The sequence below is a fragment of the Ruegeria sp. C5 genome (assembly GCF_056537605.1).
Map to the genome: position 1 here is coordinate 56,395 of NZ_JBQFRX010000006.1, position 111,403 is coordinate 167,797.

Consider the following 111,403-nt stretch of genomic DNA (forward strand, 5'->3'; position numbering starts at 1 on the left):
TCGACAGTCGCACCCCGCACCGGTTCAGGCAGGTCGGCCCCGAAGTTTGCCGGGTCATCAGCGCCTGTACTCCGCCTACATTCTAAGCATCACGGCAGAAATTTCAGCACTATGCATCATAGTGTTGCAGTATCTCCTGGTTTGATCCACAGTATGATGCATAGTGCGGGAAATTCCTGCAGATAATCCAGGGTGTCCGCCGCCCAATTCAGAGAGTACCGGAATGAAAAAGAAACCTGCCACTCTGCCACGTGGCTATCGCACCTGCACCGCATCGCTTGCCGTCGCCGACGTCGATGCCGCGCTAACTTTCTACGAAAGCGCCTTTGATGCGAAGATACAGGCCTATGACGCGGATGAGACCCCCGGCTTTGCCTCGATCAAGATCGGCAACTCGATGCTGTTTGTCACCGCCGGATGGGGTGCGCACGGCCCCGCCATTCCGGGCACAGTTACTCCGATTGGGCATCATATGTATGTCGAAGATGTGGACACTGCCCTTGCAGTCGCGTTGGAAAGCGGTGCCAGCCTGATCGCTGAGGCGGCGGACACCTATTGGGGCGAACGCTGCGCCACGATTGCCGATCCGTTTGGTCATGTCTGGACGTTGGCGACCCGCGTCGAAAACCTGAAGCCAGCGGATATCAGTGAACGGCGCAAAGCGCTGCTGGACGCGGCGCAGATCGAGGCTGCATGAACGACGCCCCCCTTCCCACATTCACGATCCGTCAAAACGATCTGGCCATTCTCGCGGCTGAGGGTCGCATCGGCGACTATCCGGTCGCCGTTCGCACGGCGCGTGAGGTGATCAGCGGCGGCTTTGCCAACCACTCGACGCATCCCAATACCTGGACTGTATACTTTCTGGTCGATGGCCAATGGGCGCTGGTCGAATCCACGCGCGGGCTGCGGCGGGAGTGGTCCAGCCTTGATCGGCTTGAGAAATGGCTGCGCAGTTGCGGATTCCGGTTCTTCTGGGTTCGCAACGACATCGATTTTGTGGAACCGCAGGCAGAAGATACCGCCGAGGAAGCCGCAGTATGAGGGCAGTCGCCTCGGAAAACCATAGCCTGAGGACAGCAGGCTTGCGTGACCACACGGTTTTATGTTCCGATGAAGAACGCCGGATCAAATCGGCGGTCGCAATCGGCAAGAAAATGAGAAGAAACGAAAAATGACCCCTTTTGCGATAACCGGAATCCAGATGCATGTCGGTGCGTTGCAGTCGAATGTCGACGCGATGCTGCACCGGATCGACATTATGATGGCGCGGTTCCCTTGGACCCAGATGGCCCTGTTCAGCGAACTGGCGCCTTATGGTCCGCTCGACCGGTTTGCCCAGCCCTTTCCCAATGACGACCTGTCGCGCTTTCAGGATGCCGCTCGGCGTTATGGGATCTGGCTGATCCCCGGTTCGATGTTCGAAAAGCACGAAGATGGACGGATTTTCAACACCTCGGTGGTGATCAATCCCGAAGGTGAGATCGTCTCAAAATACTCCAAGATGTTCCCGTTCAAACCTTATGAACAGAACATCGCATCGGGTACCGAATTCTGCATCTTTGATGTGCCGGATGTGGGCCGGTTTGGCCTGTCGATCTGCTACGACATCTGGTTCCCCGAAACCACCCGCCACCTGACCAGCCAAGGGGTCGAGGTTCTTCTGCACCCGGTTCTGACCGGCACAACCGACCGCGAGGCCGAGCTGTCGATCGCCAAGGCGACCGCTGCGCAGTTCCAATGCTATGTGTTTGACGTGAACGGGCTGGCCGCCGGGGGCGTGGGCCGCTCACTGGTCGTTGATCCCTCGGCCACCGTGCTGCACCAGTCGGCGGGACAGGAGGATATCTTCCCTATCGAGATCGATCTTGATCAGGTCCGTCGCCAACGCGAGGTCGGACTGAAAGGTCTGGGGCAGGTTCTCAAAAGCTTCCGCGACCGCGAGGCGGAGTTCCCGGTCTATGACCGTACTAGCGGGGCGGATGCCTATCTGCACACGCTCGGCCCGCTGCGCATTCCGCAGAAAGGCGACGTTGCGGGCGTCGCTGCATCCGACCCCAGAACGGCGCTGGGATATACTGAAGACGCCGCGACCAAGCCCGACAATCTGTATCTCTACAAAGGGCGCTCTGGCACAGACTGATACCGGCCCAGCTTTTCGGTATCGGCAGAAAGGAAAAATTTCATGCACGGCATTTCCGATAGCGAAAAGCTCCACACCATCTCGGACTACTACAGCGCCTCGCAACTGAGGGCAGACCGATGGAGCGCGCTGCGGGAAACGGCCGAGTCTCTGGATCAGAGCGGTAACGAAAAAGATCGGGACCGGGCACGGCAGTTGCTGCAGGCGCTGGCCCCGATCGAGATGTATTTCGCTTTTCCGGGCGGATCGGCGTTCGACTATCTGCGTCGTTTGCTGGACCATGGAAACTTTGGCGATTTCTCAACCGCCGTGCGCCGGGTGTCGCGGGCGCTGACCTCAGGGGCGTATCGTCGCCGCTCGATCCCGCTGATAGCGGATGAGACCGAGGTTGATGAGTTCGAGGACGAGTCCACCCAAAGCCATGAAGCCCGCGCGCTGGGCCGCCCATATTTCGAGGTGATGATCGTTGACAAGGTCAACGAACATCAGGAACGGTTCCTGCAAACCAGCCTGCAACGGATGCGCCGCAGCGAAGATCCGTTTATTTATGAAACCGTTGTCGTTCCCAGTGTCGAGGATGCGCTGATCGGGGTTCTGTTCAACCAGAATGTACAGGCGGTCATTGTTCGCCCGGGCCTTAGCCTGAAGTCCAAGAACGAAACCAATGTTTTGGGCCGCTATATCAGCCTCTATGGCGAGGGCGCCGATCTTGATGCGCTGTCCCCCTCGGAATACGGCCCTGAAACCTGCCGCAGGATCGGCATGCTGCGCCCCGAGCTGGATGCTTATTTGATCACCGACCGTTCGGCGGAAGATATTGCCGGTCTCGATCTGGGCCTGTGCCGGCGGGTGTTCTACAATCAGGAAGACTTTCTGGAATTGCACCTGAACATCCTGCGTGGGGTGCAGCGGCGCTATAAGACGCCGTTTTTCACAGCGCTCAAGGAATATTCCAAACAGCCCACGGGCGTGTTCCACGCGATGCCGATCAGCCGGGGTAAATCGATTAGTCGCAGCCACTGGATTCAGGATATGGGGGCGTTCTACGGATCAAATATCTTCATGGCGGAAACTTCGGCCACGTCTGGCGGGCTGGATTCGCTGCTGGAGCCGAAGGGCCCGATAAAAGAGGCGCAAGAGGCTGCCGCACGCGCATTCGGCTCTAAACAGACGTTTTTTGCGACTAACGGCACCTCGACCTGCAACAAAATCGTTGTGCAAGCACTGGTACGGCCCGGAGATATCGTGCTGATCGACCGCGATTGCCACAAATCGCACCACTACGGCATGGTGCTGGCGGGGGCGAGCGTCGTCTATATGGACAGCTATCCGCTGCACGATTACTCGATGTATGGCGCGGTGCCAATCCGAGAGATCAAGCACAAACTGTTGGCCCTACGCGCTGCTGGGAAGCTTGATCGTGTGCGGATGGTGCTGCTGACCAACTGTACATTCGATGGCATCGTCTACAATGTGCAGCGGGTGATGCAGGAATGTCTCGCGATCAAGAAAGACCTGGTTTTCCTGTGGGATGAGGCGTGGTTCGCCTATGCAAGGTTTGCGCCCAATTCTCGTGTGCGCACGGCAATGCGGTCGGCCAATATCCTGCGCGAACAGTTCCGTTCGACGGAACATGCCGAGGCCTACGAGGCCCAACAGGCGGCTCTCGAAGGTGCAGATGACGAAACATTGCTAAACGCCCGCCTGATCGCGCCGCCTGACGCGCGGGTCCGGGTCTATGCGACGCAATCAACCCACAAGACGCTGACCTCATTGCGGCAGGGTTCGATGATCCATGTCAACGACCAGCAGTTCAAAGGCGCGGTGGAAGAAGCCTTTCACGAGGCCTATATGACCCACACCTCGACCTCGCCCAACTATCAGATCATCGCCTCATTGGATGTGGGCCGCAGGCAGGTCGAGATCGAAGGGTACGAGTTCGTCCAGCGGCAGGTCGAAAGCGCGATGGCGATCCGCCGGGCCGTAACGACCCATCCGCTGCTCAGGAAGTATTTCAAGCTGGTCACAGCGGGTGACATGATCCCCGAGCAATATCGCGAAAGCGGCATGACCAGCTATTTCGATCCCGATCAGGGCTGGGCCGATGTCTGGGATTGCTGGGCGCGGGACGAATTTGTTCTGGATGCCACACGTATCACGCTGCATGTGGGCGCGACCGGTTGGGATGGCGATACCTTCAAGACCAAGATCCTGATGGATAAATACGGCATCCAGATCAACAAAACCTCGCGTAATACCGTGTTGTTCATGACCAATATCGGCACCACGCGCAGTTCGGTCGCCTATCTGATCGAGGTGCTGGTCGAGATCGCCAAGGAACTCGACGATCTGATGGACGATGCGTCCAAGATGGAGAAGCTGGCCTTCGAAAAGCGCGTCAGCAACCTGAGCGAACACGTCCCACCTCTGCCCGATTTTAGTCGGTTCCACGATGCGTTCCGCTGTGAGGCAGGTACTGAAGCCGGTGACATCCGTACGGCGTTTTTCCTGTCCTATGACGAAGACAATTGCGACTATGTCGAACCCGACAAGGAGATGTTGGAACGGCTCGAAGCCGGGGAAGAGATGGTCTCGGCCACCTTCGTGATTCCCTATCCGCCGGGCTTTCCCATTTTGGTACCGGGGCAGGTGATCAGCCCCGAAATCCTCAAATTCATGCAGGAACTGGACGTCTCGGAAATCCACGGATTCCGTGCCGATCTGGGCCTGCGCATTTTTACCGAAGACGCTTTGAAGTCAGTAAAGAACCCCTAAGGGGTCAGGGAGGACAACAATCATGCCAAAGAAGGTGCTGAAAAACATCTCGGAAATCCGCCGGTATTTCCATACCAACAAGGACCCGATCTATTTCGTATCGGCAACCAATTTCAACCTGTTGGGGCTGGATGAATGGGTGATGAACTTCACCTATATCTGCTACATGGATTGCTTTGACGGGCGACATCCGAACGTGTTTGTGCCTTCGGAAATGCCGCATGATGAGTTTCAGTCCATCGAAGACATCAACAATTATCTGCTGCAGCACAAAGAGGTCATCGACCTGGTCAAGCGGCGTGGTGGAAAGCCCAAGTTTGTCTTCCTGATGTTCGACGAGACGACCGAGAAGCTGGTCAAGGAGCTGGGCGGTCAGCTGTGGTTCCCCAAAGCCAAGCTGCGCACCAAATGTGACAACAAGATCGAAACTGTCCGTATCGGCAATAAGGCGGGTGTGCCTTCGGTGCCCAACACGCTGAGCGTTGTCAAAAGCTATGATCACCTGAAAAAGATCTGCGAAAAGGCCGGATTGGGGAATGATCTGGTGCTACAATCCGCCTTCGGCGACAGTGGCCATACGACGTTTTTCATCAAGTCCGAGGCCGATTTCAACAAGCACAAAGACGAGATCATCGGCGAAGGCGAGATCAAGATCATGAAGCGGATCGATTGCCGCGGGGCGGCGATCGAGGCCTGTGCGACCTCAGAAGGCACGATTGTTGGCCCGCTGATGACTGAGCTTGTGGGCTTCAAGGAACTTACCCCCTATCGCGGCGGCTGGTGCGGGAATGAGATTTTCTCGACCGCTTTCCCACCTAAGGCCCGCGAACAGGCCCGGCAGCTGACGTTCCAGTTCGGTGAAGAACTGCGGAAATCCGGCTATCGCGGCTATTTCGAACTCGACTTCCTGATCGATAAGAAAACCGACGAACTGTGGTTGGGCGAATTGAACCCCCGTATCACTGGCGCCAGCTCGATGACCAACCACGCGGCCTTTGCGCACGCTGATGCGCCACTGTTTCTGTTCCATCTACTTGAGTTTTCAAAGAAGCCCTTCGAGCTGGATGTCGAGGAACTGAATGCCCGCTGGGCGGATCCGGACATGATCGACAGCTGGTCGCAAATGGTAATCAAACACACCGATGACAGTGTCGACCGGATCACGCAGGCCCCACAGTCGGGCATCTACAAGATGCTGGAAGATGGCCGCGTCGTGTTCGACCGCTTCGACTATCACCGCCGCGCGGTGGGCGAGAACGAAGCGTTCTTCCTGCGTATCTCGAATGTCGGTGATTACCGCTATGAGGGCGCTGATCTGGGTATCCTCGTGACTCGCGGGCGGTCGATGACCAAGGGCTTCAAACTGACAGACAAATCGAAGAAGTGGATTCATGGGATCACTTCGGCTTATACGGCTGAACCGCTGCCCGCCGCACAACCGATGGAAGACCCCGCCTTCAAAATCATGTAGAAAGCCCCATGGCGCTTGTTTTTCGCTCAATTGACGAAGCGCAGCCCGGTCCCAAGCTGGCCGGGCTGTTTGCCGAATACTGGCCCGCCTACCGCAAATGGTGGGCGCAAGAGGGGTATTCGGCCCGCCCCACCTATCGCGAATGCCTCCGCGCCTTGCAAAAGCACATGCCCGAGATCCTGCCGCTTTATGAAGAGATCGTCGAATTGGTCGGCGGCAGCGACAGCCAGGCGCGGTTTCTCAGCTTTTACTGCCCGCCGAAATATCTTTCGGGCTGCAGCCAGGCGATTTGGCGTGGCAAGACACCGTTTCTGGTGCGCAATTACGACTACCATCCAAAAACCTTTGACGCCGCTCTGCTGAAAACCCGCTGGGACGGGCGCGGGATCATCGGGATGAGCGACGGCGTTCTGGGTCTGCTTGATGGCATCAACGATGCCGGTCTGACGGTCTCGCTCACCTTTGGCGGGCGGCGCGAGGTCGGCGACGGCTTTGGCGTGCCGCTGATCCTGCGCTATGTCCTTCAAACCTGCGAGACAACGGCCGAGGCGGTCGACTGCCTGTGCCGCATCCCCTGCCACATGAGCTATAACGTCACCGTTCTGGATGCCAAGTATAACCACAGCACGGTTTATCTAGCCCCAGACCGGCACCCGCAAATCTCGGACCAGCCGGTCGCGACCAACCATCAGGGCCATGTCGAATGGTCCACGCATGCGCGCTTTACGGCCACTGTGGAACGCGAAAGATTCTTGCTCAACCGTCTCAATCAGCACCCGGAAAGCGAGAAGCGGTTTATCGATGCGTTCCTGCGTCCGCCGCTTTATTCAACGGCTTTCAGATCAGGTTTCGGCACGCTCTATACTGCGGTCTATCGGCCTGCGAAGAAGCAGTTGCAACTGCTTTGGCCCGGTGCCAGCTGGGACTTGTCCTTCGATGGCTTCAAAGAGGGTGAGCTGAGCCTGATGTTGCCCGACGAGGCCGAGCCTACAGTCTGACAAGCGCGGTCGCCCTTCTAAACTTCTTGCTCTTGGACGGGCGACGCAATAATGGGAGCGCGACGCGCGGCAGTGTCAAACAAGGCCCGGCGGGATCAACACCACATATTTCTATGACGCGATAGGACCACGGAAAGCATGACCGGTACCTCCCCAAATTGGCTAAGATTGCTTCCTTACTTCGTCACCGCATTGGTGATGGTCATGGTCTGGTCCTGGTATCTGACTGATCTGGGTGTTGGGAACATCTATCACTACGATGAATTCTACACTTATGACCGCAGTACAGGCTTTGCGCGCAATGGGGACTGGCTGGCGGTTTATTCCAACAACGAACCCAGCCTGAAAAAACCGCCCATGCAGTATTGGATGTCTGCGCTGCTGATGGAGTTTGGCGTATCTGATATTCTGGCCTTGCGCCTGCCGTCGATGATCTTTGCGCTGGGCGCGCTGATGGCAACGGCCGTACTGGCGCGGGTGATGATCCCGGACAGCCCCTGGGCCATGCTGCCTTCGGTCCTGCTGGTGGCCACGTCGCTTCAGTTCTGGCAACACGCCACATCCGCGATGCTTGATACCGGTGCGGTTTTCTTTTCGACCCTTGGAATTGCAGCCCTGTTGGCAGCGTTGGAAAAGCCGAAATACTGGCCTTATTTCGGCGCAACTCTGGTGTTGGCCGCCTTGCAGAAAAGCCCAACCCCGCTGGCCTTTCTAGCGCTGGCACTACTGACGCTGAAGTTGACCAACAGATGGCAGACGGAACCGTTCAGCGAGATCTGGCAGAACAGAACGTTTCGCCGGACGCTCAAGATTGCGATCCCGCTGGCCTTCGCCTGGCCGATCCTGCAAGAGCTTCGGTTCCTCTTTGGCGACTCGCTGGATGGCAACATCAAAGGCGAGATGCTGGATCGTTTTCGCCCATCGCTCAGCGATCGCGGCTTCGGGAAGCTCTATGATCTGATCATCGCGGGCGAGCCGTGGTTGCGGCTGCTGGGTTTTGTCGGCATCTGCGCTCTGCCATTTCTGCAAAAGCGGCCCAGACTTCTTGCTGCAACAGGGATAGCAGCGTTCTTCGTTATCATGATGTGGGCCGCAGCCGGCAAGGTTTATGCACGCTACACCCTGCTGATCCTGCCGATGCTGATGGTCGCGGCAACCGGTTTGTTGTTTTCGGTCAAGCGCCTGCGCTGGGCCGGGATGGTGGCCGCGCTGGGTCTGGTCTTTGTTGCAGGCGGCCTGTTCTATGACCGCGATGCCACCGATCTGGGCAAGGGCCGCGTGCGCTTGGGCGTGCCCGAGGCCGAGATTCTGACCCCTTTGGGTGCAATGCTGCAGCCGGATGAAACCCTGCTGCTCTGCGCCTATGACCGCAAGTTGCGCGTACCGCCCGGGGCTGCATCGGTCTTTGCTTCCAACGGTAGGCGCTTTGTCTATCTCAGACGGCTGGAGCTGCACAAATACCTCGACAGGTTCGGCTATACCACCGGCCCTCTGCGAGGGCTCTGTTCGGAGGGTGAGTTGTCTGAGCTGGCACCTGACCTGATCGGGCTTGAGACGCAGACAACTGCGGTTGAGGGTTTGGTCTATTGGTCAGCAACCGGCGTCACGCCCGCCCCTGAATAGGAGACACGGTGCAATCCGCCCCATCGCTGAACAATGCCCCAACAAGTTGCGCAGATGTTGGCCTGCGATGCGGTGGCCACTTGAATTTTCGCCGTTGATCCCGCAAAAGCCCTGAGACTGAAACAAGTAAAGCTACCCACCATGCATGCTGATCATGATGCCAACGCTGACAATCGACCCACCGTGTCGATCGTGATTCCCATGCATAACGAACAGGGGGCTGTTCCTGGTCTTATCCAGGGCATCTGCACTGCTGCGGCCGAATTGCCCGCGTTCGAGATTGTCGCGGTTGATGACGGATCGACCGATGGCACTTTTGCGGCGCTGCAACAGATGCAGAAAGACTGTCCGCAACTGCGCATCCTGCAGCACAAAACGGCCGGTGGCCAAAGTGCTGCCGTGCATTCCGGCGTCAAGGAGGCACGCGCGGATATCTGCTGTACGCTGGATGGCGACGGACAGAACCCGCCGGAAGAGCTGCCAAAGATTTGGGCGCCGCTGGTGTCGGGTGGTGATGCCTCGATTGGCCTGGTGGCGGGGCAACGGGTTGGCCGACAAGACACTGCGTCAAAGAAGCTTGCCTCGCGCTTTGCCAATGCACTGCGGGGCTGGATGCTGAAAGACGGCACCCGCGACACCGGCTGCGGTTTCAAGGCGTTCCGACGGCAGGCTTTCCTCGATCTGCCCTTTTTCAATCATATGCACCGTTATCTGCCCGCCCTGTTTAAGGCCTATGGCTGGAATATCGCGCTGGTGGATGTGGCGCATCAGCAGCGTTTGTCGGGCGAATCCAAATACACCAATTTCGGGCGGGCCATGGTCGGCATCTGGGATCTGTTCGGCGTCGTCTGGCTGACCCGCCGCGCCAAATCCGTTTCCGCAACCGAGGCGTCCCGGTCATGAAAGAAACCATTCTGGAAATCCTGCACGTCGACAGCCCGACCGAGGCGCTCTGGGTCTTTATCGGTCTGGCCGGTCAGCTGATGTTCAGCGCCCGGTTTATCGTGCAATGGATCACGTCAGAGCGCGCCAAGAAATCCGTCATCCCGATGGCGTTCTGGTACCTTTCGATCGGCGGCGGGCTTATCCTGCTGAGCTATGCGATCTATCGCCGTGACCCGGTCTTTATTCTGGGTCAGTCGATGGGCCTGTCCATCTACCTGCGCAACATCTTCCTCATTCGCGCTGAAAACCGCTGATTGATCGTAACGCTTCTTTACGACCTGCCACCCATTACAAGTTTGTCGGTTGCACCCGTTCAGCGGGTAGCGGCCTACGGCTGCGTTGTGTGAACAACCTCTTATTGTTTCTGAAATTTTCGTGCTAGTATCCCGCGAATAGATTTTCAGAATTGTACTCGGAGGATATTTTCTCTTGCCCGATAGCTCACCCCGGTTGTTCAGATTGCGCCCTTTGGAAAAGGCGGATCTGGGAACAGTTGCGCGCTGGTTTCAGGATATCCATGACCTGGCCCTGTTCGACCGTACGTCGCGCATACCGCAGAACCTGGTACAGACCGAGCAATATTGGGAAGACGCGATAAACGCCTCAAAGGACTGCTGCAAATGCTGGTTCGCTATCGAATCTGACAGTGGTGATCTGGTGGGGATGACCGGGCTTGAAGCAATTTCCAGCGTCAACAGGGATGCGGTGGTTCCGGTATTTGTCGACAAATCCATCCGTCGACATGGCGTGGCGGTGCGTTCGGTTGCGCTGATGCTGGATTTCGCATTCCGGCAATTGGGGCTGAACCGTATCACCTCGTATTACCGGGCCGACAATCACAGCAGCCGCGATCTGATCCAGCGAATCGGCTGCGAGATCGAGGGCACGATGCGTCAGGCCTGGTTCGCGGATGGGCAGTTCCATGACATGGTTGTCGTGGGGATGTTGCAGCAGGACTGGCTCGCGCGTCGAGAGGTGCTCGCGCAGGAGTTAGGCGCCCAAACAGTGGTCAGTTTTGATGCCTCTGGGTGGTCTTGGCCCCCCGATTCCGGTGCAGATACCTAAAATGTTACGTATTCTGAGTCATTTTTTGCTAAAACAGTCCTGTCGGATTCGACATGACAACACAATTGAGTATTGCCAGTGAACACGACCGGTTCGGACGCATCAATAAAACAGAAACTAGGCGCGGTGCTTTTTGCCGACGTTGTCGGCTATTCCCGCCTGATGAGCGAGAACGAGATGGATACGTATAACGCGTTGAAGTCTTTGCTTTCGCAGCTTGAATCGGCTTGCTCAAAGTATCAGGGCAAAATCATCGAAGTGCGCGGTGACGGCATCCTTGCTTTATTCGACACGGCGACCAGTGCAGTAGAGTTCAGCATCGAACTGCATCGGATCGCTGCGGAACATAATCAGGCGCGGGATGACGAGCACAACATCAAATTTCGCGCTGGCGTTCACATGGGCGAAGTTCTGATGGACGAACGCGGCATCCACGGTGACAACGTCAATATCGCTGCCCGCCTGCAGGAGATTGCCGAGCCAGAACGGGTTTATGTCAGCGCAGCCGTCTATGAACAGATCCGTAACCGCCTGCGCTATGGCTATGAATTCCTCGGTCCCAAGCAGCTCAAGAACATCATGTCTCCGGTCGCGACCTACTGTGTCCGAACCGAGGTCGAGGGTGCAACAATGGCCGCAACCCTACGTCCTGAGATGCAGCTGGAAGTGCTTGAAAGGCCCGATAACCCGTCGGTTGCGGTGCTGCCCTTTACTAGCCAAGGCGGGGATGAAGATGACAGCTGGGTCGCCGAAGGGCTGACCGACGACATCATCATGAACCTGTCCAAGTTCCGAAACCTGTTCATCATTGCCCGGAATTCCTCGTTCTTCTTCAAGACCCAGTCGATGTCGCCGCAAGAGGCCGCTCGGCGTCTGAACGTGCGCTATATCGCGCGCGGCAGTGTGCGCCGCTCGTCCAGTCGTATCCGGATCACGGCCGAGCTAATCGACGCCAACACCGAACGCACCATCTGGGGTGAACGGTTCGACCGTAAGCTCGATGATATCTTCGACATCCTGGATGAGGTGACCGAGTGCATCGTTGCCGCCACTGCAGTCATGATCGAGTCGCATGAAAAGCTGCGCATGGTGCAGGCAATCCCGTCAGACCTGCGGGCTTATGGTTCGGTTCTGCAGGGGCAGCACCATATTTTCAAATACACCCGCAACGACAACCGCAAGGCGCAGCATTGCTACGAATCCGCGCTTGAGCGCGACGGCGGCTATGCTCGGGCTGCAGCAGCCCTGTCACGCACGCTCAACATCGATTGGCGCTATTCATGGACCGAAGACCCAAACAGCGCGCTGGACAAGGCGCTGTCGCTGGCTCAGCGTGCGGTGGAGCTTGACCCCACAGACGCGCGCGGGTTTGGAGAGCTGGGCTATGTGCAGCTTTATCGTAAAGAGCATGACTCGGCGATCGAATCCTACAAACGCGCCCTACAGCTTAACCCCAACGATGCGGACATGCATTCGGACTACGCCGATGCGCTGGCCCATTGGGGCGACAACGAAACCGCCATCAAACATCTGCAGCAGGCGATGCGCCTGAACCCCTATTTCCCCGATCAGTACCTGTGGCATCTGGGCGGGGCCTATTACAATCTCAAACGCTATGACGACGTGATCTCATGCGTGAACAAGATGAACAACCCGACCGAGGGGCAGCGCGTGCTGGCCGCCAGCTATGCCCATAAGGGCGAGCTGGAAATGGCCCGCCAGATCGCCGACAAACACCGCGCAGCGCATCCCAATTTCTCATTGTCGCGCTGGGCCAAGGTTCAGCCAGACCGCCTGTCCGACGACACGCAGCATTTTGTCGAGGGGCTCAAAAAGGCCGGGTTCTGAGCTGCTGCCCGATCTCGCCTATAAAAATCAACTCGCCTGTTCGCGGTCGAACTGCATGCGTAGTCGCCTGACTTCATCCATTTGTTCGTGCGACCAGAAGACGAGCGGTTTCAGCATTTCAAGCAAGCTTCTGCCCAAAGGCGTCAATTCATAGGACACTGCCACTGGCGGTCCGGGATCGACGGTGCGGGTCAAATAACCATCACGTTGCAACCCGCGCAGGTTTTCGGTCAACACACTTTGTGTGATGTCTCCGATACAGCGCTTGAGATCGCCAAAGCGTTTCGGCTCATCCTCCAGCGCAAGGATGATGATCATCCGCCATTTGCCCGTCACATTGGACAGTACGGAACGGATTGAGCAGTTGGAAGCTTCTGCCTTGTTGGCAACACCAATTGGTAGCATCTCAGTCTCTGGTATTGTTTCGAAACTTAATCGCACAATAGCGTCACCTTAGCTTCGGTACAACTCCCTGAAAATTCAGGCAGTAGCCTCAAGCATACCAGGTCATTCTAAAGTACGTAATTGAAATGTAGTATGGATTTGCTACCACGTATCCAGTAGATACGAATCACAGGAATTCAACATGTCCCCCAAAGAACTTGTAATCGCACTTTTTACGGCTGCCTTTGCTGAACATGACCCGCAAGCTGCGCTACAGCTCGTTACCCCGGACTATATTCAGCACAACCCGCAAGTCCCGACCGGAGCCGAAGGCCTGGCCGGCCTGATCCCTTTGGTCGAACAATCCGGGATGACTGCAACTACCCACCGGGTCATCACCGAAGGCGATATGGTTGTATTGCACAGCACGTTCGACAACGCGGACGCTTTTGGTGCACCGACCCTCGCCGCCTTTGACATATTCCGCGTCGAGAATGGCAAAGTTGCTGAACATTGGGACAATTTGCAGCCCGTTCCCGAAACAACAGTGTCGGGCCGTGGCATGACAGATGGGCCGACCGAGATCACCGATCTTGAGAAAACAGAAGAAAACAAGGCGCTGGTTCTGGGGTTTGTGCGTGACGTTCTGGGCGGTGCCGCGCCCGAGAAAGCTCCGATGTATTCCGAGGTCTATATGCAGCACAATCCAATGCTTGCCGATGGGATCGATGGCCTGATCGAGGGCACCAAAGCCTGGGCAGAGCAGGGGAATGTGATCACCAAATTCGAGCCGCAGATTGTGGTGGCCGAAGGCAACTTTGTCTTTGTCGCCTCAGATGCCACCGTCAGCGGGAACCCTTGGGCCTTCTTCGACCTATGGCGCGTCGAAGATGGAAAGATCGTTGAACATTGGGACGTCGTTTCGCCTACGCCAGCCGAAATGGCGCACGAAAACGGCAAGTTCTGATCTTCGAAAGGGATGGCGGGTCAGGCATAAATGGCCCGCCAACCCAAAGCAGACGTTGGAATAAAACCAAACGTCAATCGGTCAGGATCATTTCAGCCTTCCTATTCACCACGTGCCTTTGCGCCGCTGACTTTGGCACCTGACACCTTAGCACCGGACACCTTGGCCCCACTGACCTTCGCGCCCGAGACCTTGGCCCCGCTCACCTTGGCGCCCGAGACCTTGGCTCCGGACATCATCGGTGCGTCATATTCAAAATAGACGTCCAGCAGCACGTCTTCGATCTGACCGGCTGCGATATCCATGCGGATGGTGTAATCGGCCTGATCGTAGTTCCAGACGCGGATGTCATTGGCCATCTGGTAATCCGCTGCCGCGACGCCCGAAACCGAGGGGTTCATCGGCGCGCGTGCGGCCTGTTGCGTGGTGTCCGGCGCGTTAGCGTCATTGCTGGTCTGCAGCTTGAAGCCATGGGGCAGGTTGCCACCCGTCGCGCTCTCGCCTTCGCCATGCACCAGAAAGATCGTGGGTTCCGGCATCTCGTAATAGGTGCCGTCATAGGCGAAGCCGTAAATCCGGGCCAGCCGTGCATCGCCTCCGAACTGGTCCCCGATGAAATTATTGACGCCACGACCCCTCCGGCGGCCATCCTGTTCGATGAACAGCTGTTCCGAGTGCCGGTTCGCGATCTGCTGCCAGTGGGTATGCTTGAACTGACGTCCGCGGCGTATATAGACAAACGAGTCGTGCGGAACCTTCTTCCGCTTGTCGAACTTGAACTTGTCGCCGTCCTTGATGACCTTGTAGATGCCGGACTTTTCGTTTGCCGCATCCCCGACCTGGACCAGAACGCGATCGTCTTCCCGGACATGTACGCCGTCGATTTTGGTGAATTTCTTACTGAAGTCGTAGTCTTCCTCAACCTCTTCGGCCAACCGGACCGAGCGTTGTTTCAGTTTTAAATCACTTAACTCTCGCCCAAACAGTAATACCTCGGAAAAACTGAGTAAGGACTCAGACATATCACTTTCTCCCTATCGGGGGTCGACGCTGCCGATTGCCTCGCCTGTCCCGGTTTGCGCATTCAGTGCGCGTTGAATGTCACTATTATCACCCCGTGCGCGTAACCTGCCACAATAGCGGGGGAAAAACAAAGACTTTAAGGTTCATTTACCTCGGGTGACAGCGTACGAACCGACGCGGCATGGCTCGTGCCGTCGGGCTTGGTCAAACGGGGGCCGGGCGCTGTCAATCCGATGTGGCGCATGCGGAAATTGCCTTCGATAATCTGCCGGAATGCGCCGCCGGTGACCTCGTGATCGACCATGACCAAGGCGCGTTCAACGCCGAAGTAGCTCAGCATATCGGGGTCCAGTTTCTCCCACGCATCTGCAAGATAGGACCCCAGCAAATCACGCGCTTCGATCAGGGCAACCCGAAAGCCTTCGGGGTCGGCTGCGTAATGTTCGTCGAACAGGTCCTGCATGATCGCATTGTATTCGTCGGTCCCTTCCAACTCGTCCGAGAGCTCCTCCATCTCCGGGTCGATCACGTCATGTGCTACCAGTCGTTCGTGGTAGATATCGACCAGAATATCGAACATCGCCCCGGTCAGTGGTTCCGACAGGGCGTGTTCGCTGGACCAACCATGCGAGAATTCGGACAGCGTCCGGTCATTGGCGGCGATCCGGATTTGTGAGTTCTGCGACAGCTCGGCAAAGCGGCTCAGCCGGTTATAAGTATAAAGGTTGCCGCGCGTGTTTTTCAGCAATTCGTCCACGACCGAGCCGAAATGCAGCGACGCCAACAGCGCCACCATATCGGCCGCCGATTCATGGAACCCGTAATATTCGCCGGTCGCGTCCTCTTCGGATGGCATGCCGACCACGCTGTAGATGATGGCATGGCCGATCTCATGCGCGACCACATCGAAGTTCAGGCTGTAGGGGCGGTATTCGTCACCGATATCGCGAGTGCCACCGGTTTCCAGAAATCCCCAACCGATATGCGCGTTATCTAGACTTGGCAGCAACGATAGCTCAAGCCGCTCGAAATCACGCGCGAAATGCCAGGGGATCGGGCGATTAAAATAGCCCTCCCACACATCCATGGTGAAATGGGCCGCTCCGAACAGATGGGCGGCTTCAAAGGCCGGGTCCTCGGGATCGATATGGATGAAATTGCCAAACTCATCGGGCTCGGGCGGCGGCAGGATATAGCCGTCCCATGCGGGCAGATACATCTCGGGGCCGTCTTCACCCTCGATCATCGCGCCATAGGGGGTCGTTTTGTCGACCGGGTACATCGCATACATGCGGGGGCCCGATGGGCCTGGGCCTATGGTCCCTTGCGGGGCCGATATTTCGACCAGTTCGGGCTTGGAATTTGGCTCTAAAAAGGGCGATTGCGGATATAGTAAGAACCGCGTGCCGGGGGGGTCATTCTCTGAATAGTCGGGCCAGATTGCCAATTTTCCCTCCCGTTATCCGCCGGCGTGCAGACCGGCTGCCAATCCGGGCTCTTGGTCAACCGGATCGCCACCAGCTTGGCAAAACATGAACTCGGCGGCAATCAAATCAACCAAGGCATCGCGCCCCTCAAGGCCAAGCCCGATCGCGTAGGAGTCAAGATCATCCGGCACCCTCTGGTCAAGACGTGTTTCAAAATACCAGATCAAGGCGCGCGTCCGGGTTGCAGCGTTGCTTTGATCCGGCAACAGCGCCGATTTGCGCTGCGCCCGGTCACGCAACGCGCTGTAGTCGCCCGAGCGTCGAAGCTCGGCTAGCAAAGCGGCATCCATTGTCTCGGCCAGCGTCTGGATTGCGATCTCGATACGGGATTTGTCAGCCAGCATCGCCTCGTACTGCGCAAGGGTCAGGTCATTTTCTTCCAGCCATTCGAGTAAATCCACGTGGCGGGGCAGCCGGGCCTCCAGCCGATGTTCGGTCATCTGCTTGACCACGGCGTCTTTATCCGGGTCCAACCCCTGTCGGCGGGTTTCGTCTTTGGACAGCAAGCCTAACGCCGCGCGATCACGCAGATGCGCGTAGAGAACCGGATCAAGCCGCAGCTCATCCACCAACGCCCGCGCCTCGCTATCCTGTTGTGCGGCTTCCCCATCCACACGGGCGCAGAGGTCACGCCAGACCAGCGTCCGTTCGGTGCGATGTGCGTCTGACACATTCGTTCCAGCATTCAGATAGCGGGCCATCTCAGCCAGCATCGCGCGGGCGTCATCCCCTTTCGCATCCACCCGCCCGTCGGGCAACCAGCGTAGAAAGGGTTGCGGGTCAGAAGTGCCCTCAAGGATGCGATCCCAAACCCGGTCACGGTAGTGCAGGTTTTTCGCCTTTTGCTGCAACGCGTCGCCCGTCTCTGACGACAACACACCCGCTGTCTTGGCTTGCGCAATGGTGGCGCGGATCGAGACCATAGGCTCGCTCAGCGGTGGAAAGCCAAGCTCGGCAGGGCCGTGCAGCACCGCCACCTCGTCATCATCTTCGATGGCACCATTCAGGTAACCCTCAAAAATCTGGCCGATCCCGATCATCCCAAAATCCACCAGCTCTGCCGCGCGCAGCGCACCCATGCTGGCACTGCCAAAGACCGGTATACCTTGCTCCAAGGCCCACAGGATTTCCTTGTGCCAGACCGAGGGCACCCCGTCGAAATACCCGTCTATAATCCCGATCGCACGCGGCTTTTCCCGCACTGCCCGATACACATCGCCCTGCTGAACCGGGGGTAGGATAGTGGCGTTCAGATGTTCGCGCACGGCTTCGGCCCGTAGCGTCGGCCCGACAAAAACAACCACACTCATGACATCACCGCTCGCGCACGGGGGCCTGCGACAAAGTCGGGATCGTCATGGGGCGCTTCCAAGCCCGGTATCACCGCGCGCACCACTGCGATGTCAATTTCGGGTCGCGACAGATCAACAGTGACCACCTGATCTATGCCTGCCTCGGACAGGCGCGCCAGCAACAAAGACAGGTCATCCGTGAAAGATCCGGTCACGTAGGTTGGGCATTCGGTGAAATCATCGATGGGCGCCGAGCCATCGATCAGTTCGCGGATGTATCCGCTGCGCCAGTTCCGGGCAGTGTCAGAGAACTCTTCCGGGTCCAGATCATCGCGCGCCCCTGAGATATAGGTCAGCCGTGTTTGCGCCGCTTCGGTCAGCGCCCGCAGTAGGGCAATGGCGCGATCCGGGTGGCAGCCGTCGCCGATGCCGATATGGCCCGTCGTGCCTCCGCCCTCACAGATCGCGCAGCGAAAGCTGGCGATGCCGATGTCCGAGGTCGTTTCCCAGATTCCCAAATCCAGCCCCGCCGCAGTAATCTGTTCCATCGCCTCAAGGCAACGCGGGTGGTCCACTGTACGGGGATCAACACGCGGGGTTGCGCCCCGGTGGTGCCACAGCGTTGTGGCGTCACGCTCGATCAACTCGCAGATCGCGTGGCAACTGGCTTCGGTCACGTTGTTACCGGACGCCAGCCCGTTTGTCGTTCGCGGAAACGCCCGCTGCCCAGCCACGGGCGAGGTGGTATAATCGGTGTCCACCATCTCATACGGCACCCAGCAGGGTTGACCCGAGGGCAGATCGTGCCCCAGCACCCACAGTATCGCCTGATGAGGGTCGAACTGCCCGCCGGTGACGCTGGGCAGTCGGTCGGCATCTACCACATACTCCACCGCCAGATCAGCAAAGCTGGACAGCCGTAGCGGCAGTTCGATCCGCTCTGCGTGCCAGGATTCAATCGCTTCCATCACGCCCGAAGCCCGGGCTGCGCTCAGCGACAGCCCCTTGCCCAGCGACACCGCGACCGAGCGCGAGTTTGGCCGCGTCACCATCACTGTCGGCAATCCAACCCGGTCCAGTCCCGTCAGGTTGGCGATCCGGGTTATGCCCATCTGCTTGAGGAATGGTTTGACGATGGCCAGGGTCTCTTCCGGGTCGCGCAGCCGGTGGGTGTCTAGCACATAAGACTTCTGCGAATTCCCGGACATCCAAATGACCTTGCCAAATATCTGATAAACCACCGTAACCCGCCGGGCGGATCATGTTGGCGTCAGGATGCGGGATGAATGCGTAGTGGTCAACCGCGCAACGGCCCGGCAATCCACGCTTGCATGACCCGCGCGCTGCCGTTAAACGAGCTTCCGCATCGCCTCAATAGCTCAGCTGGTAGAGCAGGTCCTTCGTAAGGACAAGGTCGGGGGTTCGAGTCCCTCTTGAGGCACCATTTATCCGAAAAAAATCTAATTAAATTATATAGTTGGACCAGTAGGATTTAATTCTGCCCACCCTTTTAACCACCTAAATAGGTTTGGATGGTCTGAATTATTTCGCGCGCACTGAGCGATGTTTGTCGTTACAAGTTTTGGTTCACCTGCAGTCAAAAGAAAACCTTGTTGGCGTTGACTAAGTTTGCAAGCAAGGGTAACTGCGATTTTCGCAGGTACAGAACGTATTCGCCAAAAACCAAATCGCGTTTTTGCTGATGTAGGCGCAGGACTGGGAACGCTTCGTAAGGGAACAGATCAACTGTACCGGACAGGAACTGGTCTGCAGTTCCAGCCTCCATGTCATATTTCTCGAGAATTTCCGTTGGAAAGTGCTTTATGTTGTTGGTGACGAGATAGTGTGCTCCGCATTTGATTGCGGCGGCAAGAACATGGCGGTCGTTCGGGTCGGGTAGTTCCAGAGAATCAATCAAGTCTTCGTAGTCAAATATCCATGCATCGTCGAACTTGTCGCGCATGGTCGCTTCGGTTCTGTTAATACCTTCCTCAAGTTCTGGCCGTTTCCGCTTTAAGTTGAAAGTCCACTCCTCCATAATCTTGTCGGTCCAGCGCGCCTTGAAAAGGTCCGCGTGATAGAAACGCAAGAGAAGGTCTTTCGACGCTAGTGGGTACAATACGCTGGCGTCCAACACGGCCAGAAACCTGTTGGACGCAGGGATCACTCGGCTTCGAACTCCTTGGTAAATTCCAGCATATCGTCCAGGGCTTCACTACGCTCCGTAGAGCGTTGCTCTTTGTAGTTCATCAGTTCAATGAACGGTACACGGCGATGTGTACCAACCATCTCATGATACAACTCCTGGCGCTCGATCAGCTTTAATACATACGACCGGCTTACATTTAAGATATCTGCAGCCTGTTGGGTCGACAGCATTCGACCCTGCGGCATGTAAGTGACTGTTTCACCTCTTGAAACGATACCCAGCAATCCCCGAATCAAATCAGTTAACGCAGGCGACAGGTACACTTCTCCAATCGGCAACTGACCTTCGCCGTTCATTACGCTTTCTATCGCGGCTAATCCGTCACCCGCGTTTTGAATCTCTTCTCGCGTCGGCATCCTCTTTGTGATGTCGACGACTTCAGCAGTGTTTCCCGACATGGATACCCTCACTTTATCAGTTTTTTACCAATATGGCGTAAACTTCTTATGTCTTACTTGGTGCTAGATTACATAGCAGACAAGTATTTCCAAACGATTTATTCGGTTTAAACGATTTATTCGATTCAGTGAATCATACATTCCATATGCTAAATTGCCGTCAAATCTCACTTTTTTATTGTACTACGCATGTGGTAATGCGCGACCATTTGACTCGCCGCACGCCAGCCAGTCGATAGAAATGCCTTCTTCTTTGCACCACAGCAGAAAGATATCATTCACGAGAATATCGCCATCCTCATCGAAACTCAGACCAGGGTCCGGCAGGTCGAACCATCGGCAAAAAGCCGTCACGCGCTGCTGGCAAGTAATCAAGTCCGAAAAGTCTGCAACAAAGATATCCGGGTTTGCGTCCAATTCAGTCGATTTGGTCTCAGCGCTCATTGCATTTCTCCTGGTTTTGGCGGCTCAAAGCCGGGCTGCATGTCGAGGATGTCGGAGGCAAGCTGTCCAATCACTTCGAGAAGTTCGCCGTATCCCCTCATTGACAAGTCGATGTTCATTGCGGTGTCAGAGTCGGCAACACCCATCCTGGACAACGCCAATATCTTGAGTGCCTTGTCATAAGTGTCGGTCTTCAAAGGAACGTCGAAGATTGGGCCAGTCACACTTTCTCCGTTCGCGCGAACGCGTTGTTCAGTCATTGCTGTTTCCTCCTAGAATACTACGATCCAGATTTGCAATTCTGCATACTGTGTATTAAGGATATGTACAGGGTAACAATAAAGTCAATACCCTGTATGCAATTATGCAAACGAGGTAGTGACTTTGAGCCCAGAGCAGCTAAGAATGGCGCGAAGCGCATTGAGGCTGGGAACTCGTGAACTGGCTAAATTGGCCGGAGTTTCTTTCACCACAATCAATCGGTTTGAAACTGAAAAGGGCGGATTGCAGCATTCAAATGCAGAAGCAATTCGAAAGACCCTTGAAGCCCAAGGCATTCAGTTCCTGGATGCAGGTGATACGGCCAACGGGGTTGGAGTGGTTTTGGTCAATAAGGGTGAATGATGAATAGATCACTTGGAATTTTTTGCGGCGACATTGGCGGCAACATTTTGTTCGGAGCACACTCACGCACACGAGACAGGGAATCTGGATAACCAAAAATGGATACCTCATGAATCTGTGTTGGGCTTAATCCGCTTTACTGAGTTGACAGTAAGAGACGATGTAAGTGGAGGCTGCTGGACAAATTCCGCGTATATCACCAGCAAAGTGAAGCTACTTCTCGAGCAAAATGATGTGGCCGTCCTTGAATACGAACCGTTGTTTTTAGGACCCGTCGTCGTCAACACTGAGATTAGCGCATTTGGGTTCCGTGACGACAACGGCACCTGTGCAGTTCACGCCAAACTTCAAGTGTATTCCCACTCTTATGAAGAATTTGGTGATATTTCTCACGATGAAAGTTCCTACGTAATGCCGCGCCGGGTATCACTATTTAGCGGTGGAGCGTTGTTTGTGAATTCCAACAAGGTCAATGAGCAATTATCGGAGTTCATTGAAGGGCAAGCTGCCGAATTCCTAAGCGGGGTTCTCTCGGGACGCCGAGACTCAATCGTGCAGGAATTCTTTGTCGACTTCCCGGCTTGGCTGGATAAACCAATTTCATCGGAAGAACTAAACAATCAGGATTCAAACTAGCATACGCTAGTAAGTATACTTGATCGTTGGTATTCATAGATTTAACTGGTGATCCCTGCTCTCAGGTCTAACATTGCATGGCATCTCATTGGGCGAATAGAGACCTTCGCGCAGTAAAATTGCCTCAAATGGTTTCAATGTCGGCAGGACGGTTTCGGCAAATCGTTCTCTTCTCTGACGCAGCTCGGGAAATAGCTCGAAAACCTCGCGCAGTGTTGCGCGATCCATCGCGTCTAGAGAAGTATCGCCGGGGAAAAAGGACTCGGACCACACGCCTTCAACACAAATTAGCTCATGTTGGTCAAAGAGAACGTGGATGTAATGAACTTCTTGGTCGGGTGGGAGTTGGAAAACCATTTCGCCATCCAGTAAGCCCTTGGCAGGCGCTAGCATCAAGCTTTCGCCGAAACACAGCTGCATGTCTGGCGAGGTAACAGCAATCCGATGTTGTGGCGAAACCGTCAGATCCCGTGTCGGGCATTTGCTTGAGAAGCTACCTGCACGAAAGCGAACCGGACAGAGATGCGGACTTTGCCGTAAGTCGCCGACAGTGAGGCGTCGCTTGCCGATCCAGCGAACTGGCTTTGCTGTTCCATCGAAAACTGTCACTAGGTCGCCGGGTTGCAAGGTCTCAATTGGTTGTGAGCCCAGAGGTGTCAAAACCATCGACCCTAGTGTGAAGCATACGAAGGACGGCAAAGTGTCGTAATCTGAAGGAGGTGCAGTAACGATGCTGTTGTTTGTGTTTTCTATCGTGTCACCGACATCCACATCGCCAGAAGTAACAATGATGTACTGGGGGTTGGAAAACTGAACCAATGTGAATGTTACAGGCTGCCCACCTATGTCACCGCTATAGGTTTCAAACGTTTGAAAGTTTGTAGAGTCACCTAAGAAACTAGGTACCCCCGAAACGTCGAGCTGCTGGCTTCCATCTGCATCAGGATCTTCAAGCGCATCATCATTATCAATAATCTCTACCTGATAAGAGTTAAGCACGGTGACGTCTGTGAAGCTTAACGGATCATTGTCAATTTCAAGAATCGTAATGAAAGCCAAAGCGCTATCCCTCGATATACAACCCAATCAATAGCTCAAATATAAAAATGCAACCTTATGGAGAAAAGATAAAGCTCTGTTACGGTACCGACGTTGCTTTGGAACGTGCCGTAGGGAAAGGCCAACTAGAAACTCAGATTTGGACCTGACTTCTACTATTACCGCTAAACCTGCTATGCGGCGTAAACGGAATTTAGGTTTCTGCCCCAAGAACGTCTCTTGAGTGACAAAATTCACTGTGATTGAACCACTACAACTAAGTTGATTGAGTGCAGTGAATGAGTAACAAGGTGAGTTTCAGATGAAGTTTATCCCCGCTACCGCCCAATCAGTCGTTGTCCACGCGTACGAACTGGCCGCCAATGACCAGGAAAAGAGCATGGCAATGTGGGCGGGCTGTCAACTCACGGCGCTTTATGATAGGCGCTCAGAGCTTTTGCAGGAACATGCTGACATCTGGGCCGAGAAGCTTGAGCCGCAAGCACCTCTTTCTACGGCAAAGAGATGAAACCACGCACCTCCAAAAACACGAGTGAGGCTTCAGAATAGCGAGCACAGCGGGTGCAGGTGTTGGGATGTATGCAGGGCAATCAGCCTGTGACCAACAATTTACGGAGGCGGCATGGCCAACGGGGCCAGCGCGGCTTTGGTAGTCTAGCGCATAATGAATGGGTCGGCCAAACCATCTGTCGACTAATCTGAACAGCTCGAAACTACTGCCAAGACCATTTCCAACCAATACGGGTTGACTCATCAATACAGGTCTTCGGTTCTCTTTCTATCCTTTCGGAGTATGGCTCATTACCACAGGCAGCCGACCTACTCGCAACGAATACTGGACCCCACCTTGCCGGTATTGAACAATGGTAGTTGTATTCGACGTGTCCAAATATGTCTTTTTTGCTGTTCTCGCTTCGTGTCTCTTCCCCCCAAACTATCGACTCGCCAACGGCTCGTTCTTTACGGCGCTTGACCTCGTTACACCAAGCCAACTGATTATACCCTCCGTCACGCCAACCGCTTGAATCCCGCACAATTTCTGAATGCTGATAGCTGGCCACGCCATGACTCGGATGCGTACACAGTTTGAACTCGTGTTCTCGGTATGAAACAGTTTTCTCGTTAAACCCACATACATCGCCACTCGTAACTAACGCGTACTTTGGTTCCACCAACGAAAGGACGCCAATCGCCAATCCTGCTAAAGCAAGGAAGAAAGTCATATATGGATGTTCAACAAACCAGCGCATGGAGCACCTCAAGATAGATTTGGAAATTCATGTGATAGATTGAGCTCTGAAATTGCCACCCCTCTATAACTTTGTAATCAGTCGAAGCGGGCACGTCCCTATTTCTTGTTGAAATAGCTTAGGGCTGAATGGAGAAGTTTGCGACTACCGGGCGATGGTCGGGGCCACCAACCTTCTCTGCATCACAGAAAGCGCTGTCCGTCTCGAGTATGGTTACGTCAATCGTGTCGATGTTAGGGCCTTCTTTCAAAAAGAAGAGATCCAGCATCGAGTTGAAATCATCACTGCACTGGGTCTTTAACGGGTTCTGCGGGCGTTCCCACTTCATTACGCTTTCGAGAGTTTTAAAGGCGTCTGAGTCTTGGTTGCCGTCCGCGCTGGACGGTTCAACTGGAATATTGAAATCACCCGTCAGAATGACCTGAACATCAGACCTTTCTATCCAGGACTTGATAATTTCGGCTTGGTGGGCTCGGGTATCTTTACCTTCTCCACAGCACTTCAGGTGGACATTCCCAACATAGAACTCAACACCGGTATCTTTGTCTTGAAGACGGATGAACAAAGCACCTCGAAGGTTCCAATCAGGCTCACCCAATCGGCCCCCAATTGCTCCGGGCTTGGATCGAATGCCGTGAAGCTCGACGTTTTCGACCTGCCTGAACCGGGATGAGTTATATACGATTGCGAGTTGGTCGTCTCGACGATGCTGTTGAGAAATAGTGCCGCTCTCGCTAACTATGGCTCGATAGCTGCTTCTTCGACCAACCGCACCAGCCGCAACCGTGTACTCCTCGACTGCTGACAAGCCCGCAACTTCCTGAAGAGCCCAAATATCTACCTTCCCAATGGCGCGTATAGTGCGGCTTACAAGGAAGGGCTGGGTGTCCGATGCAGATTCTGTGTTCAGTGTGCCAACCTTGAAGTCCTGGGCAAAGACGGGAGTGGCAGAAAGAAAAGACATCAGTGCAATTAACCGCAACATTTGAATCTCCAATAACTAATCAAAAAGGAATTTGGGCATTATACACTGATTCAAATGAAACTTCGAAACTCAAACTCTTCAAGTAAAAGGACACGGTGCTCAGCCCCTGGTTGGTATCAGCAACCGGTGGTTCGACCATGTTGTCAAACAGTGCGGTGCTTCAGCTTAATGTCATGACCAACTCAACCTCGCCGTCGACAATCCTGCCTGTCCGACTAAATCCAAACCGCTCATAGAGCGGCAGTGCGCCCCCAGGTTCATCGACCACGCTTATGACCAGATTTGCACGACCCTCTTCCTGAGCCAGAGTTTTCGCGAATTCTAGTGCTGAACGACCATAACCTTTCCCTTGATGAGCTTGGTCAACCATAAGCCGCCAGATATATATCCCATCTGGGTCGTCACCTTCGTCCAGATCCGCGTGTGGATGCGACATATCCACGACTGCCAACATTCCCACTGCAGATTCACCATCCCAAATGCCGTAAATCTCGGAGCCAGGTTCGAACAACGATTGGGCCATTGTCATGAGGTTCGGCGCAACGAATGTCGTTTGGTCGTCGCGTACGCTCAGCGCCGCGAGGTGACGGAGTGTCTCCCGCGTCAAAAGTCGAAAATCAGGCATATGCACATCCTATGCGAATAGGGCTGCTCTGTGAAGTTCGCCGGAGGGCGAAGATTGCTATAGAAGGCCCCCTACACCGGGCGCTGCCGGTGCAAGGCCAGAACACTAGCGAGTAATGCTATATGCAGTCGCTCGCAACAATTCAGCTATAGTGTTCCCGTAAGTCGTCATTAGCACTCGCAACATTTGATTATGTTGGTTCAGTTCTTCAGCCGTGAGGCTAAGCGTGCCACTCTCTATCAGTTCTTGCATGTCGCGCAACTTTTGCAGGTCCTCGAATTCGTTTAGAATACCAGACGTCCATTCCGCATTTGGTGAATGATCCGACGATTCTGCCCATTCTTCAAATTCAATATCCAAATCATTGGAATCCAAGTTCGAACCCAAATTATGGGCGTTCATCGCATAATCCTGAGATCCTGCTTCAAGCACATATGAACTGTCTACGTCAAAAGTGACGTCACTAAAGTCAAACATTGCCGCACTCCATTAACTTAAAGAACTCGGGAAGTGATATAAATGAAGTCGCGTTATGGTTTTTAGAAGCCAAAGTTAACTTTGCTTAATGTGCGTTAATCCATTGCAGCGCCATGGAATGCTATCCTGCCCGACAGGTCATGAAACATTGAGCCGAGCTCGATCAGAATGTGCTATACTTGCAAAATAGAAGAATGCTCCAAGCGAGTATGACATATTTATTCTTGAGAGTTTACTTATTAAACAATTAGTTAAATGGAATACTGTTATGAGAATGCCCAGATCAGCAGCCGAGCTATTTTGCCTCGATTTACAACTCACCAAATTGAGAATCTACAGGGGATTACAAACTGCAACACTAGTTTTAGGGTGTTGGCTTGTTCCCACAACCGCTTTGAGCTTTGATATTGGCGATTTGCTCAAACCAAGGCTGCCCGGAACAACTGTTCCTGGAACCAAAGTCCCGCTACCCCCGTTGCTCAAACCTCCCGCTCCGCCGACGAGCCTAGATGATCTAGACCCATATTGCCGAATACAAATTGACACCCATCGCCCATCTCCGTCTTCTGACCCTACCTGCGGAGCATATGGTGCAAACTATGTTATTCCTCAGTATTTTCACTACGGAGATAAACGGGTCAACATAAGAGAACAGTGTGTGTGGCACGACGAGTGTTATGTGGCTCGTTGGCACGGAGGAACGCTTAACCGAACACAGTGCGACAACACATTCAGAGAAAAGCTTAGGGCTGAATGCCGTCGAACTGTAGCCAGATGCAAGAACGTACTTAGGCATTGCTATGACACGGTTGAAACCTACTATGCAGCGGTCAAAGAGTATGGCCAGAGCGCTTGGGACACAGATAACTCGCAAGAACCAAGGCCGAGCGATCCAACTGTGTATGGGAGCAGCTCGAATGCATCTGAAATCGCGCTTCAGTTTGCGAGGGCAAACAATCCCTGGGTTTACATCGGCGCATTTGATGAGGTTTGGGTTGAGCGTAATTTTGATTTACCAAACAACTCTAGTAATCAGCTTAGATTTGGAGACCAAATCTCTGCAATCGTAGATGTCAATGTACGGAAGACACACATGTATTTTGACAGACAGAGCGGTGAATGGATTCGGCCTGAACGCGTAAGAACAATGAGAGTTGGTGAAAACGCATCCATAATCGATGTAGTGGCCATTGGGCGCAGTTTAGGCGGTTATTATTACTGGGTACAACTCGCCAATTAGGTTGCTGTGGTTGCTCTATCCGAAACGCGCATCTTCAAGTGTGACGCTGAAAGGTGGTTTAGACTGCTAGCCGTTTTTCTGTGTACTTTGTGCGGGAACTGTCTTTGATATCGTTGGGTATTTTGGCCTAATTTCCATTTCAGAAGGAATCCGAAAAAACCAACTATGTTGCCAATTGTTCTATCTCTCGTGCCAGCGCCATCAATCGATTACGCTCAGCCCATAGCGCCTTAGCGCCCTCTGATTGACGCTTACGGCCCTCGGCAGTCTTTGCGCCTGTGGAAGCGCCTCCGTGCCTGTGACAGCGTGTCCTGCCCTCCACCAGGGTTACCATGCATCGGATGCCATCAGGCATCCTGGCTCCGCATATCTTGGTTTCGCTCGTCATGTGGTGCCTCCTGTCTGGACTGGGGCAGGGTGAGCCCTTACCTTGTTGGCATGCGTAGATTGCTTGTCACCTTTGCCATAATCGTCGTTTTGCTGTGCTGCCCGGTGGCGCTGTTTTTCCTCGGTTGGGGCTTGAAGCAGGTTTATGTGCAGTTCGGAATGGTGTCGTTCTTCATTGCATGCTTCAGCTACTTCATTGCTGCGTTAGGCGTTGCTTCCCTGATTGATAAAGCCCGAGAGCAGTAGCGCCTGCCACCGCTCGACCGATGATCTGGGCTTGAGCGTCTTTGATGGGTTGACCCTTTAGCGCCTCCCTAACCGCCTTGAGCGCGTCCTGTGCATCCTTTCCCCTGATGCCAGTGAGGGCTTTGGCGATTTCGGCAAACATGCCACGTTCACGCGCTGACATGCTGCGCGGATCAATTGCCGCAATGGATTGCGTAACCTCTCGGGCTGCATCTAGCGGATTGCCCAGGTTGCCGGTTGTTTTACGAACAAGGCCGGGCGCGGTTTCTTCTGCTACTTGCTCTTGAATGGACTGACGGATTGCAGTCTTGGAGTTCTGAGCAACCGCCGCCCGCAGTTCCAGCGCCGTCGCTGAGCGGTCCAGTTCTTTCAATAACCGATCCGCCCGAGGCCCGCCCAGGACAAGGCGCAGTTTCTGGATGTTGGCACGGCTGGACATTTCCTTAACCAGTTGCATGGCCTCTCGCGCGTCTGTGTTGGGGTCTGTGATGGTGCGGCGAACGTTTGATAGGTTTTGCTCTATGCTCTCCCTTACACCCTGTCTGACAGCCTGCTTCGCATCGTTAGACACCCCATGGTTCAAGAAGCCTTTGACGTCTTCGATTGTGGTACGTTTGAATAACAGGTTTTTACCAAGCGCCAGACCTTCATCCTGCTGGACCTTGTCACCTCCCAGGCGCAGTGCGCGGCCAGACCAAATTTTATTGGCTTAGGAAGGCGACCCAGTTCTACATCGCGGTAGACGCTGGACCGGCTGCGACCACCTAGTTTGACTTGCAGGTCTTGGAAGGAAAGCAGTTTCATAGCTGTGCACCGTGTTGTTTCGTGGTGCACCAAATCTGCCTATTTCAACTGCGTCTTTCATGACGGAGGTATTTATTTAAGTCCGACACCCAACCATGTTCGTGGAAAAAGCTCAGCAGCAATCGGATCGCGCTCGATTGCGACTCTTGTAGCTTCGACCCAAGCTATGAAATCTCGTCGCAGCTCTTTGTTTTCAGGCCCAGTTCCAACACAAAGCTCCTTTATCGAGCGATAACTTCGATGATGGCCGTTTCGCTCCAAGGCAACAACTACAGCATCACATGCGGATTCCTGGATGCGCTGTTCGTCTCCTCTTGTCAGATTTAAGTCAAACCTCGCCTCCGTGATTTTGGCCATCGACAATAAAAACATGTTTCTCAGCCATGTAACACTGCGGCGCGTTGTTTTGGGGCGTTTTATCAACCCAGTCATAAAAAGCGCGGAGAAGGTTCTGAGGGCGGGAAGAAGCTCTTGCCCAGTCGCCAACTGATGAGCAGCAATCTCTTTGCACAAGTCAAATGCAGAGGCGTCGCTTTCGGATATGTTCAGCAACTTTTCTGCAGCGCCATTGTCACAAACAAACGAGCCCTCGGTCGAAGCTGGGACTTCACTGTCATCAGGCACCCAATAGATTCCAAGTTGTAACATGTGAATATTTCGAGCTGGTTCTACCCTGGGTAGGGCGAGCTGACCATCTTTGACGTACTCTTTTGTGAGTACTTGAAGCCAGTTAACTGCCTCTTCAAACGGACTATTCATGACGGCAAATTGATGACGTTAGATTCGTTTGAGCTAGTGAGGTGTGACGACCAACGCTCCATCAATGCCCGCCGCTGTTCTAAGAAGTCCGTTCGCTTATACGACCGCTCGACAGAACCGCCAACCACATGCCCTAAACAGGTCTCAGCAACCTCGAATGGCACGTTCTGGGTTTCGGCCACCCAGTCCCGGAACGAAGACCTGAATCCATGTGGACGCTCGACCAGTTCACGCCGTTTCATAAACGAACCCATGGTCATGTCCGATATCACGCCGCGCCGAACACCAGGGAACAGCATACCATCTCGCGCCATCGATTTGGCTTGCTCGATAACCGCAAGGGCCTCTGCTGATAGTGGCACTCGGAAATCCTGTGTCGCATCTCTGCGGCCCTTCATCGCTGCTGCCGGGATGGTCCAAACATCACCGTCAATCTGATCCAGATGCAGGTTACGAAGCGGATAGGATCTAACTGCGGTGAGTATCAGCAAACGCAGAGCAAGCTCCGTTGTCGTTCCACCATCTAAGCTTTGATAGAAGGCTGGAACATCCTTCCAAGGCATCGCAGGGATGTTTTGCGGCTTATGCCGTTGTTTGCCCAATAATGCCTTGGCTTTATCCGTAGCCTGCAGGTCAACATCTAACCCAAGAGCTGCAGCGTGACGCATCACGATAGACAGCCGGTTCATCGCCTTTCGCGCGGTGTCTGCTTTGTCGTGCCAGATAGGGGACAGCGTGTCCCGGATATCTTTCTGATCCAATTCGACAACTGGGACTTTGCCCAGCTTCGGCAATACATGCAGCTCGAGTGGCGAATACCAGCGACCCGCTTTCCCTTCACCCTTCAGCTCTGCCTTACGGCTCTCAAACGCATCCTCTGCGACGTCTTTCAACAGGTGAAGCTTACTGGCTTCCTCACGCTTGAGGCGCTCGCGCTCTTTGATTGGGTCTGTGCCTTTTCGCGCAACAGCCCGCCAGTTCTCGGCTTCCTGACGCACCTCTTTGAGCGAGACGTCTGGGAAGGAGCCAAGACCCATTTCACGTCTGCGACCATGTACTGTGATTCTTAGAAACCATTGAGCCCCGCCATCCTCACGCCGATGGAACCACAGACCGCCACCGTCGGAGTACTTCCCCGGCGGAACCGACTTTAGCGTCGATGCGCTGAGCTTATTCAAAGGGCGTGACACTCATCCACCTCTCTATCCACCCTCTATATATAGTATACGGTGGGGCATAGTGGAACACGGTGGTATAGTTAAATCACTGAAAAACAATCACTCAGTAAAAATCTGGGGCAAGGTGAAACACCCTGAAACAAGGATTAGATGCCCTCTTGAGGCACCATCCCCTTACGACAAGCTTTACCCGCGTTCAGATACTCATCTCGATACGCGCGCCCGGAAAACGCGATATCAGCGCGTTTGCTTTGGCACGTGGGGTCAGGCATAGGGCGGTTGAGAGCCCGTCTGCCAATGCTGCCTGCGAGGCTGAGATTGATACAGCCTGATAGGGCGCACCCAACCCTTTCGGGTTCAGGATATGCCCCTGATCGCCCTGTAGCATGGTGCCTTCGGGGGCCGAGGTTGCAACGGCGCGGTCCTGCAGTGTGATCCGTTTGGCGACAGCACCGTCGGACTTGGCCAGCCCGACGCGCCACGGCTCGCCATTGCTCCGCTGGCCAAGGGCGGCGACCTCGCCCATATCCACCAGCACATCGCGCAGATCGAAGGATCGCATCAAAGCGGAAATCCGGTCAGTGATCGCACCTTGAGCAATCCCGTTCAGGGTAATCGCCGAGCGTCCGGGATGCGGCAGGCGGATCTCACCGGCGCTTACGTGAATCTTGTCCCAACCAATCGTCTGGCGCGCACGTTCCACTTGCGACCCCGCCGCGCCACTGGCGAGCGCTAGCCACATGGGCTGGATCGTCGGATCAAACACCCCGCCCGAAGCGTCGTGAAGCGTGGAACAAAGGCTCAGCACCTCCAGCAGCTCAGGCGCCGGGGTGACCAGGTGGCCGATCCGGTTAAGCTGACTGATCTGCGAGTGCGTCCGGTAGAGGCTGAATATATTCTCCAGCCGATTCAGCTCTGCCTCGACCGCAGCAAAGATCGGCGCGGCCTGTGCGTCCGTCGAGCCTTCCAGCCTCAGGCTGGCGGGTGCGCCCAGCGCGATACCGCGCCATTGGGCGACGTTGCCAGCAGCGGCGGGTACGGCGGCGCAGGCGGCTGAGATGGCCAGGAAACGGCGGCGGGTCAGAAGGGTCATGCGGGGGTCTCCAACGCGAGGTCCAGATCGACGGGGCCCAGCACTTCGGCATCGGGAATATCAGACAGTGGCAGGGCGCCGCCGCCATATTTGGCAATGAACGCCTCTGCCGCGGCGGGGTCGCCAAAGGGCACGACTTCTCGCGCACCCATGCCACCGGCCACATCGGCGCCGACGACAAAGGTCGCACCATCGGCGGCGATCCAGTTGGAAATCCCCGGTTGCCGCCAGCTGGGCGCGACGCTCATGTCACTGACATAGACAGCGGTGATCTTGGCGTCACGTTCGGGGCTTTTCAGATAGGCCAGCATGTCGCGCACCTGCGCAAAAAACAAAGGCGCGGGATAGCCTTCCAGATGGATCTGCCCTTTGGGCCCGCCGTGTTCCGCGATGTTCATCTGGCAGAAATAACTCAGCGCATCCGGGGTGAGATCAACCGGGTCGGGAGCCTCGGCCACCTCTTCTTTGCAGGCCGTCAACGCGACCAGAGCGATCAGGGCTAGGTATCTCATGGCTCAACTCTCCGAAATGCGAGACGCGCAAGGGCAAAGCCCAGCACCGGCCAGATCAGCAGCGAGGCGGGCGCGGCCCAGACCGGCAGGGCCTGCGCCGCCCCGGTCATGCCCGAGGCTATCGCGACGCCCTCGGTTGCGGCGATGTTCCACAAACGGAATGCGTCGGCCGGGTTGGCCACCATCACCCATGGAAAGACGGATTGGGTGAAAGCGCCGCCCTTGTCCATGACGACGGCCCCCAACAGGCCCAAATCATAGAGGACGACAAAAACCAGCCAGAGCCCGGCCGACAAACCTGCCGCCGCCGTGGCCCCCTTTGCCAGGGCGGACAGCAAGTATCCAAGCGCCAGAAAGACAGCGCCCAGCAGGATAGATGTGAGGATCAGGCGGACCAGAGCCATCAGGCTTTCCGGACCCGCGCCGCCAAAGAAGGCGGCCACTGCGCCAGCGGTGCCGAAACCGATGGTCATGGCAAAGGCCAGCGCGGCCAGATGGGCGGTGAATTTGCCCAACAGGATTTCTCCGCGCCCCGCCGGGTAGGACAGCAGCAGTGACAGGCTGCCGCGATCCACGTCGCCCGCGATGGCGTCAAAGGCGATCATCAGCGCCAAGAGCGGTGCAAGATAGACCGAAAGCGTGGTCATCGAGGCCACCGAGACGGTCAGCATGTCGACTCCCAACGTGCCGGTTGGTGCGCTGCCCGCAAAGGTCAGCGCCAAAGCGAACAGCACCATGATCAATGTGGCGACCAGCAGCCAGCGGTTGCGGCGCAGGATCAGCATTTCTGTGCGGGTGATGGCGAGGAAGCGGGTCATTGCAAATCCTCCTGTGCGTAGTGGCGATAGAGGTCTTCCAGCTTGGGCGGGGTCATTTCCACATCCGCCACAGCGTCGCCCAATCCGGCGATCCGGCGCAGCGCCTCCATCTTGTCTTCGGGTGCGCAGAGCAATTCAACGGATGCCCCATTGATCCGGTTGCCACCCAGTTCAGCGGCCAGCACATCAGGATTGGCGCTGGCGCGTACTTTCAAGCGGATCGGCAGACCGGCCAGAGCCGACAGATTGTTCAGCGTATCGTCAGCGACCATCCGGCCCTTGCGCATGATGGCGATGCGATCAGTACGGGCCTCGACCTCGGTCAGCGCATGGCTGGCGATTAGAACGGCTGTGCCTTGGGCAGCCAGCTCGTCGATGATGGCATAAAGGTCCTGCCGCGAGATCGGGTCCAGCCCGCTTGTCGGCTCATCCAGCAAAGCCACTTTCGGTTGACCCAACAGCACCTGCGCCAGACCCAGACGTTGCCGCATGCCTTTGGAATAGGTACCGATCCGGCGGTCCAATGCGTCGCTGAGACCAACGCGCTCCAACAGGCCAAGCACGTCGGCCTTTGCACCTGAAAGCTGCGCAAACAGGGTCAACTGCTCGCGCCCCGTCAAGGCGGGATGAAATGACACCGCTTCGGGCAGATAGGCCGTCTCGCGACGCGCCTGAGCACTACCGGGGGTGGCGTCTCCGATCCGAATGGCTCCGCCATGGATCGGCGTCAGGCCGAGGATAGATTTGATCAGCGTCGACTTGCCAGCACCGTTATGGCCCAACAGCGCAACGCGCTGACCGGGGGCAAGAGACAGGGTGATATCGTCAAGAACGCGGTTTTTTCCACGGTCCTTGAGAACATGGTCGATTGACAGGGCCTTATCCGTCATGAGGCACCTTTTTCATAGCTGGGGGTTCAGGGGCTTGCATCAATGGGTTGCTGTCCATCACGCCCCCCGGCAACAACGCCGGGAAGGCCGATTGCGACCAGCGCACCAGTTGCACGGCAGGGGAGCCGAGCAACAATTTGGCTGAGGGTTGGGTCCACAGCACATGGTCCATACTGTCATTGGGGCGATAGGGGGCATCGGCAATGCCGTTGCCATCCACATCATAAGCGGCGAAATCGGACCAGTAGTTGCCGCGTCCGTCTTCGGACCACTCGACCCATTTGGTCGAGACATATTTCACCTGCGTCCGGTTTCCGATGAATGAATTGCCAACGATGCGGTTGCGCTCGCTGCCAGCGGTAAAGTGGATGCCGATGCCGCATCCCTCAAACCAGTTATCGGTGAACTCGTTCTTGTTCGAGTTATAGAGGAAGCTGCATTTCTCTTTCGCACCTTTCACAACGTTTCCGGTGATGGTGCTTTTGTTGGCATAGTTCAGCATGACGCCATGTTCGCGGTCGCCGATCGAGACGTTATTGGCCACGGTCACATTGGTCGTGAACATCACCGCGTAGCCCAGATCATTGCCGATCGAGACGTTGTCGCTGACCACCGAATTGTCGGCATACATGTAATGCACGGCAAAACGCAGATCGCTAAACAGGTTGCCGGTGAAGGTGTTCTTCTTCGACGAGTTTACAAAGATTCCGTCGCGGCCATAGCGGATATCGTTGTCCTCAACCACCGCACCCGGCGCGTTCCAGACATAGACGCCATTGCCACGCTCGTTCATGCGCTGGTCTTGCCGCCCTTCAATCCGGTTTCGCCGGACGATACTGTCCTTGGCCCCATGGATGTCGATGCCATAGAGATTGCCCAGCAGCACATTGTCTTCGACCACCGGCGCATGGGCCGTCTTGGTCAACTGGATGCCGCTGTCGATCCCGTCATGGTCCGAGCCCGATCCGATCACCGTCAGACCGCGCACGGTCACACCCGGCCCGGTCACGGTGATGACGCTGCCTTCGCCTTGTCCGTCGATGGTGGCCTGTCCCAGCCCGTCAATCGTGACGGGCCGGTCCAGAACCAGCGTTTCTGTGTAAACGCCGGGGCTCAGGCGGAGGGTGTCCCCATCCGCCGCCTGCGCCAGTATCTCGTTGATGGCCCCTGCCCGGTTGGGCACATCCCAATCCGCCGCCCAAAGGGGCGAGCCGAGCAGGAGCGGTATGAGCAGGGACCAACGCATGGTTACGCGCTCCGCGGCTCAACGAACATCCGGCCGCGCATCTCCATGTGCAGCGCGTGGCAGAACCACTGGCAATAGAACCAGTGCACGCCCGGACGGTCGGCAATGAAGGTGACCGAGGCGGTGGCCTGCGGCGCAACCTCCATCGCGATGCCGAAGTTCGACAGGCACAACCCGTGGGTCACGTCATCCACGTCATCCAGGTTGGTGACATACAACGTTACCTCGTCACCCTGCTTGACGGTGAACTTCTCAAGGCTGAACACCGGCGCGGTCGAGGTCATGTAGACCCGCACCTTGTTGCCATCGCGGATCGGCTCCTCGGCGCCCTCTTCAAGGTCCACACCATCGGCGGCAGCCTGCTGGCGCGCTTCTTCCCACATCGGGTCGTTGCGATCCCAGACATTGACCGGGTTCACCTTGGACCGGTGCACGAGGATCGAGTCATGCGGTTCCGCGAAGGTCGGGCCGTCATGGACCACCTTCATCTTATCACCCGAGATATCGATCAACTGCTCGTTTTCCGGCTTCAGTGGCCCGACGTTCAGGAAGCGGTCTTTCGAGAACTTGTTCATCGAAATCAGCCACTTGCCATCAGCCTCAGCCGTTTCGCCCATCGAGGTCGAATTGTGGCCCGGCTGATAATGCACATCCACTTTGTCTAGGATCGGATCAACATCCGCACCACCGTAGGCTTCGATGGCCTTGGCGATGTCCCACTTCACCACCTGGCTGTCCAGGAACAGGGTGGTGTAGGCGTTGCCTTTGCCATCAAACGCGGTGTGAAGCGGGCCAAGACCCAGCTGCGGTTCCGCCACGATGGCCGAGCGTGGATCGGCATTGTCGGCAAACAGCGCATCGACCTTTTCCACATCGATCACGGATACGGTCGGGGACAGCTTGCCGTTGATCATGATGTGTTTCTTGTCGGGTGCTGCGTTCACTCCGTGCGGCGAGTTCGGGATCGGGATATAGCGGGTCAGGTTGCCGCCCGCCTCTTTACGCCCGTCCACGACCTTGACGCCGTTCAGCTCCTGATAGTTGCCAGCAGCAATCGCGTCTTCGATGCCTTTCAGGTTGAACACGACCACGTGGTCCAGCTCATTCTCGGTCATCTCGGCCAGGTTCATACCCATTTCCGAGTTATACGAGGTCGAGAATGCGTATTTGCCCTGATAGTCGCAGTCAGTGTTGTCGAGGTTGCCCGACACCATCACCTGCCATGCGATCTCCATCGTATCACCATCAATGGCGGTGAAGATGTTCACGTATTGCGACGGATCGTCGAGGATTTCGCCATCATTGACCAGCGGTGCCTCGTGTTCGCCATTGGCGAAGATATAGCCGGTGCGCGGGTATTTCTGCGGACGCAGACCGTGGATGTCATGCGCGTTCGGGATTTCGATGATCTTGTCGCATTTCATCACGTCGCAGCGGATGCGCGCGACGCGTGTGTTGGCCTTGTCATTCATGAACAAATAGCGGCCATCATAGGTGCCATCGGTGAAGGACATGTGCGGGTGGTGCAGGTCGCCATTGTCATAGGTGACTTTGCCATTGGCGGCCAGGTACTGCTTGGTCTCGGGCAGCAGCCCTTCGGTCAGGATCTTCAGCGACTCGTTGGTCTGGCCCCAGCCGGTGGCCGAGCAGCGGTTGAATACCGGAATGCGCATCAACTCGCGCATCGACGGCACGCCGAGGATACGCACCTCGCCGGTCTGACCCGAGGACCAGAAGCCGTAATATTCGTCCAACTCGCCGGGCTCCAGCGCGGCATTGGCGGCGGCGCTGGCCTCTTTCGCGGTCATCAGGGTGCTGCCCAGACCGGTTCCGGCCAACACGGCGCCGGTTGCAGATGCACCCAGCAGTCCGCGGCGTGTGACGTTCAGTTTCTTATCGTGTTCCGACATGATCGTTCCTCCTTTTTAGGAAACGGTTTGCGGTTTGGCGTTCGGATGGTTCGCCGGTGGTTGTCCGAGGGGGGTTTTCGGTTGAACCGACCCTGTCTTGGCCCGCCGTTTCAACTGGCGGATAACGACGGGACATTTGTCCTCGGACTGGTAGAGCACCTGACAATGCAGGCAGGTGACGCACTCGTTCGGATTGATCTCACCGGTGGGGTGGATCGCCTGAACGGGGCATTCGTTGGCGCAGGTCTGACAGGGGGTGCCGCAATCCTTGTAGCGGCGCAGCCAGTCGAACATGCGGATACGGGCAGGGATCGCCAGCGCACCACCCAAGGGGCAGAGATAGCGGCAATAGAACCGTTCGATGAACAGCCCGATCCCCAGCAGGGTCAGCGCAAAGACCACGAAGGGCCAGTCGCGCATGAACTTCAGAATGATCGCGGTCTTGAACGGCTCGACCTCGGCATAGGTTTCAGCCAGCGGGATCGAGACAAAACTGATCCCGAACAGCACGAGGAAGATCATGTATTTCGCGGGCCAGAGCCGCTCATTCAGGCCCCAGGGCAGTGTCCATTGCGGCACCTTGAAGGCCCGCGCGATCTTGTTGGTCAGTTCCTGCAGCGCGCCAAACGGGCACAGCCAGCCGCAATAAGCACCCCGACCCCAGAACAGCAGCGCGGCAGCGACAGCGAACCATTGGATGAAGACCAACGGGTCCAGCAAGAAGGCATCCCAGGAGAAGCCGGTGCGCAAGCTGCCTGCCAGCGCCATCAGGTTCACCACGCTCAGCTGCGCATTGGCGTACCAGCCGATGAAGAACAGCGTCATGGTCAGGTATCCGATGCGGAACCAATAGAAGACGCGGGCGTTCATGGTGGCGTGGAACTGGAAGAAGAATGTCGCCGTCAGCACCAAAAGCATGACGCCCAGCACCCCGATCTCAACCGTGCGATCCTTCCAGATGCGTTTCCAAAGCGCGGCCTTGGCTGCTGCCTCGCTGGTGGCGTCATCGACGACTACAGGGGCCGTAACGGGCAGCAGATACTGCTCGGGCAGTTTGTAGCCCAGATCGAAGGTCAGAAAGGTCTTCTCAACCGCGCCCACAGCCCGCTGCGCCAACAGTTGCAGGCGGAAGGGCTCGGCCGGATCAAACTCGGCCTCAGCGGGGATCTTGAAGATGTCCAATTCCGTAAAGCTTGGGGCATCGGGTGCCGCAACCTTGCCCAACCGGCGCTGCTGCTTGTCGAAGAATCGCACCGAATTGTCGCCTTGGATCAACTGAATCCGGTCGAAAATCCCGCCCCGGACATAGCCCGAGCCCTTGAAGCTGTAGGCCCCACGCCCCAGCACCAGAATGGCCTGCTCGCCTTCGTCCAGCCAGTCGACCATGTTTTGATATTCGGCCTCACCCAGCAGCGACTTGCCGATCGACGGCACGGATACCAACGCCATATGCATATCAATATAGGTGTCATCTGGTTCGCCGGGTTCAGGGCGTTTGATGGCGCGCTGATCTCCGGTGGCTTCGAACGCAGCGTTGACCTGCCCGATATCCAGCGTTAGTCGCCGGACCGAGCCGTCGCCGGACAGGGTGGTCCAGTCGTATACCGCATCCTGCGCCAGATCGACTTCGCGTTTCGGCCCATCGGCCTGCAGCGGAGACAAACCGCCCAACCCCAGCGCCCGCGCCACCTTGATGCCGCCGCGCACAAGACTGTCATCAATCACCATGATCGTGACGGTGGCCCCCGAGATGATATCGAGGTCATGCCCCTCACCGCCGGTTTCAGCCTCAACCTTCAAGTCCAGACCGGCATAGCCTTCGGTCAGCTCAACCATGCGCGCGTTGGGGATGCCAATCAGAACGATGGGCTCCGAGTGTTTGACCAGTTGCACACCGGTCAGCACCGCTTGATCATCGATGGCGGCGACCACATGGATCGGTTTGCCGGAATAGCCGGTGGTGCCAACGAAGTCAGAGGTTAGGAAGGCCCAGGCAACGGTCTCGCCGGCCTTCAGAACGGGTGCAACCGGAACGTCATCGCGGACCGGCCCAATGGCATCAGCACCGGGGGCCAGATCGGCGGGTTCAATCTCCGGCAGGAAGCTGGCAAGGCTGTCGGCATGGGCACTGATCGCCATCAGGCAGGACAGGGCAAGGGCCAGCATTATATGGATTGCGCGACTTACGACCACGGCGCACCTCCGATACTTAGGGTGGACGCCATGGACGCGCGCAGGGCGCGTTCAGCAGTTTCTTGGGTCGGGCGCGGAGGTCCCCGGGTTTCGGGCCACAGCTTATGCGACTTGTACAACATGGAAGATTTGCTGTTCTGAAGCTGTACAACACGGAAGTTTCCGATTTGCGGTACCTGCACCAGCTCGGGTGCAGGCGCTGCACTGGTGACAGCGCACAGCGCGCAATCGGCGCATTTTGGGCAGTACGCGGTCGGGTCTTCGGTATCCTCCTCAAGATCAACTTCAACCCAGACCGCGCCGCCTTCCGAGCAGATCTCCATCCAGACACTTTCACCGGGACTCGCCAGCACCGGTCCAAAGGCCTGCAACAACAGAAGGAATATGCCTGCCAACCCACATGCCGCGCGAGTTGCGCGTACAGGGAGATTGTGCAGAGGGATCAGGGCAGGCATGGAGTCTCCGACTCGGAAAGCTATGCCTTTGGGGTATTGGATTCTACCGAGTCGCGACTTGACTTAGGTTAGGTAAAGCAAATTTCTGATTTTCTTTTCAAATCAATCGTCTGCCTCATCCATCAGGCCACGCACCCAGCGCCCTGCCAGCCATGAGGCGGGCACGCCCAAGGGGATGGACCATAAGATCGCAGGTACTGGTTCAATGGCACCAAACCCCGCGCTGTGCAGGATCAGTCCAGCCAGAAACAGGTTGATGGCCACGGTCAGAGCCGTGGCTGGGTAAAGCAGGATGGCCAGCTTCCAGACCGGCCATTTGCCTTCAGTGGCTGGTGCCTTCCGAGAAGGTGATTTTGTTCCAGACATTGTACTTCCCAGACGGTTTGCGCATCGGCAGGCGGCGGACCTCTTCCAGCGTTTGCGCGTCATAGACGATCACCGCGCCGTCATCTTCCCAGATCGAAACCAGCGCGTGACTGCCATCCTTGGTGAATTCTACATGCGCCACGGTCTTACCCGGCGCGGGGCGCAAAGTTCTCACGATTTCAAGGCTTTGCTTGTCGATCACGTGCATGGCATCCTTGTTTGGGCCAAAGAACACATCGGCCCAGACGTAAGGCGAGTTCTCATGGCTGCGCATGAAAAATCCTGGCCCTTCGGTTTTGATCCGCTTGACGGTTTCCCATGTTCCCATGTCGATCACCGAGACCGTGCCATCGGTCAGATGCGGCGTAGCCATCACGGTGGTGTCGCCCTGCTGCCAGGTGATCCCCGAACCTAAGTGAGGCATCCCCGGCAGGTCCAGATCTGCGATCTTATGACCGATCACCAGATCAATCACCTGCCCGCCCTTGCCATCACGCGAGGCGCCCATAACGTATTCATAACTCTGATCGAAAAAGAAATCGTCCAGGTAATCAGGCGTGGTGATCTTGCGCACGGGGAACGGGTCAGGGTTCTTGAACTGCCCCTCGATGCGGAAATCGTGGCCAATACCGGATTGCGGCGGGTTGGCCCCGTAGAACACCTCCCAAATCTCGGGGACATCCTTCAGCGCCAGAACAAAGCTTTCGCGCGGTGGTGCCTGATAAACGGCAGAAACACGGCTGGGAACGCCCTTTTTGCTTTTGACTTCAATGACTTTCGCGACCGACAAGTCCTCTGTCGACAGCAGGGTCAGCGAGTTCGGTAAATAGTTCGCTACCGCCACCCATTTGCCGTCACCCGACATTGCGATGTTGCGGCTGTTTAACCCCGCGCGCACGCGGCCCACCTGTTTCAGCGCCCAGATATCATATTTCTGCACCCAGCCATCGCGCGACATGATGAAGACATAGCGGCCATCGGGGCTGAACTTCGGCCCACCATGCACGGCGAACGGGGTTTCGAACCGATCCAGAACCTCGAACGTATCACCGTCCAGCACACTGACATGATGATCGCCTGTTTCCACCACCAGCGTGATGTTCATCGGGTCGCTGTCCCAGACAGGCGCGTCAACCGATACGTACTCATCATCCAGAGTCCGGCTGGCCATGATATCGGCCTCGCCCCATTCGGGATGGGTCTCCAGCGGAGATTTCAACCACCCCGCCAGTTCCTCGATCTGCAACGCGTCCAACTCGTGCGAAAACGCAGGCATCTGGGTGGCCGTACGCCCTTCGGCAATCACCGCCGCCACGCGTGGCCCACGCATCCGTTTCAACGTCTCGGGGATCAGCGCCGGACCGACCCCACCCAGACGGTTTTCGCCATGACATGAGGCACAGAATTCAGCATAATCCGAAGGTGCATCAGCCCAAGCTGCGCCGGTCAGCAGCAGCGAGCAGAATGTGCCGATTTTCAAGGTGTCAAAAGAATTGATGCGCCGGATCATGGCTTTTCCCTCGGAACGGCGTGACCTGCAGACGCTCGCCTGCGCCCTGCACGCCGATTTCTTCGTTTGATAGATAGCAGGCCGGGTCCTCGGCCCACGGGTCGCCGGTCAGTTGCAGAGCACGGATGCGGGTGTTGCCGCCGCAGACATCCTTTAACTGACAGGCCCCGCAACGCCCCTTCAAAGGACGCGGACGGGTACGCAGCATGGCGAGCATCGGGTCATCGCTGGCCCAGAGTTCCGAAAACGATTTGGTCTTCACATTGCCAACAGTGTAATCGGACCAATAGGTATCGGGATGCACGCGGCCGAGGTTGTCGATATTGGCGACGCCCAGCCCGCTCGAGTTCCCACCCCACGCCGCCAGATGCTCGCGCACATGGGCGGCTTTGTCGTCGTCGAAATGCGTCCGGACCCAGTTCAGGAAATACCCGGCATCGGCATCGTTATTGCCAGTCACGATATCCAGCGGACGGCCGCCCGAGACGGCTTCCCACGCACGTTCCAACAACAAATCCAAACCCTTACGGGTGCGCAAATGCTCGGCATCCTCGCCTCGGTTCTTGTCACCGCGCCCGGCATAGACGAGGTGAGACAGGTAGAACTTGTCGACACCCTCATCGTCGCACAGTTGCAGCAGGTCAGGCAGGTGGTGCTGTGTGCCCTCGGTCAGGCAGAACCGCAGCCCCACTTTGATGCCGCGCTTCTTACATTCGCGAACACCGCGCAGGGCGTCGGCAAAGGCGCCTTCGACGCCCCGGAACCAGTCATTTGTGGCCCCGATCCCGTCCAGCGAAATGCCGACATAGTTGAAGCCCACGTCGGCGATCATGTCGGCGGTTTCGTCGTAAATCCGCGTACCGTTGGTCGACAGTGCCAGCATCGGCACCAGATCGCGGGCGCGTTTGGCGATGTCGAAGAAATCGAACCGGTCCAGCGGTTCCCCACCCGAGAGGATCAGGGCCGGGACGCGGAATTGGCCCAGATCCTCAAGGGTTACCATGGCTTGCTCGTGACTGAGCTCACCGGGGAACGCGACATCTGCTGAAACGGTGTAACAGTGGCGGCATTTCAGATTGCAGCGCCGCGTCAGGTTCCAGATCACTACCGGCTTCACCGGGCCGGGACGGCGTTTGCGCACCGGTGTCGGTTCGACGAGCTGCTGCATGTATTCGGTCAGGCGGAACATGTCTCAGCCTTTCTTTTTCAACCGCAGCCCTGTCTTCTTCAGGATGCGCGTGGAATAGAGGATGTCCTTGGCCCGGCAGGCCTCGCCCAGAATGGCGGTGATCTCGGCGCGTTTTTCCTCGACCTCGTCCCGGTCAGAACCGTGGACCATGGCGAACAGGTTATAGGGCCAATCGGGCAGGGCGCGGGGACGTTCGTAACAGTGGGTGACAAAGGGCAGCGCCCCGATCTGTGTGCCCAATTCCGCAATCTGGCTGTCGTCTACATCCCAAACAGTCATCCCGTTTGCCGTCATCCCCAGCTTGTAGTGGTTCGGAGCGGCGGCGATGCGGCGGATAACACCATGGGATTTCAGCTCTGCCAGACGATACAAAAGGGCATCCTCGTCCAACCCAAGTGTTTCGGCAACGGCTGCATAAGGCGCAGGCACAAGCGGCAGACCGCTTTGCAGCGCTTCGATAATCTCTCTGTCCTGAACGTCGATCATGCTGCCACCCGGAAGCCGATGAAAAATTCCTGTAGTTTGGGGAAACGGAGAACTTCGATCCCCGTTTCCCGTTCGATCGCATCAGCGGCGGCCTCGATCCCCTCAGGCGTTTCGGTGGCCAGCACGAACCACATGTTCAGCCGGTGCGTACGCTCATAATTATGGGCAACCTCGGCGTGCGCATTGACTTTGGTCAGGACGGTTTCGAATGCATCCTCTGGCACGGCCATGGCGCACAGGCAGAACGCTCCACCCATTGCAGCGGCGTCGAAAAACGGGCCGAAACGTGTGATGATCCGCTGCTCTTTCATTCGTGCGAGACGGGTTAGGAGTTCGTCTTCGGGAATCCCAAGTTCCTGGGCTACACTGGCAAAGGGATGCGCGGTCAGCGGCAGGTCATCCTGCATCCGGTTCAGGATTACGCGGTCGGTTGCGTCCATAGTCATGCTGCTGCCTCTTTCGGTTGGATCAACGCGCCGGTCTGTTTGAAACAACGGGTCGAGAACAGCACTTTGTTCCGTGCGCCTGCCAGTTCGGGCAGAGCGGCGGCTGCGGCCAGAACCTCCATCGCTTCGGGGCGCGAGCGTGCATGGATCATGGAATAGAGGCGATAGGGCCAGACATCCTTGACCGGGTTGCGCTCATAGCACAGCGTCACGCCGGGATAGGCCGCCAGCGCCGGTCCAGCCGTGTCCACCTGTTCGGGCGGCATGTCCCAAACAACCATCGCATTGGCTGACCAGCCGAGCGCCCGGTGGCGCACGATAACCCCGAGACGAGAGATTATGCCTGCTGTTTGCAGCGCTTCGATACGTCCCATTACGTTGGAATCATCTCTGCCCAGCGTTTGTGCCAATGCGGCATAAGGAATCTCTGTCAGGGTCAGGCCCGAGCTGAGCGCCTGCAGCAACTCGCGATCTCCGGGCTGCATGGCTGAGCGATCCACCTTACGAAGGCCAGGAACATTGCGTGTTTTTCCCGACATACGAAAGCCCAAATCGACGTTGAATGGACGTACGAGGCGCAGGTCCAGAACCCGCAGTCCGGAACGCTGCGATATCCGTGCAAGGGTGTCATCGACATGGGTGCGATCCGGGCCGGTTGCGACGAACCAGAGGTTCCAGTCATCCTCCCGCTGGTAGTTGTGGTTCACGCCCGGTTCGGCGTCGATCAGGGCTGCAATCTCTTCCAACCGATGTTCGGGGGCCGCAACAGCGGCCAAGGTGCTGGCCGAAACCGCGCCCGGAGCGATGGTGGCACCCACGCGTGTAATCCGCCCGGTGGCCTGCATGCGAGTTAGGCGATCAATCACCTCGGCTTCGTCCAGCCCTAGCAAAGAAGCCAACACCAGAAACGGACGCTCTGTTATCGGAAAGTCGCGCTGAAACTCGTCCAGCAAACGGCGGTCGATGGGATCGGTGATGTGTTGCATGTCAAAGCCCCATTCTGTGCGCACGGGCGGTGAAGAAAATGCCGGATGGGCTGTCGGCCTCAATCTCGCGCAGTTTTTCAAACGTTTGCGTGTCGTAGACCATAACCTTGTTGGCGTCGCGCACGCTGATCCAGACCTCATGCCCTCGCGGAGTGAACTCCATATGCAGTACGGCAGGGCCGGGTTTGAATTCGTGAATGATCTCCTTGGTCACAGAATCAATAACCTGAATGGTATCGTTCAAAGGGTGGGCAAAGTTTACCCAAACCTGCCGCCCGTCAGGACGGGCCATGGCAAAGACCGGCTGACCATGGGTCTGCGTACGTCCGGTCTCGGTCAGAGTGTCGGCGTCGATCCACAGAACCTCGTGATGGCCGACGGCAGGCAGCACAAATTCGCGCCCCGTCAGCGCCCAGCCTTCGAGGTGAGGCATCTTGTAGACCGGCATCTCCTCTTGCCCGCGCCCATAGTTGGGCAGCACGCGGATGGGTTCGGGCGTCTCGGCCCAAAGGTCCAGCGCGGTCAGGCCATCCTCGCCAAACAAGCCGGTGATATAGGTGCGGCCATTTGCGGTGATCAGCGCGTCGTAAGGATTCTTGCCCATGTCGGGGATCTTGGTGATCGCGGGTGCGCCGTTGGAGAAATCAGCAATCCAGGTCTCGCCCGTGTCCCACATGGTAAAAACAAACCGGCGGCCGGGTGCATCGACCAATCCGATGGTTTTGCTGTCGGTAGGAATGTCCGCGACCATCTCTAGCGTGTCCGCATCGAAGACGCGCACACCGCCAGGTTCATAATTCGATACAGCGACCAGCTCGCCGTCATCCGAAATGGCACCGCCAATGGCGTTGCCCGCCTGCACGACCCGGTTCACGATCTGGCGGGTGACGATATCCACCTTAGTCAGGCCGCCGTCTCGTCCAAATACATAGGCAAAGCGTTCATCGGGTGAATAGACCAGCGAGGCATGGGACAGATCGCCCAGACCTTCGATCCGCGCCAGCGCTGCGCGGTCGGATTGGTCCACCAGAAGAACCGAGCCCTTGGCGCGTTCGATCACAAGTCCTAGGTCGCCGGTCGCCGTGGGTTCAGCCTGGGCGGTGGTCATCATAAGGGTGGCGGCGAGGGTAAGGATGAGCTGTTTCATTGTGCCTCCTGTGCCAGCAGGTAACGGGCGATCCATTCGGCCTCTTCTTCGCTGATCAAGGGCCGCCATGGGGGCATCGCGGTGTCGGGGATGCCGTCGAGGATCACGCCGGTCAGTACCTCGGCATCGTAGTGTTCCAGTGTTTTGGACCGCAGATCGGGGCCGAGGCCGCCTTTCAGCGATAACCCATGGCATGAGCCGCAATCCTGATGGACAAGGCGTTTCAGTGCGTTGGCGTCAAGCGTGTCAGCAGCGAAGGCCGTGGTGGCAACAAGCACTGCGGAAGTGAGAACAGCACGTGCTGCCCATCCTTTGCGTCCTCTCACAGCCGGTTGCTGTGCCGGCCTTCCGGAACCGAACTTAGCCATGCGCCTGCTCCAAAAGGTCGGCCACAGGCCGTTCTGCATAAAGTGAAACTACCTTGCCGATGATGAACAGCGTGGGCGCCTTTAGCCCGGCCTTGCGCACATCAGCGGCCAGCCGATCCAGCCGGGATACCATCCGGCGCTCATCAGGTGTGGTCGCTTTGCCTACCGCCAAAACCGGAGTTGAGCCGGGCAGGTTCTCGGTCATCAGTCCCATGGCGATCTGGCCGATATTGGCGACGCCCATATAGACGACTAAGGTCGAGTCCGGGTCGGCCAGACGTTTCCAATCCAGATCCAGCACCTTGTCGGCCTGTCGGTGCCCGGTGACATATTGCACCGATGTCGCCAACCCGCGATGGGTCAGCGGCACGCCTGTCGAACAGGATGCCCCCTGCGCTGCGGTAATGCCTGGCGCGTATTCGACTGGGATGCCGTTTGCCATCAGGTGCGCGGCCTCTTCCGAGCCGCGTCCGAAGATCATCGGGTCACCCCCCTTGAGGCGAGCAACGGTGTGACCGGCGCTGGCTTCCTCGACGAGGATTTCGTTGATGCGATCCTGCGGCACGGTATGACACTTGGGGGCCTTCCCAACCGGGATCAGCCGTGCGCCATCAGCGTGCAGATTGAGGATATCGGCCGAGACCAGACGGTCATAGACCACCACGTCCGCCTCTTGCAGCATCCGCAGCGCGCGCAGGGTCATCAGTTCGGGGTCACCGGGGCCTGCGCCAATCAGAAAAACCTTACCGCTCATGTGCAAACTCGCTTGGTCTGAATGTATTCGGAGCCCGGAATTCCTGCGCGATCAGGGGACGTTGCTGGGTGAGCCGGGCGTGTCATGCGGGCAGACTGGCGTAATCGGAAAGGAACCTCCTTGACTAAAGTTAAGGAGCGCGGGAATTGCCCCGCGCTCCTTTCGGCTTGCCTGTATGATTGCCTCGGCTCAGGGTTCGACGGTGATCATGCCGATCATGTTCTGTGTCTCCCAATGCGGGCCACACAGATAGTCCTGCGGACCCGGGGTGAGGAAGGTCAGGTCAACCGTCTCCTCAGGAAACAGACGGTCGCTTTCGGGCTCGCTGCCGTCTTTCAGCAGGACCGAGTGACTGGTGCGCTTATCGACATTCACCCAGCGCACGGTTGTGCCCGGTTTCACGGTTAGCTCGGCTGGGCAGAACGTGTATTTGTACATCAGCACCACATCGGCATCCTCAACGGCGGAGGAGGGCTGGTCGAACAGCTCGACATAGCGCTCTTCGGCTTCGGCACACAGCGCGGCGGTGTCCTCTGCCCATGCGGGCGCGGCCAGAAGCAGCAGCGCAGGGAGAAGGTGTTTGGGTTTCATTGTCCAAGTCTCCTCTTTTAAGCGGAAGGGGCCGGATCGCCCGGCCCCTCTTCCTTATTGTTTGACGACGTTGATAAAGGCGTTGTCGTCGTCCAATGCTAGGCTGGTATCCAGCGTCACGTGGTGGAACCGTGCGGCGGCAAAGTCATCGTGGATGGCAAAGCCCACCGTATAGGTCTGACCGGCCTCCAGCGGCACGTCACCAGCTGCGCCCGAGTTCAATGGGCGCGTGAAGACCACGGTCCACATACCTGCATCAAGGCTGGCCGAGGCGGCGATCTCACCGTCATTGACCACGCGCTGTTCCAGCAGATAGCCGTTGGTGGCGCTGCCGTCCGCGTAGACGCGCATCAGATCCAGATAGGTGCCATCGGCCAAATACTGCTCGATCTGATCGGCGGCCTGCAGCTTGTCCCAGCCACCCAGCGCCTTACCGCGGCGGCCTTTGATCTCGACCTCGGTGCGGCTTTCGCTGATGTATTTGGTCACAGTGTCCTGCGTGCTCAGCCGACCCGAGACATCGCCATTTGCGGCAATCGCCTCGGCACCCGGGTCAAAGGGCATGTAGCTGTTGTCTGCATGGCACGAGGCCCAGCAGCCGACCTGATCGCCCAGCTCAATCCCAGTGCCGGTGATCATCATGGCCACCTTGATCTGGTTGTCCGGGTCCATCTTGCCGCCATCGACAAAGGGGGCGGGGTTGTGGCCCGCATCCGGCCATTGCAGACGGATATAGAGGGTCTCATCATCATGCGCGGCTTGAACGGTGGCGTCTATCACGCCGCGTTTGCCCGGGATCGGGGTTGGTTCCAGATCCCCACCGGCCACGATCTTGTTGCCGATCGCGTCCAGTTCGGCAGCGTGACAGGTGGTGCACTTGTCTCCGCCCTTGGTCAAAGGACGTGCTCCGCCGTGGGATCTGCCGTTCTGAACCCATTCAAACGAGGCCTGACCAGGATAGAACAGTTTCATATCTGCACCGGGGACAGCGGCCCAATCGATATTTGTGCCAACATCGCTGCCGCCACCTGCCGGGGCTGCGGCATCTTCGCCAGAAGCTTTGGCACGCTCTTCCGCGACGGCTGCGTCAACCGCTGCTGCGATCTGGGCCTGTACGGCCTCTTGCTGGGCTACACGCGCGGCTTTCTCAGCCTCGGCATCGGCAGCTTCCTTGGCTTCGATGCGTTCGAGACTTGCCAGGTATTCGGCCGGGATTTCGCGAATGAAATCTGGGTTCGGCGCTTCAAGCTTTTCCAGATACTCTTCGTCGGCCCGGTCGCGGGCGTCCGAGTGCGCAATCCCCTTGTGGCAGTCAATACAGGTCTGACCGACGGTCATCGCGTTTAGGTGCTGCTGACGGGCGCGGGGTTTCTGGAACTCGGGCATCATCGACTCGAAGTCATGGCAGTTGCGGCACTCGCGCGAGTCCGTGGATTTCATCCGCTCCCATTCATTCATAGCCAGATGCACGCGCTTGGCTTCGAATTTCTCGCGCGTGTTTATGGTGCCGACCACCTTGCCATACAGCTCTTTGGACGCCTTGATCTTGCGGATGATCTTGTGAGTCCAATCCTTGGGCACGTGACAGTCGGAACAGACCGCGCCTACGCCCGAACGGTTCACGTCGTGGATTGTGCCGGTGTATTCTTCGTAAACGAAATCTCGCATCTCGTGGCACGAGACGCAGAATTCCTTGGTGTTGGTAGCTTCCATAGCGGTGTTGAACCCGCCCCAGAAGATGATGCCGGCGGCAAAGGCCGCAGCGATCCCGGCCACGGGCATTCCCCACAGGAAATACCGGCGCCAGATTGGTTTTTTCTTTTCCGGTTCGGAGGTCATATCCGGTCTCCGTTTTGGCTTCTTTTTCTGGCCCTGGATGTCAGGCCTGTGGATTTGGCTGATGAGTCAAACGAGGAAAGGGCGGGCGAGGGGCCCGCCCTTTCCGGTGCTGAGTACAAAACCCGTCAGGTGACGTGGTTCGAACGGTTGTAGACGTTGAACTTGCCGGTGGGTGCAAACAGTCCTTTCACGCGGCCGATCTCTTCCAGCGTCTTGGCGTCGAAGATCACGATCTCACCATTTGGCTCTTTCGAGGTCGAGCGGTTCCACTTGGACACCCAGACCTCGGATCCGTCTTGGTTGAACTCGAAGTGGACGGCGACGTTGCCTTCTTCTTCTGTGATCTGGATCGTTTTCACGATCTCACCGGTTGCCTTGTCGATGACCTGCACCGATTGCTGGATCTCAGGCTCGGGGTGCTTGGTCTGGTCGGCCCAGATGTAGTCCGAGTTCGGATGGGTCCGGATGAACAGACCGGGTCCGTCGGTTTCCACCTCGTAGCAGACTTTCCAGGCATCGTCCGGGCGGCCTTCGGGGTCGTTGCCCCAAACGGTAACCGTGCCTTCGCCCAGGTGGGTCGTACCGGCAACAGGACCGCAATTCGGGTCATCCCAGTTGGCGCCCGGGCCGGGGTGCGGCAGCGGCGCGGTATCGATCATAGCTTCCAGCTTATGAGTCTCGGTATCGACCACGACCATCTTGTTCGACGCGTTTGCGGCGATCTGGAAATAACGGCCGGTCGGATCAAAGAACCCGTCATGCAGGAACTTTGCGCTGTCGATCTTGTCGATACGCAGGTTGTCCAGATCGGAGTAGTCCACCTGCCAAAGCTGACCGAGCTCCTTGACGGCCACGATCCATGTGGGCTCGTTCGGGGTGGTGTAGATGGCGGCCACGCGGGCCTCTTCCACATAATCCCCGTCCACGTTGTAACCCCGGGTCGAGACAACCTTTTTCGGCTCCATGGTTTCGGCGTCGACGATGGCGAAATGAGGGGGCCAGTAGGCGCCACCGATGACGTATTTACCGTCACCCGATACCGCCACGTCGCGCGCGTCATAACCAATGGTAACCTCGGCAACCAGCATGTTCTCGGGGTTCTGCCACAGGTCGATCTTGGTCATCTTCCCGTCGCGGCCCATGGTGTACCAGAAGCGGCCCGGATTTTCGGGTTCTTCCAGTTTATGGTGCTCGGACGCTTTCAGGACGTGCACGGCGTAACCGGTCGGGATATGCGCCAGCACCTCTTTGGTGTCGCCGTCGATCACGGCCACTTTGCCCACGTCACGTTCGATGACGACAAAGAAGTTTTCCCAGTTGCGGCCATGCAGCGGCTCGGTCGGGTAATCTTCGGGTTCGACATAGACCTTGCGGGTCGCCATCATCTGTTCAAGCGACATTTCCGGCGGTTGGGGCGGCTCCATCTGGATGTAGGTCGCCATATCGCGGATTTCTTCTTCGGACATCACGTCCGAGAAGTTGTTCATCCCGCCTTCGGTGCCCCATGCGATGATTTTTTCCAGTCGCTCCTGCCCCAGTTTCAGGGTGCCAGACTCGGTTACGGTACCATCGTCATTCTTCGTTTCAACCAGAGGCTCAAGGCTTTTGCCGGTTGCCCCTTTGCGCAACACACCGTGACAACCGGCGCAGCGCTCAAAGTAAAGTTGTTTTGATGATTCAAAGGCTTCCTTGCTCAGGGTTGGCTCTTCGGCAAAGACTGGCGCAGCGACGCTGCCCAGCAACATTGCCAAACCGACCCCTAAGGCGCGGCCAGTTCTGTTGTAGCTGATTCCAAGTGACATGATCACTCTCCATTTGCTGGTGAGGCAGGTCCTAGGGTGAAACATCACGCGTTTGTCATCCTTGACGAAAGTCAACGGAACGCGCGCAAATTGGAAATTGACGGGCTATAATGAGCCATAAAACAAAGGGAAAACCTGAGTTTCAGGGACATGTTTTTCGGATGCTTGATTTCGGTTAAGTCCATCACTGGTCGGCCTTGCTAAACCTGTTCCAACAGCCATTGAGGCCGAGGAGAACAGGCATGTCGGCAGTGATCGCGCGCGTATTGGGCGAGGGGTTTCGCATCTTTTTCCTGTCCGCCGGACTTTTTGGTCTGTTCGCGGGAGGCGCGTGGGGTTTTTGGTTGATGACGCAGACCGGGTTGGTCGGATACGAAGACCCAACCTATTCCATGAGTCCCCCAATGTGGCACGCGCATGAGATGATCTTTGGCTATGCCACAGCAGCTCTGGGCGGGTTCTTTCTGACGGCTGTTCCCAACTGGACCGGGACCCCAGAGGCGCGCGCCCGGTTCATCATGCTGGCTGCAGGTCTCTGGTTGGCCGGGCGGGTAGCGATGTGGTTCTCCGGTGCGCTGCCGCCTGTTCTGGTCGCTGTGTTCGATCTGGTCTTTGTTCCAATTCTGGCGGCAAAGATTGCTACTCAGCTGATCCGACGCCCCAAGCCGCAGAACATGGTATTCCTTTTGCTGCTCAGTGCGATCTGGATTGCCAACTTGTTAACCCATTTAGAGTGGATCGGTGTGACCAGCGATACGCTGGACATCGGATTGCGGGCGGGGTTGCTGACGCTCTGTAGCCTAATCGCGATACTTGGCGGGCGCATTACGCCAGCTTTCACCCGAAATGCGATGAAACGCGCGGGAGAGCCCGAATCCAACTGGCCTATTTCGGTAGGAGCGTTTGATAAAGCCGCCATGGGGCTTGCACTGTCACTGCCGCTGAGCGTGCTCGTCTTTGGAATCGCACCTGTATCAGGCGCTATCGCGCTAATGCTTGGCGTTGCTCAGATCCTGCGCATGGCACGTTGGCGCGCACGCTGGGCACTGCGGCAGCCGATCCTGATCGCGTTGCATCTGGGGCTGGGCATGCTGGCGCTGGGCCTGATCCTGTGGGGGCTGGCTGTGCTGGGGTTCGGCAGCGAGATCGGGGCGCTGCATGTTCTGGGCATTGGCTGCGTCGGCGGCATGACCCTTGCCGTGATGAGTCGGGCCGCCCTTGGCCATAGTGGCCGTGCCCTCGTGGCCCCGCCACCCATGGCGATCGCTTACGGTTTGATGGCGGCAGCCGCAGTTTTGCGCTGGGTCGGGTCGGCGTTTGACCAGGGATATCTGGTTGCGATGCTGGCCTCAGATGGGCTGTGGATCTGCGCCATCGTCTTGTATCTGGTTGCGATGTGGCCCGCGTTGACCGGGCCACGTCTAGCGGCCTGAGCAACGGTTCTTAGATTAAGAAAGTCGGAGCAACGCCCTGTCATTTTTAATATGCCGTTGCAGCAAAGTATGGATTTGTCTTCCGCGTTTTGGAATCTGGCGGGCTGCGATTGGTTGATGGTCTGGCAAAGCTAACTCTGGGAAGAGCGCAACAATTTCGGCCAGCGCCTCGGGCTGTATTCCTTTCAAGGCTTGCTTGCCTGTGAATAGGCTTTCTGACGGCGCGCCTTCCGCCAACACGATCTCATGCCGGTCGAACAGAACATGGAAATACACAACGCCCTGAGATGTCTCGTCGACGGTTATGCCGGGTATGCCGACCAGCTTATGGGCTGGGACCAGAACCTCTTCGCTGTCGAACATGCGAACGGCGATACTCGAACGGATCAACATGCGATGCTGCGGTGAGACCAACAGATCACGTCGCGGCAGGTTGCTTCCCAGGCTGCCCGCTGCGATTCGGATCGGGCGCAGCTTGGGATTGAGCGCAAATTCAGACCTATCCAGAGCGCGCGCGCCGATCCAGCGAATTGGTTGTGGTCCATGATCCAAGGTGACAACCTTGTCACCAGCGGAAAGCGTTTCTATCGCGACATCACCATCAGGCGTCGCAATAAGCGTTCCGGCTGAGAAACAAGGAACATCAACGATGGAACCGGGGTCAGTCGTGTCCGGTGCGTTGCTCGGTGTAACGTTGACGACGCTCATCGAATACGTCACCCCGGGATCTAGGGGCTCAGAGGTTATGTAGCCAGCGTTGGTTCCTTCAACCTCGACAAGGTACACAGTGATTGTCCCACCGCCGGGATTCGTCAGAATGTAGGATTCTTCCAGATAGATGTCGCCGCTCAGAAACGTTGTCGAACCATCAAGGTTTGTTACCGTTCCGGTCTGTGTATCGTCGTCGCCATTTTCGTTGTTGAATCTGTCGCCGTTGAAAACATCCCCGGTATCGGGAACTGGCGGGCCAAACCCATTTCGAATGAAACCACCGGCCTCGTCCTCAACATTGAATACCCTTCGGTCCGTCGCGGGGTCATAGCTTGCGTCCAGGGTGATCGTATCAGGCCCAATTGTATTCACCGTAATGACGCCGGGTGCGTATCCGATGTATGAGTAGTTCGCCATTCTTTAACCACCACGCTTCAGGTGCCATCTAAGCACCTCTATTCACCAATAAATCGAGAACGCTCGCTTCAACTGTTCGAACGTCCGGAAACATGCTGTTCTAAGTACTGTTTTTCAAGGCAATCTGAGGGCATTTTAGTGATACTGGCGCAATTATAATCACAGGTGTCCAATTCCGAGCTTACTTTGGCATGCTTGACTTTCGTTAAGGCAGCCCTGCGACCCACCCGCCATTGTCATCAGACTAGCTAATCTGCGCAAAGGAGAGCGCAATGCGAGAAGTCATGACAAAGAGCATGGCTCGCAACATATTCTATGGCGGGTCACTGTTCTTCATCCTCATCTTCCTGGCCCTGTCGGCCCACTCGCACTGGTACATCGTCAACTCCGAGAATTCGGCAAAGCTTGATGACAGTGTGGTTCGGGGCAAGCACGTCTGGGAAAAACATGCCTGCATCAACTGTCACACGATCCTGGGCGAAGGCGCCTACTACGCGCCGGAAGTCGGGAATGTGATGACCCGCTGGGGTGTGCTGGACGACCCGGAATCGGCCTTTGAAGCGCTCAAGGGCTGGATGGAGGCGCAGCCGACCGGCATTCCCGGTCGTCGGCAGATGCCCAATTTCAACCTCAGCGACGAAGAGATCCGCGATCTGACCAACTTCTTGATCTGGACGGACAACATCGATGCACAGGGCTGGCCGCCCAACGAGGCAGGCTGAGAAAGGGAACGGAGCAATGAAATACGAATCCCAAAAAATCGCCTACGCCTACTTCGCAGTAGCGATGGCCCTGTTCGCGGTACAGGTAATCGGCGGCCTGCTGGCCGGTTTCATCTATGTATTCCCGAACTTCCTGAGTGAGCTTCTGCCGTTCAATATCGTACGGATGCTGCACACCAACTCTCTGATCGTCTGGCTGCTGCTGGGCTTCTTCGGTGCGGCCTACTTCCTGATCCCCGAAGAGACCGAGCGCGAGATCCATTCGACCAAACTGGCCTATCTGCAGTTGATCATTCTTGTGGTCGGCACGCTGGGCGTGGTCGTGACCTATGTCTTCAACCTGTTCGAAGGCAACTGGCTGCTGGGCAAAGAGGGGCGCGAGTTCCTTGAACAACCCAAATGGGTCAAGGCGGGCATCGTCGTGGCCGCGCTGATGTTCCTTTACAACGTGTCACTGACCGTTCTGAAGGGCAAGAAGACGGCAATTTCGAGCATCCTTGTTCTGGGCCTCTGGGGTCTGGCGCTGCTGTTCCTGTTTGCTTTCTACAACCCGGGCAACCTGTCCTTGGACAAGCAATACTGGTGGTATGTCGTCCACCTATGGGTCGAAGGCGTATGGGAGCTGATCATGGCCTCGATCCTGGCCTACCTGATGCTGAAGCTAACGGGCGTTGACCGTGAGGTGGTCGAGAAATGGCTCTATGTCATCGTCGCCGCCGCGCTGTTCTCGGGCATCCTTGGGACAGGTCACCACTACTATTGGATCGGTACACCCGGCTATTGGCAGTGGATCGGTTCGATCTTCTCAAGCCTCGAGGTGATCCCGTTCTTCGCGATGATGGCCTTTGCCTTCGTCATGGTCTGGAAGGGCCGTCGTGACCACCCTAACAAGGCTGCTCTGCTGTGGTCACTGGGCTGTGCAACGCTTGCCTTCTTCGGTGCCGGTGTCTGGGGCTTCCTGCACACGCTGCACGGGGTGAACTACTATACCCATGGCACGCAGATCACCGCAGCCCACGGTCACCTGGCCTTCTACGGTGCTTATGTCTGCCTCAACCTGGCGATCTTCAGCTATGCGATGCCGATCCTGAAGAACCGTGATCCCTACAATCAGGTTCTGAACATGGGCTCGTTCTGGCTTATGACCAGCGGCATGGTCTTCATGACCTTCGTCCTGACCTTCGGTGGTACCGTGCAGACTCACATGCAACGTGTGGTCGGTGACTACTTCATGGACGTGCAGGACCAGATCGCGATCTTCTACTGGATGCGTCTTGGCTCTGGTGTGGTCGTGGTCCTTGGTGCGCTGCTGTTCATCTACTCGATCTGGGTGCCCCGGAAAGAGGTGATTGAACCCGGTGCCTCTGAAACCCCTGCGGAGTAATGGATATGGATGGCTCCATGAAACTGAATGAGGGGGCGGCGAACGCCCCCTTCTACCTCGCCCAAAGCGATGAATGCGATGTGTTCACCGCCGCCTACAACAACGACCTGCCGGTTTTGCTGAAAGGTCCAACAGGTTGCGGTAAGACCCGCTTTGTGGCCCATATGGCCGCCAAGCTTGGCCGCCCGCTTTACACCGTGGCCTGCCACGATGACCTCGCCGCCGCCGACCTGATCGGTCGCTACCTGTTGAAGGGCGGCGAAACCGTCTGGGTTGATGGCCCTCTGACTCGTGCGGTGCGCGAAGGCGCGATCTGCTACCTTGATGAGGTGGTCGAAGCCCGCAAGGACGTCACCGTTGTGCTGCACCCGCTGACCGATGACCGGCGCATCCTGCCGATCGACCGCACCGGTGAAGAGCTTGAGGCCGCGCCCGGCTTCATGCTGGTGGCCTCGTACAACCCCGGATACCAGAATATCCTGAAAACCCTGAAACCCTCGACCAGGCAGCGGTTCATCTCGCTGGAATTCGACTTTCCTTCGCCCGAGATGGAGGCCGAAGTCGTCGCGCAAGAAAGCGGTCTGCCGCTTGAACGCTGTAAACCGCTGGTACGCCTTGCAGGTAAGTTGCGCGGGCTTAAGGGTCAGGACCTTGAGGAAGGCGTGTCCACCCGTCTGGTCGTTTATGCCGCGACGCTGATCGCACAGGGCATGTCCACCGACCGCGCCATCCTCGCCGCAATGATCGAACCTCTGACTGATGATGAGGATATCAAACGCGGGCTCCTCGATCTTGTCACGGCTGTCTTTGGGTGAGGCCGGCCGATGGTCAGGATCGATTTTGAGCCATGGGAACCCGAAGAAACGATCGGGAAACTGTGGCACACCCTTGCCAGTCGCCTTGATGCACCTGAAGTGCATGATGGAGCCGCGGTCGACCTCTCAGAGGTCGCAGGGCGGCTGGCAGTCCTCTTTCGAGGACTTGGGGGTAGTCCGGGCGTAGAATTGCGCCCGGTCTCGCCCGAGATTTCGCGCCACCGTCTGGGGTGGCGTCGTCGTCTGGCAACCGAGGCCGAGCTAATGCCGCGTGCGTCGTTCGATGGCGAAGTTCTGCGTTTGCCGGATCGGCTAGCGGTGTTTCCCGCGCGTGAAGCCAACGGTGCGCTTTATGTCTGGCTGGCCGCCGCCGCTGCACATGCCGGAACTCGTAGCGACGAAGACGACCCGTTGCGCGCCGACCTGCATGCGCTTGTCGCCGCCCGACAGATGGTCGAGGCGGCGTTGCACAACGCCCCTGGCCTGCGCCCGCTTTATACCGAGCTGTGCAAGGGCGTGCTGTATCAACGCGACATTTCCGGGCTGCCACCCGTCGAGGCAGCGGTTGAAGAACTGGTCCGCCACATGCTTGGTGACCCCGCGCCTTTGTCGCCAAAGGCTGAACATCTTCTAGCGTTGGATGACGACCTCACCGCCCCGCGCGCCTATCAGCATTTCCGGCCTGTCCCGCTGTGGCCCGAGTTGCGCCCGGTCGGGTTCTCCGAACATAACGAAGTGGAGAACCCCGAAACCGAAGGACCGCCTGAGGAATCCGGCGAAAAAACCCACCGTGCCCGCCGCCGCAAATCGGATCAGGCCAACCGCAGCGACAGTTTCATCCTGCACAAGTTCGAAGCGATCCTCAGTTGGGCCGAGTTCCTGAACATCAACCGGCGCATTGACGATGACGATCCGGATAACGCCAAGAAAGCCGCCGATGATCAGGAAGAGATTGGCTTGGGTCAGATCTCGAAGGCGCCGCCGACCAAACTGAAACTTCATCTGGACCTCGCTCCGGAGGACGTGAACCGCGAACGCCTGTCGGGACGGGTTCTGTATCCCGAATGGGACGTACGCACCGGCCAATACTTGCCCGATCATGTCAACGTTCTGACCTCGGATGCCGAGATTCGCGAAGATGCCGCCGAGTTCGGCAAAGACCCCGCCACTGCCCGCCGCATCCGCGCCGTGAAACGCCAGTTCGAGGCGCTGCGCCCGGGCCGCGTGATGACACGCGGTCATCTGGATGGTGATCAATTGGATATCGAGGCAGCCGTTCGGGCGCAGGTAGACCGTTGTGCCAATGGCGAAGGCACCGAACGTATTTGGATGCAATCGCGCCCCGAGGCGCGCGATTTGGCGGTGTCTATCCTGCTGGATGTCAGCCGCTCGACCGAAAGCGCCGTCACAGGCCGCGCCGTAATCGACATTGAACGCGAGGCTCTTGCGGCACTCGCCTGGGGTCTGAACGCCTGCGGCGACGATTTCGCCATCCACGCCTTCAGCTCGCTGAAACGCCAGCGGGTTTACGTGCAGCGCTGTAAACGCTTCGATGAGCCGATGGGTAGTTTGGTGGAACAGCGCATTGCCTCGCTGCGCCCCGGCCACTATACCCGCCTCGGCGCCGCAATCCGCCATTGTTCCGCCGATCTGGCCAGCCAATCGCGCAAACGCCGGTTGCTGTTGATCATCACTGACGGCAAACCCAACGACCTGGACCATTACGAGGGTCGCCACGGTATCGAAGACACCTGCATGGCCGTGCGCGAGGCGCGTAGGGCAGGGCAATCGGTCTTTGGCGTTACCATCGACAAAACCGGCAAAAGCTGGTTCCCGCGCATGTTCGGTCAAGGCGGCTTCGCCGTCATCCCCGACCCGCACCGGCTGATCATGGCCCTGCCTCAGATCTACCGCCAACTGGTTGGAGCATGAGCAACGCCTCTTTGATCGATGAGCTTCCGGGCGAGCTGCTGATGTGGGTTCTGATCATCTCGGAATTGCTGGTTTTCGGCGCGGGCCTGATTGCCTTTATGGGCGTGCGCCTGACCGACCCGACAGGATTTGCCGAGGCTCAATCGCACCTTTACCGGACAGGGGCGGCGCTCAACACGGTGGTGCTGGTCACCTCGGGCTATCTGGCGGCGCAGGCGCTGCAGTGGCGAAAAATCGCGCGCCGGGGCGTGGCTCGAATGGCCTTGGTCACTGCCGCCGTGCTGGGTGTCGTGTTCCTGACCATCAAAGGTGCGGAATACGCGGGCAAAGCTGCACAGGGGATCACCTATGAGACCCACCCATTTTTCCTGTTCTATTATCTGCTGACCGGGTTTCACGCCGCACATGTGTTGGCAGGGGTCGGTATCCTGCTGTTGGTCGCCTGGCGTGACGATCGACGCAACATTGAGGCAGGTGCGCAGTTCTGGCACATGGTCGATCTGGTCTGGATCATGCTTTTCCCCGTGATCTACCTGCTGGGATAATCCCGATGCCTGCAGCACCATCTTTTCCCAAATACTGGCGAAGAGCGCTCCATAATTCGCTCACACGTGCATGGCTGACCCTTTTGGTGCTCAGCGTCGCATCAGCACTGCTGACTGTGCTGCCCATCCCGCCAGCCGTTCTGGCGGGGTGTATTCTGGTCCTCGCACTGGCGAAATGTCGCGTTATCCTGGCTTGTTATCTTGATCTCGTAAACAGCCCGGCCTGGCTGCGAGGTTTCACCATGGTGCTGACGGGCTTTGCCATCATTGTCTTCGCCCTCTACCTGATCTGACTCAAAACACGCCGCCTCCGGGGAGACGGCGAAGTATTACGCTAGGGGGCGCTTCTTGGTTACTGGGCTGCCATCGGCATGCGCGCAATCTGACAGCGTTGCCAGAGGGTGGACAGCGCGCCAACCAGATGCTCGATATCCTCATCCGTATGTACCGGAGACGGCGTGATCCGCAGACGCTCGGTCCCTTTTGGTACGGTGGGATAATTGATCGGCTGAATGTAGATGCCGAACTCTTCCAGCAGCGTGTCCGAGATAAACTTGCACTTCACCGGATCGCCAACCATCACCGGGATGATGTGGCTGGGGTTAGGAATATGAGGAATACCTTCCGCATCCAAACGAGCCCGAACCTGCGATACACGGGCTTTCTGCAGGTCGCGTTCAGCATTCGATTGTTTCAAATGCCGGATCGAGGCCGCGGCCCCGGCCGCGATCGATGGTGGCAGGGCGGTGGTAAAAATAAACCCGCTGGCGAAGCTGCGCACGAAATCGCACAGCGCAGCCGAGGCAGCAATATACCCGCCCACCACACCGAACGCTTTACCAAGCGTGCCTTCGATCACCGTCAGGCGATCCATGAGGCCTTCTCGTTCAGCGATACCACCGCCGCGTGGCCCATAGAGGCCAACGGCATGAACCTCATCCAGATAGGTCATCGCGCCGTATTTGTCGGCGAGATCGCAAATCTCTTTGATGGGGGCGATGTCACCATCCATCGAATAGACCGACTCGAACGCGATCATCTTCGGCGCATCGGGATCAGCTGCGGCCAGTTTGGCTTCAAGGTCATCCAAATCGTTGTGTTTCCAGATCACCTTCTGCGCCCGCGAGTGGCGGATGCCTTCGATCATCGAGGCATGGTTCAGTGCATCAGAGAATACGATCAGGCCGGGGATTTTCGCGGCGAGAGTGCCAAGGGCTGCCCAATTCGAAACATACCCGGAAGTAAACAGAAGCGCGGCTTCCTTTCCATGCAGATCGGCCAGTTCGGCCTCAAGCAGCACGTGGTCGTGAGTGGTGCCTGATATGTTTCGCGTGCCCCCGGCCCCCGCGCCACAGCGATCCAATGCGTCATGCATTGCATCGATAACTGATGGGTGCTGACCCATGCCAAGATAGTCATTCGAACACCAGATCCGCACATTTCGCTGGACAGATCCATCCGTCTGACGTGCGTTCGGGAAAGAACCACAGCGACGTTGCAAGTCTATGAAAACACGATAGTTCCCTTCATCCCGAAGGTCACTGAGGCTTTGACTGAAATAACGCTCGTAGTCCATGTTACGTGCTCCCCGGAATACTGGCTTTGAGCCGAGAATAGGGCAGCGAACCAAGCCGCAACATGACAATAGTCAAGTTTAGACAACATAAAACTATGGTGCACAACTGCCGGCTCTGGCATAGCGTGGAACAGGGATGGACCGACCGCGCCCATGCGCCGGCAGGAAATAACAGGGGTATTCTCTTGTCTCACGAAGCACAAAAAGCGATCGCACGTCAGTCGCTGCTGCTGCGCAGTTTACCGGAACAGCATGTGGAAACACTGCTGAGCCACGCGATCTGGCGTCAGTATGACCGTGGTGAGACAATATTCCTGCAGGAGGAAAAAGCGCAGGCCATCCACGTCGTGCTTGAGGGTTGGGTCAAGCTGTTCCGCATGACCCCCACCGGGGCCGAAGCCGTCGTGAGCGTCTTCAAACGTGGTGACAGTTTTGGCGAGGCCGTGGCGCTGCGTAACGTGCCTTACCCCGTTTCAGCTGAGGCCGTATCGGCCTGCGAAGTGATGCACATCCCCAGCCCGATCCTTATCTCGTTGATGAAGGAAAATCCGGAGATCGGGATTTCAATTCTGGCCGCGACCTTTACGCATCTGCACTCGCTGGTGGCGCAGCTGGAACAGCTCAAGGCGCAGACCGGTGCGCAGCGGGTCGCCGAGTTTTTGCTGAACCTCTGTGACACTGATGCGGGTGAGTGCGAAGTATCGCTGCCTTATGACAAGATGCTGATCGCGGGTCGTCTAGGGATGAAGCCCGAAAGCCTGAGCCGGGCGTTTTCGCGGCTCAAGGCGGTCGGGGTAAAGATAAACCGCAACCACGCCGAGATTTCGGATATCGGCAAATTGCGGGATTATGCCGAAAGCGATCCGGCGGAAAACTGGGGGCGGTAACCCGGCACTGCCGCCGGGTTGACCTGTTCAGACCGTCGCGCCCTTGCGGCGAATGGCGGTGCCAAGGCTACCGGCACAGACACCGACGATGATGGCGATGACCAGCGCCATGGTCCCGACATGGGAAAACTGCCACCCTGCAAAAAGCAGCGGTGCGATCAGACCAACCAGACCGCCCAAAAGGGCTCCCAGCCATAATTGGCGTGTCATCATGCCCAGTGCCAGACCAAGAATGCCGGGCAGGCCCAATACGTTACCGCCGATGGTTCCAAGTAACTCTAACATCTCTGTCCCCACCTTAATCCGAGCTTTTGTTCAGGAACGCGCGGATGTCGTCCCCTGAAGCGGCTGCGTGTTCCTGCAGAACCTCGCCGTCTATCTCTTTCGCAATCTTTTCATACGTTTCCAGATAGTTGGGTGGGAGGCTGTGCGCGATACCCTGATGGCAGTCGATACAGGTCATGCCGTTATCGATCGCGCGCTGGTGTTCATTGGCGGCCCGGGTTTCCTGAATCGTGAAGTCCATATAGTCGAAGTTGTGACAGTTACGGCATTCCCGGCTGTCGGATGCTTTCATCTTCTTCCAAACGGCCGTCGCCATGGCGAGACGATGATCCTCATACTTCTCGGGCGTGCTGATCGTGCCTGCCAGTTCGTGGTAGATATCCTTCACGGCCATGATCTTGGCTTTGATCTTATGGTTCCACTCGTCCGGGACGTGGCAATCCGAACAGATCGCCCGCACGCCCGAATGGTTGTTGTAGTGGATCGTCTCACGGTATTCGCCGAGATTGACCTCCATCGTGTGACACGAGGTGCAGAACTCTTCTGTATTCGTCAGTTCCAGCGTCCAGTGGAACCCACCCCAGAACAGGATGCCTGCCAGAAATCCGGCAAGCAGGGTGAAGCCAACGCTGAGGACGGCGATCGGGCTCCAGAACCAGGTCCAGAGGCGCCGGATGAGCCCTTGTTTTTCTTGGGAGTCGGACATGTCACGCTCTCCTTTTCGACCTGAGTTTAGTTTCCGGAGGAAGGTTCAAAAGTGTTGTCGACCAGCGGCAGCGCATCGGCCTGCGGCACGTGGCACTGATTGCAGAAATACCGTGTGCCGGCGATCTGATCCAACTCTCGCCCTTCGCGGTCCAGATAGTGAGTCATCGACAACGTCGGAGCGTTGCGCTCACCAGCCTTGGTCCAGTCATGGCAGGAGAGGCACTGATTGGTGCGCAGGTCGATCTGGTACTGTTCGATCGAATGTGGGATCAGCGGCGGCTGCTGGCGATAATTACGCTGCATTCGGCCTTCGACTGTCCGATGCACCTGATCCAGAACGGCGGGCTCATCGACTTCGGCACCGCGTAGGCTGTTAACTCCGGCAGACTGCGCGAGGGCCAGGCCACCGAGGAGCAGCGGCGGGATCAGGGCAAGGCCCACTAGGATCGGCTTTTTCATCTTCTCACTCCTTCAAAAAGGTCTTGAGGCGCGCGGCTGGGGCGCGGCGGTTGATTCCGGTGGCGCGACGGTCAGGGCGTCGAACCGATGGGTGAATTTGAAAACGTCTTCAGCGCAGACATCGATGCAGCGACCGCAATTGGTGCAGTCGGGCGACAGGATCAGCGGGTTGTCTTTGCCTTTCAGCGCCGGAGAGATCACATGGTTTTCCGGGCAAACCGCGTAGCAGTCCATGCAATCGTCACAGGCGTTGCGATTGGCGGCGCTGACCCGCAGCATCGCCTTGCTGCCCACCAGTCCGTAGAATGCGCCTACGGGGCAGACATGGCCGCACCATCCATGGCGCGAGACAAGCAAGTCAAACAGGAAGATCGCGGCGACCATCGCCCAGACGAAGCCCATGCCAAAGATCAGTCCGCGATGCAGCATGGTGATCGGGTTGACCAGTTCCCATGCAATTGCGCCGGTCAGGCCGGACACGACCAGCACGGTGGCCATGATCCACAGCCGCGTTCCGCGTTTGGGCTGCCAGCCTTTTTGCAGGCCCAGCTTGCGGTGCAGCCAGTGCGCGCCGTCGGTTACAGGGTTGATCGGGCAGACCCACGAGCAATAGACGCGGCCTCCGACCAGCGCGTAGGTAACCAGAACGATGACGGCACCAATGGCGGCGGTCAGCTCGGGCCAGTGCCCTGCGATCAGACTTTGCAGAAAGACAAACGGATCGGTCAGGGGCAGTACGCCTAGGGTCAGCGACCCGGCCAGAGTGCCCTGCACGATCCAGAGGCCGAACCACGGGCCCAACAGGAACAGTACCAGGAAGAACACCTGGCTGGCGCGGCGCAGCAGCAGGTATTTATGGGCACTCAGCCAACCTTTGGCGGCGATAGCTTCATGCCCCAGCGGCATGTTTGTGCGGACGGTCATTGAGTGACCTCCGGCAATTTGAAGCTGGGCTCAAACCCGCCCGGTGCGACAAGGTTATCGGTGCCCGGCCCCGGCAGGCGATCAGGCAAATCGATGATACCTTCGACGACGGGCGCGCCTTTGGCTTCTTTCTCTTCCCAGCCCTTGCGGTAGTGATCGGCGCTGCTGCCCCGAGCCAATCGGGCGGGAAGAACTTTGATCGCCGCTTCGGGCAGAACGCAGCTTTTCTCGCAAACGCCGCAGCCGGTGCAATGATCGGCGTGAACGGTTGGAATGAAGATTGCATGACTGCCCGAGCGGGCGTTGTGTTCGGTCTCCAGCGTAATGGCCTCGTCGATGACGGGGCAGACGCGGTAACAGACATCGCAGCGCAGGCCGAAGAAGTTCAGGCAGTTTTCCTGATCGACCAGAACGGCGACACCCATCTTGGCGTCGTCGATATTGTCCAGTCCGGGGTCCAGCGCCCCGGTCGGACAGGCAGCGACGCAGGGGATGTCGTCACACATTTCGCAAGGGATATCACGCGCGGTGAAATACGGCGTGCCGGTGGCCATCGCATCGACACCCAGCTCGGCCAGTTTCAGCGTGTCATAGGGACACTCTCGCACGCACAGACCACAGCGGATGCAGGCTGACAGAAAGTCTTTTTCGGGCAAGGCACCGGGGGGGCGCAATGCCTCGGCCGGCAACGCCCGCGCGTCCCGCGCCAGCCAGGCCAGCAAGGACCCGGCTGCTACGCAGCCGCCCGCTGCGCGCGCCGAGTCCTGCAGGAACCGGCGCCGCTGCGGCGAAAGGGGTGTGCCAATACGAGACATGGGGACGACCTTTGCCTTGCCAGCCTTTTACGCGCGCTCGACCTTACAGGCGCATTTCTTGAAGTCGGTCTCTTTCGAGAGCGGGCAGGTCGCGTCCAACGTCAGCTTGTTTGTCAACTGGCCTTCGTCAAACCATGGCATGAACACCAGGCCACGCGGCACTTTGTTCCGGCCTCGGGTTTCGACCCGGCTGTTAACTTCGCCGCGGCGGGTGGAAAGAACGATCTCCTGCCCGCGGCGCAGACCGCGGTCGCGCGCATCATCCGGGTGCATGTAGACAACGGCGGCGGGATAGGAGCGGTGCAGTTCGGGCACGCGGCGGGTCATCGAACCTGAATGCCAATGTTCCAGCACACGCCCGGTGCAGAGCCACAGGTTGAATTCCTCATCCGGCACCTCGGGGGCGGGTTCGTATGGCGCGAAGATGATCTTGGCCTTGCCGTCCTTATGGCCATAGAATTTCACGTCTTCGCCTTCAGGCACATACGGATCATAGCCTTCTCGGAAGCGGTACAGTGTTTCCTTGCCATCCACGACTGGCCAGCGCAGGCCACGCGCCTGGTGGTAGGTTTCGAATGGGGCCAGATCGTGCGCGTGGCCGCGCCCAAACTCGGCATATTCCTCGAACAGGCCCTTTTGCACGTAGTAGCCAAAGTGCTCGGACTCGTCGTTGTCGAAACCCTCTGCGGTCTCTGACAGCGGGAACTTGTCGATCGTGCCATTGGCGAACAGCACGTCATACATGGTCTTACCACGATGTTCTGGCATGGTGGCCAGCAGTTCCTCACCCCAAACCTCTTCAACGGTGAAGCGTTTGGAGAACTCCATCAACTGCCACAGATCGGATTTCGCTTCGCCCGGAGCTTTGACCTGTTGCCGCCAGAATTGGGTGCGACGCTCGGCGTTGCCATAGGCGCCTTCCTTCTCGACCCACATGGCGGTAGGCAGGATCAGGTCAGCCGACAGGGCTGTTACAGTAGGATAGGGATCGGAGACGGCAATGAAGTTCTCCGGGTTGCGATAGCCGGGATAGCCTTCTTCGTTGATATTGGGCGCGGCCTGCATGTTGTTGGTGCACTGCACCCAATAGGCATTCAGATCGCCGTCCTTCAGCTTGCGGTGCTGCAAAACGGCGTGGAATCCGGGTTTGGGTGGGATGGTGCCCGCAGGAATTTTCCACGCGGTCTCGCAAATCTCGCGGTGTTTGTCGTTTGCCACAACCATATCAGCCGGCAGACGGTGAGCGAAGGTTCCGACCTCACGTGCCGTACCACAGGCCGAAGGTTGACCGGTGAGCGAGAAGGGCGAGTTTCCGGGTTCGGAAATCTTACCCACCAGCAGGTGCACATTGTACATCAGCGAGTTCACCCACGATCCGCGAGTGTGCTGGTTGAAGCCCATGGTCCACAGGCTCATCACTTTGCGGTTGGGGTCGGCATATTGCTGGGCCAGACGCTCAAGCTGAGCGGCAGGAACACCTGAGAGTTCCGATGTGTATTCCAGCGTGTATTCCGATACCGCTTCGGCATATTCTTCGAAGCTGATCGGCTCCATCTTGCCAGAGTTTGGATTCTCTGCCTCTTCCTGCAGCGGGTTGTTATCGCGCAGTCCATAGCCAATATCGGTGGCGGTCTTGGTGATGTTGACGTGTTTGTTGACGAACTCTTCGTTCACCGCGCCGTTCTGGATAATGTAGTTGGCGATATAGTTCAGGATCGCCAGATCGGTCTGCGGCGCAAAGACCATTCCATTGTCGGCCAACTCGAACGAGCGGTGTTCATAGGTCGACAGTACATGCACTTCGGATCCTGGTTTGGTCAGACGTGTGTCGGTCAGGCGTGACCACAGAATCGGGTGCATCTCGGCCATGTTCGAGCCCCAGAGCACGAATGTGTCTGCGTGCTCGAAATCGTCATAGCAGCCCATTGGTTCATCAATGCCGAAAGTGCGCATGAAGCCGACAACCGCCGAGGCCATACAGTGGCGCGCGTTCGGGTCGATGTTGTTGGACCGGAAACCAGCCTTCATCAGTTTGGCAGCGGCGTAGCCTTCCCAAACGGTCCACTGGCCCGAACCGAACATGCCGACACTGGTCGGGCCTTTCTTGGCAAGGGCCTCTTTCCACTTGGCAGCCATGACGTCGAAGGCTTCGTCCCAGCTGACGGGTTCGAACTCACCATTCTTGTCATATTCGCCGTTGGTTTTGCGCAGCATCGGCGTGGTCAGGCGGTCTTTGCCGTACATGATCTTGGACAGGAAATAGCCCTTGATACAGTTCAGACCGCGGTTCACCGGCGCATCCGGGTCGCCTTGCGTGGCGACCACGCGCCCGTCTTTGGTGCCAACCAGAACCGAGCATCCGGTGCCGCAGAACCGGCAGGCGGCTTTGTCCCAACGGATATCAGGGTTGCCGACCTGAGCGCTGGCTTGTCCGGTCGCAAGGGGAAGTCCTGCGGCTGATGCTGTCGCAGCGGCGGCGGTTGATTTCAAAAAGGTCCGGCGGGATTCAGAGATGGTCATGACATGGGTCTCCGGCTTTAGATCTGGCGAGAAGCGTTAAGGTGCGGACGGGTCTCCGCGAGGTCTTCGAAATGGTGGTAGGTCAGGGTCAGAGAGATCACACCCAGGATCTGGTGCAGATCCATGATCGTCTCGGACGCCATTTTTTCCGGCGTATCCTCGACCACAACAACAATGCGGCCATCCTCGGATGCCGCGTGAACTTCTGCCCCGTTTGTACCTGCAATCGCGGCCTGTGCACTCTGCGTGGTTTCGGGGGTTACATGGACGAGGCATCCACAGATATTCATAAGGCTACCTCCTGAGCGGGCGGGGTGTGGCGTTCGAAGCTGACAGAACCGGCAGGACAGGCGCTGGCACAAGCGCCACAGCCGGTACAAATATCGGTGTCGAGTTGGGGTTCAGCACGACCACCGGTTTGCAGCCGAAAGCGGATCGCGTTTTGGTCGCACACATCCTGACAAACCCGACAGCTGACACCATTCATCGACAGGCAAGAGGCCGACACCGCAGCGCGCCAAGGCCAATCAGCCACGTGTTCAGGATTCAGCGCCCCGGTCGGGCAAGCGTTGGCGCAATCGCCGCAAAAAGTGCAGGGGCCTGCATCCAATTGCACAACAGGCCAGCCTTGCGCGTCGAAACGGATGATATCTTCAGGGCAGGCCTCGCGGCATTCGTCGCATTGAGTGCAAAGCTCAAGAAACTCGGTCACCGCACCCGGTGGGTGGATGGCTGATGTATCCTCGCGCAGCACTTTCCCTTTCAGGAATGCGCGTCGGCTGGCTAGCTTGTTCATTCGCTCGCGACCTTTGAGTGATCGACAGGGGTTGGCCTGCCTGACTCGGGTGTTAGCGTAGCACAGCGTGTAAGGAATTGACCTAGATCATTTTTGAACTGCTTATTTTTTCAGCATCCAGGGGCGGCAACACCCGAATATCAGGCGCGTTTCTCACCGATTGTAGCAACGCCAAGAACCGAAAGCACCATTGCCTCGATCTGTTCTGCGTTCATTCCTGCGACGGCGTACATATCCGCCGGGCTCGCCTGATCGATGAAGATATCCGGCAGCACCATCGAGCGATACTTCAACCCTTCGTCAAACACGCCCTCATCCGCAAGCAATTGCGCAACATGGCTGCCAAAGCCGCCGATGGCACCTTCCTCGATGGTGATCAGTGCCTCGTGATTGGCAGCCAGATCAAGGATCAGGTCCCGATCCAGCGGTTTGGCAAAGCGTGCATCGGCGATGGTGGGCTTGATCCCGCGCGCCGACAGCGCCTCTGCCGCTTTCTGCACCTCGGCCAGCCGCGTACCGAAAGACAGCAGCGCCACTCGGGCACCTTTCTGGATCAACCGGCCCTTGCCGATCTCCAATACTTCTCCGCGCTCGGGCAGATCAACGCCCGCTCCTTCGCCGCGAGGATACCGGAAAGCGATCGGGCCATCGTCATGTGCCACCGCAGTGGCGACCATGTGTATCAATTCGGCCTCATCTGCAGCCGCCATGACAACCATACCCGGAAGGTTGGCCATGTAAGCAATATCAAACGACCCCGCATGGGTCGCACCGTCTGCCCCAACCAGACCCGCACGGTCGATGGCAAATCGCACCGGCAGGCGTTGGATCGCCACATCATGCACAACCTGATCATAGCCACGCTGCAGGAATGTCGAATACATCGCACAGAATGGTTTCATGCCCCCGGCGGCCAGCGCAGCCGAGAAGGTCACGCCATGCTGTTCGGCAATCGCAACGTCGAAACAGCGCGACGGATAGCGCTCCGCAAACAGGTTCAGCCCGGTACCGTCCGGCATCGCGGCTGTAACCGCGACGATCTTGTCATCCCGCGCTGCTTCATCGACCAGTGTCTTGCCAAAGACCGAGGTATAGGAAGGCGCGTTGGAGGGCGCCTTTTTCTGCTCGCCCGTCACCACGTCGAACTTGGCGGTCGCGTGACCCTTGTCGCGGGCCTGTTCGGCGGGGGCATACCCCTTGCCTTTCTTGGTCAACACATGGATCAGGATCGGTCCGCTTGCCTTCGCCTTGACCGCACGCAGAACCGGCAGCAACTGGTCCAGATCATGCCCGTCGATCGGGCCAAGATAGGAAAAGCCGAGCTCTTCAAATAGCGTCCCGCCCATGGCCATGCCCTTCAGCATATCCTTGGCGCGCTTTGCCCCTTCGCGGAAGGGTTCCGGCAGCAACGACACCGCACCTTTGGCAGCAGCTTTCAGATCGTGAAACGGTTCTTCGGCATAGATGCGCGATAGATAGTTCGATAGGGCACCCACCGGCGGTGCAATGCTCATCTCATTGTCATTGAGAATTACGATCAAGCGTTTCTTCAGGTGGCCTGCGTTGTTCATCGCCTCAAAGGCCATGCCGGCGGACATAGAGCCATCGCCGATCACAGCGATCGCATCGCCCAGCCCTTCAGGCGTAACGCCGCCTAGATCACGCGCGACAGCAAAGCCTAGCGCGGCACTGATCGAGGTACTGGAATGTGCAGCGCCGAATGGATCATAGGCGCTTTCACTGCGCTTGGTGAATCCGCTCAGGCCGTCTTTTGTGCGAAGGGTGCGAATTCGGTCCCGGCGTTCTGTCAGAATCTTGTGCGGATAACACTGGTGACCTACGTCCCAGATGATCTTGTCTCGTGGCGTGTCGAATACCGCGTGCAACGCCGTGGTCAGCTCGACGACACCCAGGCCCGCGCCCAGATGCCCTCCGGTCACCGACACTGCTGAAATCGTCTCGGCCCGCAACTCATGTGCGACCTGATGCAACTGCGCATCTGAAAACTGCTTCAGATCCGCTGGGCGGCTCACAAGGTCCAACAAGGGCGTATTCGGGCGGTCAGACATTTGGCGTTCCTGGCTTAGCTGTCCCGGGCAATAACGAAGCGGGCAGCCTGCTTCAAGGTTTCTGCAGCGGAGCCATGTTCGTCCAGCGCAGCACAAGCCTGTTCCACAAGCTCAATTGCCCGGGATCTGGCGGCGTCCAAACCCAGTAGCGAGACAAAGGTCGCTTTGCCCGCCTCGGCGTCTTTCTGCAGCCGCTTTCCGGCCTTTTCGGCATCTCCTTCGACATCCAAAATGTCATCCGCGATCTGAAAGGCAAGCCCAAGCGCCTGGGCATATTGGCGCAAGGGGGTGGGATCGGCCTGCGCCAATCGCGCACCCGCACAGGCGGACCATTCGATCAACGCACCGGTCTTGCCCGCTTGCAGATGTGTAATCTCATCCAGTGTCAGCGGCTCCGCCGCCGTCTCAGCGGCGATATCCAGCGCCTGACCCAGAACCATACCCTGTGCGCCGCTCGCTTTTGCTAGCGTTAGAGCCAGTTCAGCGCGTATTTCAGCGTTTCCAACCTCTGGCCGAGCGCAAAGCTCAAACGCAAGTGTCTGCAGCGCATCCCCGGCCAGAACGGCGGTGCCCTCATCCCATTTCACGTGCACCGTCGGGCGTCCACGCCTCAGGTCGTCATCATCCATGCAAGGCAGGTCGTCATGGACCAGAGAGTATGCATGCAGCGCTTCGATACCTGTCGCTGGCCAGATTGCCCGAGCTGTATCGACGCCAAGCAACCGCGCGCTTTCCAATACCAGAAACCCTCGCAGACGCTTGCCGCCCTCGGTGGCATAGGCCATGGCCCGTGTCACATCCAGATCATCCAGCGCGCTCAGAACCAGATCGAAATGGCTCTGAATCAGCGTGGCATCCTGTGCCAGCTTTTCACGAAACATTTACTGACCTTCGACAGGCGTCGTCCCGGTTGGCTGGCCATCTGCGTCCAGAGTGATCGCGGCCACTTTTTCCTCAGCACGCTTCAGCTCATCCTCGCAGCGCTTCTTCAATGCGGCGCCACGTTCGTACAGCGCAATCGATTGATCCAGCGCCACATCACCACGTTCCAACTGGCCAACCACGGCCTCAAGCTCTTTCATCGCTTGTTCGAACGTCATTTGTTCAACTGGGGTATCGGTCATCGTGCTGCCTTTATCAGTTCTTCCACATGGGCGCGTGTCGCCTCGGCCAATGCGTTCAGATCATAACCGCCTTCCAGAGTCGAGACGATACGGCCATCACACACGTCATCGGCAATCTTGCACAGCTCCGCCGTGATCCAGGCGAAATCGCCAGTGGACCAATTGAGATTGGCCAACGGATCAACCTGATGCGCATCAAACCCAGCGGAAATAATGATCAGTTCCGGCCTAAACGCCCGCAGACGCGGAAAGGCTTGCGCTTCATAGGCTGCCCGCATCTCGGCCCCACCCGTGCCCGGAGCCAATGGTATGTTCAAAACGGTTTCATAAGCACCGGTCTCATCCGGGCGGCCCGAGCCGGGCCATAAGGGCATCTGCTGGCTGGTAATCACCAAAGCGCGTTTCTCATCCCACAGCAGGTCTTGCGTGCCATTGCCATGATGCACGTCGAAATCCACCACTGCCACGCGGTTCAACCCGTGATGATCCAACGCGTGCTTTGCAGCCAGCGCGGCATTCCCAAACAGGCAGAACCCCATGGCCGTCTCGGTCTCGGCATGATGCCCCGGAGGCCGAATAGCGCAAAACGCGTTCGGCGCTTCGCCGGCCAGAACTATATCAACGGCCCGCACGGCGGCACCCGCCGCACGATAGGCTGCATCAACAGATCCCGGAGACATGAACGTATCCCCATCAATCTGTTTGAACCCATCCGGGGGCCTGTGGTCGAGAATATCGCTGATATGGTTCTGCGGATGCACCCTTAGCAGATCATCATCCGCCGCCAACGGCGCCGTCACACGCTGAAGATCCAGCCCCTCAAGCGCATGTAGGATATGCTCTAACCGCGCCACCCGTTCCGGATGTCCCTCAGGTGTCACATGGTGCAAACAATCTGCATGGGTCAAAAGGGCGGTTTTCATCAGGATCCCATCTTCATCTGGCTAAAAATACCTTCGCCGAAGGCCTAAGATCGCCGCGCAGCGGCAAAATCAATCCGGTGCCAACATATACCCTGCACCCCGTACGGTCTGCAGATACCGGGGTTGCTTCGGATCTTGCTCAAGCTTCCGACGCAAGCGGGTGATCTGTACGTCCACAGCGCGCTCCTGTGCCTGACCTTTGTCACGCCCCAGATCTTCGACCAGCTTGGCTCGGCTGATCGGTTCGCCGGGTTGAGCCGAGAATATTTTCATCAACTGGCTTTCGGTCGCGGTTAGGCGCACCGGGTCTTCGCCCTGCCACATCTCACCGCGTTCGATATCATAGCGAATGGGCCCAAGATGTAGAATCTTCGCCGCCGTGTCCTGTGCAGGTGTCTCTGGCATCCGACGCAGAATGGCGTTGATCCTCAGCAGCAACTCTTTCGGCTCGAATGGCTTGGCCAGATAGTCATCCGCACCCGCCTCAAGCCCGGCAATCCGATGCTCGGTCTCGCCCTTGGCCGTCAAAAGCAGGATCGGGGTGGAATGGGTGTCGCGCAGAGATCGGGTCAGGCTCACACCGTCCTCACCGGGCATCATCACATCCAGCACGATCAGATCGAAATCCAGTCCCGACAAAACCCGCCGCGCATGGGCTGCATCCCGCGCTGAGGTCACCAGAAACCCGCTGCGCATCAGGAATTTCTTGAGCAAATCGCGAATGCGCTCGTCATCGTCGACGATCAGAAGATGGGCGTCCATTTCGCTCATGAAGTCGTATCCCGCAGTTTCGTATATGCACGACGCATATCAGCATCCATCATTGCTTCAAGCACTTTGCGAAACCCGGCCACCGCTTCGGGGCCCGCATCCTTGTAGGCCGCGCGCATCCGGGCGCGCTGGGCGTCGGAGAGTTTGGCCTCTAACGCCTTTCCCTTATCCGTCAAAAATAGGTGGCGTTCGCGTTTGTCCACTGTTCCGACCCGGCTTTCGACCAACCCATCTTCGATCAGGCTGCGCAAGACGCGGTTCAGTGATTGTTTCGTAACACCCAATATGGCCAGCAGGTTGTTGACCGTTGTCCCCGGTGCACGATTGATGAAGTGGATGGCCCGATGATGAGCACGGCCGTAGGCCAATTCAGTCAGGATACGGTCCGGATCAGCGGTAAAGCCGCGATAGGCAAAAAACATGGCCTCGATGCCCTGCCTCAGTTGTTCATCTGTCAGAAACAACAGGCTTTCTCCGCCAAAGACCGGGGCGGGACGGATGTCGGTCATGTTGGGCCTCATTCGCAATATAATCTGACTTTATGTCAGCCTTATTGACATTCCAAGAGCGCACAGGTATCGAATCGCAGTTTTTGCGCAACATTGTGTCCGATACGGACCTAAACGGCGCAACATTCGGAAATATCGACCGGTTCAGGAGGTTTCGCATGGCTGGATATGACGATCGCGACGGTGTCATCTGGATGGATGGCGAATTGGTGCCCTGGCGTGAGGCCAATGTGCACATCCTGTCCCACGCGATGCATTATGCGTCTTCGGTGTTCGAGGGTGAGCGCGCTTACAACGGCAAGATCTTCAAAAGCCGCGAGCATTCCGAACGCCTGATCGCGTCGGCAGAGGCGCTGGATATGCCGATGCCATACTCGGTCGATGAGATCGAGGCCGCCAAGGAAGAAGCGCTCAAAGCCAGTGGTCTTCAAGATGCGTATGTACGTGCGCTGGTCTGGCGTGGCTCGGGCGAGGATATGGGTGTGGCGTCCGCCAAGAATCCGGTTCGGATGGCCATCGCTGTTTGGCCTTGGGGTGCCTATTACGGTGACGCTAAGATGCAAGGCGCCAAGTTGGACATCGCCGAGTGGAAACGACCCAGTCCGGAAACCATTCCAGTCCATGCCAAGGCAGCAGGTCTTTACATGATCTGCACCATTTCCAAACACAAAGCTGAGGCCAAAGGCTGCTCGGACGCTTTGTTCATGGATTATAATGGCAATGTCGCCGAGGCGACGGGGGCAAATGTCTTCTTCGTTAAGGATGGCGAAGTGCACACCCCGCTGGCCGATTGCTTCCTCAACGGCATCACTCGTCAGACGGTGATCCAGATGCTGAAAGACAAGGGCATCACTGTTCATGAACGTCGGATCCGTCCCGAGGAGATGGCCGATTTCGAGCAATGCTGGCTGACTGGCACTGCAGCCGAAGTTACACCTGTCGGGCAGATCGGCGATTATACCTTCGAGGTTGGCGATCTGACCCGCGAAATCGCCGAAGATTACGAGAAATTGGTCCGCGCGTAAGTTAACACCGTATTGAACCCCCGCTCAGGCGGGGGTTTTGATTGCAGATCATGCAAATATGCATGCAGATCGTTCGAAGGTATGGACGCTGCCGGGCCAAGCCGTATCGTTGGCTCATGTTAGATCTTCTCAGCGATATCCTTACACGCCTGTCTCTGCGTGGCACATTTTATTTCCGCACATCCTTTACTCCGCCGTTTGGGATACAGGTGCCGGGCTTCGAGAACGTGGCCCGGTTTCACTTTGTGCAACGCGGTGAATTGAAGGTGCACCTGCCAACAACCGGCGAGACCTTGCGGTTGCGGCAGGGTGATCTGATTCTTATTCCCCACGGTGCGCCGCATGCGCTGCTGTGTAATGAAGTCAAACCCTATGATGCCTTGCCCCTTGAGCAGGTGTTAGAGCTGTCAGGCTACAAAGGCGATGGTGTCCTAGTTTATGGCGGTGAGGAAGATGAGCGCGATACGCAACTGATTTGCGGACATTTCTCATTCACCGGGCCAGCCGGGCGAAACGGAACCGGTCATATGCTGATCGACCGATTGCCACCTTTTATACTGATCGAGAATTACGGTGAAGAAGCGGGTGCCTGGATCGAGGCGACATTGCGCATGATCGGGTCTGAAGTGTCCGGTGCTCGTATCGGCGGTGACCTGATCGCGCTGAAACTGTCCGAAGTGCTGTTTGCGCAAGCGATCCGGGCATACCTTGAACATCAAAGTCCTCATGATGCCGCGCTTGCCGGATTTGCCGATCCGCGCATCTCGCGGGCGCTGACAGCATTTCACCAGTCTCCGGCGCAGGAGTGGAGCGTTGCGATGCTCGCGCGAGAAGCAGCAATGTCACGCACCGCATTTGCGCAGCTTTTCTCACAAAAGATGGGGACTACCCCGATGCAGTACCTGACGGACTGGCGGATGCAGATCGCGTGCCATGGGTTGACCGAAAATCGCTGGAACGTTGCGGATGCCGCAGCAGAAGTGGGATACGCGTCCGAGGCTGCGTTTTCACGCGTGTTCAAGAAGCAGGTCGGACTGTCGCCCGCCGCGTACCGTGCGATGCACTAATCGTACAAATCATTTGAACGATCTGCAATAAATGTAAAACGAACTGAGATGTTGCGTTCAATCGCGCGCCCCTAATCTTTGATCATCACTGATTGTAGAAAGGAAGTTCACATGTCCCTGCGTTTTGTCACCCGTTCTGTCCATGCCTATCTTGACTACCCGGTTGCGATTGCGCTGATGGTTTTGCCTTTTGTACTGGGGTTGGGCCAGTCCAACCCGCTGGCACTTTGGCTGTCCGTTGTGACCGGCATTGCAGCATTCGTGCTGACCGTTCTGACAGACCATCACCTTGGGATTTGGCGGGTTCTGCCATACAAGTTCCACTTGGCTGTTGATCTGCTTGTCGGCGTCACGTTCCTGTTTGCGCCCAGCCTGTTTGGATTTTCTGGGCTTGATGCGTTGTTCTACTGGGTGAACGGGGCCGCAGTCGTTGTGGTGATCTCGCTCAGCGCGCCCGAACAGAGCGCTATTGCTTGAAGTGAGTCAGAACCGTAGCGATCAGCTGGGCCATGCGGGCATCCGGATGGCCTTTTTTTGTTTTAGACACTAATAAGGCCAAATTTGCCCAATGGGTCGCCCCTGTTGCATCAGATTTTCAGGCTTGAATTTTCCGACAAAAACCATCAGATATAGCGCAACGCCAGATGACACCATCAAGCAACTGGTTCCGGGGCGATCTGTGGGCTCAGCAAAAGCAGATGTGAAAGCCCGCCATCGCCCCGGGAACGACCAAAGGAGCCCGCGATTGCGTGATCGATTTGAAGAACTGATGGCCGATCCCTGCTGTGCATCGTGTGATTGCGACGCGCTAACCTCAGAAGTCGCGGCCTATCTCGATCACAAGACCTGCAACGCCGAGCGCTGCCGGGCGCTCGAAGAACGCTCAGCCGCAACGATGTACGCAGTCAGGCGCGATTCGATGCGCGCGCTGAATGAGGGTGGTGCGCGGGCCTAGAAATCCACACCACGTTGGGCTTTGATGCCGGCTTGGAACGGGTGTTTTTCTTCGGTCATCTCGGTTACCAGATCCGCATAGTCCCTGAGGGCTTGCGGGGCATCCCGGCCAGTCAGGAACACGCTGGTTTTGTCTGATCGGGTCTGAAGCCCTTCAATAACAGTGTCTACTGAAAGGTATTCGTAGCGCAGGGCGATATTGATCTCGTCGAGGACAACCAGATCGTAGTCGCCGCTTTTCATCAGATCACAGGCCTTGTTGAAGGCCGAAGTCGCTGCCGCGATGTCGCGCTCGCGGTCCTGCGTATCCCAGGTAAACCCTTCGCCCATCGTGTGCCAGGTGACCAGATCGCGTCCCTCAAAGAACCTGCGCTCACCGGTTTTCCACTTGCCCTTGATGAACTGAACCACAGCCACTTTCTGGCCCCAGCCCAATGCCCGGATCACCACGCCAAACGCAGCCGAGGATTTTCCCTTGCCCTTACCTGTATTGATCAGCACCAGTCCCCGGCCGGGATCGACCGCTTCCGAGACTTTCTTGCGGTGCTTGACTTGCACCTCTTGCATCTTTTCTTTGTGGTTCTGTGCGTCGCTCATCGGGAAACCTCATAGGTATATCGCGACCCAACCTAGGGAAAGATTGCGAAAGGTAAAGTCAGGCTTTGGGATCCGTTGCTGATCGCGCTTTGGTCCGATCAAGGCCAAGTTGTCGTTCACGCAGGATCACCACGACGTTGCCTGCAATCACCAACGCCGCGCCGCCCAGCATCACCAGGGTTGGCAACTCATCGAACCAGAAATAACCAATGACAATGGCGAACAGCATTGTGGTGTAGTCATAAGGTGCCAGCATTGACGCTTGTCCAAACTTGTAGGACGAGGTCACCAGAATCTGCGCCACTCCGCCGATCAGGCCGATTGTCACCAGCAATGCGGCTTGCTCCCATGTCGGGATAACCCAGCCCCAAAACACTGTGAGACCCGAAAGCAAGGTCGCTGTGAGAGAGAAATAGAACACGATTGCGGCGGGATGATCCACCTGTACCAGTTGTCGAATATGTATCTGCACAAAGGCACGGGCAACGGTTGCAGCCAGCACGCAAAGCGCACCTATTGTTGCGGCGGTTTCGGCAGTGCCTGAACCCAGCCGGGGCCAGATCATGATCAGAACGCCGACAAGGCCAAGCGCGACGGCCCCGATACGAATCATTCGTATCCGCTCGCCCAACATGATTGCAGCCAGAATCAGCGTGAAGATCGGGGTTGCATATCCGATGGCGGTTACCTCGGGCAGCGGCAACAGGCTAAGACCAGTAAAGGTCAGCCCCATGGCCGAGGTTCCCAGAACCCCGCGCCAGAAATGGCCCATCGGCTTCTTGACGACAAAGCCGTGCACCAGCTCTCCTCGCCAGACAAGCCAGGCGATGATAACCGGAATCGCGAAAAGCGAGCGGAAAAACACCATCTCTCCCGGCGGGAAATCATCTGACAAAGCCTTGACCAATGCAGACATCGTCGTGAACAGCACGAGCGCACTGAGCTTGAGCGCCACGGCCAATGCCGGACGATGTGATGTTAAGGATTTCGCCATGGTCGCGAACCTGCGCCTTTGAGGCGGAAAGATCAACTGGCCAAAGTTGACGTATCAGAGATTGGACCAGTCTAGTGGAAGCGGAGCTCCGATTTCCTCTGACAGGTCCTTTAGAAACCTCATCATCCGCGCGGCTCGGTCCTGCGCGATAGCCCTGCCTTTTTCGGTCAGCATATCATTGGGTAAGCGCAGCAGTTTTATTTGCCAGTGATCGATTGAAAAAATCAGGTCATTCGGCAAACGGTTTTCGGCAAACGGATCTGACGGGTCATAAAGGGTGCGTCCCAGGGCGCCCGATACTGAAAAGTTGCGGGCGATACCGATAGCACCCAACGCATCCAGACGATCGGCATCCCGTAGTATTCGCGCTTCGAGTGTTTCGGGCGGGATGTTAGCCGAAAAGCTATGGGCGGCAATCGCGTGCTGCACGGCTCCAATTTCAGTGGTGGAATAGCCGAATTCTTCAAGAATAGGCTCTGATTCAGCGGCGGATCGCATCGAGGCCAGATGCCGATCCGGATCATCTTTTGACAGGTTGATCAGATCATGCAGATAACACGCCGCCAGCAAGACACGCGGGTTGGCTTGATCATCCGCAATCGCCTGCGCATTCACCCAAACCCGATCCAGGTGCGCCAGATCATGCGCCGGATCCGTCTGCATCCGTTGCCTGACGACCGCGCGCAGCGAAGCGCGCAGATCAGCCAATCCGTCCACGGTTCTTGCCGATTTGACCACGGTGCAGGAGCAGGTGATCAAGGATCACGCAAGCCATCATTGCCTCACCTACCGGAACGGCGCGGATGCCGACGCAGGGGTCGTGGCGGCCTTTGGTAATGATCTCGGTCTCTTCGCCGGATTTGGTGATGGTCTTGCGGGTGGTCAGAATGGACGAGGTCGGCTTGACCGCAAAGCGCACCACAACATCCTGGCCGGTCGAAATGCCGCCCAGAATACCGCCTGCGTGGTTCGAGCTGTATTGAGGGCCGTCCTGTCCCATGAATATCTCGTCAGCATTGGCCTCGCCGGTCAGTTCGGCGGCGGCCATGCCTTCACCGATTTCGACCCCTTTAACGGCGTTTATCGACATCATGGCTGCAGCCAGATCAGTGTCTAACTTGGCATAAACCGGCGCGCCGAGCCCCGCCGGAACGCCGCGCGCGACGACCTCGACCACTGCGCCGACCGAGTTGCCGGATTTGCGCAGGCCGTCCAGATAAGCGGCCCAATCTTCGGCTGCTTTGGCGTCGGGCGTCCAGAATGGATTCTGTTCGATCTGCGACCAGTCGAAATTGGCACGACTGATTTTGTGCGGACCGATCTGCGTCATGTAACCAGTGATCTGAACATTCGGAGCAATCTGCTTGATCGCCTCGCGCGCCAGTCCACCTGCGGCTACACGTGATGCCGTTTCCCGTGCGGAGCTGCGCCCGCCGCCGCGATAGTCGCGGATCCCGTATTTCTGCCAATATGTGATGTCGGCGTGTCCCGGACGGAACTTGTCCATGATGTCGCCGTAGTCTTTTGAGCGTTGATCGGTGTTCTCGATTATCAGCTGCACAGGTGTACCGGTTGTCTGGCCTTCGAATACGCCAGACAGGATCTTCACCTGATCGGGCTCACGCCGTTGGGTGGTGAATTTGTTCTGACCCGGTTTGCGCTTATCCAGCCAGTGCTGGATCATCGCTTCATTAATCTCAACGCCCGGGGGGCAGCCGTCGACCGTGGCCCCCAAGGCGGGCCCGTGGCTTTCACCCCAGGTGGTAACGCGGAAGAGGTGGCCAAAACTGTTCATCGACATGGGGCATGCTCCTTTGAGCGACGTGATTAGCGGGGAGTGCCTTGGTCCTCAAGCGGATTTGCATTTGCAGAGAAGCAAGCGCCGCCCTGTGGGCGGCGCGATTGGAATAAATCAGGCGGCTTGAGCCACCATGGCGCGGGTTGCGTTGATCTTGAGCGCTGCATGAGCTGCCTCGCGCCCTTTTTCGATGAAATGCGCGCGATAGATGGCGTTGTGGTGATCCGTTTCCTGATACTGATGCGGTGTCAGCGAAACCGACAGGACCGGAACACCTGAATCGAGCCCGGCCCGCATCAAGCCATCGACAACCGCTTGTGCGACGAAGTCATGCCGGTAGATGCCGCCATCCACTACAAAGGCAGCGCAGGCTACGGCGGCGTAGCGCCCCGTTTGCGCCAGGTCACGGGCCAGCAGGGGCATCTCGAAAGCGCCCGGAACGTCGAATACATCAACCTGATCGGCCGGAATTAGTTCGAGAAACCCATCCAGCGCGCGATCCACGATATCTGAATGCCAGTTGGCTTTGACAAAAGCATAGCGGGTGTGTGTCATCATGATCTCCTTTCGTAACAGACACGTCACCCAAGGCGATCACGAGCAGGCACACCGCATTACCGGCGTGCTGCACGTTCTCTTTCATCCGGACTGTAACCGTCGGCTCTGGCTTCTCACCAGATCTGCTGACACCCCGGAGACCGGGGCCGCTCGCGGGCTTACGGGTCATGCCCGCATACCGCCGGTGGGGAATTTCGCCCCGCCCTGAGAACGAGTGGGACCTTGCCAAGGAGATATCGCTTCTGCAAGAGAAATTGGCAGGAGGACGAATATGCATCCCAATCCCACCTTTCGCGCCGAGACGCGCGAGCGTCACATCGAGTTTGCGCGTGACCGCGCCTTTGGTGTTCTGGCGGTGTCGACATCGGATGTACCGTTGTTAAGCCACGTTCCCTTTCTTCTGAACGAGGATGCTTCATCGGCTGACCTGCATCTGGTCCGGTCAAATCCGATTGTTAGGGCGCTGAAACAGCCGCAACCTGCGAAGATCGCTGTGTTGGGGCCGGATGGGTATATCTCGCCTGACTGGTACGAAGTCGATGATCAGGTGCCGACCTGGAACTATGTAGCGGTGCATCTAACTGGTGTGCTTGAGATGCGGCCAACGGACGACCTGCGAAATCTGCTCGACCGGCAGGCGGCAGACTTTGAAAATCGCCTGCTGCCAAAGCCGCCATGGTTGGCGTCCAAGATGACACCAGACGCGCTGGATAGAATGATGCGCATGATCGTTCCCTGCCGACTCATGATCTCGGATATCGACGGCACTTGGAAGCTGAATCAGAACAAACCCGATGAGGCGCGACATCGCGCGGCTGATCACGTGCACTCAGCAGGACTTGGCAGCGAGGTGGCGCGCTTGGCCTCGTTGATGCGCAAGGCCTGAGGCACGCGTTCTCGCCTTCCATTCATTGAGCGCTGAATGTGGCGAGATAAGCAGCGATGTCATCTGCGCCTTTTTTCAGCTTGACGCTCATGTTCGGGCGGGCGGTGTCATCATCCAGATATTCCTTGATGAACCCGATCGGATCCCGAGAATAGGCGGCGATGTTTTCTTCAGTCCACACAAGCCCTTCTTGCCCGGCGCGGATCATGTCGTCGGTGAACATCCCGATGGGCAAACGTTCACTTCCATAAAGATAATCGTTCTCAGTTCCGGCGGTGCGGCCAACTACGCCAAAGAGATTCGGCCCGGTGATGCCGCCTTTGACCAGAACCTCGCCATTTTTGATAATCGCATGGCACGAAGAGCATCTGTTATAGAGCTGTTCGCCTTTCGCCGGATCGCCGGCTGCGATCGCCTGTACTGAAGTCAGAAGCGAAACAAAAACTACGGTTGCTGCTATCTTGAGCATTGAACATCTCCGGCTGGGAATATTGCGCCTGTGGCCTTTCACGCATTCCCGTTTAGAGTGCAATCGAATTCTGGTAGATAATCACGTGTTTGAAATATCTATTTTATATTAATAATTTAAGAGAAGTCGTATCGCGCTAAAATAGAAGTAATACAGTGTTCCTAAGGTAGAGCTGCGCGTGAAATCGGCGGCGTTCGCATAGGGTGAGGAGATTTCAATTTGGGGATCTACCAGCGCGGGTCGATGCCGAATCACGTCCCGCCTGCCTGGCGCCAATTCGCCGCTCTGAGGGTTAAAATCTGCATTTGAGATTGAAATTTTGCCCTTTCACCGTGACATGAATGCTTAGATGCGGCGTATTGCGCGTTTAAGAGCGCTGGACGAACTCTATTCTCCCCGATAGATACCCCGTTTAAGACGCCGCACTTGTGCGGTGCGCGAGCTTTATGCCCGTTCGCGGGCGCCAGATAATCGGAGATAACCTCGTGTCCCAAGCTGAAGACCACGAAGGCACCCGCAGAGATTTCCTCTACTACGTCGCTGGCGGCGCAGGTGTCGTTGCCACCGGGGCTGCCGTTTGGCCCCTGGTAAATCAAATGAACCCATCGGCAGACGTCCAGGCGCTGTCCTCGATCCGTGTGGATGTAAGCGGGGTAGAGCCGGGCACGCAGCTGACTGCAAAGTGGTTGGGTAAACCTGTTTTCATCCGTCACCGCACAGGTGCCGAGATTCAGGAAGCTCAGGAGCAGGACGCTGAAGGTGTCGACGCGCTGCCTGACCCGCTGGCTCGCAACTTCAATTTGAACGCCGACGCACCAGCGACCGACGCCAATCGCGTCATGCCTTCGCCCGAAGGCGAAGGAGAAGGGGCGTGGATCGTTCAGATGGGTGTTTGTACACACTTGGGTTGTGTGCCGCTTGGCGATGCTGGCGATTTTGGCGGTTGGTTCTGCCCCTGCCACGGCTCGCACTACGATCTTGCCGGTCGTATCCGCAAAGGCCCCGCGCCTGAAAACCTGCCCATTCCGCCCGTTGAATGGGTGGACGCCACTACCATCAAGCTCGGCTAAGGGAGACCTAACTTATGTCCGGAATTCCCCACGATCATTACGAGCCGAAGACAAATGGCGAGAAGTGGCTGAACAGCCGTCTGCCCATCGTCGGCCTGCTTTATGACACCCTGATGATCCCAACCCCCAAGAACCTGAACTGGTGGTGGATCTGGGGCATCGTCCTAGCGTTCTGCCTGGCGTTGCAGATCGTCACCGGTATCGTTCTGGTGATGCACTACACCCCGCATGTTGATCTGGCCTTTGCCAGCATCGAACACATCATGCGCAACGTGAACGGCGGCTATATGCTGCGCTATCTGCACATGAACGGCGCATCGCTGTTCTTTGTAGCAGTCTACATCCACATCTTCCGCGGCCTGTTCTACGGCTCGTACAAAGCCCCGCGTGAGATTACGTGGATCATCGGGATGCTCATTTACCTGATGATGATGGGCACTGCGTTCATGGGCTACGTTCTGCCCTGGGGTCAGATGTCCTTCTGGGGTGCGACCGTGATCACCGGCCTGTTTGGTGCGATCCCGTTTGTTGGTGATGCGATCCAGACCTGGTTGCTGGGCGGACCTGCGGTGGACAACGCCACTCTGAACCGCTTTTTCTCGCTGCACTACCTTCTGCCGTTTGTTATCGCGGCGCTTGTGATCGTGCATATCTGGGCCTTCCACACCACAGGCAACAACAACCCGACAGGTGTTGAGGTTCGCCGTGGCTCGAAAGCCGAGGCAGAGAAAGACACGCTGCCGTTCTGGCCCTATTTCGTGATCAAGGACCTGTTCGCGCTGGCGGTCATTCTGGTCGTGTTCTGGGCCATCGTGGGCTACATGCCGAACTACTTGGGTCACCCGGATAACTACATCGAAGCCAACCCGCTGGTTACACCTGCGCACATCGTCCCTGAATGGTACTTCCTGCCATTCTACGCGATCCTGCGTGCGTTCACTGGCGAAGTCTGGGTCGTTCAGTTCGCCAGCTTCATCACCGGCGGCATCATCGACGCCAAGTTCTTTGGTGTGATTGCGATGTTTGGTGCGATCCTGGCCATGGCCCTAGCCCCTTGGCTGGACACCTCGACCGTGCGTTCGGGCAAGTATCGTCCGATGTTCAAATGGTGGTTCTACCTTTTGATCATCGACTTCTTTGCTTTGATGTGGCTGGGTGCGATGCCCGCGGAAGAGCCCTATGCGACCTTCTCGCTGATCGCTTCGGCTTACTGGTTCGCCTATTTCTTCGTGATCCTGCCGATCCTGGGTGTCATCGAAAAACCCGAGGCGCAGCCGGAAACCATCGAAGAAGACTTCAACGCGCATTATGGCAAGGCAAACGCCGACGCCACGCCGGCCGAGTAAGAAGAGGGACCGGAAACATGTTCAAGAAACTTGCAATCGGTGCCGCGTTCGCTTTGGCCCTTGCGCCCGCCTCGACTTTTGCGGCAGGTGGCGGTGAGCAGCACATCGAAGATTTCGACTTCTCGTTCGAGGGACCGTTTGGAACCTGGGATCAGAACCAGCTTCAGCGCGGCCTACAGATCTATACCGAGGTCTGCGCAGCCTGCCATGGTCTGCAATATGTACCTCTTCGGACCCTTGAAGATTTGGGGTATTCGGAAGAGCAAGTCATCACCTACGCGGCCGACAACTTCGAGGTGTTCGATCCCGAGCTGGACGATTTCCGCCCGGCAATCCCGACCGACCACTTCCCGGCCAACAACGGTGTCGGCGCGCCTGACCTGAGCCTGATGGCGAAGGCCCGTGCCGGTTTCCATGGTCCTTACGGTCTGGGCATCAACCAGCTGGTCAAAGGCATGGGGGGCGCGGAATATATTGCCTCGCTTCTGGATGGTTATACCGGTGAAGAAAAGGAAGAAGCCGGTACTGTTCTCTATGAGAACAAGGCCTTCCCCGGTGGTTGGATTTCCATGGCTCCGCCGCTGGCAGAAGATCAGGTTGAATTTGCCGACGGACATCCTGCAACCGTTGAGGCAATGTCCGAAGACATAGCAGCCTTCTTGATGTGGAGCGCCGAGCCGAAAATGATGGAGCGCAAAAATGCCGGTTTCGTCGGTGTTCTGTTCCTGACAGTTCTGTCTGTTCTGCTGTACCTTGTGAACAAGCGCCTGTGGGCACCGATAAAGGGCAAACGTCTGGACTAAGGTCGACGTATAACTAAAACTAAACCCCCGCGCCATCACGGTGACGGGGGTTTTTTTGTTGCGATGGTGTGGAAGGGGCCAGCCCCTTCTTGGCCTGCGGCCAATTCATCCCCGAGGTATTTTGGGCCAGATGAAGAACGGATCACACTTGTAATTGAGCTTTGCTGTGCCCCCGGATCGTCGCGATTACGATCTCGCCTTCGGGTTGGGCGTTGCCGAAGGTTACTTCGGTGAATTGTTCGGTGCGGCCCATTGTGGGATTTTCCATCAGGATATTGTGGGTTTTGCCGATCTGTGCCGTCAGATGCTTGATGACTTGTGCATCGCCGGCGGCGCGTAGGCGCGCGGCGCGTTGTTTGATGACATTGCCGTTGATCTGTTGCGGTATGCGGGCTGCCGGAGTGCCTTCGCGTTTGGAATAGGGGAATACATGCAGCCAGGTCAGGTTGCACTCGGTGACGAGCTTGAGGGAATTCTCGAAATGAGTCTCGGACTCGGTCGGGAAGCCAGCGATGATGTCCGCGCCAAAAGTCATGTCGGGTCGTAGTTTGATGGCGTCTTCAGTGAAACGAATCGCATCTTCGCGCAGGTGGCGGCGTTTCATGCGCTTCAGGATCAGATCGTCGCCATGCTGCAAGGACAGATGTAAATGGGGCATCAGGCGCGGCTCGGTCGCGATGGCATGCATCAGGTTCTCGTCGACTTCGATCGAGTCGATTGAGCTGATGCGCAGGCGAGACAGATCGGGCACCAGTTTAAGGATGCGCATCACGAGATCGCCCAGTTTCGGCTGAGCGGGCAGATCCGCGCCCCATGAGGTCAGATCGACCCCGGTCAGAACAACTTCGTTGTAGCCCCTATCGACCAATCGTTTGATCTGATCCACCACAACGCCCGCAGGGACGCTGCGAGAATTGCCCCGGCCGTAAGGGATAATACAGAAGGTGCAGCGATGATCGCAGCCATTCTGAACCTGTACATAGGCGCGTGAGCGGGTTCCGAAGCCATCAATCAGATGCCCGGCGGTTTCCGTGACAGACATGATGTCGTCAACCTGAATCGCCTCGGTCTGACCGATGAAATCGGCGGCCATGCCTTTCCAGGTATCCGGTTGCATCTTTTCGGTGTTGCCGATGACCGCGTCTACTTCGTCCATAGCAGCAAAGGTCTGCGGCTCGGTTTGCGCCGCGCACCCGGTGACGATCAGACGTGCCGAGGGGTTTTCGCGGCGCAGCTTGCGAATCTCCTGCCGCGCCTTGCGGACGGCCTCGGCCGTAACCGCGCAAGTGTTCACGATCACAGCATCCGTTAGCCCCGCCTGCTGCGACAGCTCTTTCATTGCCTCGGTTTCATAGGCGTTCAGGCGGCAGCCCAAAGTGCTGAACTTGGGTGGGTTCATTCCAGTGACCTCAGGTATTCTGGCGTCAGCGTGCCCGAAAACACATGGGCTGTGGGCCCCGTCATCCAGACCCCATCCTCGCGCCAGTCGATCCAGATTGTGCCGCCGTCCAGATCCACTTGCACCTTACGCCCAGTGAGGCCTCGACGTGAGGCAGCAACAGCCGTGGCGCAAGATGATGACCCCGAGGCCAGAGTGATCCCCACTCCTCGCTCCCATACCCGCATGCGGATGTGGTCGGGTGCGACTATCTGTGCGACCTGAACATTGGTGCGTTCGGGATAGAGTGGATGGTATTCGTAACGCGCGCCGAACTCTTCCATCGGAATGGCCTCGGCGTTGTCGACAAAGAAAGTGCAGTGCGGGTTGCCCATGCCAGTCGCCGTTGGGCCACCTTCTATCGGCAGTTCCAGCGTGTCCATCTCTTCCGCCAGGGGAATCTCGTTCCAAAGAAGTTGGGGGTGCCCCATATTCACCGACGTCAGTCCATCGCCAGCGTCGCGGGCCTGCAGTGTGCCGCGTTCAGTTGTGAGCGTGAGTTCGGATTTGCCCGTCTCGTCCATCAGAAACCGAGCGATACAGCGCGTGGCGTTGCCACACGCAGCCGAAGTCGACCCGTCGACATTGTAGAACACCAGATGCGCATCCGCTTCGCCGCGTTCGATCACCGCCAACTGATCGAATCCCACGCCGAACTGCCGGTGCCCGATTCCCCTGGCAAGGGCCGGGGTGACCGGCACGGCATGCGCGCGCGCATCGACAACGACAAAGTCGTTGCCCAACCCGTGCATCTTCATAAAGGCCAAACCGGTGTCGAGTATCTGTTGCATGGCGGGCATATAACGCCGGTCCGGACATGAATCCACCCTGTCGCGTAGATTCCTGAAAAAAGGGGTTGACCCCCCAGTTCCACCTGCCTAATTAGGCCGCCTATCGGGGCGCCGAACTCATACGAATGACGGCGAACTGAAGTACGAAATAAGGTCTTGAACCCGGTCGGGTATTTACCTTACAGAGTGCTGCGGATCGAAGAGATCCTAAAAAGAGTGGGCCGTTAGCTCAGTTGGTAGAGCAACTGACTTTTAATCAGTGGGTCGCAGGTTCGAATCCTGCACGGCTCACCACTTTTTTCAAAGAAAATAGATGCTTACCTCCTTGGTGGCAAACCGTCCGTCCGAATGTCAGAGTCGGACGGCAGTTACCGCGTTTACGCGCGTGTATTCCAGATTGGCAACAGAGAAAGAGACCGGTGGTGTACGATAAGCGTCGCTACAAACGCCGTAATCGGATCGAGTTCATATTCGGCAGCCTGAAGGATTGGCGACGCGTAGAGAACCGATATGACCGAAGCCTGGTATTCTTTCTCGCAACAATCGCACTTGGCGCATTAGTTGTTTTCACGCTATGAGACTTGGCTCTAGGGCTCAAACCCATCTGGCACACCGAACAGTGGCGCATCCAGTGTGGTCCCGGTCAATGCACCCATGAAAGCCACCAGATCTGCGACCTGGGCATCGGTCAGTTCCAGCGGTTCGATGTCAATTTTCTGGCGATGACGCTCCATCTCAAACCGGTCCTGCCAGACGATGAAATCAACATTCTCAAGCCACGGCACGTTGGGCAGCCCGGCCAAATCAGGGGTCCAGGCAGCGAGGCTCTGAGATGGGTTCAAGTGGTGGCGAATAATGCCTTCCAGATCGGGAAAGGCACCGTTGTGACCATAGGGCGCCGTCTCTGTCACATTGCGCAGCATCGGTGTGCGGAAACGATAGGCGTCCTCAAGACGGTTGCTTTCACCCATATGACCCACGTCGCGGGCATAGGGGTCCCATTGGCGGGTCTTGCCCGGTCCAAATGGCGGCAGGCTCAGCGCGTGGAATTTTTGATCCGATAGCAACGGGCCCGAGTGGCAGCTTGCGCAACCTGCCTCACCATAAAACAGGGTCATGCCGTCCTTTTGCCGAGGCGTCAGGGCGGTGTTATTTCCGGCCAGATATTGATCGAACGGGCTGTCCATGCTGCGCCATTCCAGCGCCATGAATGCCGCCAGCGCGTTGGCTACTTGGGTGATCGTGATGTCCTCGGTCGTGTCGATGTCATCGAATGCCTTGACCATGGCAGGCCCATAGCGCGGATCAGTGCGCACGCGTTTGGCGAGGATCGGCCAGCCCTTGTCGATGCGGTCATGCACCGCGCCGGTGACTTGATTTTCGGCCACATTTCCGGCCATCTCGAATTGCGAGGTCAGCGGGAAAAGTGCCTGCGCGGCCAGCAGTGAATTCAACCCCTCCGGCAGCCATTCCTGCGCGGGCGAATTGAAGCCGTTACCGTAGACGTCAGAGATACTTAGGCGACCGTCATGGAAGACCGTGTGAAGGTCCTTTGCCCCAAGGTTCCAAAGCCCCGGCGAATTGCGGGGAATACGCTTGCGGATTTTGTCCGCTCCGGTGCCCGGCGTGCGATCTGGGCCAAGCCCCTGCCCGCCCTCGCCAATGCCCAGCGACAACCCGTCCGAGGTGCCGAAATCCGGGTGATGGCAATGGGCGCAGCTTATGTTCCGGTTTCCCGATAATATGGGATCGTAAAACAGTTGATGACCGATAGCGGCCTGTTCCATATCAAAGGGGATGAAATCGTCATCCGTCAGCGGGCGCGGCAGATCCTGAGCTGCCGCAGCCCCTGCCAAAAGGAAAGCAACCCCATGCGCCAGTTTGTATTTGCCCTGTGCCTTCTCGCGACCCCAGCGCTGGCTGAACTGGAAAAAGCACGCGATCTGATGGAGGCCGGAGAGTTTGAAGCCGCGCGTGAGGAATTGCTGCCGGCAGCGCGGTCCGGCAATGCCGAAGCCGAGGAATTGATCGGTGTGATGTACGGGTTGGGACTTGGAGTCGAACAGGACTATGAACGCGCGTTTGAATGGTACTTGCGCGCCTCGATGAAAGGTCATCCCGGGGCGCAATCTGGTATCGGTTGGTACTACGAGTTGGGTCTGGGCATGCCCGCGCCTGATCTGGTTCGAGCGTACATGTGGTACACGCTCAGCGCCATTGGCGGCGACCCCGATGCGGCGATCAGCCTTGAAGAAGTGGTCAAAAAAATGTCGCCGGAGCAGATCGAGAAGGCGCATGTTCTGGTCAACGACTACAAAGGGTGGATGTACCCGTTTCGGTGAGGGCCGGACCCCAGGGCCCGGCCCAGCAATTCAGTTCAGATCCGCATCACGTGAGGCATTAACATCCGCCTCGGCTGCTGCCACAGCGTCAGTCAACGCTACAAAGATCTCATCACCACGTGCCACATTGGACTGGAACCAGTCATAGACCGGGGTTGCGGCTTCTTTGAAAGCAGCTTTCTGGTCGGGTGTCAGGACATAAAGGTCACCACCGCCGGCAACGAAATCCTCATACGCCTGGATCGACTTGCGCTTGGGTGAGGCAAAGGTTGCCTGCTGGAGAGCATAGAAACCGTCAACTACCACGCGGCGCATATCTTCTGGCATCTCCTGGAACTTGGCGTTGTTCATCCACCACAGCGCACCCATGTAGGCATGCCCATCCAGCGTGACATATTGCAGGCCTGCATCAGGGAACTTCATACCCATGATGTCAGTGATGCCGTTTTTCGAGCCCTCAACCACGCCGGTCTGGAAGCTGGTGAACAGTTCTGGCCACGGGATCGGGGTCGGTGATGCACCCAGTGCTTTGACCAGCTCCTGCGGCAGGTCGGCAACCACGGTGCGGATTTTCAGACCTTCCATGTCAGCCGGCTCAGCAACACGGCGTTGCGTATTGGCAAAGTTGCGCCAGCCACCTGTATTGCCGATTGTCATCAGACGGATCGCACCGCCGGAATCCTCCAGCGCCATGTCGCGCATCTGCCGGGTGAAATCACCGGATAGGACATGTTCGGCAATGCGGTCATCGGCCATCAGGTAAGGCAGGTCCAGAACCTGCACGTAAGGGAAGATGCCCGAGGCCCCTCCAGAGGTTGAGATGTAGATGTCGATCGTACCGTCTGCCACACCCTGAAGACACTCGGCACCGTTCGAGCAGAGCTGCGTGCCGATGAACAGCTCAACCTCAATGGCGCCGTTCGAGGCCGCCTCAACGTAGTTCTTGAAAACGACCAGACCGTCATAGTCTTCGTCGTTTTCATTCGAGTTTGCTGTGGCGCGTAGCGTGTAGTCGGCGGCTGCCGCGGCAATCGCAGACGCGGCCACTAGCGACGTGGCCACCGCTGCGGTTTTGATAAATCTTCTGAGCATGCGTTTCCTCCCTGTGATACTCAGTTCAGTTTGCAAATCCCGTTATCCTCGGGATCGTCATGGATAGTGCGGGGATATAGGTGATCAAGAAGATCACGATGATTTCGACCGCCAGAAACGGCAGGATTGCCTTGGCGATGGTTTCAACCCGTTCCCGAGACACGGCGGCGGCTACGAACAGCACCAGCCCCATGGGCGGGGTGGCCAGACCGACGGTCAGGTTGACGCTCATGATAATGGCAAAATGGATCGGGTCTACACCGAGGCTGGTGAAGATCGGACCGAGGATCGGGCCAAGGATGATAATAGCGGGGCCTGCATCCAGGAACATTCCGACGATGAACAGCAGCAGGTTGATCAGGAACAGCAGGATCAGCGGGTTTTCCGACAGGCTGAGGATTAGCGAGGCCAGCTGCTCCGGCGCATGGCTAAGACTAACGACCGTCTTGAAGGCCATTGCTGCCCCGACCAACAACAGGACGACAGCTGAGGTCATACCTGCATTGCTGAGCACCTCGGGGACTTCTTTCCACGTCAATGTGCGCAGGACGAAGAAACCGATGATGAAGGCATACCCTACGGCGACAGCGGCCGCTTCGGTTGGGGTAAAGATGCCACCCAGTATTCCGCCCAGGATGATCACAGGGGTCATCAGTGGGAAGAACGCTTTTAGGCTGGCCTGACGGCGTTCTGGCCAAGTATATTTACGGCTGGCGACCGGGAAGTCGTATCGATCCGCCATAAGCTTGATCATGAGCATCAAACCGACACCGACCATGACCCCAGGCACGATGCCAGCGAGAAAGAGCGCAGCCACACTTTCACCCATGACATAGGCATAGATGATCATGATGCCCGAGGGCGGGATGATCGGCCCGATCACCGAACTGGCTGCCGTGATCGCGGCGGCAAATTTGCGGGTATAGCCTTGCTTCTCCATCGCCGGGATCAGCATTGACCCAAGCGCCGAAGTATCGGCGACAGCGGATCCTGAAAGGCCCGCGAACAGGATCGAGCTGAGGACGTTCACATGCGCAAGGCCGCCCCGCAGGTGGCCCATCAGGGCCTGGCTGAACTCCACAAGTCGGATGGTAATGCCGCCCCGGTTCATGAGTTCTCCGGCCAGCATGAAGAAAGGGATCGCCATCAGCGGGAAGCTATCCATACCGTTATAGACATTGCGATAGAGCAGCGTGATGTCGTTGGTTTGGCCACTCAGCCACAGCAAGATACCGGGTGCCGCCAGTAGCGCGAAAAAGACCGGCAGGCCGATCAGCAGGAAGACAAGGAATGTAGGCAGGAACCAAATCAGCATCTATTCAGCCCCCACCGCAGCTTCGGGAATTTCGGGCAACAGATGTGCTCCGCCCAGCATGGTCACGATGGACCGCAAGATCAGTTCGATATTCACCGAGATCAGGAGGATGATCCCCACCAGCAGCGAGGCCATCATCCAGCTGCGTGGAATGCGGTACCATTCATCGAACCCGAAAGAGGTGGGCAGATACAGGGCGGCGGTGGCGAACCTGCCGCCAAAGCCCGTAACCTCAGACCAGCCGATATTGACCGCAACCAGCAGGACAGCCAGCGATATCAGCAGCAGGAACAGATTGAGCGAAAGGCCAAGCGCACGCGGCAGGAAACGCGCAAGCATGTCGATGGCGACGAACCCTCCGCGGCGGAAAGCGGTGGGGGCCATCAGGCCCGTCATCCAGAGCATGCAAAACCGCGCAGCCTCGTCCGGCCATGGCAGGGCGTTGCCCAGAACGTATCGAAAGAACACCTGAATCAGGATTGCGATCACCATAACTGCAATCGCAACGACGCCAACCGCGCGGCCCAATCGCAGCACGGTTTCGTTCACGAATGCAATCGGCGCTAACGCCGATGCCAGTCCGCCCATGCGGATCCTCCCTTGTTCAGCTGCGGGTTTGCCCCGCAATCGTCATATCGCGCTTAGCTCTGCGCGAATTGGCCGAGTTTTCCGGCAAAGAAAGTCAGCGCGTCTCCATCCGCCATGCTGACCTTCAGAACTTTGCCCACCACGATCACATGATCGCCCGCATCGTGATAAGCGTGCTGCTCGCATTCGAACCGGGCAAGACTGCCCGGCAACAACGGGGTGCCGTTTTCACACCGGTCATGCTCGATATCGCGCAATGCGTGGGCGTCTTTCGAACACCCGAAGCACAGCTCGGCCTGTTCAGCAGACAGAACATGCACGCTGAAGTGGCGCGCCGCGTGAAAATAACGGAACCGGCGCGAATTGCGGTCGCCCGCCCACATCACCAGTGGAGGGTCCAGCGACAGAGACGAAAAGCTGTTGGCCGTTATACAAATCGGCCCATCCTCACTATCGCAGGTCACGACGGTAACGCCGGTGGCAAAGCGGCCAAAAGCATCGCGCAAGGTTCGCGTGTCGTTCTTATGCGGGACGAAGGTATGGTTCATATCGCGCGAGATTGCATTCATCATGGCACCTCATGTCCCAGCGCCGCCTCATACAGGCGGTACCAGCTTTCACGATCCAGCTTGACTTTCAACGCATCTGAGGCGCGCTTGATGCGGCCCAGATTGTTCGTCCCGAGAACCGGCAGAATGTTCGCCGGATGCGCGAGCAGGAAAGCAACGGCCACAGCGGCGCGATCCACCCCGAATTCTGCGGCGATCTCATCCGCTACAACGCCGACCGGAGGGTTCCCGGCCATCAAAAGGCCTCCACCCAGTGGGGACCACGCCATAAGCGGGTGACCATGCTGTTGATGGAACGCCAGATCGCCATTGGTAAACGGGCTAATCTCCCCAAGCGAGATTTCAATCTGATTGGTGACCAACTGGGTTTTCATCGCCGACTGCAGCAAAGACCAGTCCCAAGAGCGGAAGTTGGACACACCAACCGCGCCGACCTTGCCACTGGCAACCACCTCATCCAGCGCTGCACCGGTTTCATGGTGATCCATCATTGGATCCGGGCGGTGGATCAGAAGCAAGTCGATGTGGTCGATCGCCATTTCCGACAGAGATGTATCGACCGATTTCAGAATATGCGCACGCGACGTGTCGTAATATTTGACCTTAGCCTCGGCATAACGCCCCATCGGCGCGACGATGTCACATTTGGTGACGATCTCCATTTTCTGGCGCAGGCTGGGATTAGTGCGCAAGGCATTGCCCAAAACGGCTTCGGCCGCGTATCCGCCATAAATGTCGGCCTGATCGAAGGTGGTGATGCCCTGATCCAGACAGGCCTGAATCTTGGCCTCAACATGCGCAGTCGAGGTGTCACTGTCATCACCCAAGCGCCACATGCCATAGACAAGACGGCTCATTTCCAGCGTGTCAGATAGTTTCACACGTTGCATCAGCGACGAACTCCGTTGCCCAGCGGGGTTGCCGGGGTGGTTGCTGGCACGCGCCCGTAGGCTTCGGGAAGCGAGCAGGTTTTCAGGTTGGGCATCACGCGGGAGCCAAAATGCTTGGCCTCGTCCATGTGCGGATAGCCCGAAAAGATGAAGGCGCGAATGCCCATCTTCTGATACTCTTCGATTTTAGACATAATTTGATCGGTCGAACCGACCAGCGCAGCGCCACAGCCCGACCGTGCACGTCCGACGCCGGTCCACAGCCCGGGTTCGACATAGCCATACTCATCCGCCAGATCGCGGTTCTTGGATTGATGCGCCACGCCCAAGGATGTCGCGTCCAGTGCCCGCTCGCGGATCGCACGACCATATTCGTCATCCAGTTTCGAGACGATGTAGTCGGCGTACTCCTGTGCCTCAGCCTCGGTATCCCGCACGATCATGTGGACGCGCAGGCCGTAATCCAGAGTACGATTGTAATTCTCGGCAACCGCATGAACGGCTTTCATCCGCTCGGCCAACTGATCCTTTGTTTCCGGCCACATCAGGTAGACATCGCAATGCTCGCCGCACAGGTCCAAAGCAGACGGCGAGTAGCCGCCGAAATACAGCAGTGGGCCACCGGTCTGGTAAGGCCGAGCCGGGTCGGTGGTCAGGCCTGAAAAGTTATAGACCTCGCCCGCATGGTTGATTTCGTCCTGCGTCCAGGCCTGTTTCAGGATCTCGACCACTTCGCGCGAGCGTTGATATCGGAAAGCGCTATCGGCTTTTTCACCGGGAAAATCGGACGAGATGATATTGACCGTCAACCGCCCCTTAAGCATGTGGTCCAGCGTCGCGATGGTACGGGCCAGCATGATGGGCTGCATTTCGCCACAGCGCACGGCGGCCAGCAGGTTGATGTTTTCGGTAATCGGCGCGCAACCTGCAACAAAGCTCAGGGTGTCCTGTCCGACCTGATAAGACGATGGGCACAGGATGTTGCGAAAGCCTTGCGCCTCGGCCTCTTTCACGATGCCTGAACAATGCTCCCAACTGGATCGCAGTTCACCATCGGGCACGCCCAGAAACTGGTAGTCATCCGAGCAAAGCGCTGCAAACCACGAAACCTCGGCCGCATCCAGGTCGGGGGATGTGATGGGGACGATGGTCATTTGATTCACGCTCCGTACATCTTTGACTTTCCTCTTGCGTAGCAAGCGCATTGATGTAGATCAATAGTGTATCAATTTTTCCTGCGACCGAGTGAAGCGCCCTCAATGTCCGCCAACAGCCGCAATCCAAATGCCCTGCCGATCTATGTCCAGATCTCAGAGCTTCTGATCCGCGACATAGCTGCGGGCCGTCTGATTGATGGTGAGCGTCTTCCACCTGAACGGGACATGGCTTCGAACCTAAATGTCTCGGTCGGGACCTTGCGAAAATCGCTCGCCGAGCTTGAGAAAAAAGGCATGTTGGAGCGTATTCAGGGTTCGGGCAACTACATCCGCGAGACCGGAACGCAGAACAGCGTCTATGCTATGTTCCGGCTGGAACTGCCCGAAGGCGGCGGGTTGCCGCGTGCCGACATCCTGTCGGTTGATCATCTCAAGAAGCCTGCGAAACTGCCGAAGTTCGGCCTGTCTGATAGCGGTTCGCGTGTACGCCGGATGCGTTATCTGAATGACACAATCATCGCGGTCGAAGAAATCTGGTTGGACGAATCAGCCGGGACCATCGACCAGAACCTGCTGTCCGACTCGCTTTATCGCTATTACCAGCAACAGCTTGGCTTCTGGATCACACGGGCAGAGGATCGCGTTTCTGTCAGTGCCCTGCCCGACTGGACTCCTGAAGGCTTCACCAAACCTGCGGGCCAAGCCGCAGGGTATATCGAACGGTTCAGTTGGTCTGAGAAAGCTGAACCTATCGAGTTTTCAAAAACATGGTTTGATCCAGATCGAGCCACATACGTTCAACGCCTGAAATAAAAGGAACTGCGCATGACCCGGACCACCAATTACGGGCTGATCGGATGCGGCATGATGGGGCAGGAACACCTGCACAACATTGCTCTGCTTGAGGGCACACGAGTCGCCGCAATCTTCGAACCCGACCCGGAGATGGCGTATAAGGCGCAGGCGATTGCACCCGACGCGCAGATGATGTCTTCCCTTCAGGACCTTCTGGCAGTCAATGATCTGGACTGTCTGGTCATCGCCAGCCCCAACCACCTGCATGTTGATCAACTGGCCGAGATTGCGGAAACCCGCCCCCTGCCCCTGTTGATCGAGAAACCATTGTTCACTGATCCTGCCGATCTTGCACGGCTTGAGCAGTTAGAGCACAGTTATCCGCACCCGATCTGGGTCGCGATGGAATATCGCTATATGCCCCCGATCACGGCGCTGATCGATGAAGCAGCGACCGCCGGTGGTGGGATCAAGATGCTCACGATCCGCGAACACCGTTTTCCGTTCCTCGAAAAGGTCGGCAATTGGAACCGGTTCAACCGTAACACTGGCGGTACATTCGTCGAAAAATGTTGCCACTTCTTCGACCTCATGCGCCTGATCCTGCAATCAGACCCGGTTCGTGTTTCCGCAAGCGGAGGCCAAGCCGTCAATCATTTGGACGAAGTTTATGACGGCGATACTCCAGATATTCTGGACCACGGCTATGTCATTGTCGATTTTGCTTCGGGCACACGCGCGATGCTCGAGCTTTGCATGTTTGCCGAGGGTTCGCGGTATCAAGAAGAAATCTCGGCCATTGGGCGCGATGCCAAGATTGAAGCGCTTGTGCCCGGCCCGGGCCGCTTCTGGCCCGAACATTTGGGCGACGCGCCTGTACCACAGCTGATCATCAGCCCTCGTGCACCGAAAGGCCCAATCCAGCGCGGCATCCCCGTTGATCCCGAGTTGCTGGCGGCTGGCGACCACAATGGCTCGACTTATTACCAGCACAAAGGCTTTCTGGAGCTGGTCAGGGGCGAGCGCGCCAAACCCGAGGTCTCACTGCGTGATGGGATTTGGGCCGTGCGTATCGGCCTTGCCGCACAACAGGCGTCAGAGCAGGGCCAAACGATCAGCCTAGCTGGGTGATTAACAGGGTCAGAAAATCACATTCAGCATCAACAGTGAGACGATCAAGAAAATGATCGTCATGATCCCGCCCGAACGGACGAAATCGGTCACTTTGTACCCAGCTGGCCCCATGATCAGCGCATTCACCTGATGGGTCGGGATAATGAAACTGTTCGAGGTCGAAATCGCGACGGTTAATGCAAAGACCGCCGGGTTGGCACCCGCCGCAACCGCAATTGAAACCGCAAGGGGCACCAACAGAACCGTCGCGCCGACGTTTGACATGACCAGAGAAAATGCCGTCGCCAGAATGGCGACGCCCGCCTGTAGCGCCCAATTCGGCCATCCATCCAAGATGATCATGATCTGTTGCGCAATCCATGCCGCAGTCCCGGTATTCTGCACCGCCTGACCCAACGGGATCAGACACGCCAGCAGAAAGACCGTGTTCCATCCAACTGCTCGATACGCCTCGTCAACACTGAGCACCCGGGTCAACATCATTCCTGCGGCTCCGGTCAGCAAGCAGAGCGACAACCGCACATCCGTGAACAGGATCAGCGACAATGAGATCAAGAAGAACAAGAGCGCCCAGCCTACCTTTTGCGGGCGCAATTCATCCTGCGGGAAGTCCGAGGTGACCACAACAAAATCCGGATCACGCTTTATCCGCATCAGGTTGTCCCAGCGGGTATGAGCAACCAACATGTCGCCAGCCTTGAACTTCTCAAGCCCGATCTGGGTGGATTCATGCGTCTCAGTCTCGACATGACTCAGCGTCTCTTCACCCCTGTGGATGGCGAGCAAAGACATTCCGTAGGTTTTGCGGAATAGCAATTCGCGAGGGCATTTGCCGATCAGTTTGCTGTCAGGCGTCACGACCACCTCTGCGACCCCAGCATTCGTGGGTGCGAACTCTTCGACAAACACATCCAGATCAGGCAGCACCGTCAGCCCGTACTTTTCGGCAAACTCTTCGACAACCCAGCGCCGACCCACAATCGCTAATCGACAGGGTGCGGCAATCTCGGCTGTTAACACCTGAACCATCGAGGTCTTGCCACGATAAAAGGTCGAGATGATATAGAGGTGATTTTCAAAGTTGATATCTGCCAGAATCTGCCCAACCAGCGGGCTGTCGGCCGGAACCACAACCTCGAACACATCGGCCTTCAGCCCGTAGACCCGCTGAAGATATTCCTGAGTCCCGCGCCCGGTGCCCGTACTCTCCGACCCTGAATCACCCGGCAGCACCCAACGTCCCAGCAGCAGGAAATATGCGATCCCCGTTAAGATCAGCACCGCACCGATGGGGGTAACGGAAAACAATCCAAAGGGTTCCATCTTCTGAGCTTCGGGAAGTCCTTCGTTTGCAGTTTGGATCAGGTCATTCAACAGAATAAGCGGCGAGGACCCGACCATCGTCATTGTCCCCCCCAGAATGGCACAAAACCCCATGGGCATAAGCAAACGTGACAACGGAATACCCGATCGCGATGAGATACGGCTAACCACCGGTAGGAACAACGCCGCCGCCCCGACATTTTGCATGAATGATGAGATAACACCGACTGTGCCCGAAACGATCGGCAGCACTCGGTTTTCAGACTTACCACCATATTTCAAAATGACGGACGCGACCTTGTTCATTAGGCCCGTTTTATCCAAACCCGCCCCTACGATCATGACCGCAATGATCGAAATCACGGCATTGGACGCAAACCCGTCAAACAGATGAGGAACATTTGCCAGATTTTCGAGACCCGGTGCATAACTCAACAGACCCACAATGACCAACACCAGGATGGCCGAAAGATCGATCCTGACAATCTCGGACACAAACAAGAACACCGTGAAGGCCAAAAGCGCCGAGACCACACCCATTTCGTATGTAAACGCCAATTGCTCCACTGGGATCACCTGGTTCCAAAAGCAAATCTAATAGGCATTTCTAGGCAATCAGCGCGGGCCTGTCATGGACTTTGTCTGTTTGGTCGAAATCCATGATTGCAATAACAACCGGCGACGTAGGGTCAAGCTTCATAACCGTTAGATGACGATAGCCCCGAGAGCGAAGGCTGCGAGACAGGCCCTTGGGCAGCGGTCATTGCCCCTCTCGCTCCAGCGCTTTCATCGACTGCATAGCGTCTTGTGTGGGCTATAGGCCGCAGAAGCGTTACGCCAGCGCAAATCATTGCGGTTGATGAAAATCATTCCGCGCGACATACGCCTTTCGTCGACTTGGGGTTTTCCATGCGGCTTCGGAAAGAGGAGTTTCAGACCCGCAATCTGCGCGATGCTCGGTCAGAAAAGACTAACCAGATCAAAACTCTGTTCTCCATGTCGTGAAGCATGCAATGCGATCAAAAATCGATGCATCATGACACGACAAAACCCACCGAACGTCATTGGAAATTTACCTGAAATCTCATAATGATCGGTGCAAAACAGCCGCCGAGAGTTTCAATGCAGTATCACAACAAGCCCTTTGATCAGCTTCAGATCGGAGACACCGCCGAGTTGACCCGGTTCTGCACAGAGGATGATTTTTATGCCTTCGCATCGAATTCCGGCAACCATAACCCTTTGAACCTGGCCGACGAAGATGGGGACGGTGATAACGTAAACGAGGCGATCGCGCCCGAGATGTTTCTTGGCGCTCTGATCTCGGCCGTTTTGGGGAATATCCTGCCGGGCGCGGGTACGCTGTATAAGTCGCAAAGCTTGGATTTTAGCGCCCGGGCATATGCGGGTGAAGAACTGCTGGCCAGAGTTACGGTTATCAAAAAACGCGATAACCGCGAGGTAGTTCTGGAAACTCAGGTGATGCGCCCTAGTGATGAGGCGCTGATCGTGTCCGGCATCGCGGTCGTGATCGCTCCGGAGAAAGAACTGTCATTCAATGAGATTGAAGTGCCTGGTCTAGTCGTCGAGCGGCACCGGCATTTTGATGCACTGCTCGATCGCTCGCGCCCGCTGCCTCCGATCCCCACGGCAGTTGTCGCCCCAGAAGAGCCCAACTCGCTGGGGGGGGCCTTATTGGCGGCGCGTGAAACCATCATCAAGCCGGTCCTGATAGGTGACCCCGACAAGATTGCTGCAGCAGCGCGTGAGATTGAGTTGCCCTTGGGTGACGTTGAGATCGTTCCCGTTAAGGACCATCTGGACGCCGCCAACAAAGCGGTTGATCTGGTTGTCGAAGGACATGTTGAAGCATTGATGAAGGGGCATCTTCATACGGACGAACTGCTACGGGCGGCGTTGCGGCGGGATCGTGGACTTCGCGCGGGGCGCCGATTTACGCATGTCTTCGTCATGGATATACCCGGCCAGCCGCATCCCTTGCTGGTGACCGATGCGGCCATCAATATCGAGCCGGATCTGGAAACCAAGATCGACATCACGCAGAACGCGATCGATCTGGCAATCTCAATCGGAATTGGCGCTCCGAAAGTGGGTGTTCTGTCGGCGGTCGAGACGGTGAATCCGGCTATCCGGTCGTCGATTGATGCCGCATTGCTGTCGAAGATGGCCGAGCGGGGACAGATCAGGGGTGGCTTGGTCGATGGGCCGCTTGCCATGGACAACGCGGTCAGCCTGGCCGCGGCGCGCACCAAAGGGATCGTGTCTGAGGTGGCCGGACGGGCAGACATTCTTGTCGTACCCAATCTGGACGCAGGCAACATGCTAGCCAAGCAACTGACGTATATCGCGCACGCCGAGGCTGCCGGGGTGGTGCTGGGCGCGCGCGTACCGATTATTCTGACCAGTCGCGCAGATGGCGAAAAGGCGCGGCTCGTTTCCTGTGCCGTCGCGGCCCTGCATGCGGCGCGGATGTCGGGTAAGATCTGATGGACCATATCATCACACTGAATTCAGGCTCGTCCTCGCTGAAGTTTGGGTTGTTCTCCGCAGGCGAAGCAGATCCGATCCTGGTCTGTTCGGGAGAGGTGGAACGCATCGGCAGCCGCGCGGCGCGCATCAAAGCAGAGACCACGGATGGCCGCGTGCTTGCCGATACCGCTTCTGAAGCGCTGTGCGATCAGGCCAGCGCCTTGGACTATATTTTGGATTTGCTGGAACGGCAGTTTCCGTCGGCGGGCGTGACCGCGGTTGGACACCGCATCGTGCATGGCGGCCCGGATAATGACAGGCCCATTCTGCTGACCCCCGAAAGCTTGCAGATGCTGGAAAAACTCGAGCCTTTTGCGCCCTTGCACCAACCTTACAATCTGCAGGGCGCACGTACTGCGATGGACAGGTTCCCCAATGCCAAGCAGGTTGCCTGTTTCGATACCGCTTTTCACCGCCACCACCCTTGGGTCAATGACACCTTCGCATTGCCGACCGAGTATTACGATATGGGCGTTCGCCGCTATGGCTTCCACGGTCTGAGCTATGATTACATCTCGGACCATCTGGCCAAGACTGCGCCGCTGATACATGGCGGACGGGTGGTTGTGGCGCATCTTGGCAACGGTGCCTCGATGTGCGCCATGATCGGAGGTCGCTCGGTCGGTTCAAGCATGGGGTTCTCGGCCATGGATGGTTTGCCGATGGGAACGCGTTGTGGCCAGCTGGATCCGGGCGTTGTGCTGTATCTGATGGATCAGCAAGGCATGAATGCGGATGAGATCTCGGACCTTCTGTATCGTAAATCCGGGTTGCTTGGCCTTTCCGGAATGACCAATGATATGCGTACGCTTGAGGCGTCGAATACGCCGGGTGCACGCAATGCCATCAACTACTACACGTTCCGGATACGCCGCGAGCTGGGCGCTTTGGCCGCCGTGTTGGGAGGTTTGGACGCAGTCGTGTTTACCGGCGGGATCGGTGAGAACTCGACCTATATCCGCGACCGTATCTGCACTGACATGGGGTGGTTGGGTCTTGAACTGGACCACGATGCAAACGCGGACAATCTGCGCGTCATCTCGACCGACCTGTCACGTGTGAAACTGATGGTCATTCCGACGAACGAGGAACTGGTGATCGCGCGTGCCGCGGCTGAGAAAGCCGCATAAATCCCAGTTTTTAGGCTTCTGCGCGCAAAATAATTTGGGGGATCGGGAAAAAAATCGCAGCACTACGGGAATCCCCCAATTTCGCGATCCGCGCAGGTGCGTTAACTTTTCATTAACTACCGGGCCAGTGCGCCCAATCCACTTTCACTAATTTCCCCCGATGAGGGGCTGGCTTCTTACCCCCTTGGCCGGCCCCTCGACCTTTTTTGGGGTCTATGCCTGCGTCAGGATTTTCCGAACAAGTGCAGGCAGTGCGGTACTGTTATCATAGCTGAGCGTGTACGGCATGTCCGAAACCGGCGACTTTCGATATCCCTGTTCAAACAGCAAAAACGGAACCTGAGCCCGTTGCGCAGTTTCGGCATCAACCTCACTGTCGCCAACGAAGATCTGTGGGCCTGCGGCTTGAAGGGTCTTGAAACAGGCGTGCAAGTGCTCTGGATCGGGTTTGCGTATATCCAGCGTGTCTCCACCAAAGACCGTGTTGAAATAGGGTAGCAGGCCAAGTTCGCCCAGCACATGCCGGGCAGGGGCTTCGGGTTTGTTGGTGCAGACCCCAAGCGCACAGCCCATATCGCGAAGCTCATCCAGCGCCTGGATCACGCCGGGATAAACTACGGTCTGATCGCAGGCGCCTGCATTGTAGTGCTTCAGAGTAAGCTGTGTCAGGTCCTTGTGAAGCGTTGGCTCCAGCCCGCAATGCGTCATCGCTCGCTCGACCAACTTGGGTAATCCGTTCCCGACGAATCCCCGGATCGTATCTTGAGGCAATGAGGCCTGCCCCTGATCGTGCAGCATTCGGTTTACCGCAGCTGCAAGGTCGGCAAGGCTGTCTATCAGGGTGCCATCCAAGTCAAATACGACAACTGCTGCCATCTGCGAATCCGCCTTTGTTTGTTGATGTCCAATGCCTAGGTCGTGCTGTGCGACGGCGCAATAGAGACCCGTGGGAGCGATTGAAAAAACAGCAGCTTGACAAACCTTACTATTTTTATCAGATTAATCACACGAACAGATAGCCAGCCCAAAACAGGGTCAGCCAGATCCAGCGAAACGAAGACAGACAAGGCCAAGTGCCACAGATGCTCTGGAGATGCCCCAATGAACGCGCAAACCCCTACCTCGACCCTTAGCTACGCTGTTTCGATGCTTCCGGCCCACAAGGCGGAAGACCTCACCAATGGCGGCAATTTGGCCCATATCGAGCTGGGCGATCAGCTTTATACGCTGCGTATCACCCGCGCAGGCAAACTGATCCTGACAAAATGAGCGCACCTTCTTCGCGTGGCGGGGCGGCTGTTGGCCGTCTGGCTGACCTGAACCCAATTGAGGCCGGAGCCGTCATGTATCTGCGGCTTTGGGGTGATGGGGTCGAAGGCCGGGCAAATGCCGCAAGCGATTTTGACATCGCGCTGGGTGCAGATCAGGGACGCGCCACGATGCTGACGCTGGACCGGCTGTGTTCACTTTGTGCACATCACGGTCGCCGTCCGCTGGTGCGTCATGGGCTGGGATGTGCATGTCTGGGCGCTGATGAGAATTGTTTTGCCCAGATGATCGGTGCCGCCTCTGAAGGGGCGCGTGAAGATGCAATGATGATGGCCTCGCTGATCGTACGGCCCGATTTCGCCCCGGCACTGGCCTCGTTGTCCGAGGAACTGGGCTTGGCGTTACGCCGGATGACCGTTTCGATCCCTTTGCCGACGACCGGGCACCACCCCCCACATTCAGTGCTCCACTGATCGACGGCGACAAAACCCCAGCAATTTCGCTGGGGTTTTGTGTTTCTTAGCAGCAGCCGCAGCCCGCATGATGATGATCGTGATCGCACATGGGGGCAGGGCTGTAGTCACCCACTTCGCCAAGAACCTCCCGCATCGCCCAAAGAATCATGTCGACGTCCTCTGCTTCGATGGTTAGCGGTGGCCGGATTTTCAGGATATTGTCCTTGGGTCCCTCGCTACCGATCAGAATGCGATGATCGCGCATCCGATTCTTGACGTAGCTGCAAACCTCACCGCTTTCCGAGCCATCCGGGTTAATCAGTTCCACACCCAAGAAGAGGCCGATACCGCGCACATCGCCGACATAGCCAAAGTCAGCTTCGATCTGTTTGAGGCCATCCAGCAGGTGAGCCCCCATCACACGGGCGTTCTCTTGCAAACCTTCATCATCGACGATGTCCAACACCTCTTTCCCGATTCTGCAGGACAGGGTTGAGCCGCCGAAGGTCGAGAAAAACTCGATCCCGTTGTCGAAGCTTTCGGCGATCTCTTTGGTAGTGACCAGCACACCCAGCGGGTGGCCGTTGCCGATGGGCTTCCCCATTACCACTATATCAGGCAGCGCGCCCTGATGTTCAAAGCCGAAGTAATAGTCGCCCAGGCGCCCGAGGCCGGTCTGGACTTCATCGGCAATGCAGACCCCTCCGGCGGCGCGGATTTTTTCATAGACCGCAGACAGATAGCCTTTTGGTGGAATGATCTGTCCCCCGACCGAGGGGAATGTTTCAGCGATGAACCCAGCTAGGCCTTGCCCTTTTGCCTGTAATGCCGAAATCGCCGGATCAATCAGGTCAGCAAACTTCCGTGCGCGCTCGGGGTCATCACGCCGGAACGAGCCGCGATAGTCATCCGCGACCTCAATCAGTTCCACCCAATCTGCCTGCCCAATACCGCCAGGTTTGTTGAATTTGTAGGCCGAGATCGCCACCGCAGCGTTTGTGTTGCCGTGATAGCCGTGATCGGGCGTCACGATCCCTTTTGCCCCGGTGTGCGCGCGCGCCAGACGCAGAGCCAATTCGTTGGCCTCTGTCCCTGAGTTGACGAAGAAACAGACTTCAAGGTGATCCGGCAGTTTCGACAATACCTTGTCGGCAAAAGCGGTTTGCGCCGGGTGCAGATAGCGTGTGTTCGAATTCATGCGCTTCAGCTGATCCGCTGCAACCGCCTGAATACGCGGATGCGCATGGCCTACATGCGGAACGTTGTTGTAGGCATCCAGATAGGGTCGCCCCCATTCATCGAACAGGTGATGCCTCCAGCCACGCACCAGCATGACCGGGTCGTCGTATGTCAGGCTGAGATTGCCGCCGAAGTGTTCGCGCCTGTCCTGTAGGATCGCCTGCTTGTCGGTTGGTCGATAGAAAACCTTTTCATCAGGCAAGTTCAACAGTGCTGCGGGGTTGGGGCAGACCGCGCGCCAAAGCTCGAGCTCATCAGGATCCGCTACGCCCGGCCAGTCGGCCTGCATACCGTCGGTCGTCAGCGCCAGTTGGAAATGCACATGCGGGGCCCATCCGCCATTCTGACTGGCATCGCCCAGACGGGCAAAAGCTGCACCCTGAGCCACCGGGTCACCCGGTTTCAAACGCTCACTCACCTCAGGGTCCAGATGGCCATAAAGCGTGTAGAATGCATCCCCTTCGGGCGTTTCGTGGTGCAGGATCACAACCCCGCCATAGTCGAGATGCGCGTCCCTGTTTTCAACCGCTTCGACCCGACCGCTGAGAGGTGCATGCAGCACTGTTCCGGCGGGTGCAAACACATCCACGGCCAGATGCACTGTGCGCCGATCCGACGCTTTCCACGGTCCCTTGCGAAACCCCGGCTCAGCATAGATCAGGCGAGGCTCGCTGTAATACCCAAGCCAGGGACCTTCCCCAAACTCCTCACCAACCCGCGCCGCCTCGTCCAACGGCATGTGGAATGGGTTTTGCGGCCAGGTTGAGTTTACCACCGACAGTGAGCCCATTGGCGTGTCGCTCAGATCCTGCCCGAACATCTGCGCGAAATGTCCACGATGGTTGGACAGATAGGCATGGATGCGCTCGGCCCCATCCACAACGGGCAAGCCACACGCGGCGCGCAATCGGGCGGGCATGAGTGCGCCATTGATTGCCTCATTTTCAATCAATCGCCACGCTGGGGCCTGGCTGATCGTGACATACGGATCATCCGGGTTCTCAATCGCCATCAGCGTCGAATTCACCACGGACACCGCCAACCGTGCTTGCAACAAAGGCCAGATCAGGTCGATCTCATCTGGGCGTAACCGATTGGCGGCGTGATACCCGCGTACCAGCGCAGCCAATGCGCGCTCGGGTTTAGGGTGGTCCAGAACGACATAGGCCCCGGCAATAGCCAGATCGCAAACGCGCGGCGCCGCGCACATGTCGCCAAGATCGATCAGACCCGAGATGCTGCGTCGCTCGCCCAGATTGCCTTCAACAAGGATATTGTAATCATTGGCATCATTGTGAATCGCCTGCTTTGGCAATGCACCCAGTTGATCAGAGATCGCCTCAAAATCCGCAGCGATTTGTTGAACGCGCGCGCGTCGTGCCGGATCAGAGATGGCCTCTAGTTGGTCGACGATCCAACTCGCCCGCGTCAAATCCCATTTGAAATCGGCGCGATGCAAGCCCTCGTGGGTGAACCCCTCCAGCGCCCTGTCGGTTGCGCCCAGAACACGGCCCAGTTTTAGTATCAGGTCTTCGGTCTTGGGCGCGCTGCTTGCATAGCATGCCCCCGGCAGTCGTTCCTGCAGCCAGACCAGTCGCGGTTGCCCATGTGCGTCGGCAATCTCGGGCAACATCATCCCGTTCAAGTCGGGATAAACAGCAGGAAAGGGCAATCCGGGCGCTGCTGCGCTGAGATGTTCCAGCGCCTTGATCTGCAGATCGACCAATGCTGCATCGCACCCCGCGCGCATCACCTTGAGCACATAATCCTGCCCGTTGGTGGCTTTGACCACAAAGTTGAGGTCGTACTCCCCATCCAGACGCGTCAGACGGGCGTCCAGACCCCAGTGTTCACGCAGGCGACCAGCCCAGAAAGTGTTCAAGTCGCTCATGCGCTATCTCTTGCAACTGCCACGGTGATCCTCTTCATCTGGCCAAAAATGTCTTCGGGCGGAGTCGCGCCCTGGCGCGATGGGGCAGACAGCCCCCCTTTGCTCAGTCCAGTGCTCGCAACCTTTTGAACAACGAGGACGTATCCCACCGGCCCCCGCCAAGTTTCTGCACGTCTTTGTAGAACTGGTCGACGAGCGCCGTCACTGGCAGTGAAGCCCCGGTCTCATTGGCGGTATCCAGACAGATTCCCAGATCCTTGCGCATCCAGTCGACTGCAAAGCCATGCTCAAAATGGTCATCTAGCATGGTTTCATACCGGTTGGCCATCTGCCAGCTGCCAGCCGCGCCCTGACTGATCACTTCGACCACAGCTCGGCCATCCAGCCCGGCCTTCTCGGCAAAATGTAATGCTTCGCTCAGGCCCTGCACCAGCCCGGCAATCGCGATCTGGTTGCACATTTTGGTCATTTGACCCGCGCCGCTGTCTCCAATGCGGCGGCAGATTTTGGAATAGACCTGCATCACCGGCTCAGCAGCACGATAAGCGTCCATGTCACCGCCGCACATGATCGATAGCACACCATTTTCGGCTCCCGCCTGACCGCCCGAGATCGGGGCGTCCAAAAAAGCAACCCCCTGTGTCTTGCCAGCCTCGTACAACTCGCGCGTGACCTTGGCCGAGACGGTGGTGTGATCAACAAATACCGCACCCTTGGCCATTCCGTGAAAGGCGCCATCTTCACCTGTGCAAACCATACGCAGATCGTCGTCATTGCCAACGCAGGCCATCACGAATTCGGCCCCTTCTGCGGCTTGCCGCGGTGTCAGGGCCATCGCGCCGCCATGCTGGGCGACCCAAGCCTCGGCCTTGGATGCGGTGCGGTTGTAGACGGTGACTTCGTGGCCGGCAGCCTGAAGATGCCCGGCCATCGGGTAGCCCATGACGCCTAGGCCAAGGAACGCAACTTTTGCCATGTGATGATCCTCTCTGTTATCCGCTCCTGCCTCGAGCGGACGGCAGGTCGTGATGTTTAGAAAGGACAAAGCAAAGCTTGGGCCAAAGGGCAACCCTGCGTCACAATTTGCTGCCCAGATCCATAGGGATCGCGCGCCATTCGTTTCACATCTGAACTGGCGCGGATTTCAGCTTCGTATATCGCCAGCAGCTTTGAGCTCAGCCAATTCCCGCAGCAAACGCTGGTTTTCTGCTTGCAGAACAGCCAGTTGCTGACCCAGATCATTCAGATGTGGCCGAAGCTCGGCCTCGGTAAAGCGCGGCGTGATGTGGCGGGGGCAATTCCAGTCAAACGCTTCAACTTTGATGATCGCGGCCCGTTCTGCCTCGGTCTCGGAGCCTTTGATGTAAAGATCAGTTGCTGCCGCGGCACCTTCCTTGAATGTCATCCGCCCAAGTATCTTGAGGCGGCGCTGGCTCGCGTAGTCCATTAATATCAGTGCCACGCGGTCATTCCCATCCAGGTTGCCGCGCGAGATATATTGTTTGTTACCAGACAGGTCCGCATAGCCGATGGTGTGCGGGTCCAGCACTTTCAGAAACCCTATCGGCCCACCGCGAAACTGCACATAAGGCCAGCCGGTTTCTGAGACGGTGGCCTGATAGAACCCGTCGCGGGCGCGAATGAACGCCTCTTCGGTCGGTCCGATTTGATGGCCCTGTTTTGGTCCTCGGCTCAGGAATTTCGCATAGGTCGCGGCGGATCCCATCCGCTCTTGATGGGCGCGAACGGCAGGTGTGAAGGTCAGTTCAGAAAAGGCGCGGGGCATTATGCTGTCTCCTGGGTCGTCCGGGGCGTATGCGCAATATGGTCGATGATGGCCTGCTCTGTCAGGCGTGGGAACACAGATGTGAACGTTTGGCCCCAAATTCGGCAACGGTGCCAAGGACGTTGCGTAGTATCTGTCCTGGACGCCACGTCACATGGATTGGAAGGAATCACACACCCGGCTAGTTTTGGGCAAACACCTGATCTGGAGAGCTATTTGATGTCGCTTTTTACCAGCACCGCCGCCTGGGTTACTGACGAACACCGAATGTTTGCTGAAATGGCGGGCCGGTTCATGGATGATGCCTTGGTACCCAATACCGAGAAATGGGCCGAGAACGGGGCGGTTGATCGTACCTTTTGGTTGCAGGCGGGAGAGACGGGTCTGATGGCCGGTTCGATTGCTGAGGAATATGGTGGCGTCGGCGGCGGGATGGGTTTCGATTCCGTTACTTTGTATGAGCAGACTGCGCGCGGGGACGCAGGATGGGGATATGGCATCCAGTCTATCGTGACCCACTACATCACCGCTTATGGCAGTGAGGATCAGAAACAGAAGTGGCTGCCGAAACTGGCCTCGGGTGAGATGATCGGCGCGCTGGCCATGACCGAGCCGGGCACGGGATCGGATGTGCAAGCGGTGAAGACGACCGCTGAGAAGGATGGCAATTCTTATCGGCTCAACGGGTCCAAGATATTTATCACCAACGGGCAATCGGCTGATCTGGTTATTGTGGCTGCCAAAACTGACAAGTCGTTAGGGGCGAAGGGTGTCTCTCTGATTGTGGTCGAAACCGACGGGGCTGACGGATTCCGGAGGGGGCGGAACCTCAAGAAACTGGGAATGAAGGGCAACGATACGGCTGAGCTGTTCTTTGAAGACGTTAAGGTGCCAATGACCAACCTGCTGGGCCCGGAAGAGGGGCAGGGGTTCTATCAACTGATGAAGCAGTTGCCGTGGGAGCGGCTGACCATCGGGATCATGGCGCTGGGCGCGATCGATTTCGCCATATCGCAGACGGTGGACTACGTGCAGGAGCGCAAGGCGTTCGGACAACGGGTGATGGACTTCCAGAACACACGTTTCAAGTTGGCCGAGTGTAAAACCAAGGCCGAGGTACTGCGCAGTTTCGTCAATGACTGCATTGGAAAACTGGAGGCCGGTGAATTGGATGCTGCGACGGCCTCGATGGTGAAATACTGGGGCTCTGAGGTGCAGAACGAAGTGATGCACGAATGCCTGCAACTGTTCGGCGGTTATGGGTTCATGATGGAGTACCCGATCGCGCGGCTCTATGCGGATGCGCGGGTCCAGATGATCTATGGCGGGACGAATGAAGTCATGAAAGAACTCATCGCCCGTTCGCTGGACGTCTGAACCAAAACACTCCCGCCCGTCTTCGACATTCCTAGCGGAACGTCTCCTCCCGTTGGGCCAGGCAAGCGCGGGCGCTGCCCGCGATTGCCTGGCCCCCTGCCGTCCGCAGGACGCAAGGCCGAAGGCCGCGCAGGGTTTGGCTGTTGCTGGCGTTGATGCCTGACACTTCGCCTGCCATTGTGATCACGGAGTAGTCAGACCTGAAGGGAACCCGGTATGGAGAAGTCCAACAAAGATCGCATATCTGCCCTGCTCAAATGCATCGAAACGGGCGATCCGGGTCCGGTTTCAGTGGTAAATGAAGCACGATACATCCAGCACAATCCGCAAACCCATGAAGGCAGCGAAGGGCTTGCATCCCTATTCAAACGGCTGTCCCAGACCTCACCGCACGTGAATATCGTACGCGCCTTTGAAGACGGCGATTTTGTCTTCGC

General features: G+C 57.3%; 114 protein-coding genes, 2 tRNA genes, 1 pseudogene and 1 riboswitch (2 of these 118 running past the window's edge). Of the genes and pseudogenes, 43 read left to right on the plus strand and 74 right to left on the minus strand.

Translation table 11 applies throughout. The features are described 5' to 3' along the window. From ACR0AW_RS17415 to ACR0AW_RS17470, 12 genes are all read left to right on the plus strand, one after another. Positions 1–86, plus strand: partial view of a cupin domain-containing protein gene (locus ACR0AW_RS17415; RefSeq protein ID WP_170733786.1) — the final stretch only. Its footprint begins 481 nt before the window's first position; only the last 86 of its 567 coding nucleotides appear in the window; the start codon falls outside the window, past its left edge; the stop codon is at positions 84–86. A gap of 137 nt (positions 87–223) precedes the next feature. Further along, positions 224–697 (plus strand): VOC family protein, encoded by a 474-nt coding sequence (locus ACR0AW_RS17420; protein WP_170733787.1) that lies wholly within the window; start codon positions 224–226, stop codon positions 695–697. Continuing rightward, a complete protein-coding gene (locus tag ACR0AW_RS17425; RefSeq protein WP_170733788.1) occupies positions 694–1,044 on the plus strand; it encodes a hypothetical protein in 351 nt (116 codons plus the stop codon). Before ACR0AW_RS17420 ends, ACR0AW_RS17425 begins: the two co-directional genes overlap by 4 nt. Positions 1,045–1,174: 130 nt before the next feature. Then, complete coding sequence (locus ACR0AW_RS17430) at positions 1,175–2,143, plus strand: carbon-nitrogen hydrolase family protein (protein WP_170594989.1); 969 nt, start codon at positions 1,175–1,177, stop codon at positions 2,141–2,143. 42 nt (positions 2,144–2,185) lie between these two features. After that, on the plus strand, positions 2,186–4,918 hold the full coding sequence (locus ACR0AW_RS17435; protein ID WP_170733789.1) for an aminotransferase class I/II-fold pyridoxal phosphate-dependent enzyme: 2,733 nt from the start codon (positions 2,186–2,188) through the stop codon (positions 4,916–4,918). Positions 4,919–4,940: 22 nt separating this feature from the next. After that, on the plus strand, positions 4,941–6,389 hold the full coding sequence (locus ACR0AW_RS17440; protein WP_170407976.1) for a biotin carboxylase: 1,449 nt from the start codon (positions 4,941–4,943) through the stop codon (positions 6,387–6,389). A gap of 8 nt (positions 6,390–6,397) precedes the next feature. Next, a complete protein-coding gene (locus tag ACR0AW_RS17445; protein WP_170733790.1) occupies positions 6,398–7,387 on the plus strand; it encodes a C45 family autoproteolytic acyltransferase/hydrolase in 990 nt (329 codons plus the stop codon). 138 nt (positions 7,388–7,525) lie between these two features. After that, the gene (locus tag ACR0AW_RS17450) at positions 7,526–9,010 is read left to right on the plus strand and encodes a glycosyltransferase family 39 protein (RefSeq protein ID WP_170733791.1); all 1,485 of its coding nucleotides are present in this window, start codon (positions 7,526–7,528) and stop codon (positions 9,008–9,010) included. Between the two features lie 141 nt (positions 9,011–9,151). After that, entirely contained in the window at positions 9,152–9,913 is a 762-nt protein-coding gene (locus tag ACR0AW_RS17455; protein ID WP_170733792.1) for a glycosyltransferase family 2 protein, read from the plus strand. Continuing rightward, the gene (locus ACR0AW_RS17460; RefSeq protein WP_039542759.1) at positions 9,910–10,209 is read left to right on the plus strand and encodes a lipid-A-disaccharide synthase N-terminal domain-containing protein; all 300 of its coding nucleotides are present in this window, start codon (positions 9,910–9,912) and stop codon (positions 10,207–10,209) included. The genes ACR0AW_RS17455 and ACR0AW_RS17460 overlap by 4 nt, the downstream gene beginning before the upstream one ends. A 175-nt stretch (positions 10,210–10,384) precedes the next feature. Then, the gene (locus ACR0AW_RS17465) at positions 10,385–11,020 is read left to right on the plus strand and encodes a GNAT family N-acetyltransferase (protein WP_170648222.1); all 636 of its coding nucleotides are present in this window, start codon (positions 10,385–10,387) and stop codon (positions 11,018–11,020) included. 126 nt (positions 11,021–11,146) lie between these two features. Next, positions 11,147–12,868 carry an adenylate/guanylate cyclase domain-containing protein gene (locus ACR0AW_RS17470; RefSeq protein ID WP_480454420.1) on the plus strand — a complete coding sequence of 574 codons (1,722 nt, stop codon included), beginning with the start codon at positions 11,147–11,149 and terminating at the stop codon, positions 12,866–12,868. Between the two features lie 27 nt (positions 12,869–12,895). Here the strand turns inward: ACR0AW_RS17470 and ACR0AW_RS17475 are convergent, their stop codons facing one another. After that, complete coding sequence (locus ACR0AW_RS17475; RefSeq protein WP_170397987.1) at positions 12,896–13,273, minus strand: winged helix-turn-helix transcriptional regulator; 378 nt, start codon at positions 13,271–13,273, stop codon at positions 12,896–12,898. 181 nt (positions 13,274–13,454) lie between these two features. On the opposite strand from ACR0AW_RS17475, the gene ACR0AW_RS17480 reads away from it, so the two are divergent. Continuing rightward, positions 13,455–14,219: a nuclear transport factor 2 family protein gene (locus ACR0AW_RS17480; protein ID WP_170733793.1), complete on the plus strand. Its 765-nt coding sequence runs from the start codon at positions 13,455–13,457 to the stop codon at positions 14,217–14,219. Between the two features lie 101 nt (positions 14,220–14,320). Here ACR0AW_RS17480 and ACR0AW_RS17485 read toward each other — a convergent pair whose 3' ends face one another. The 4 genes from ACR0AW_RS17485 to ACR0AW_RS17500 all read right to left on the minus strand — a co-directional run bounded on the left by ACR0AW_RS17485 (position 14,321) and on the right by ACR0AW_RS17500 (position 19,229). Next, positions 14,321–15,241 carry a pentapeptide repeat-containing protein gene (locus ACR0AW_RS17485; protein ID WP_170397991.1) on the minus strand — a complete coding sequence of 307 codons (921 nt, stop codon included), beginning with the start codon at positions 15,239–15,241 and terminating at the stop codon, positions 14,321–14,323. 137 nt (positions 15,242–15,378) lie between these two features. Then, positions 15,379–16,689, minus strand: coding sequence for a gluzincin family metallopeptidase (locus ACR0AW_RS17490; RefSeq protein WP_170397993.1), 1,311 nt, complete (start codon positions 16,687–16,689; stop codon positions 15,379–15,381). A 12-nt stretch (positions 16,690–16,701) separates the two neighbouring features. Beyond that, positions 16,702–18,039, minus strand: a complete 1,338-nt coding sequence (locus ACR0AW_RS17495) for a TfuA-like protein (RefSeq protein WP_170733794.1) — start codon at positions 18,037–18,039, stop codon at positions 16,702–16,704. After that, positions 18,036–19,229: a YcaO-like family protein gene (locus ACR0AW_RS17500; protein ID WP_170733795.1), complete on the minus strand. Its 1,194-nt coding sequence runs from the start codon at positions 19,227–19,229 to the stop codon at positions 18,036–18,038. Before ACR0AW_RS17500 ends, ACR0AW_RS17495 begins: the two co-directional genes overlap by 4 nt. Before the next feature lie 160 nt (positions 19,230–19,389). On the opposite strand from ACR0AW_RS17500, the gene ACR0AW_RS17505 reads away from it, so the two are divergent. Beyond that, a tRNA-Thr gene (locus ACR0AW_RS17505) sits at positions 19,390–19,465 on the plus strand. A 153-nt stretch (positions 19,466–19,618) separates the two neighbouring features. Here the strand turns inward: ACR0AW_RS17505 and ACR0AW_RS17510 are convergent. The 4 genes from ACR0AW_RS17510 to ACR0AW_RS17525 form a co-directional block, all read right to left on the minus strand. Next, complete coding sequence (locus ACR0AW_RS17510; protein ID WP_170733796.1) at positions 19,619–20,158, minus strand: PIN domain-containing protein; 540 nt, start codon at positions 20,156–20,158, stop codon at positions 19,619–19,621. A gap of 26 nt (positions 20,159–20,184) precedes the next feature. Further along, positions 20,185–20,628: an excisionase family DNA-binding protein gene (locus ACR0AW_RS17515; RefSeq protein WP_170407994.1), complete on the minus strand. Its 444-nt coding sequence runs from the start codon at positions 20,626–20,628 to the stop codon at positions 20,185–20,187. A gap of 183 nt (positions 20,629–20,811) precedes the next feature. Continuing rightward, positions 20,812–21,072: a hypothetical protein gene (locus ACR0AW_RS17520; RefSeq protein ID WP_170733797.1), complete on the minus strand. Its 261-nt coding sequence runs from the start codon at positions 21,070–21,072 to the stop codon at positions 20,812–20,814. Beyond that, positions 21,069–21,332 (minus strand): hypothetical protein, encoded by a 264-nt coding sequence (locus ACR0AW_RS17525; RefSeq protein ID WP_170733798.1) that lies wholly within the window; start codon positions 21,330–21,332, stop codon positions 21,069–21,071. Before ACR0AW_RS17525 ends, ACR0AW_RS17520 begins: the two co-directional genes overlap by 4 nt. A 145-nt stretch (positions 21,333–21,477) precedes the next feature. Between ACR0AW_RS17525 and ACR0AW_RS17530 the strand changes: the two genes are divergently transcribed. Then, complete coding sequence (locus ACR0AW_RS17530) at positions 21,478–21,696, plus strand: helix-turn-helix domain-containing protein (RefSeq protein WP_170733799.1); 219 nt, start codon at positions 21,478–21,480, stop codon at positions 21,694–21,696. 12 nt (positions 21,697–21,708) lie between these two features. After that, the gene (locus ACR0AW_RS17535) at positions 21,709–22,332 is read left to right on the plus strand and encodes a hypothetical protein (protein ID WP_170733800.1); all 624 of its coding nucleotides are present in this window, start codon (positions 21,709–21,711) and stop codon (positions 22,330–22,332) included. 33 nt (positions 22,333–22,365) lie between these two features. Here the strand turns inward: ACR0AW_RS17535 and ACR0AW_RS17540 are convergent, their stop codons facing one another. After that, on the minus strand, positions 22,366–23,391 hold the full coding sequence (locus ACR0AW_RS17540) for a Hint domain-containing protein (protein ID WP_170733801.1): 1,026 nt from the start codon (positions 23,389–23,391) through the stop codon (positions 22,366–22,368). Between the two features lie 301 nt (positions 23,392–23,692). Here ACR0AW_RS17540 and ACR0AW_RS17545 point away from each other — a divergent pair, with 301 nt between their 5' ends. Next, positions 23,693–23,899 carry a hypothetical protein gene (locus tag ACR0AW_RS17545; protein WP_170733802.1) on the plus strand — a complete coding sequence of 69 codons (207 nt, stop codon included), beginning with the start codon at positions 23,693–23,695 and terminating at the stop codon, positions 23,897–23,899. Between the two features lie 860 nt (positions 23,900–24,759). On the opposite strand, the gene ACR0AW_RS17550 is transcribed toward ACR0AW_RS17545, so the two are convergent. From ACR0AW_RS17550 to ACR0AW_RS17680, 27 genes are all read right to left on the minus strand, one after another. Next, positions 24,760–25,626 carry an exonuclease/endonuclease/phosphatase family protein gene (locus tag ACR0AW_RS17550; RefSeq protein ID WP_170733803.1) on the minus strand — a complete coding sequence of 289 codons (867 nt, stop codon included), beginning with the start codon at positions 25,624–25,626 and terminating at the stop codon, positions 24,760–24,762. A gap of 160 nt (positions 25,627–25,786) precedes the next feature. Continuing rightward, on the minus strand, positions 25,787–26,251 hold the full coding sequence (locus tag ACR0AW_RS17555; RefSeq protein ID WP_170733804.1) for a GNAT family N-acetyltransferase: 465 nt from the start codon (positions 26,249–26,251) through the stop codon (positions 25,787–25,789). Positions 26,252–26,356: 105 nt separating this feature from the next. Then, positions 26,357–26,728, minus strand: a complete 372-nt coding sequence (locus ACR0AW_RS17560; RefSeq protein WP_170733805.1) for a hypothetical protein — start codon at positions 26,726–26,728, stop codon at positions 26,357–26,359. 1,403 nt (positions 26,729–28,131) lie between these two features. Next, positions 28,132–28,356, minus strand: a complete 225-nt coding sequence (locus ACR0AW_RS17565) for an HGGxSTG domain-containing protein (protein ID WP_480776506.1) — start codon at positions 28,354–28,356, stop codon at positions 28,132–28,134. A 192-nt stretch (positions 28,357–28,548) separates the two neighbouring features. Next, the gene (locus ACR0AW_RS17570) at positions 28,549–29,058 is read right to left on the minus strand and encodes a hypothetical protein (RefSeq protein WP_170733806.1); all 510 of its coding nucleotides are present in this window, start codon (positions 29,056–29,058) and stop codon (positions 28,549–28,551) included. Between the two features lie 419 nt (positions 29,059–29,477). Further along, positions 29,478–30,164: a hypothetical protein gene (locus ACR0AW_RS17575; RefSeq protein ID WP_170733807.1), complete on the minus strand. Its 687-nt coding sequence runs from the start codon at positions 30,162–30,164 to the stop codon at positions 29,478–29,480. After that, entirely contained in the window at positions 30,161–31,354 is a 1,194-nt protein-coding gene (locus tag ACR0AW_RS17580; protein WP_170776395.1) for a site-specific integrase, read from the minus strand. The genes ACR0AW_RS17575 and ACR0AW_RS17580 overlap by 4 nt, the downstream gene beginning before the upstream one ends. 184 nt (positions 31,355–31,538) lie before the next feature. Then, positions 31,539–32,435 (minus strand): FAD:protein FMN transferase, encoded by an 897-nt coding sequence (locus ACR0AW_RS17585; RefSeq protein WP_170733809.1) that lies wholly within the window; start codon positions 32,433–32,435, stop codon positions 31,539–31,541. After that, the gene (locus tag ACR0AW_RS17590) at positions 32,432–32,947 is read right to left on the minus strand and encodes a nitrous oxide reductase accessory protein NosL (protein WP_170733810.1); all 516 of its coding nucleotides are present in this window, start codon (positions 32,945–32,947) and stop codon (positions 32,432–32,434) included. Before ACR0AW_RS17590 ends, ACR0AW_RS17585 begins: the two co-directional genes overlap by 4 nt. Continuing rightward, complete coding sequence (locus ACR0AW_RS17595; RefSeq protein WP_170733811.1) at positions 32,944–33,765, minus strand: ABC transporter permease; 822 nt, start codon at positions 33,763–33,765, stop codon at positions 32,944–32,946. Before ACR0AW_RS17595 ends, ACR0AW_RS17590 begins: the two co-directional genes overlap by 4 nt. Further along, entirely contained in the window at positions 33,762–34,655 is an 894-nt protein-coding gene (locus tag ACR0AW_RS17600) for an ABC transporter ATP-binding protein (protein ID WP_170408068.1), read from the minus strand. Before ACR0AW_RS17600 ends, ACR0AW_RS17595 begins: the two co-directional genes overlap by 4 nt. Then, positions 34,645–35,901 (minus strand): nitrous oxide reductase family maturation protein NosD, encoded by a 1,257-nt coding sequence (locus ACR0AW_RS17605; RefSeq protein WP_170733812.1) that lies wholly within the window; start codon positions 35,899–35,901, stop codon positions 34,645–34,647. The genes ACR0AW_RS17600 and ACR0AW_RS17605 overlap by 11 nt, the downstream gene beginning before the upstream one ends. A 2-nt stretch (positions 35,902–35,903) precedes the next feature. After that, the gene (gene nosZ / locus ACR0AW_RS17610; RefSeq protein ID WP_170466506.1) at positions 35,904–37,811 is read right to left on the minus strand and encodes a TAT-dependent nitrous-oxide reductase; all 1,908 of its coding nucleotides are present in this window, start codon (positions 37,809–37,811) and stop codon (positions 35,904–35,906) included. Between the two features lie 15 nt (positions 37,812–37,826). Beyond that, positions 37,827–39,977, minus strand: a complete 2,151-nt coding sequence (locus tag ACR0AW_RS17615; RefSeq protein ID WP_480439543.1) for a 4Fe-4S binding protein — start codon at positions 39,975–39,977, stop codon at positions 37,827–37,829. 17 nt (positions 39,978–39,994) lie between these two features. Continuing rightward, complete coding sequence (locus tag ACR0AW_RS17620) at positions 39,995–40,459, minus strand: DUF2946 family protein (protein ID WP_170733814.1); 465 nt, start codon at positions 40,457–40,459, stop codon at positions 39,995–39,997. Between the two features lie 102 nt (positions 40,460–40,561). Beyond that, entirely contained in the window at positions 40,562–40,825 is a 264-nt protein-coding gene (locus ACR0AW_RS17625; protein WP_170398115.1) for a hypothetical protein, read from the minus strand. After that, positions 40,782–42,335, minus strand: a complete 1,554-nt coding sequence (locus ACR0AW_RS17630; RefSeq protein WP_170733815.1) for a nitrite reductase — start codon at positions 42,333–42,335, stop codon at positions 40,782–40,784. The genes ACR0AW_RS17625 and ACR0AW_RS17630 overlap by 44 nt, the downstream gene beginning before the upstream one ends. After that, positions 42,310–43,524: a heme d1 biosynthesis radical SAM protein NirJ gene (nirJ, locus tag ACR0AW_RS17635; RefSeq protein ID WP_170733816.1), complete on the minus strand. Its 1,215-nt coding sequence runs from the start codon at positions 43,522–43,524 to the stop codon at positions 42,310–42,312. The genes ACR0AW_RS17630 and nirJ overlap by 26 nt, the downstream gene beginning before the upstream one ends. A gap of 3 nt (positions 43,525–43,527) precedes the next feature. After that, on the minus strand, positions 43,528–44,010 hold the full coding sequence (gene ahbB, locus ACR0AW_RS17640; protein ID WP_170613120.1) for a siroheme decarboxylase subunit beta: 483 nt from the start codon (positions 44,008–44,010) through the stop codon (positions 43,528–43,530). Continuing rightward, complete coding sequence (locus ACR0AW_RS17645) at positions 44,007–44,456, minus strand: AsnC family transcriptional regulator (RefSeq protein WP_170625392.1); 450 nt, start codon at positions 44,454–44,456, stop codon at positions 44,007–44,009. Before ACR0AW_RS17645 ends, ahbB (ACR0AW_RS17640) begins: the two co-directional genes overlap by 4 nt. Further along, complete coding sequence (ahbB, locus tag ACR0AW_RS17650) at positions 44,453–45,442, minus strand: siroheme decarboxylase subunit beta (protein WP_170733817.1); 990 nt, start codon at positions 45,440–45,442, stop codon at positions 44,453–44,455. Before ahbB (ACR0AW_RS17650) ends, ACR0AW_RS17645 begins: the two co-directional genes overlap by 4 nt. Position 45,443: 1 nt before the next feature. After that, positions 45,444–46,589, minus strand: coding sequence for a cytochrome D1 domain-containing protein (locus tag ACR0AW_RS17655; RefSeq protein ID WP_170733818.1), 1,146 nt, complete (start codon positions 46,587–46,589; stop codon positions 45,444–45,446). Further along, positions 46,586–46,957, minus strand: a complete 372-nt coding sequence (locus tag ACR0AW_RS17660; RefSeq protein ID WP_480444277.1) for a c-type cytochrome — start codon at positions 46,955–46,957, stop codon at positions 46,586–46,588. The genes ACR0AW_RS17655 and ACR0AW_RS17660 overlap by 4 nt, the downstream gene beginning before the upstream one ends. Further along, positions 46,950–47,711, minus strand: coding sequence for a uroporphyrinogen-III C-methyltransferase (cobA, locus tag ACR0AW_RS17665; protein WP_170408092.1), 762 nt, complete (start codon positions 47,709–47,711; stop codon positions 46,950–46,952). Before cobA ends, ACR0AW_RS17660 begins: the two co-directional genes overlap by 8 nt. A gap of 189 nt (positions 47,712–47,900) precedes the next feature. Then, a complete protein-coding gene (locus ACR0AW_RS17670; RefSeq protein ID WP_170733819.1) occupies positions 47,901–48,302 on the minus strand; it encodes a plastocyanin/azurin family copper-binding protein in 402 nt (133 codons plus the stop codon). A 54-nt stretch (positions 48,303–48,356) separates the two neighbouring features. Beyond that, positions 48,357–50,141, minus strand: coding sequence for a NapC/NirT family cytochrome c (locus ACR0AW_RS17675; RefSeq protein ID WP_170398143.1), 1,785 nt, complete (start codon positions 50,139–50,141; stop codon positions 48,357–48,359). A 125-nt stretch (positions 50,142–50,266) separates the two neighbouring features. Beyond that, a complete protein-coding gene (locus tag ACR0AW_RS17680) occupies positions 50,267–51,943 on the minus strand; it encodes a cytochrome D1 domain-containing protein (protein WP_170398146.1) in 1,677 nt (558 codons plus the stop codon). Between the two features lie 242 nt (positions 51,944–52,185). On the opposite strand from ACR0AW_RS17680, the gene ACR0AW_RS17685 reads away from it, so the two are divergent. Beyond that, complete coding sequence (locus ACR0AW_RS17685; protein ID WP_170425541.1) at positions 52,186–53,376, plus strand: NnrS family protein; 1,191 nt, start codon at positions 52,186–52,188, stop codon at positions 53,374–53,376. Positions 53,377–53,391: 15 nt separating this feature from the next. Here ACR0AW_RS17685 and ACR0AW_RS17690 read toward each other — a convergent pair whose 3' ends face one another. Further along, positions 53,392–54,504: a Hint domain-containing protein gene (locus tag ACR0AW_RS17690; RefSeq protein ID WP_480439539.1), complete on the minus strand. Its 1,113-nt coding sequence runs from the start codon at positions 54,502–54,504 to the stop codon at positions 53,392–53,394. Positions 54,505–54,776: 272 nt separating this feature from the next. Here ACR0AW_RS17690 and ACR0AW_RS17695 point away from each other — a divergent pair, with 272 nt between their 5' ends. From ACR0AW_RS17695 to ACR0AW_RS17720, 6 genes are read left to right on the plus strand one after another with little or no spacing between them, the layout of a single operon-like run. After that, positions 54,777–55,226 (plus strand): c-type cytochrome, encoded by a 450-nt coding sequence (locus tag ACR0AW_RS17695; RefSeq protein WP_170398152.1) that lies wholly within the window; start codon positions 54,777–54,779, stop codon positions 55,224–55,226. A 16-nt stretch (positions 55,227–55,242) separates the two neighbouring features. After that, positions 55,243–56,610 carry a cbb3-type cytochrome c oxidase subunit I gene (locus ACR0AW_RS17700; protein ID WP_170398155.1) on the plus strand — a complete coding sequence of 456 codons (1,368 nt, stop codon included), beginning with the start codon at positions 55,243–55,245 and terminating at the stop codon, positions 56,608–56,610. A 5-nt stretch (positions 56,611–56,615) separates the two neighbouring features. Further along, positions 56,616–57,425, plus strand: coding sequence for a CbbQ/NirQ/NorQ/GpvN family protein (locus ACR0AW_RS17705; RefSeq protein WP_170398158.1), 810 nt, complete (start codon positions 56,616–56,618; stop codon positions 57,423–57,425). A gap of 9 nt (positions 57,426–57,434) precedes the next feature. After that, entirely contained in the window at positions 57,435–59,357 is a 1,923-nt protein-coding gene (locus tag ACR0AW_RS17710) for a VWA domain-containing protein (protein ID WP_170636634.1), read from the plus strand. After that, positions 59,354–59,902: a cytochrome c oxidase subunit 3 gene (locus ACR0AW_RS17715; protein ID WP_170733821.1), complete on the plus strand. Its 549-nt coding sequence runs from the start codon at positions 59,354–59,356 to the stop codon at positions 59,900–59,902. The genes ACR0AW_RS17710 and ACR0AW_RS17715 overlap by 4 nt, the downstream gene beginning before the upstream one ends. Before the next feature lie 5 nt (positions 59,903–59,907). Beyond that, positions 59,908–60,195 carry a cytochrome C oxidase subunit IV family protein gene (locus tag ACR0AW_RS17720; RefSeq protein WP_480439537.1) on the plus strand — a complete coding sequence of 96 codons (288 nt, stop codon included), beginning with the start codon at positions 59,908–59,910 and terminating at the stop codon, positions 60,193–60,195. Between the two features lie 59 nt (positions 60,196–60,254). Here the strand turns inward: ACR0AW_RS17720 and hemA are convergent, their stop codons facing one another. Then, a complete protein-coding gene (gene hemA / locus ACR0AW_RS17725) occupies positions 60,255–61,478 on the minus strand; it encodes a 5-aminolevulinate synthase (protein WP_170513608.1) in 1,224 nt (407 codons plus the stop codon). Between the two features lie 185 nt (positions 61,479–61,663). Here hemA and ACR0AW_RS17730 point away from each other — a divergent pair, with 185 nt between their 5' ends. Then, the gene (locus ACR0AW_RS17730; protein WP_170566658.1) at positions 61,664–62,365 is read left to right on the plus strand and encodes a Crp/Fnr family transcriptional regulator; all 702 of its coding nucleotides are present in this window, start codon (positions 61,664–61,666) and stop codon (positions 62,363–62,365) included. A gap of 27 nt (positions 62,366–62,392) precedes the next feature. Here the strand turns inward: ACR0AW_RS17730 and ACR0AW_RS17735 are convergent, their stop codons facing one another. The 14 genes from ACR0AW_RS17735 to ACR0AW_RS17800 all read right to left on the minus strand — a co-directional run bounded on the left by ACR0AW_RS17735 (position 62,393) and on the right by ACR0AW_RS17800 (position 74,268). Beyond that, complete coding sequence (locus ACR0AW_RS17735) at positions 62,393–62,650, minus strand: hypothetical protein (protein WP_170566660.1); 258 nt, start codon at positions 62,648–62,650, stop codon at positions 62,393–62,395. Positions 62,651–62,663: 13 nt separating this feature from the next. Next, the gene (locus tag ACR0AW_RS17740) at positions 62,664–63,356 is read right to left on the minus strand and encodes a NapC/NirT family cytochrome c (RefSeq protein WP_170733822.1); all 693 of its coding nucleotides are present in this window, start codon (positions 63,354–63,356) and stop codon (positions 62,664–62,666) included. A 26-nt stretch (positions 63,357–63,382) separates the two neighbouring features. Next, on the minus strand, positions 63,383–63,817 hold the full coding sequence (locus ACR0AW_RS17745) for a nitrate reductase cytochrome c-type subunit (protein WP_170398181.1): 435 nt from the start codon (positions 63,815–63,817) through the stop codon (positions 63,383–63,385). Positions 63,818–63,829: 12 nt separating this feature from the next. After that, positions 63,830–64,741 carry a quinol dehydrogenase ferredoxin subunit NapH gene (gene napH / locus ACR0AW_RS17750; RefSeq protein ID WP_170566662.1) on the minus strand — a complete coding sequence of 304 codons (912 nt, stop codon included), beginning with the start codon at positions 64,739–64,741 and terminating at the stop codon, positions 63,830–63,832. Then, positions 64,738–65,556 (minus strand): ferredoxin-type protein NapG, encoded by an 819-nt coding sequence (gene napG / locus ACR0AW_RS17755; protein ID WP_170733823.1) that lies wholly within the window; start codon positions 65,554–65,556, stop codon positions 64,738–64,740. The genes napH and napG overlap by 4 nt, the downstream gene beginning before the upstream one ends. Before the next feature lie 27 nt (positions 65,557–65,583). After that, positions 65,584–68,076 carry a nitrate reductase catalytic subunit NapA gene (gene napA / locus ACR0AW_RS17760; RefSeq protein ID WP_170625402.1) on the minus strand — a complete coding sequence of 831 codons (2,493 nt, stop codon included), beginning with the start codon at positions 68,074–68,076 and terminating at the stop codon, positions 65,584–65,586. Between the two features lie 17 nt (positions 68,077–68,093). Next, the gene (locus ACR0AW_RS17765) at positions 68,094–68,366 is read right to left on the minus strand and encodes a chaperone NapD (protein ID WP_170733824.1); all 273 of its coding nucleotides are present in this window, start codon (positions 68,364–68,366) and stop codon (positions 68,094–68,096) included. Then, the gene (gene napF / locus ACR0AW_RS17770; RefSeq protein WP_170566668.1) at positions 68,363–68,872 is read right to left on the minus strand and encodes a ferredoxin-type protein NapF; all 510 of its coding nucleotides are present in this window, start codon (positions 68,870–68,872) and stop codon (positions 68,363–68,365) included. Before napF ends, ACR0AW_RS17765 begins: the two co-directional genes overlap by 4 nt. Before the next feature lie 140 nt (positions 68,873–69,012). Continuing rightward, a complete protein-coding gene (gene dxs, locus ACR0AW_RS17775; protein ID WP_170733825.1) occupies positions 69,013–70,941 on the minus strand; it encodes a 1-deoxy-D-xylulose-5-phosphate synthase in 1,929 nt (642 codons plus the stop codon). Positions 70,942–70,955: 14 nt separating this feature from the next. Continuing rightward, on the minus strand, positions 70,956–71,822 hold the full coding sequence (locus tag ACR0AW_RS17780; RefSeq protein WP_170776397.1) for a polyprenyl synthetase family protein: 867 nt from the start codon (positions 71,820–71,822) through the stop codon (positions 70,956–70,958). Next, positions 71,823–72,065: an exodeoxyribonuclease VII small subunit gene (locus ACR0AW_RS17785; protein ID WP_010443127.1), complete on the minus strand. Its 243-nt coding sequence runs from the start codon at positions 72,063–72,065 to the stop codon at positions 71,823–71,825. Continuing rightward, a complete protein-coding gene (locus ACR0AW_RS17790) occupies positions 72,062–72,988 on the minus strand; it encodes a histone deacetylase family protein (RefSeq protein WP_170733827.1) in 927 nt (308 codons plus the stop codon). Before ACR0AW_RS17790 ends, ACR0AW_RS17785 begins: the two co-directional genes overlap by 4 nt. A 69-nt stretch (positions 72,989–73,057) precedes the next feature. Further along, on the minus strand, positions 73,058–73,759 hold the full coding sequence (locus ACR0AW_RS17795; protein ID WP_170398206.1) for a response regulator: 702 nt from the start codon (positions 73,757–73,759) through the stop codon (positions 73,058–73,060). Further along, the gene (locus ACR0AW_RS17800) at positions 73,756–74,268 is read right to left on the minus strand and encodes a MarR family winged helix-turn-helix transcriptional regulator (protein ID WP_170398209.1); all 513 of its coding nucleotides are present in this window, start codon (positions 74,266–74,268) and stop codon (positions 73,756–73,758) included. Before ACR0AW_RS17800 ends, ACR0AW_RS17795 begins: the two co-directional genes overlap by 4 nt. Before the next feature lie 158 nt (positions 74,269–74,426). Between ACR0AW_RS17800 and ACR0AW_RS17805 the strand changes: the two genes are divergently transcribed. From ACR0AW_RS17805 to ACR0AW_RS17820, 4 genes are all read left to right on the plus strand, one after another. Further along, complete coding sequence (locus ACR0AW_RS17805) at positions 74,427–75,293, plus strand: branched-chain amino acid aminotransferase (RefSeq protein ID WP_170398212.1); 867 nt, start codon at positions 74,427–74,429, stop codon at positions 75,291–75,293. A 116-nt stretch (positions 75,294–75,409) separates the two neighbouring features. Next, positions 75,410–76,360, plus strand: a complete 951-nt coding sequence (locus tag ACR0AW_RS17810; RefSeq protein WP_170613144.1) for an AraC family transcriptional regulator — start codon at positions 75,410–75,412, stop codon at positions 76,358–76,360. Between the two features lie 111 nt (positions 76,361–76,471). After that, positions 76,472–76,837: an SPW repeat domain-containing protein gene (locus ACR0AW_RS17815; protein ID WP_170664135.1), complete on the plus strand. Its 366-nt coding sequence runs from the start codon at positions 76,472–76,474 to the stop codon at positions 76,835–76,837. Between the two features lie 268 nt (positions 76,838–77,105). Then, positions 77,106–77,315 carry a hypothetical protein gene (locus ACR0AW_RS17820; RefSeq protein WP_170398221.1) on the plus strand — a complete coding sequence of 70 codons (210 nt, stop codon included), beginning with the start codon at positions 77,106–77,108 and terminating at the stop codon, positions 77,313–77,315. Here the strand turns inward: ACR0AW_RS17820 and cobO are convergent. The 5 genes from cobO to ACR0AW_RS17845 form a co-directional block, all read right to left on the minus strand. Then, positions 77,312–77,911, minus strand: coding sequence for a cob(I)yrinic acid a,c-diamide adenosyltransferase (gene cobO, locus ACR0AW_RS17825; RefSeq protein WP_170733828.1), 600 nt, complete (start codon positions 77,909–77,911; stop codon positions 77,312–77,314). The genes ACR0AW_RS17820 and cobO overlap by 4 nt on opposite strands. Positions 77,912–77,969: 58 nt before the next feature. Then, positions 77,970–78,905 (minus strand): DMT family transporter, encoded by a 936-nt coding sequence (locus ACR0AW_RS17830; RefSeq protein ID WP_170398226.1) that lies wholly within the window; start codon positions 78,903–78,905, stop codon positions 77,970–77,972. Positions 78,906–78,959: 54 nt separating this feature from the next. Next, a complete protein-coding gene (locus ACR0AW_RS17835) occupies positions 78,960–79,643 on the minus strand; it encodes an HD domain-containing protein (RefSeq protein WP_480444275.1) in 684 nt (227 codons plus the stop codon). After that, positions 79,606–80,706, minus strand: a complete 1,101-nt coding sequence (gene aroC / locus ACR0AW_RS17840) for a chorismate synthase (protein WP_170733829.1) — start codon at positions 80,704–80,706, stop codon at positions 79,606–79,608. The genes ACR0AW_RS17835 and aroC overlap by 38 nt, the downstream gene beginning before the upstream one ends. A 111-nt stretch (positions 80,707–80,817) precedes the next feature. Further along, positions 80,818–81,258 carry a 6,7-dimethyl-8-ribityllumazine synthase gene (locus ACR0AW_RS17845; protein WP_170733830.1) on the minus strand — a complete coding sequence of 147 codons (441 nt, stop codon included), beginning with the start codon at positions 81,256–81,258 and terminating at the stop codon, positions 80,818–80,820. Between the two features lie 72 nt (positions 81,259–81,330). Beyond that, positions 81,331–81,477, minus strand: a riboswitch (FMN riboswitch). Positions 81,478–81,532: 55 nt separating this feature from the next. Between ACR0AW_RS17845 and ACR0AW_RS17850 the strand changes: the two genes are divergently transcribed. After that, positions 81,533–82,147, plus strand: a complete 615-nt coding sequence (locus tag ACR0AW_RS17850) for an FMN-binding negative transcriptional regulator (RefSeq protein WP_170398286.1) — start codon at positions 81,533–81,535, stop codon at positions 82,145–82,147. A gap of 22 nt (positions 82,148–82,169) precedes the next feature. On the opposite strand, the gene ACR0AW_RS17855 is transcribed toward ACR0AW_RS17850, so the two are convergent. After that, positions 82,170–82,616, minus strand: coding sequence for a cytochrome c family protein (locus ACR0AW_RS17855; RefSeq protein WP_170513659.1), 447 nt, complete (start codon positions 82,614–82,616; stop codon positions 82,170–82,172). A gap of 485 nt (positions 82,617–83,101) precedes the next feature. On the opposite strand from ACR0AW_RS17855, the gene petA reads away from it, so the two are divergent. From petA to ACR0AW_RS17870, 3 genes are read left to right on the plus strand one after another with little or no spacing between them, the layout of a single operon-like run. Further along, complete coding sequence (gene petA, locus ACR0AW_RS17860; protein WP_170398293.1) at positions 83,102–83,686, plus strand: ubiquinol-cytochrome c reductase iron-sulfur subunit; 585 nt, start codon at positions 83,102–83,104, stop codon at positions 83,684–83,686. A gap of 14 nt (positions 83,687–83,700) precedes the next feature. Continuing rightward, positions 83,701–85,032 carry a cytochrome b gene (gene petB / locus ACR0AW_RS17865; protein ID WP_170398296.1) on the plus strand — a complete coding sequence of 444 codons (1,332 nt, stop codon included), beginning with the start codon at positions 83,701–83,703 and terminating at the stop codon, positions 85,030–85,032. Between the two features lie 17 nt (positions 85,033–85,049). Next, positions 85,050–85,835, plus strand: a complete 786-nt coding sequence (locus ACR0AW_RS17870) for a cytochrome c1 (RefSeq protein ID WP_170398299.1) — start codon at positions 85,050–85,052, stop codon at positions 85,833–85,835. A 142-nt stretch (positions 85,836–85,977) separates the two neighbouring features. On the opposite strand, the gene mtaB is transcribed toward ACR0AW_RS17870, so the two are convergent. After that, the gene (mtaB, locus tag ACR0AW_RS17875; protein ID WP_170664139.1) at positions 85,978–87,234 is read right to left on the minus strand and encodes a tRNA (N(6)-L-threonylcarbamoyladenosine(37)-C(2))-methylthiotransferase MtaB; all 1,257 of its coding nucleotides are present in this window, start codon (positions 87,232–87,234) and stop codon (positions 85,978–85,980) included. Beyond that, positions 87,231–88,073, minus strand: coding sequence for a diaminopimelate epimerase (dapF, locus tag ACR0AW_RS17880; protein WP_170733831.1), 843 nt, complete (start codon positions 88,071–88,073; stop codon positions 87,231–87,233). The genes mtaB and dapF overlap by 4 nt, the downstream gene beginning before the upstream one ends. A 209-nt stretch (positions 88,074–88,282) precedes the next feature. On the opposite strand from dapF, the gene ACR0AW_RS17885 reads away from it, so the two are divergent. Next, positions 88,283–88,358, plus strand: a tRNA-Lys gene (locus tag ACR0AW_RS17885). Between the two features lie 293 nt (positions 88,359–88,651). Here the strand turns inward: ACR0AW_RS17885 and ACR0AW_RS17890 are convergent. Further along, complete coding sequence (locus ACR0AW_RS17890) at positions 88,652–89,920, minus strand: cytochrome c peroxidase (RefSeq protein WP_170733833.1); 1,269 nt, start codon at positions 89,918–89,920, stop codon at positions 88,652–88,654. A gap of 15 nt (positions 89,921–89,935) precedes the next feature. Between ACR0AW_RS17890 and ACR0AW_RS17895 the strand changes: the two genes are divergently transcribed. Further along, the gene (locus tag ACR0AW_RS17895) at positions 89,936–90,406 is read left to right on the plus strand and encodes a tetratricopeptide repeat protein (protein WP_170595133.1); all 471 of its coding nucleotides are present in this window, start codon (positions 89,936–89,938) and stop codon (positions 90,404–90,406) included. Between the two features lie 30 nt (positions 90,407–90,436). On the opposite strand, the gene ACR0AW_RS17900 is transcribed toward ACR0AW_RS17895, so the two are convergent. The 6 genes from ACR0AW_RS17900 to ACR0AW_RS17925 are packed head-to-tail and all read right to left on the minus strand — an operon-like array spanning position 90,437 to position 96,014. Further along, positions 90,437–91,498: a TRAP transporter substrate-binding protein gene (locus ACR0AW_RS17900; protein ID WP_170408182.1), complete on the minus strand. Its 1,062-nt coding sequence runs from the start codon at positions 91,496–91,498 to the stop codon at positions 90,437–90,439. Positions 91,499–91,523: 25 nt separating this feature from the next. Continuing rightward, positions 91,524–92,813, minus strand: coding sequence for a TRAP transporter large permease (locus ACR0AW_RS17905; RefSeq protein ID WP_170425626.1), 1,290 nt, complete (start codon positions 92,811–92,813; stop codon positions 91,524–91,526). Further along, positions 92,814–93,401, minus strand: coding sequence for a TRAP transporter small permease subunit (locus ACR0AW_RS17910; RefSeq protein WP_170425623.1), 588 nt, complete (start codon positions 93,399–93,401; stop codon positions 92,814–92,816). Positions 93,402–93,454: 53 nt separating this feature from the next. Next, positions 93,455–93,970, minus strand: coding sequence for a flavin reductase family protein (locus tag ACR0AW_RS17915; RefSeq protein WP_170733885.1), 516 nt, complete (start codon positions 93,968–93,970; stop codon positions 93,455–93,457). Then, on the minus strand, positions 93,970–94,860 hold the full coding sequence (locus ACR0AW_RS17920; protein WP_170733834.1) for an aldo/keto reductase: 891 nt from the start codon (positions 94,858–94,860) through the stop codon (positions 93,970–93,972). The genes ACR0AW_RS17915 and ACR0AW_RS17920 overlap by 1 nt, the downstream gene beginning before the upstream one ends. Continuing rightward, entirely contained in the window at positions 94,860–96,014 is a 1,155-nt protein-coding gene (locus ACR0AW_RS17925; RefSeq protein ID WP_170733835.1) for an LLM class flavin-dependent oxidoreductase, read from the minus strand. The genes ACR0AW_RS17920 and ACR0AW_RS17925 overlap by 1 nt, the downstream gene beginning before the upstream one ends. Positions 96,015–96,119: 105 nt before the next feature. Here ACR0AW_RS17925 and ACR0AW_RS17930 point away from each other — a divergent pair, with 105 nt between their 5' ends. Both ACR0AW_RS17930 and ACR0AW_RS17935 read left to right on the plus strand, forming a co-directional pair. Continuing rightward, entirely contained in the window at positions 96,120–96,830 is a 711-nt protein-coding gene (locus tag ACR0AW_RS17930; protein ID WP_170398311.1) for a GntR family transcriptional regulator, read from the plus strand. Between the two features lie 12 nt (positions 96,831–96,842). Next, positions 96,843–97,943, plus strand: coding sequence for a Gfo/Idh/MocA family protein (locus tag ACR0AW_RS17935; RefSeq protein ID WP_170733836.1), 1,101 nt, complete (start codon positions 96,843–96,845; stop codon positions 97,941–97,943). Between the two features lie 9 nt (positions 97,944–97,952). On the opposite strand, the gene ACR0AW_RS17940 is transcribed toward ACR0AW_RS17935, so the two are convergent. Further along, a complete protein-coding gene (locus ACR0AW_RS17940) occupies positions 97,953–99,809 on the minus strand; it encodes an SLC13 family permease (protein WP_170398548.1) in 1,857 nt (618 codons plus the stop codon). A 249-nt stretch (positions 99,810–100,058) separates the two neighbouring features. Next, positions 100,059–100,223: pseudogene (locus tag ACR0AW_RS17945) on the minus strand (IS5/IS1182 family transposase); the annotation flags it as partial. A 168-nt stretch (positions 100,224–100,391) separates the two neighbouring features. On the opposite strand from ACR0AW_RS17945, the gene ACR0AW_RS17950 reads away from it, so the two are divergent. Together ACR0AW_RS17950 and ACR0AW_RS17955 are read left to right on the plus strand one after the other, a co-directional pair. Beyond that, a complete protein-coding gene (locus ACR0AW_RS17950; protein WP_170613203.1) occupies positions 100,392–101,777 on the plus strand; it encodes a bifunctional enoyl-CoA hydratase/phosphate acetyltransferase in 1,386 nt (461 codons plus the stop codon). After that, positions 101,777–102,949: an acetate/propionate family kinase gene (locus tag ACR0AW_RS17955; protein WP_170398336.1), complete on the plus strand. Its 1,173-nt coding sequence runs from the start codon at positions 101,777–101,779 to the stop codon at positions 102,947–102,949. Before ACR0AW_RS17950 ends, ACR0AW_RS17955 begins: the two co-directional genes overlap by 1 nt. Before the next feature lie 213 nt (positions 102,950–103,162). Here the strand turns inward: ACR0AW_RS17955 and gph are convergent, their stop codons facing one another. Further along, positions 103,163–103,825 carry a phosphoglycolate phosphatase gene (gph, locus tag ACR0AW_RS17960; protein WP_170733837.1) on the minus strand — a complete coding sequence of 221 codons (663 nt, stop codon included), beginning with the start codon at positions 103,823–103,825 and terminating at the stop codon, positions 103,163–103,165. 225 nt (positions 103,826–104,050) lie between these two features. Here gph and hemP point away from each other — a divergent pair, with 225 nt between their 5' ends. Then, a complete protein-coding gene (gene hemP, locus ACR0AW_RS17965; protein ID WP_170398358.1) occupies positions 104,051–104,218 on the plus strand; it encodes a hemin uptake protein HemP in 168 nt (55 codons plus the stop codon). Then, complete coding sequence (locus ACR0AW_RS17970) at positions 104,215–104,691, plus strand: hypothetical protein (protein WP_170408198.1); 477 nt, start codon at positions 104,215–104,217, stop codon at positions 104,689–104,691. The genes hemP and ACR0AW_RS17970 overlap by 4 nt, the downstream gene beginning before the upstream one ends. Positions 104,692–104,737: 46 nt before the next feature. On the opposite strand, the gene ACR0AW_RS17975 is transcribed toward ACR0AW_RS17970, so the two are convergent. The 3 genes from ACR0AW_RS17975 to ACR0AW_RS17985 all read right to left on the minus strand — a co-directional run bounded on the left by ACR0AW_RS17975 (position 104,738) and on the right by ACR0AW_RS17985 (position 109,589). Then, the gene (locus tag ACR0AW_RS17975) at positions 104,738–107,803 is read right to left on the minus strand and encodes an aminotransferase class III-fold pyridoxal phosphate-dependent enzyme (protein ID WP_170733838.1); all 3,066 of its coding nucleotides are present in this window, start codon (positions 107,801–107,803) and stop codon (positions 104,738–104,740) included. A gap of 103 nt (positions 107,804–107,906) precedes the next feature. Then, positions 107,907–108,833: an NAD(P)-dependent oxidoreductase gene (locus tag ACR0AW_RS17980; protein ID WP_480439555.1), complete on the minus strand. Its 927-nt coding sequence runs from the start codon at positions 108,831–108,833 to the stop codon at positions 107,907–107,909. A 114-nt stretch (positions 108,834–108,947) separates the two neighbouring features. Beyond that, positions 108,948–109,589: a pyridoxamine 5'-phosphate oxidase family protein gene (locus ACR0AW_RS17985; RefSeq protein WP_170733840.1), complete on the minus strand. Its 642-nt coding sequence runs from the start codon at positions 109,587–109,589 to the stop codon at positions 108,948–108,950. A 219-nt stretch (positions 109,590–109,808) separates the two neighbouring features. On the opposite strand from ACR0AW_RS17985, the gene ACR0AW_RS17990 reads away from it, so the two are divergent. Next, on the plus strand, positions 109,809–110,966 hold the full coding sequence (locus ACR0AW_RS17990; RefSeq protein ID WP_170398374.1) for an acyl-CoA dehydrogenase family protein: 1,158 nt from the start codon (positions 109,809–109,811) through the stop codon (positions 110,964–110,966). A 216-nt stretch (positions 110,967–111,182) separates the two neighbouring features. Continuing rightward, a protein-coding gene (locus tag ACR0AW_RS17995) for a nuclear transport factor 2 family protein (protein ID WP_170733841.1) crosses the window boundary here: on the plus strand, positions 111,183–111,403 show its beginning. It continues 532 nt past the right edge of the window; only the first 221 of its 753 coding nucleotides appear in the window; the start codon lies at positions 111,183–111,185; the stop codon falls past the right edge of the window.

What these genes read in the sequence shown, in the direction of transcription:
- ACR0AW_RS17420 (WP_170733787.1), top strand. Translation starts at nt 224, where the DNA reads ATGAAAAAGAAACCTGCCACTCTGCCACGTGGCTATCGCACCTGCACC.
- ACR0AW_RS17425 (WP_170733788.1), top strand. Translation starts at nt 694, where the DNA reads ATGAACGACGCCCCCCTTCCCACATTCACGATCCGTCAAAACGATCTG.
- ACR0AW_RS17430 (WP_170594989.1), top strand. Translation starts at nt 1,175, where the DNA reads ATGACCCCTTTTGCGATAACCGGAATCCAGATGCATGTCGGTGCGTTG.
- ACR0AW_RS17435 (WP_170733789.1), top strand. Translation starts at nt 2,186, where the DNA reads ATGCACGGCATTTCCGATAGCGAAAAGCTCCACACCATCTCGGACTAC.
- ACR0AW_RS17440 (WP_170407976.1), top strand. Translation starts at nt 4,941, where the DNA reads ATGCCAAAGAAGGTGCTGAAAAACATCTCGGAAATCCGCCGGTATTTC.
- ACR0AW_RS17445 (WP_170733790.1), top strand. Translation starts at nt 6,398, where the DNA reads ATGGCGCTTGTTTTTCGCTCAATTGACGAAGCGCAGCCCGGTCCCAAG.
- ACR0AW_RS17450 (WP_170733791.1), top strand. Translation starts at nt 7,526, where the DNA reads ATGACCGGTACCTCCCCAAATTGGCTAAGATTGCTTCCTTACTTCGTC.
- ACR0AW_RS17455 (WP_170733792.1), top strand. Translation starts at nt 9,152, where the DNA reads ATGCATGCTGATCATGATGCCAACGCTGACAATCGACCCACCGTGTCG.
- ACR0AW_RS17460 (WP_039542759.1), top strand. Translation starts at nt 9,910, where the DNA reads ATGAAAGAAACCATTCTGGAAATCCTGCACGTCGACAGCCCGACCGAG.
- ACR0AW_RS17475 (WP_170397987.1), bottom strand. Translation starts at nt 13,273, where the DNA reads ATGCTACCAATTGGTGTTGCCAACAAGGCAGAAGCTTCCAACTGCTCA.
- ACR0AW_RS17480 (WP_170733793.1), top strand. Translation starts at nt 13,455, where the DNA reads ATGTCCCCCAAAGAACTTGTAATCGCACTTTTTACGGCTGCCTTTGCT.
- ACR0AW_RS17485 (WP_170397991.1), bottom strand. Translation starts at nt 15,241, where the DNA reads ATGTCTGAGTCCTTACTCAGTTTTTCCGAGGTATTACTGTTTGGGCGA.
- ACR0AW_RS17495 (WP_170733794.1), bottom strand. Translation starts at nt 18,039, where the DNA reads ATGAGTGTGGTTGTTTTTGTCGGGCCGACGCTACGGGCCGAAGCCGTG.
- ACR0AW_RS17500 (WP_170733795.1), bottom strand. Translation starts at nt 19,229, where the DNA reads ATGTCCGGGAATTCGCAGAAGTCTTATGTGCTAGACACCCACCGGCTG.
- ACR0AW_RS17515 (WP_170407994.1), bottom strand. Translation starts at nt 20,628, where the DNA reads ATGTCGGGAAACACTGCTGAAGTCGTCGACATCACAAAGAGGATGCCG.
- ACR0AW_RS17520 (WP_170733797.1), bottom strand. Translation starts at nt 21,072, where the DNA reads ATGAGCGCTGAGACCAAATCGACTGAATTGGACGCAAACCCGGATATC.
- ACR0AW_RS17525 (WP_170733798.1), bottom strand. Translation starts at nt 21,332, where the DNA reads ATGACTGAACAACGCGTTCGCGCGAACGGAGAAAGTGTGACTGGCCCA.
- ACR0AW_RS17530 (WP_170733799.1), top strand. Translation starts at nt 21,478, where the DNA reads ATGGCGCGAAGCGCATTGAGGCTGGGAACTCGTGAACTGGCTAAATTG.
- ACR0AW_RS17545 (WP_170733802.1), top strand. Translation starts at nt 23,693, where the DNA reads ATGAAGTTTATCCCCGCTACCGCCCAATCAGTCGTTGTCCACGCGTAC.
- ACR0AW_RS17550 (WP_170733803.1), bottom strand. Translation starts at nt 25,626, where the DNA reads ATGTTGCGGTTAATTGCACTGATGTCTTTTCTTTCTGCCACTCCCGTC.
- ACR0AW_RS17555 (WP_170733804.1), bottom strand. Translation starts at nt 26,251, where the DNA reads ATGCCTGATTTTCGACTTTTGACGCGGGAGACACTCCGTCACCTCGCG.
- ACR0AW_RS17560 (WP_170733805.1), bottom strand. Translation starts at nt 26,728, where the DNA reads ATGTTTGACTTTAGTGACGTCACTTTTGACGTAGACAGTTCATATGTG.
- ACR0AW_RS17565 (WP_480776506.1), bottom strand. Translation starts at nt 28,356, where the DNA reads ATGACGAGCGAAACCAAGATATGCGGAGCCAGGATGCCTGATGGCATC.
- ACR0AW_RS17570 (WP_170733806.1), bottom strand. Translation starts at nt 29,058, where the DNA reads ATGCAACTGGTTAAGGAAATGTCCAGCCGTGCCAACATCCAGAAACTG.
- ACR0AW_RS17575 (WP_170733807.1), bottom strand. Translation starts at nt 30,164, where the DNA reads ATGAATAGTCCGTTTGAAGAGGCAGTTAACTGGCTTCAAGTACTCACA.
- ACR0AW_RS17585 (WP_170733809.1), bottom strand. Translation starts at nt 32,435, where the DNA reads ATGACCCTTCTGACCCGCCGCCGTTTCCTGGCCATCTCAGCCGCCTGC.
- ACR0AW_RS17590 (WP_170733810.1), bottom strand. Translation starts at nt 32,947, where the DNA reads ATGAGATACCTAGCCCTGATCGCTCTGGTCGCGTTGACGGCCTGCAAA.
- ACR0AW_RS17595 (WP_170733811.1), bottom strand. Translation starts at nt 33,765, where the DNA reads ATGACCCGCTTCCTCGCCATCACCCGCACAGAAATGCTGATCCTGCGC.
- ACR0AW_RS17600 (WP_170408068.1), bottom strand. Translation starts at nt 34,655, where the DNA reads ATGACGGATAAGGCCCTGTCAATCGACCATGTTCTCAAGGACCGTGGA.
- ACR0AW_RS17605 (WP_170733812.1), bottom strand. Translation starts at nt 35,901, where the DNA reads ATGCGTTGGTCCCTGCTCATACCGCTCCTGCTCGGCTCGCCCCTTTGG.
- nosZ (WP_170466506.1), bottom strand. Translation starts at nt 37,811, where the DNA reads ATGTCGGAACACGATAAGAAACTGAACGTCACACGCCGCGGACTGCTG.
- ACR0AW_RS17615 (WP_480439543.1), bottom strand. Translation starts at nt 39,977, where the DNA reads ATGCTGGCCCTTGCCCTGTCCTGCCTGATGGCGATCAGTGCCCATGCC.
- ACR0AW_RS17620 (WP_170733814.1), bottom strand. Translation starts at nt 40,459, where the DNA reads ATGCCTGCCCTGATCCCTCTGCACAATCTCCCTGTACGCGCAACTCGC.
- ACR0AW_RS17625 (WP_170398115.1), bottom strand. Translation starts at nt 40,825, where the DNA reads ATGTCTGGAACAAAATCACCTTCTCGGAAGGCACCAGCCACTGAAGGC.
- ACR0AW_RS17630 (WP_170733815.1), bottom strand. Translation starts at nt 42,335, where the DNA reads ATGATCCGGCGCATCAATTCTTTTGACACCTTGAAAATCGGCACATTC.
- nirJ (WP_170733816.1), bottom strand. Translation starts at nt 43,524, where the DNA reads ATGTTCCGCCTGACCGAATACATGCAGCAGCTCGTCGAACCGACACCG.
- ahbB (WP_170613120.1), bottom strand. Translation starts at nt 44,010, where the DNA reads ATGATCGACGTTCAGGACAGAGAGATTATCGAAGCGCTGCAAAGCGGT.
- ACR0AW_RS17645 (WP_170625392.1), bottom strand. Translation starts at nt 44,456, where the DNA reads ATGACTATGGACGCAACCGACCGCGTAATCCTGAACCGGATGCAGGAT.
- ahbB (WP_170733817.1), bottom strand. Translation starts at nt 45,442, where the DNA reads ATGCAACACATCACCGATCCCATCGACCGCCGTTTGCTGGACGAGTTT.
- ACR0AW_RS17655 (WP_170733818.1), bottom strand. Translation starts at nt 46,589, where the DNA reads ATGAAACAGCTCATCCTTACCCTCGCCGCCACCCTTATGATGACCACC.
- ACR0AW_RS17660 (WP_480444277.1), bottom strand. Translation starts at nt 46,957, where the DNA reads ATGGCTAAGTTCGGTTCCGGAAGGCCGGCACAGCAACCGGCTGTGAGA.
- cobA (WP_170408092.1), bottom strand. Translation starts at nt 47,711, where the DNA reads ATGAGCGGTAAGGTTTTTCTGATTGGCGCAGGCCCCGGTGACCCCGAA.
- ACR0AW_RS17670 (WP_170733819.1), bottom strand. Translation starts at nt 48,302, where the DNA reads ATGAAACCCAAACACCTTCTCCCTGCGCTGCTGCTTCTGGCCGCGCCC.
- ACR0AW_RS17675 (WP_170398143.1), bottom strand. Translation starts at nt 50,141, where the DNA reads ATGACCTCCGAACCGGAAAAGAAAAAACCAATCTGGCGCCGGTATTTC.
- ACR0AW_RS17680 (WP_170398146.1), bottom strand. Translation starts at nt 51,943, where the DNA reads ATGTCACTTGGAATCAGCTACAACAGAACTGGCCGCGCCTTAGGGGTC.
- ACR0AW_RS17685 (WP_170425541.1), top strand. Translation starts at nt 52,186, where the DNA reads ATGTCGGCAGTGATCGCGCGCGTATTGGGCGAGGGGTTTCGCATCTTT.
- ACR0AW_RS17690 (WP_480439539.1), bottom strand. Translation starts at nt 54,504, where the DNA reads ATGGCGAACTACTCATACATCGGATACGCACCCGGCGTCATTACGGTG.
- ACR0AW_RS17695 (WP_170398152.1), top strand. Translation starts at nt 54,777, where the DNA reads ATGCGAGAAGTCATGACAAAGAGCATGGCTCGCAACATATTCTATGGC.
- ACR0AW_RS17700 (WP_170398155.1), top strand. Translation starts at nt 55,243, where the DNA reads ATGAAATACGAATCCCAAAAAATCGCCTACGCCTACTTCGCAGTAGCG.
- ACR0AW_RS17705 (WP_170398158.1), top strand. Translation starts at nt 56,616, where the DNA reads ATGGATGGCTCCATGAAACTGAATGAGGGGGCGGCGAACGCCCCCTTC.
- ACR0AW_RS17710 (WP_170636634.1), top strand. Translation starts at nt 57,435, where the DNA reads ATGGTCAGGATCGATTTTGAGCCATGGGAACCCGAAGAAACGATCGGG.
- ACR0AW_RS17715 (WP_170733821.1), top strand. Translation starts at nt 59,354, where the DNA reads ATGAGCAACGCCTCTTTGATCGATGAGCTTCCGGGCGAGCTGCTGATG.
- ACR0AW_RS17720 (WP_480439537.1), top strand. Translation starts at nt 59,908, where the DNA reads ATGCCTGCAGCACCATCTTTTCCCAAATACTGGCGAAGAGCGCTCCAT.
- hemA (WP_170513608.1), bottom strand. Translation starts at nt 61,478, where the DNA reads ATGGACTACGAGCGTTATTTCAGTCAAAGCCTCAGTGACCTTCGGGAT.
- ACR0AW_RS17735 (WP_170566660.1), bottom strand. Translation starts at nt 62,650, where the DNA reads ATGTTAGAGTTACTTGGAACCATCGGCGGTAACGTATTGGGCCTGCCC.
- ACR0AW_RS17740 (WP_170733822.1), bottom strand. Translation starts at nt 63,356, where the DNA reads ATGTCCGACTCCCAAGAAAAACAAGGGCTCATCCGGCGCCTCTGGACC.
- ACR0AW_RS17745 (WP_170398181.1), bottom strand. Translation starts at nt 63,817, where the DNA reads ATGAAAAAGCCGATCCTAGTGGGCCTTGCCCTGATCCCGCCGCTGCTC.
- napH (WP_170566662.1), bottom strand. Translation starts at nt 64,741, where the DNA reads ATGACCGTCCGCACAAACATGCCGCTGGGGCATGAAGCTATCGCCGCC.
- napG (WP_170733823.1), bottom strand. Translation starts at nt 65,556, where the DNA reads ATGTCTCGTATTGGCACACCCCTTTCGCCGCAGCGGCGCCGGTTCCTG.
- napA (WP_170625402.1), bottom strand. Translation starts at nt 68,076, where the DNA reads ATGACCATCTCTGAATCCCGCCGGACCTTTTTGAAATCAACCGCCGCC.
- ACR0AW_RS17765 (WP_170733824.1), bottom strand. Translation starts at nt 68,366, where the DNA reads ATGAATATCTGTGGATGCCTCGTCCATGTAACCCCCGAAACCACGCAG.
- napF (WP_170566668.1), bottom strand. Translation starts at nt 68,872, where the DNA reads ATGAACAAGCTAGCCAGCCGACGCGCATTCCTGAAAGGGAAAGTGCTG.
- dxs (WP_170733825.1), bottom strand. Translation starts at nt 70,941, where the DNA reads ATGTCTGACCGCCCGAATACGCCCTTGTTGGACCTTGTGAGCCGCCCA.
- ACR0AW_RS17780 (WP_170776397.1), bottom strand. Translation starts at nt 71,822, where the DNA reads ATGTTTCGTGAAAAGCTGGCACAGGATGCCACGCTGATTCAGAGCCAT.
- ACR0AW_RS17785 (WP_010443127.1), bottom strand. Translation starts at nt 72,065, where the DNA reads ATGACCGATACCCCAGTTGAACAAATGACGTTCGAACAAGCGATGAAA.
- ACR0AW_RS17790 (WP_170733827.1), bottom strand. Translation starts at nt 72,988, where the DNA reads ATGAAAACCGCCCTTTTGACCCATGCAGATTGTTTGCACCATGTGACA.
- ACR0AW_RS17795 (WP_170398206.1), bottom strand. Translation starts at nt 73,759, where the DNA reads ATGAGCGAAATGGACGCCCATCTTCTGATCGTCGACGATGACGAGCGC.
- ACR0AW_RS17800 (WP_170398209.1), bottom strand. Translation starts at nt 74,268, where the DNA reads ATGACCGACATCCGTCCCGCCCCGGTCTTTGGCGGAGAAAGCCTGTTG.
- ACR0AW_RS17805 (WP_170398212.1), top strand. Translation starts at nt 74,427, where the DNA reads ATGGCTGGATATGACGATCGCGACGGTGTCATCTGGATGGATGGCGAA.
- ACR0AW_RS17810 (WP_170613144.1), top strand. Translation starts at nt 75,410, where the DNA reads ATGTTAGATCTTCTCAGCGATATCCTTACACGCCTGTCTCTGCGTGGC.
- ACR0AW_RS17815 (WP_170664135.1), top strand. Translation starts at nt 76,472, where the DNA reads ATGTCCCTGCGTTTTGTCACCCGTTCTGTCCATGCCTATCTTGACTAC.
- cobO (WP_170733828.1), bottom strand. Translation starts at nt 77,911, where the DNA reads ATGAGCGACGCACAGAACCACAAAGAAAAGATGCAAGAGGTGCAAGTC.
- ACR0AW_RS17830 (WP_170398226.1), bottom strand. Translation starts at nt 78,905, where the DNA reads ATGGCGAAATCCTTAACATCACATCGTCCGGCATTGGCCGTGGCGCTC.
- aroC (WP_170733829.1), bottom strand. Translation starts at nt 80,706, where the DNA reads ATGTCGATGAACAGTTTTGGCCACCTCTTCCGCGTTACCACCTGGGGT.
- ACR0AW_RS17845 (WP_170733830.1), bottom strand. Translation starts at nt 81,258, where the DNA reads ATGACACACACCCGCTATGCTTTTGTCAAAGCCAACTGGCATTCAGAT.
- ACR0AW_RS17850 (WP_170398286.1), top strand. Translation starts at nt 81,533, where the DNA reads ATGCATCCCAATCCCACCTTTCGCGCCGAGACGCGCGAGCGTCACATC.
- ACR0AW_RS17855 (WP_170513659.1), bottom strand. Translation starts at nt 82,616, where the DNA reads ATGCTCAAGATAGCAGCAACCGTAGTTTTTGTTTCGCTTCTGACTTCA.
- petB (WP_170398296.1), top strand. Translation starts at nt 83,701, where the DNA reads ATGTCCGGAATTCCCCACGATCATTACGAGCCGAAGACAAATGGCGAG.
- ACR0AW_RS17870 (WP_170398299.1), top strand. Translation starts at nt 85,050, where the DNA reads ATGTTCAAGAAACTTGCAATCGGTGCCGCGTTCGCTTTGGCCCTTGCG.
- mtaB (WP_170664139.1), bottom strand. Translation starts at nt 87,234, where the DNA reads ATGAACCCACCCAAGTTCAGCACTTTGGGCTGCCGCCTGAACGCCTAT.
- dapF (WP_170733831.1), bottom strand. Translation starts at nt 88,073, where the DNA reads ATGCCCGCCATGCAACAGATACTCGACACCGGTTTGGCCTTTATGAAG.
- ACR0AW_RS17895 (WP_170595133.1), top strand. Translation starts at nt 89,936, where the DNA reads ATGCGCCAGTTTGTATTTGCCCTGTGCCTTCTCGCGACCCCAGCGCTG.
- ACR0AW_RS17900 (WP_170408182.1), bottom strand. Translation starts at nt 91,498, where the DNA reads ATGCTCAGAAGATTTATCAAAACCGCAGCGGTGGCCACGTCGCTAGTG.
- ACR0AW_RS17905 (WP_170425626.1), bottom strand. Translation starts at nt 92,813, where the DNA reads ATGCTGATTTGGTTCCTGCCTACATTCCTTGTCTTCCTGCTGATCGGC.
- ACR0AW_RS17910 (WP_170425623.1), bottom strand. Translation starts at nt 93,401, where the DNA reads ATGGGCGGACTGGCATCGGCGTTAGCGCCGATTGCATTCGTGAACGAA.
- ACR0AW_RS17915 (WP_170733885.1), bottom strand. Translation starts at nt 93,970, where the DNA reads ATGAATGCAATCTCGCGCGATATGAACCATACCTTCGTCCCGCATAAG.
- ACR0AW_RS17920 (WP_170733834.1), bottom strand. Translation starts at nt 94,860, where the DNA reads ATGCAACGTGTGAAACTATCTGACACGCTGGAAATGAGCCGTCTTGTC.
- ACR0AW_RS17925 (WP_170733835.1), bottom strand. Translation starts at nt 96,014, where the DNA reads ATGACCATCGTCCCCATCACATCCCCCGACCTGGATGCGGCCGAGGTT.
- ACR0AW_RS17930 (WP_170398311.1), top strand. Translation starts at nt 96,120, where the DNA reads ATGTCCGCCAACAGCCGCAATCCAAATGCCCTGCCGATCTATGTCCAG.
- ACR0AW_RS17935 (WP_170733836.1), top strand. Translation starts at nt 96,843, where the DNA reads ATGACCCGGACCACCAATTACGGGCTGATCGGATGCGGCATGATGGGG.
- ACR0AW_RS17940 (WP_170398548.1), bottom strand. Translation starts at nt 99,809, where the DNA reads ATGGGTGTGGTCTCGGCGCTTTTGGCCTTCACGGTGTTCTTGTTTGTG.
- ACR0AW_RS17950 (WP_170613203.1), top strand. Translation starts at nt 100,392, where the DNA reads ATGCAGTATCACAACAAGCCCTTTGATCAGCTTCAGATCGGAGACACC.
- ACR0AW_RS17955 (WP_170398336.1), top strand. Translation starts at nt 101,777, where the DNA reads ATGGACCATATCATCACACTGAATTCAGGCTCGTCCTCGCTGAAGTTT.
- gph (WP_170733837.1), bottom strand. Translation starts at nt 103,825, where the DNA reads ATGGCAGCAGTTGTCGTATTTGACTTGGATGGCACCCTGATAGACAGC.
- hemP (WP_170398358.1), top strand. Translation starts at nt 104,051, where the DNA reads ATGAACGCGCAAACCCCTACCTCGACCCTTAGCTACGCTGTTTCGATG.
- ACR0AW_RS17970 (WP_170408198.1), top strand. Translation starts at nt 104,215, where the DNA reads ATGAGCGCACCTTCTTCGCGTGGCGGGGCGGCTGTTGGCCGTCTGGCT.
- ACR0AW_RS17975 (WP_170733838.1), bottom strand. Translation starts at nt 107,803, where the DNA reads ATGAGCGACTTGAACACTTTCTGGGCTGGTCGCCTGCGTGAACACTGG.
- ACR0AW_RS17985 (WP_170733840.1), bottom strand. Translation starts at nt 109,589, where the DNA reads ATGCCCCGCGCCTTTTCTGAACTGACCTTCACACCTGCCGTTCGCGCC.
- ACR0AW_RS17990 (WP_170398374.1), top strand. Translation starts at nt 109,809, where the DNA reads ATGTCGCTTTTTACCAGCACCGCCGCCTGGGTTACTGACGAACACCGA.